Here is a 114,724-nt window from a genome sequence, read left to right on the forward strand (position 1 = left end):
GCGATGCTCCTGCACCAAGCGCACAGCGCGCTCGCGGACCTCAGGTGAGAACTTGTTCGACTTGTTCATGGCTCCATCTTCTCAAGAGTTGGAGCCTCCTGAAAACCCGGGGCGCTTCAACTTGCGTCGTGTAGTCTTTGAGCTGGTGGCGCTTTGCAATGGTGCGCGTTTCGCCGACGAAGCAAGTTCCACTGTGGTCGTTCTGAGACCCTTCGCGCGCCGAGTTGGCTGCTCCATAAGAATAACTAGCTCTAAAGTTGTCTGGCGGGTAACCTTGCTTGCACAAATCACCAAGGGAGAGTCGTGAAAATCATTAGCACCAATGCCGAGCTTAGCAAACAGCTCAAACGACTCATCAAGCAGTACCCCAAGATTGCCATTGCTACGGCGTGGGCATCTGCCGCGACCGATGTCTTCAAGGTCTTGGTCCAGAACGAAGGCAAGATTGTCCGTGCGGTCATCGGCACCCACTTTTACCAGACCCATCCGGATGTCCTTGATCAGTTCGTTGGCTCATCGAAGGTTCAATTCATACTTCAACCAGATGGTGTCTTTCATCCGAAGGTGTACGTCTTCTGGAGCGCTAAGGCCTGGGAGGTTGTGATCGGCAGTCCGAACCTGACGGTCGGTGCTCTGACCAAAAATTCTGAACTGTCGGTGCTCATAAGCAGTGACGATGTACAGCCCGAACTCAAGCAGGAATTTCTTGCGGTGATTAAGGGCTACTCGGAGGACGCAGCCACCATCAGTCAATCCGAGGCCAACAACTACCGTAGCCTGTGGAAACTCAAATCTCGCGACCTAACGAAGGTTGCCGACATCTTCGGTGACAAGAAGTCCAACAAGCCGGCAGTGCAATCTCGTGTGATGCCGCTGGACTGGGCCTCCTATCTCGAGGAGGTGAAAAAAGATACGACACACGGATTCAAGGAACGGCTTGCCATGCTCAAGGCCGTACGAGAACAGTTTGACAAGTACGAGCACTTCAATGACATCCCCTTTGATGCCCGACGAGGTATCGCGGGGCTAGACAGTGAGACCATCCCGAACCCGAAATGGTTCGGGAGCATGACGGGAGCCGGTGTCTTCTATGGCCTCATCAACAAGGGGCACGAAGCGTTTTCGTTGGCTCTTGATGAGATACCCAGTGTTGGGGAGGTGCGGAAGGAACATTACGACCGCTACATCGCTGAGTACAAGAAGGCCTATCCCAAGGGGCGTGATGGGCTTGGAACGGCCACGAGGCTGCTAGCCATGAAGCGTCCGGATGTCTTTCTATGCGTTGACTCCAAGAACTTGGATATGCTGGCGAAGGATGTCGGTATGGTCAAGGCGGGGCTCGGGTATGAACGTTATTGGGGCGAGGTTGTGCTTCGCCTGATGGAGTCGCCGTGGTGGCAGTCGCCGGAGCCCACGAACGCCACCGAGAAAGCTGTTTGGAGGGCAAGAGCGGCAATGCTGGATGCGATCTTCTACGAAGAAGGTTGACGATGAACCTAGCCTACAAGCACATCTCATATGCGGCGTTGAACTCGCCGCAAAAGGAGACCTACAACTTCCACAGGATCGCTGCCCGACTGGCCGACTTTGGTTTCAACTGCATACCTCTTAACGATGACTGGCTGGGAGCGGACTTCCTGGCCAGTCACGTTGACGGCAAGACGTTCCTGAAGGTGTAGCAAAAGTCGCGATTCACTCTGGATCGGAAGTACGAGGGCAAAGATCTCCACATCGCCTTCAGACATGGGGATGATGTATATCTCTACCCGCACGACTTAGTGATGACCAGGATGGTCAATTGGGGCACTGCTGCCGGTCGCTTCGTGCACACAGCCTCGTGGGCCAAGGGTGCGTACAGCTGGGGGAGTCTTTCCGCAGAGCACCTGAAGCTGCTGGAGCCTTACAAATTCGTCGCTCCCTGACGCCCCCCCCTTGAAGCGCTGTCTCCGCCTGCCGTGGCGATGTTGCCGCCTCGTGTTGCCTTCGGCAGGACCTGGGTCCGCCGGGGAGCAGATCCAGTGGAACTATGGATCCGGCGGCTGGCGAAGGGCAGGTGATGCCGTGAATATGGTCCCTCCTCCGCTTTCCTATGCAGTGCAGTTGTCGAACCTGCTGCCCATGTTGGCCAGATCTCGAAAGCCGGCGCGAAGGCGAGGTAATTCGTCGGGTAGTGGGTGCCCGGTGGGTGCAAGCAAAAAATCGCGCTGGGAGCGTTCTATGGGTTCAGAAAGGGGTGTTGCGGGCTGGCTGAACTCTCGCCGGCTTTGGGCAGATCGTGCGGATGTGTCTTCAATGACTTCGCCCGACATGAACATCTAGTTCGGGCTTGTAAGCGTATCCCTGGACCTGGAGTCCATTTGATGCGGCACGCCCGGCTCCGCCGGGCCCCATAGTCATAGAGACCAGCTGCTCTCAGGGCAAGACCCCTCTTAAAGACAAGTCGGCCTTGTCCCCTTCAAGTCGCTTCCGGGCTCTGCCCGGCGCGAAGCGGCCGGGCACAGACCTTTTTTGTTGTTAGCTGCAGCCCACTTCTTCCGGGATCTCCTCCTGTTGACTCTAAGAAAGCGGCCCCTAATCCACCAAATCACGTAAGGACGCGAAGCGTCCTAGGCCGCGCAGCGGCCCATGGTTATCTTCGTTCTATGCTCTACCGTCTGTGGTCTATGATCTATGTCGGGAAAACGGCCCAGGCCCGAGTCGCTAACTGTTTGATCGGGAAAGAAAAAATCCAGTCGACAGCCCTTGCTGACACAGCAGCGACACCGGCACCTAAGTCGTCATGCGGCAGCGCGAACGGTTGACTTTCCGGTCGCGAGGCGCTTTTCCGCTGCAGTTGCTTGCCTAGCAAAAACTGCGGCGGTCGGCGGGCTGTCCAGGCCGAGGCACAGCGCAAATGCCTTGGCGCGGGCGGTGGCCGAATGGACACCGATAGTTGACTTCACCCACCAGTGGGTCACGTCGAGTTGGATCAGATCAGCGGCGTTTGGGCGACCTCTGTGCACGGTCGTAAGCCTTTGACGGATAACCGGCTCCTGCTTTCGCAAATCGAAGAGTCGTTTACGTGTAGCCGTCGCTTGGAGCGATGCCAGCTCCCAGGCGGAGAGCTCGTCGAGCGAAAGCCACTGGGTGACCTTGATCTCGGTTTTGACCAGCGAGAGAGCAAAGTCGCAAGCCAGGTCCCAGTCGAAGTTTTCGTCGGTGAGCAGCGTTGCGAACTGAGTTTGGCCGATTGGGAAACGGAAGCCGGTGCAGTGGAGCCAGTGGAGGTCGATAACTTGTCTGTCCAAAGAGTACAGAGCCTCCTCCCGCGTGACTGGAATCTTCGCGGGTCTGAGTGCCGGCCTGCGGTACAAGGGAGCGACTTTGCCCTGCAGGTTAAGCGTCACTTGCCCGCTGAGCCAGTCCTCGCGGTATTTGCTGTAGCCGGTAAGCGATCCGTGCAGTGCTTTGGCGACGATTGTCAGCTTGCCAACGGCGTCGACTTCATCGATGTCCTCGTCGTCGATACCGTCCAAGTACGGCCATGCGTAGGTTGCCGGATCCACGGTGTGAGCCGCTTTGCGACCCGGGTGCGACGGCCCTGGCCTGAGGGCCACAGATCGGCGCGGTGTTGCGCTCGTGGGTGTTGCAGGTGCCGGGGGCCCGTCGCCGAGCCCCATCTCTGCGAGGATGGCATCGACGTCAGCGTCGGATGGTTGTTCAGTTGTGATGTGCATGTGTTGCCTTTACGTGTTGGTAAGGGCTCGACATCAAGGCACCGCGACTGATACGACTGCTGCACAGTGTTCGCCATGGCTGTACGCCGGGTGTGCGTCTCTGGCAGACACGTGGCAGCAGAAAAGTGGCCGGACACGCTCTCGAGTGCGGTCATTGTGTGGTGGGTCATGTTGATCGTTTTGTGTCTTCTCGGCTGGGGACCGTCACGGGTGACTGAACGACAGGGCTCCCAGTCTCACAACACATGATAGTCAGCCGACGCCAGCGCTGACGAGAAATCGTTTAGACGGCGTAGGTGCGTGCCTACGAGCCAGCGCGTAGGGGCCTACTTCCTGCCTTTTTGTGGGCTAGATGAGGGTGCTGGGCCTCTCAGTGGCCCCGCTGCGGATTTGCGACCTGCTTTGGACTGCTTGAGGCCGACACATTCCATGTTGAGTAGCGTCAGCCGCTATTCGGCGTACTGAGAGGGCGGCCGCCGCTGCCGACGGCGGTTTCCTGTTCGGCCTGCTCCGGTCCTGGTCGCGAGCATCGTGCTCAAGTACGGAGGTCGGTGTTACTGACCTCCTTTGTCTCAATTCGCAGCGAGAGAGCGTTAAGGATCCTCATGTTCGACAAGCACAAGTCCAATCGCTTGCTGCGCTGAAGTTCGGTCTGAGACGTGCATGTGATGACATGCCGTTTGCACATCCCCAAGGCAGTGGATCTGGCGCGGCGGGGACGCTTCAACGAGCCCACCGCAGAACATTCGGCATGCGGAGTAGGCGCGACACCTGCTTAGGGGCCGTATCCAGAGGGAGGTGGTTTGTACCCAGCGAAGTCGCTGTGATCGCGTAGGCGCGGATCGCGGCCCTCGCGCCGGTGGTTTGCGGGCGGGCTCCTCAGTGCCGGCTACAAATGCGTGGTACAAAAGGGGTCAGTTAACCGCAGTGCCCCTCCGGCCGGAGATGTGGGTTCGATTCCCTTCGCCCGCTCCACAACACCGCAAACGCTCCGCCGCGGAGCTCGTCGAAAGGCCCTTCCGGGCCTTTTTTCATTGCTGCACGGCTTTGAGCGACCGCCACGCCGCCCACTGGCTTGGTGTTTTCAGGCAGAGGCGAGCGGGCGTGCTTCGTGCATGATGGCCTGAAGTGATATTCAAGAGTTTTCCTGCCCCATGACCAGCCCGTTCCAGGTCCTTTGTCTTTCACCGCGGGTGCCCGATCTGGTCACGTCCGCATTTGGCCCCTACGTGGTGCACGGCGCGTCTTCGCTGGAAGAGCTGGCCACGCAGATGCACAGCCAGCGCTTCGACGTGATCCTGGTGGACCTGAAGCTGGCGGGCGGGCTGGAGAAGCTCGCACACTGGTCGGCCTTGCCGCGGGCGGTGCTTGAATCGGCGCTGGTGGTGGCTGCGCCTGAGCCCAGCCTGCCCACCTGCCTGCGCTTGCTGCACCTGGGCGCCCGCGAGGTCTTGTCGGCCCGCGATGTGGCGGCCGATGTGGGTGGCGACATGCTTGGCCGCGCGCTGCGCCTGGTGATCGAGCGCAAGAAGCAGGACGACAACGCGCGCCGCGCCTACAGCATCGACCTGACCACCGGCCTGCCCAACCATCAGCAGTTGCTGGAACACATGAACCACCTGCTGGCGCTGCGTGAGCGTGAGCCGGCAGCGATGGCCCTGATCGTGCTGCACCTGGACGGCTTCCGCGCCGTCGAGGCCTCACTCGGGGCGGAAGCCGCCAATGTGCTGCGCCGCAAGGCGGCCGTGCGCCTTCGCTCGTCGCTGCGGGCCAGTGACGTGGTGGCCTCGCTCGGGCCCGACATGTTCGGCGTGCTGCTGGCCTGGATCGACGCCAGCGATGACGCCGAGCATGTGGCCGTCAAGCTCACCAAGGCCGTGCAGCAGCCCTTCAGCGTGGCCGGGCAGCCGCTGCCGGTGCGCGCCCATGCGGGCGTGGGCCGCTACCCGGTGCACGGCAAGGAAGCCAAGGCGCTGCTGGACCGGGCCGTGGCCCAGGCCGCGGGCACCGAGGGCGGCGGTGTGGGCCACCGCCTGGGTGCGGCGGCGGCTGCGAATGACGACTCTTCGGCCACCGAGCCCGGCGGACGCTGATCAATCTGGCACCAGCAATAAAAAAGGCCCGCATGAAGCGGGCCTTTTGCTTGGCGGAGCGCGCCCCGAATCACTTCAGGATGTCGCCCAGGCACAGGTACTTGATCTCGACGTAGTCGTCCATGCCCTGGTGCGCGCCTTCACGCCCCAGGCCCGACTGCTTCACGCCGCCAAACGGCACTTCGGCGGTAGAGATCAAACCGGTGTTGATGCCCACCATGCCGTACTCCAGCGCTTCACCCACCCGGAAGATCCGGCCGATGTCGCGGCTGTAGAAGTAGCTCGCCAGGCCAAACTCGGTGGCATTCGCCAGTTCGACGGCTTCGGCTTCGGTTTCGAAACGCAGGATCGGCGCCACCGGGCCGAAGGTTTCTTCCTTCGAGCACAGCATGTCCGGCGTCACGTTGGCCAGCACCGTGGGCGTGAAGAAGCGGTCACCCTGACGCTCGCCACCGGCCACCAGCGTGGCGCCCTTGGCCAGCGCGTCAGCCACGTGCGATTCCACCTTGGCAATCGCGGCGTCGTCGATCATCGGGCCCTGGTTCACGCCCGCCTCGAAGCCGTTGCCCACCTTGATGCCACGCGCCTTCTCGGCGAGCTTTTCCACGAAGCGGTCGTACACGCCGGCCTGCACGTAGAAGCGGTTGGCACACACGCAGGTCTGACCGGCATTGCGGTACTTGCTGACCATCGCGCCTTCCACGGCTGAATCCAGATCAGCGTCGTCGAAGACGATGAACGGCGCATTGCCGCCCAGCTCCAGGGCCAGCTTCTTGATGGTCGGGGCGCACTGGGCGCTGAGGATGCGGCCGACTTCGGTGCTGCCGGTGAACGACAGGTGGCGCACGATGTCGCTGGTGCACAGCACCTTGCCGATGTCGATCGAGTTGTCGCTGTCGGCGGTCAGCACGTTCAGCACGCCGGCGGGCATGCCGGCGCGTTGTGCCAGCTCGGCCACGGCGAGTGCCGACAGCGGCGTCTGCTCAGCCGGCTTGATCACCACCGGGCAGCCGGCAGCCAGCGCCGGGGCCACCTTGCGGGTGATCATGGCGATCGGGAAGTTCCACGGCGTGATGGCCGCGCACACACCGATCGGCTGCTTGATGACGACGTAACGCTTGTTGTTGTCGGTGGTCGGGATGGTTTCACCGTAGATGCGCTTGGCTTCTTCGGCGAACCACTCCAGGAAGCTGGCGCCGTAGCCCACTTCGCCACGTGCTTCCGACAGCGGCTTGCCTTGCTCGGCGGTCATGATGCGGGCCAGGTCGTCTGCATTCGCATGCAGCAGCTGGAACCACTTCATCAGGATGGCGCCACGCTCCTTCGCGGTCTTGGCGCGCCAGGCCGGCCAGGCCTTGTTGGCCGCCACGATGGCGTGGTGGGCCGACTCGGCGCCGTGGTTGGCCACATCGGCCAGCTTCAGGCCGGTGGCCGGGTCGGTGACGTCGAAGCGGCTGCTGTGGCTGACCCACTCGCCGTTGATCAGCGCGTCGGTCTTGAGCAGGCTGGGGTCATTCAGCGTGGCCAGGGGTGAGGTGGACAGGTCCATGCAATCTCCTTGAATCAGGCAACTCTACCTTGGGCGCGCTTCAGGCGCCGGCGGCGACCATGGCTTCACCCATGATCTTCAGGCCTTCATCGAGTTGCGCGTCGGTGGCGGTCAGGGGCACCAGCACGCGGATCACGTTGGCATACACACCGCACGACAGCAGCACCAGCCCGCGCTGGATGGCTTCCATGCAGATGCGCTTGGTCAGGTCGGCGTCGGGCTGCTCGTGGTCGCCGTTCTTGAACAGCTCGATGGCCACCATCGCCCCCAGGCCGCGCACGTCCTGGATGCTGTGGTGGCGGCTGGCCAGGGCTTTCAGGCCGTTGGTCAGGCGCTCACCCACGGCCTTCGAGCGGTCGAGCAGCTTTTCCTCGTCGAACACTTCCAGCACTGCCAGCGCCGCTGCGCAGGCCAGCGGGTTGCCGGCGTAGGTGCCGCCCAAGCCACCGGGCAGCGGCTTGTCCATCAGGTCGGCGCGGCCGATCACGGCAGCGATCGGGAAACCACCGGCCATCGACTTGGCCATGGTCACCATGTCCGGTGCCACGCCCCATTGCTCGCAGGCCAGCCAGGTGCCGGTGCGGCCGGCGCCGGTCTGCACTTCGTCGGCAATCAGCACGATGCCGTGCTTGTCGCACAGCGCGCGCAGGGCCTGGGCAAACGCCGGGCTGGCCACGTAGAAGCCGCCTTCGCCCTGCACGGGCTCCAGGATGATGGCCGCGACGCGCTCGGCTTCCACGTCGTACTTGAAGATGTGCTCGATCGAGCGCATCGCGTCCGCTTCGGTGATGCCGTGCAGCGGGTTCGGGAATTCGGCGTGGTAGATCTCGGCCGGGAACGGGCCGAAACCGGCCTTGTACGGTGCCACCTTGCCGGTGAGTGCCATGCCCAGCAGGGTGCGGCCATGGAAGCCGCCGCCGAAGGCGATCACGGCTTGGCGCTTGGTGGCGGCGCGGGCCACCTTGATGGCGTTCTCGACGGCCTCGGCGCCGGTCGACAGGAAAAACGCCTTCTTGGCGAAATCACCCGGCGTGCGCTCGATCAGCTTCTCGGCCAGTTCCACATAGGGCTCATAGGCCAGCACCTGGAAGCAGGTGTGGTGGACCTTGTCGAGCTGGGCCTTCACGGCTTCGACGATCTTCGGATGGCGGTGGCCGGTGTTCAGCACCGCAATGCCGCCGGCGAAGTCGATGTAGCGCTTGCCTTCCACATCCCACACCTCGGCGTTCTCGGCGCGCTCGGCAAACACTTCGTAGGTCTGGCCCAGGCCGCTGGGCAGGGCAGCGCGGCGGCGTGCCATCAGGGCGGCGTTGGTGCGGGTGGTGCTTTGGTTGTCGAGTGGCATGGCAGACCTTCCGGAGGTTTCACGATGGATGACCCCATTCTGACGCCAGTGCCGGGGCGGCTACCATGTACACAGCGCGTGCTGTGCAGTGCACTGTACTGGTCGCGCACCCTGTACACCGCCCGCATGCTCACGCTCCAACCCACGTCCAACACCCCGCTGGTGACCCAGATCGTCGACGGCCTGAAGGCCCAGATCGACGAGGGCTTGCTGCGCCCCGGCACCAAGCTGCCCTCGATCCGGCAATTCGCCCATGGCCACCAGGTCAGCGTGTTCACCGTGGTCGAGGCGTATGACCGGCTGGTGGCCCAGGGCTGCCTGGTGTCGCGGCCGCATTCGGGCTTCTTCGTGCGGCGCCGTGCGGTGGCTGATCTGCCCGGCGCCATGGCCGCCGTGGGCGCGCCGCAGGGCTTCGATGCCATGTGGTACCTGCGCAAGATCTTCGAGCACCGGCATCTGTCGATCAAGGCCGGTTGCGGCTGGCTGCCGGGCGACTGGCTGTTTGAAGACGGCCTGCGCCGCGGCCTGCGGGCATTGGCCGCTGACGATGCCGACCTCGGCGGTTATGGCGACCCGAAAGGCTTCCCGCCGCTGCGTGAGCTGATCTGCCAGGCCTTTGCCGAGCAGGAGGTGCAGGTGCACCCCGGCCAGGTGCTGCTGACCCAGGGCTCCAGCCAGGCGCTTGATCTGGCCGTGCGCCGGCTGGTGCGCCCGGGCGATGCCGTGCTGGTGGACGACCCGGGTTATGCCAACCTGCTGTTCAGCCTGCGCTTCCAGGGCGCCGTGCTGGTGGGCGTGCCGCGCACCCCGCAGGGCTGGGATCTGCCGGCCCTCGAGCGCCTCATTCTTGAGCATCGGCCGAAGGTGTTCTTCACCCAGCCGCGGCTGCAAAGCCCGAGCGGCTCGGTGGCCTCGCTGGCCCACCTGCACCGGGTGCTGCAACTGGCCGAGCAGCACGACCTGACGGTGGTGGAGAACGACATCTACGTCGACCTCGACCCCGATCCGCGCCCGTCGCTGGCCAGCCTCGACCAGCTGCACCGGGTGATCACCATCGGCAGTTATTCCAAAACCATTTCACCGAACATCCGGGTGGGCTACCTGGTGGCGCACCCTGACATCGTGGAAGACCTGGCCCAGCTGAAGATGATCTCCGGCCTCACCAGCGCCGAGTTCGGCGAGCGGCTGGCCCACGGCGCGCTCACCGAAGGTCGCTGGCGCAAGCACCTCAAGGCCCTGCGAGAGCGCCTGGCCGAGGCACACCAGCACACCGCGCAGCGCCTGAGCGCCCTGGGTTTCGAGCTGTTCGCCGAGCCCAAGGCCGGCATGTTCCTGTGGGCCCGCCACCCGGCGGTGCCTGATGCAGTGGTGCTGTCGAACAAGGCTGCCGAGCACGACATCATGCTCGGCCCGGGCCACCTGTTCACCGCCGATCTGGCGCCGTCGCCCTGGCTGCGCTTCAACGTGGCTTTCTGCGGTGATGAGCGGCTGTACCGCTTCCTGGCGGACCACACCGGCGCGGCTGCGGCGCCTGCCGCAGCCCTCAACCCGCCAGGCTGAAACCGATGCGGGTGACGCCCGCATCGCTGTGGGCCACCGGTTGGCCGTCATGCATGCGGGCGATGGCCGCCACGATGGCCAGCCCCAGGCCATGGTGCTGCTGCTGGCTGTCCCAGGAGCGGGCGGCGTCGTCGCGGAAGAAGCGGTCAAACAGGCGTGGCAGCGCGGTGGGCGCAATGGGCGCGCCCATGTTCTGCACCACCACCTGGGCAGGCGCCTGGGGCGAGGGCGCCTGCACCGTGATCAGCACTGTGCTGCCCCGGCTGGCAAAGCGGGTGGCGTTGCTCAGCAGGTTCGACATCGCCCGCTTCACCAGGGAGGCATCCACCGGCAGCGTGGCATCACCTTCCACCCGCACGGCCAGGCATTTTTCTTCCAGCTCGGCCTCGTGGAAGTCGGTCACTTCCTGGGCCAGATTGGCCAGGCTGACCGGGTCGCCGCGGCGCGCCACCGCACCCCGGTCGGCATGCGAGAGGAACAGCATGTCGTTGACGATGGCGGACAGCCGCTGCACTTCTTCCAGATTGCTCAGCAGCGTGTCGCGCAACTCATCGGCGGTGCGGTCGCGTGACAGCGCCACCTCGGTCTGGCCGATCAGCGTGGCGAGCGGCGTACGCAGCTCATGCGCCACGTCGGCATTGAAGCCTTCGAGCTGCACGTAGGCGCGCTCCAGCCGGTCCATCAGGGCGTTGAACTGCTCGATCCAGGGCTGGAGCTCGCGCGCGGGGCGGGCCAGCTGCAGGCGCTGGTGCAACGCGTGTGGCGAGATCGCCCGCGTCTGCCGGGCCAGGTCAGCCAGCGGGCGCAGGTCGCGCATCACCAGCCAGCGGATGCCCATGCCGGTGAGGGCGGCGCAACCGGCCGTGGCCAGCATCAGCGTCACCGCCAGGCCGTTGAGCAGGCGGTGGTCGTAGGTGGTGTCGATGTCGATGTGCCCGACCACCTTGCCTCCCTGCAGGCCAGGGGCGGCCACCTCGAAATCCTGGCCCTTGGCGTACTGGAATTCACGCTCCTTGGCATCGCTGAAGAACACGCTGCCATCGGCCCGGGAGAGCGTGATGCGGGTGCCGGTGCGGGCCTGCTCGAAACGGTCGAGTTTCTCCAGCAGGATGGCTTCGCCATGGTTGGAGGCCGCAGCCACCAGGCCGGTGAGCATGCGTGTCTTGTCTTCGAGGGTGTCGGCCTGCACCTCGCGCATGCGCATGGCGGTGGCTGAAAAGATCAGGGCGCTGGCCAGCCCCAGGCCACCCAGCATCAACAGGGCCAGCGTGCGGGCCAGCCGCCGGCTGATGGAAGGGCCGGTGCGCTGGTCGTTGCAGCCACCCGGTGAGTTGTACGTGCTCATTCGGCGCGCTCCTCCAGCACATAGCCCATGCCGCGCACGGTGTGCAGCAGCTTGGCCGGAAAGGGGTCGTCCAGCTTGGCGCGCAGCCGGCGCACGGCCACTTCCACCAGGTTGGTGTCGCTGTCGAAGTTCATGCCCCACACCCGTTCAGCCAGGGTGGTGCGCGACAGGATCTGGCCGCGTCGGCGCAGCAGCAGCGTCAGCAGGTTGAATTCCTTGGCGGTCAGCTCCAGCCGTTGCCCGGCCCGGGTGACGCGGCGCGCCAGCAGGTCCAGCTCCAGGTCGGCCAGGCTGAGCTGGGTGAGTGCCTGCTCCTGGCCCTGGCCACTGCGGCGCAGCAGTGCGGCCACGCGGGCCAGCAGTTCGGTGAAGGCGAAGGGCTTGACGAGGTAGTCGTCGGCGCCTTCCTCCAGCCCGCGCACCCGGTCTTCCACGGCGTCGCGGGCGGTCAGCATCAGCACGGGCAGGGCGCGGCTGCGCTCGCGAATGGCGCGCAGCACGCCGTAGCCGTCGATGCCCGGCAGCATCACGTCGAGCAGCACCAGGTCGTACTCGCCGCCGGTGGCCAGGCGCCGGCCTTCAATGCCGTCATGAGCCAGATCGACCACATGGCCGTGCTCGCTCAGGCCCTTGTGCAGGTACTGGGCGAGTTTGGGTTCATCTTCAACAACAAGCAGGCGCATGGGTGGCAGTGTGCGGCAGGCCGGCATGTTCGCATCCTGGCCGGCCGCGCCAGATTACGAATTTGTAATCTGGATGTGCGTCTGTCGTCGGTCGGGCTGCACACACTGCACACTGGCCACGGATATCAGCGCGTGGCAACGGGAAACCGACATGTCACAGCTCCCCCCGCCATCGCTCAACCCGCCCCGCACCTTCGGCGCCCTGCTGGTGCGTGCCCAGCGCCGCTTCGAGGCCGGCCAGCGTGCACTGCAACTGGCCGCACAGTGGCGCGCCCAGTCGGGGGTCGGTCTGGCGCTGTCTGCTGCCGCACCGGTGGCCAGGGTCACCGCCCCCAGATCCGCCCCCACATCCGCCACCACCTCCGTAACCACACCCGCCTTCACCTCGGCTTTCAGCCCGAGGCTTCGGCAAGTGTGGCCCGCGTCAGGACGGCAGGAAGTCCAGCGGCCAGCTGACCACCATGTCGTCCACGTCCTTGGCCCCGAAATCGAACTGGCGGATACGCGCCAGCAGTTTCTGCTCCAGCTCCGGCGCTTTCAGCTCGCTTGAAACCAGCCGGCACCCCAGCACCTGGCCGCTCGGCGCGATCTTGAGCTCCAGCACCAGCTTGCCTTGCAGGCCGGGCTCTTCCCGCAGCGCGCGGTTGTAGATGGCGTAGATCGCGCCCTTGTTGCGCTCGAACACCAGCCGGATGTCTTCGAGCGACCGCGCGGCCTTGCCGCTGTTGCCGCGCTGCACGGCCCCGCCCTTGCCACCGTTGCCATTCCCGCCGGTGCCATTGCCGCCAGCACCCGTGCCGCCCTTGCCGTTGCCACCGCCGCCACCGGGGCCGCCACCGCCGCCGCCGCCAGCCACGCCTTCCACCAGCGTGGTCGATCGGCCGGCCAGGCCGCCACCACCCGTGTCACGGCTCAAGCCTGCGGTGTTGATGCCGCCACTGCCGCCTGTCGCGTTCGAGGTGATCAGCGCGCGGTCAGGCAGGCCGGGTGCCGTGCCCGCGCCCACACCCGGGCCGGTGCCGCTGCCCACGCCGGGGCCGGGCTTGATGTTGGTGTTGAGCTGAACGGCCACCGGGGCGCCATGCATCTCGGCCAGCTGGTCCTTCATCGCCAGCAAACCCACACCAGATGCCCGGCGCCGGGCTTCACCGATCTCGCCCGCCGCCTTGCCTTCAACCGGATTGCGGGCCTCGGGTACCGGGGCGGCGCGCTTGTCCGGGTTGCTCGGCTTCGGGCCGTCCTTGGGTTTGGGGGCCGGGCTGTCCTGTGGCTTGTCTGCCACCTGCTCGGGCTCCTTCTTCACCGACGTGGTGTCATCAGTCGCCTTGACCTGCGGGGGCGGTGGCGGCATGGCCGCACGTTCCAGCAGCAGCTGGGCCATCGGTGCCGACAAGGGCTGGGCGGGCTGTGTCAGCCGGTCCGGCAGGGGCACGAAGTTCACCAGCAGCACCAGCAGCAGGCACAACACGGCCACGCGCAGCAGCACCTTGCGGAAGCGCGCCTCGTCGTCGGCCGAGATCGACCACGCCAGCACCGGTTGCCGGAAGCTGACGGCAGCAAGTGCGGCGCTCATGTGCTCACCTTCTGTCGAACGGCGAAGCGCACATCGGCATAACCGGCGCGCGCGCAACTGAACATCACCTTGCGCAGCAACTGGTAGGGGATGTCCTTGTCGCCCATGATGGTGATGGCCTGGCCTTCTTCGGCGTTCTGGCTGCGCACCACCTGGCGGGTTTGCTGCTGCACGGTGAGCATGTCCTTCAGCGGCGCGATGAGGTCATCACGCGCCGCCATCACGTCGGCCACCTTGGCAACGGTGCGCCCGTCAACCACGATGTCCTCGGCGCTGACCACCACCACCAGCGTGTCCTTCGGGCTCTGCTCGGCGGTCGATTCAGGCAAGCGCACCGATTTGCTAGACGGCAGGATCTCCACCTCGCTGCTGTTCGACAGCAGGAAGAAGATCAGGATGGTGAACACGTCGATCAGCGAGACCAGGTTCATGTCCAGGCCGGTGCCATGCCGGGCCTTGCGCACGGCGCGCTTCTGCAGGGGAGTGAGTTTGGCCATGTCAGCGTCCCTTCACCGGCGCATCGCCGATCGACAGGGTCGGGAACAGCGCCACCTTCACCACCTCGTTGTCACGCGCGGTGCGGGCTTCTCGCATGGCGTCCATCACCAGCACGAGCTGCTCGTACGGCGTGTCCGGCTGGGCCAGCACCGTGGCGGCAGTCTGGTCGGGGAACTTGGTCTTGATCTGCACCATCAGGCCGTTCAGCGTGCGGGTGTCGTAGCCCTTGTCGGTGTTGGGGATACGCTGGATCAGGCCACCGATGCGGTCGCCCACATCGAGCGCGTCCGGCCGCATCACCACTTCGAGTTGCAGCTGGTTGACCTGCAGTTGCGCCACACCGGCGCTCTGGGCGGGCAGGGCCAGCTCCAGCACCGACAGGCGCGTGAACACGGCCGTCGACAGCAGGAACGGCACCAGCACCACGATCAGGTTGATGAACGCAGTCACCTCCAGCGCAGCCGGCTCTTTGCGCAGGCGTCGGATGCGCATGGTCAGACCTTGGCTTCAGGTGCCAGACGTTGCACCAGGTTCAGGAAGCTGATTTTGGCGGCCTCCAGGCCGTCGACGATCTCGCTGGTGCGTGCGCTCAGGAAGGCATGGATGAGCAGGAAAGGAATGGCCACCATCAGCGCGAAGGCGGTGTTGTTCATGGCGATCGAGATGGACGCCGACAGCAGCTCGGCCTTCTCGGCCGGGTTCACCTGCGCCACGGCCGTGAAGGCCTTGATCAGGCCCATGATGGTGCCGAGCAGGCCGACCAGCGTGATGACGTTGGCGAAGGTGGCAAGGTAGTGGGTGCGCTTCTCCAGGCGCGGCACGATTTCCATCATGCCTTCCTCCATCGCCGCGTCGAGGTCTTCACGCTTGCGCGAGGTCTGCAGGCGCTGCAGGCCGTTGGCCACCAGCTTGGCCAGCGCCGCGTCGCTCTTGCTGGCGATGCCGTACACCTCTTTCCACTGCGACTGCTGCAGCATCGGCTGCACCTGCGTCCACAGGGCGCTGTTCTCGCGGCGGGCGCGCTGCAGGAACATGAAACGCTCGATCGCGATGCTCAGGCCCAGGGCCATGATCAACAGGCTCGGGTAGATGAACAGGCCGCAATCCTGGAAAAACTTGACGGCAGTCTGGAAGGCATTCATCGGGACAACTCCGGTGGCAAAAATCTGAAGAAAAGGAAGGAAGCGGGCAGCGGTGGAAGAGGTTCAGGGGCGTGCTGCGCGCTGTGCAAAAGGGTTGGGTCAGGGGCGCTTGGCGGCGTCGGTGGCGGCGGGCGCCGTTGCAGGCGATGTCGTTTGGGCTTGGGCCTGGGCTTGTGTCCCGGCTTGTGTTTGCAGCCGCTGCTGGCGGCGGAAGACGTCGCGGTCGAGCGGGCTCAGCACCTCGTCGAGCACGCTCACCGGTGGCTTGCCATTGAGGGCATCGGGCAGCGGTTTCTTCCAGGGCACGATGTAGAGCACCTTGGGCAACTCGCGGTTGCCGATGATCTGGCTCGGTGCCAGGTCGGCGCGGTCTTGTGCGGCGGCGGGTTGGGCCAGGCCCAGCAAGGCCAGCGCAGCCAGGGCCAGGCATGCGGCGGTCAGCGCGCCGCCCAGCCAGCGCAGCGGTGTGCGGGGGGTCATGAGGGCTCCTTATTGGCGACTGCAGGGGCGCTACCCGCACCCTTGGCCGGTCGCCGGTTCTTCACATCGGTCAGCCACTTCGCCACCTGCGGGTCGCCGCCAGGCTGCAGCGCCAGGTAGGCCTCGAAGCGGGCCTGGGCCGCCGGGGCATCGCCCAGGTACATGTCCATCAGCACGCCGAGGTTGAGCAGCGCCGTGGCATACGCCGGGTCTTGCGCCAGAGCCTTTTCCCAGGTGGCGCGGGCCTGTGCAAATTCGCCTTGCTGGCGCTGCGCGATGGCCTGCGCGTTCAGGGCGGCCAGCGCACTGCCGGAGGCATCGGTGCGCTCGGCCTTGCCCCAGCGTGCCGGGCGCAGCGTGCGCAGCGCGGTGAAGCTGCGCTGCACCCACTCGTCATACACACCGCGGGTGCTTTGGTCGGCGTTCAGCTCATGCAGCGCGATGGCCTTTTCCTCGAACGGGAAGGCCTGCTCTTCCAGCAACACGTTGTACTGCTCCAGCTCCAGCTTGCTGAGCTTCTTGGGGCGCTGTGAATCAAGCAAGGCGCGGCCGAAGTCCTGGTAGAGCGCCGCCGTGTGGAAGGTGGCAGAGGTCACCACTTCAGCCACACCACTGTCGGCCGCCACGGCGTAGGCCTTGAGCGTTGCGTCCATCTGGGTGCGCTTGGTCTTGAGGGACTTCTGCAGCGGCTCCACCAGGGCCACCTTGCGGTAGCTCTCGAACTGCGGCGCTGCCAGTGCCAGGGCCGCTTGTGCGCCCAGCAGGCGGGTGCGGGCGGTGCGGGCCTCGCCACCGGCGGCTTCCGTCTCGAAGAGCTCACGCTGCCAGGCCAGCTCGCGGGCGCTCGCGCCGTCTTGCCGGGCGAAGAGCGCCAGGCGGGCGCGGGCCTCGGTGGCCACAGCCAGGCGCTGCGGGCCCAGGCGCAACACGCGCTCCCAGGCGCTGGCGGCTTGCTTGCGGCTGGCCACCACGGCGGCGGGGGCCTGGCCGGGCGCGGCCTGGGCCTTGTCCAGCAGCTCGGCCGCCTGCCACCACAACTCGCGCGCCTTGGCGGCATCGCGCTCGGCGGTGGCCAGCTTTTCGACCTCGGCGGCGGCAGCAGCCCAACGCCCCTGCTCGGTGTAGGCCAGAGCCAGACGCGCCGGCACCTGTGCCTGCAGCGGGTCCGCCGGGAAGCGGGTGCGGAAGTCTTCCAGCAGCGCCGTGGCCGCGGTCCAGTCTTTCAGGGCCAGCCACTGCGCGGCGGCATCGAACTGGGCGGCCACACGCACCGGTGATTGCGGCGCGTCTTGCGCCACCTTGGCGAACAGGGCGGCAGCCTCGCGCTGGCGGCCGGCATCACGCGCCTGCTCGGCCTGCTTGTAGAGCGCCGCAGCCAGGCGGTCAGACACGGCATTGCGGCCGGTGGCGTTGTCGGGCGTCAGCCCCAGCACGGCGCGGGTGTGTTGCTCCGCCTGGGCAAATTCGCCGGCGGCAAAGGCGGTGTGCGAGAGCACGTTCAGCGCCACGCGGCGCTGCTCCGCCGGCGCTGCGGGTTGCAGGGCCAGCACCTGTTTCGCTACGGTCTGGGCCTGGGCGCTGTCGCCGAGTTGGTAGAGCGTGTCGGCGGCATTCGCCAGCACCGGTGCCGTGCGGGCATCGGCCGGGAAGGCGGCGGCAAACCGCAGCGCGCTGCTCACACCTTGCCGGCGCAGGGCCGGACGAGCGTCGGTGCCAGCATCACGTTCCTGCCGGGCCAGGGCCAGCAGCGCGCTGTAGCCGGCATCGGCACTGCGGGCATGCGCCGGATAGCCATAGGCGCTGCGCTCGAAGGCCTCGGCCGCTTCGGCCGGGCGCTGGTGGTCCAGCAGCAGCTCGGCCAGCAGGAACTGGCGCTGCGCGGCGTCGGCCTCGTCAGGAAAGGCCTGCAGGCTCTCGCGGTACCAGCGCACGGCCATCGCCACATCGGCGGGCAGGTGCTGGCGCTGGGCGGCGGCGTGGTAGTGGCGGGCCAGTTCGTTCAGGTGGGTGCGCACCAGCGGGCGTGCCTGCTGCCAGGCGGCCGGGTTGGCCTTGGCGAAGTCGCCCTGAGCCGCGTACTGCTCAACGAAGGCCTGCTTGGCCTGCAGCGCGAGCTGCTCGAACCCGGCGGCGCCGAAGATCTCGATGACCTGCGATTGCATGGCCGGCGCCTGGGCGTCCAGCGGGTGCCGTTTCACGAAGGCCAGGCAGGTATCGGCCGCATCTTTCGGGCGGTCCTGCTTCAGGTACAGCGCAGCCAGTTGCTGGTGCAGGCGCACCTCGTAACTCTGGCGCGCCGGGCTGGTCATCAGCGGCGGAATGCTGGCCGCGCCCTGCAGGTTTTCCAGCGCCAGGCTGACGACGCGGAAGCTGTCTTCCACCAGCTCGCGGTCACCGCGGCTCAGGCCCGGCAGGGCGTCCAGCGGCAGCGCGTTGTTGGTGTGCGCCAGCTTGCCGTCGAGCACGCCCAGGAAGGAGGCCAGGGCCGGCTCCAGGCGCGCCTGCTTGAACTGCGCCCAGCCTTGCATGTATAGCGCGCGGTCGCGGTAGGGGTTGGCATCGGGGCTGGCCAGCACACGGGCGTAGGCCTGCTCGGCCGCCGGGTAGCGGCGCGCCGTGAACAGCAGCTCGCCGCGGCGGAACTGGGCTTCGTCGCGCACGGCGGTGTCGGGGTAGCGCGCCACGAGCCGGTCGAGCACCGCCAGTGCCGTGTCCAGGTCGCCGCCTTGTTCATGGGCGCGGGCCAGCTGGTAGAGCACGCGGTCGTTGTCCGGGTCGTCAGGGTAGGCCTTCAGATAGTCCTGGTAGCCCTTGATGGCGGCCTTGTAGTCGGGCGCACCGGCGGCCGTGGTGGCGTTGGCCACATCGCTGTCGGTGCCGGCCAGGCGCGCGTCGCTGCGGTCCATTTCAAGGTCGCCCAGGCGGCGCAGGGCCTGGGCCCGCTGCGGTGCGGTGGGCTGTGCGGCCAGCAGTTCGCGCCAGGCGCGCAGGGCGCGGTCTTCGTCGCTGGCCAGGCGTTGGGTGCTGTCTACCGGCACGCTGCGGCCACGCAGGGCGCGCAGCGTGGGTTCGTTGTCGCCGGGCAGGGTGCGTGGGCTGTTGCTGCTGCAGGCGCTGAGCAGCAGGGCGCTGCCGGCCAGGGCCCACCACGGGTGCGGGGCGGCGATGCGGGGTTTAACGGGGCGCGCCACGGGGGGCCTCCTGGGGCTGGCGGGCTCGGTCGTGCAACTGGGCCATGGCAAAACGCGCCTGGGTGCTGTAGTGCACCAGGCGCTCTTGTTGGTCGATCAGGCTGGCGGTGGCCAGCGCCTGCAGCGCCTGCGCCTGGGCGCGGGTGGCTGCGGCGATCGGGGCTTGCAGGGTCTTGATGCGCTCGGCCAGACCTTGCAGCCGGCCATCGAAGCCGTTCAGGCGGGCCGTCTCGTCGATCTGGGCCTGGGCCAGCGCCGCCTTGCGTGCGGTGGCTTCGTCCAGTTCGGTGCCCGCCCGGGCGAGGGCGCGGGTGCTGGTCCACAGGCGTTCTGGAAAGGCCTGGGCCAGCTCCCACTGCAACACGCCTGCGGCCAGGCGCAGGCGCTCGGCGGCCTGGGCGGGCAACTCTGCCGGTGCATCTTTGACAGCGGCCGGTGCGCTGGCAAGTTGACCTGGCAACTCAGCCAAACGCTGGCGCGCCTGGGCCACCCGCTTGAGCAGCGCCTGCTGCCGCTCGTCGGCATAGGCCAGGCCATCGGCATCTGCGCGCGCCTGGTCATTCGCGGCCTGCAGGGCCGCCAGGCGTTGGGCCGGCGCCGTCAGGTCGATCTGCAGGCCCTGGTTGCGGATGCCCGGCGCACGGCCGGCAAACACCGCGCGGCGGTGGTCGATCATGTCTTGCCAGGTGCCGAGGCGCTCCTGCCAGTCGGCCAGGTTGGCGCGCAGGAATTGCAGGTCACGCAGGGTCTTGAAGCCTTCCTGGAAATCGTGGCTGGCGAGCACCGGCGCGAGTTGCGCCGCGTGGGGCAGCTCAGGCAGCGTGTCGGTCTGGGTGAACCAGCTCAGCGAGGTCTCGGGGTTCAGGGCCAGCAACTCGTTCAGCCAGGCGCCACCACGCAGGGTGGCCAGGGCCTGGTTGAGCGAGGCTTGCTCGGTCTGGAAGTCGGTGAGGGCCTGCTCGTAGCGGACCAGCGCCTGGCCGTCGGCGCCCAATTCAGCCAGTGCGTGCGGCAGGGCCAGCCGGGCTTCGAGTACCGCGGCGTCCTGGCTGTTGCGGCCGGCCAGTTCGGTCCAGGGCACCAGGGCATGGCGCGGCTGCTGCATCTGCAGGGCCGCCCAGCCGAAGCCCAGCAGCGCCTTGTTCGACACCGCGCCGTTCAGGCGCACACGCTCCAGCCACTCGCGGGCGCGCACCGGCTCGTTGCGCTGCAGGGCGGAAAAGCCCAGCGCCAGATTGGCCTGGTCGCGCAGCTTGCGCTGTTCTTCGTTGGCGGCGGCCTGTTGCCCCAGCTCGTCGAGCCAGCGCTCGCCGGCCTCCGTGCTGCCGCTGCGAATCAGGGCCACGCCGAGGTTGAACCGCGCGAAGCGGCCGGCATCGGCGTCCACCACAGCCAGCTGGTCGCTGGCCTGAAAAGGCTTGATGAACCACTGGCCCACCCGCTGCCACCAGGGCAGCTCGGCCACCACCTCGCGGGCGGTGCCGCCGGTGCTGGCCTTGAGGGCTTTCATCAACACCTTGGCCTCGGCCGCGCGGGGCGGGGCGCTGGCCAGCGGCTGCAGCACGGTGGCGGCGGCCTGCGGGTCGTCCAGGGCCAGCAGCACCTGCGCCTGCAGCAGCGTGCGGGCTTCTTCCAGCTCAGGGGGCAGGGGCGTGCTGATGCGGGCCAGCGCGTCGCCGGCCTCGGCCACCAGCCCGCGGCTGAAGCGCACCTTGGCCAGCCAGAACCAGGCGCGGCTGCGCACGGCCGGGGTGCTGTTGCCGTCGATCAGCCGCTCGAACACCTCGCCGGCCTGCTCATGCAGGCCCCACGACAGCAGCATGCCGCCGCGCAGCACTTCGGCCTCGTCGTCATGCGGTGACACGCGCTGGAAGTGCTGCGACACCATCAGGCTGGTGAGCGCGGTGAAGTGCTGGTCTTGGTAAAAATGGAAAAGCGCGTCGCCCCAGGCCGGGGCCTTGACGGTGTGCGCCGTGGCCGGCAAGGGGTCGTCGGCCTGTGCGGCGGCGGGCAGCGCATGCAGCGCCGCGGCCAGTGCGCAGGCGAGTGCGCGGGCCGATGCACCGCGCTGCGGCCTGGGCGACAAGGGTCGTTGCAGCATCACGGCCAGACTTTGACGTCGAACTCTGGCTGCAGCTTGCCGAGCTTGTCGCGGATGCGCAGTTCCACGTAACGCGGCTCGCTGCCCTTCTCGAACTTCAGCGTGGTGGCGCGCTTGTAGTCGCGCTCATGCGGGCCCTTGCCGGTGAAGAAGGCGGTGATCTCATGCTCACCCGCACGCAGGTTGCCCACGAACAGGCGCTGCACGCCGCCGCGCTGCAGCGCAGCCACTTCCAGCGGGGTGTAGAGGTAGTTGGCCACCACCTTGTCGTCGAGCTTGACCTGCACCGAGTCCAGCTCGAACAGCTTGCCCACGTCCAGCGACACGAACAGCGCCACCTGCGTGCTGGCCGGGAACAGCAGCTCCTCCTCCAGCACCAGCAGGTCGCGGTTGAGCTTCAGCACCTGGTCTTTCAGGGCCTGGGCCTGGGTGTCCAGCGCGCCGGGGGGCAGGGCGGCTGGCGCGGGGGCCGATGTGGCGGGTGTTGAAGCGGCTGGTGCCGGAGCCGCGGGTGCGGCCGGCGCTGCCGCTTGGGCAGCCACCTGCGCAGCCGCCACGCCGGCGCTCAGGCACAGGCCCGTCAGCAGGCCGGCCTGCAGCCACTGGCGAGCGGCTTGGCGCAGCTTCAGCATCAACCGGGCGGCAGCTGCAACAGCTGCAACAGCGGCGGGGGCGGCGGAGGAGTGTTCACGAGCAGTCATCAGAATTTCGCCGTTGCGTAGAGTTGCAGCACTTGGCCGGTGAAGCCGTAGGGGCGGCCGGTCCGGATGTCGGTGAAATGCTGGTAGTTGAAGCGCAGCACCTCGAGCGCGCCGTGCAGCTTGAGCTGCCAGGCTTGCGCGGTCGGGCCGCCGGGTGTCCAGGTCAGCTTGGCGCCGAGCGAGGTGCCGGTGAAGGCGCTGAGCTGGCGGTTGCGGGTGACGTATCGGGTTTCGCTGTCGGCGTTGTCGCTGAAGAACAGCGCGTCGCTCTGCCGGTTGAAGCGCACGTAGCCGTCGGCCAGCCAGGCGTCGCCGAAGTAGCGGCTGTAGCCCGCTTCCACGGTGTGGGCCTGCACGGCCCAGGTGTCGCGGTAGTAGCGGTATTCGGCGCGCACGGCGCTGCGCAGGCCGTCGCTGCCCACATCGCCGATCAGTCTGAACTTGATGGCGCGGCCATTGCGCGTGCGTGGCACCCGCTCGGGCACCGCACTGCCAAACACCTGCGCCACGCGGTAGGGGCTGCCGAGGTAGCCGTCGTCGGCCAGCGCTTCGCCGTTCACGCTGAGCACCCAGCGCGGGCTGAGGATCTGCGTCAGGCCGAGGCGGTATTGCCAGTGGCGGGCACGGTCGTTCCACGCCACCTCGTTGTGCTTGCCCACATCGTCTTGCCCGCGCGCAAAGCCCAGGCTGATGGTGCTCATGCCGCCGAACACTTCCTGCGAAATGTCGGCCGACACGGTGGTGGCCGTGTAGTCGGGCTCCGAGCTGCGGCTGACGCCGACATGCAGCAGCGCATCCTGCACCGCGTGGTCCACGCCCATCGTCCACTCGGTGCGGTTTTCTCGGTACGGGCTGGCGGTGGTCACCACGTCGATCGACGCGTTGCTGACCATGTCCACATACAGCGCGCCGGTCACCGAGAACTTGTCGGCCAGGCTCTTGCGCACCAGCAGCGCCGGGCCCGTGGCGCGCACGCCGCCGCCGTTGTAGACATGCACCATGGCTTCGGCGCGGTCTTCGGGCAGGTCCACTGCACGGGCTGTCGGGGCCATCAGCGCAGCACCGCTGGCCAGGCCGAGGGCCTTCAACAGCCCGCCGTTCGAAAGCAGGCCCTTCAGCAGCGCCAGGCCTCGCAGCGCCAGGCGGCGCACGTCGTCAATTGCAGCCACAGCCGCCTCCTTGCACGCCGGTGGCGCCACGCGCGCCTTCACGCACGCTGTAGACATGGTCGCGGTGCTTGTCGGCGAGCTGGTCGCGCGAGAAGGCCATGATCGGATCGGCCAGGCGCTCGCGCTCGTACGGCTTCACCCAGGGCTCGACCGCGCAGCCGCTGCACAGGGCGGCGATGCTGGCCAGGCTGAGCCAGGTGATCAGGCGGCTTGGTTGATGACGTGTTTCGCGCATGGGGTCAGTCCTTCAACAGGCTGCGGATCTGCTGTTCGTAGAGCTCCGCAAAGCCCTCGCGGTAGCCCTTGTGCACGTGCCGCACCTGGCCGTCACGGTCGATCAGCACGGTGGAGGGCATGCTGGCCAGCGCATAGAGCTTGCTGACCTGCTTCTCGCTGTCGAGCAGCACCGGGAAGTTCACGCCCAGCTTGCGGGCCACGTCGGCCGTGTTGCGGCTGTCGTCGTCCACGTTCACGCCCACCACCGTCAGGCCGGCGGCGCGGTACTTGGCGTGCAGGCGGGTGAGCTGCGGCATCTCTTCGCGGCAGGGCGCGCACCAGGTGGCCCAGAAGTTCAGCAGCACCACCTGGCCACGCAGCTCGCGCAGGCGCAGCGTCGGGCCGTCGAGTGCGCGCAGGGCGAAGTCGGGTGCGGGCTGACCGGGCGCAGGGTTGGCGTTGGCTGATGACCCAGCCAGGCCCGCCGTGCCCGCCAGGCCCAGCACCAGCGCGTGGCGGCGGTTCAGCGCGGCGGTGAGTTGTGAGGAGCGTGAAGACATGCGGCGGGTCATCAGAAGAAGAAGGACACGCCCGTGCTCAGTTCCAGGTTGTGCGTGGTTTCGCGCTTGCCCAGCAGGTCGACCGAGAAGATGTGGTCGCGCATGTCGATGCGCACGGCCGCCCAATCCCGCAGGAACACCTTCATGCCCACGCCGAGGTTGAAGCCCTGCTGGCGCTGGCCGTTGAACTTGGTCGTGCCCACGCCGCCGATCAGGAACACCGACGACGGCTTGGCGTTGTCGCGGCCAAAGAACACCTCGCCCGGCAGCAAGTTCACCGCGGCCGACAGGTTGGCGTACTGCAGCTTTTCATTGCCCGGCGTGAAGATGCCGCCCGGCAGCACACGCGTGAAGGCTTCATCGCTGACCGTGGTGCGGCCCAGGGCTGCTTCCACGAACCAGTCTTCGGTGATGTGATAGCCCACGCGCAGGCCACCCACGGCGCTGGCGCCGAAGTTCTGGGTCGAGAACGCACCGCCGAACAGGCCGGCCTCGAAGTCGTTCGACGGGAAGCGCGGCAGGCGTACATCGCGGCGGTCCACCTGCGGCACGACCACCTGGTTGCTGCTGTCGGCGGGTGCCTTCACTTGCGCCAGGGCGGGGGCACTGAGTTGCAGCGCAGTGAGGGCCAGCATCAGCTTGGGCAACTGGCGGGTGAATGCGTTCATGGAAACGTGACGGGGCATGGCGGGCCTCAGAAGAAGAAGGAAACGCCGGCGGTGAAGGCGCGGTACTCGGCGCTTCGCTCGTCGGACAGGAAGACGCTGTGCAGGGTCCAGTCGGCCCGCAGCACGAATCGGTCGCTCAGGTGATAGCGCGCGCCCAGCATCACCTGGGCCATGTTGGCGTTGGTGACGCTGTTGTCGACCAGGCTCTTGTTCGGCACGTTCAGGAAGCGGCCCACGCCGATGCCGAAAAACGGCGACAGGCGCTGGTTGAACCAGGGCTCGCTCAACAGGTTCACCTGCCACAGGCTGGAGCCCGAGAACACGCCTTGCACCTGGCTGGCACTGGCTTCCAGCGACAGCGTGTCGGACATCCGGTAGCCGGCCCACAGGCGGATCACCGGCTCGCTCTTGAAGCGGCCGTAGGCGGCGCCCATCTCGACGCGGCGGCGCAGGTAGTCGTCGATCACCACGTCGCGGAAGGGCCGCGCGGCGCCGGCTTCGGCCAGCGTGGTGGACAGCTGTTCGCGGTGCACCCAGCCCAGTTGGCCGGTGGCAGCGCGCACCTTGTACCAGTCGGTGTGGCGGAGCTCGATGCTGACCCAGGCGTCACGCTCGGCGACGAAAAACACCGGGTAGCCACGGCCCGGGCCGGTGTGCAGCTCCAGGTACGGGGCGGTAACGCGCACACGCGCCACCTTGGCCAGGCCGGGCTGGGCGTCGGTGTCTGCCGGGGCTTGGGTTTCGGTTGGGCTTTGCGCTTGTGCAAGCAGCGGCAGGCTCAGCACACCAGCCACCAGCACATTCGGAAGACGTTTCATGGGGATGTTCTCAAAGGCCTGTGTTGCAGGTGCCCGTCGCCGGATCGGCCGGCGTGAACAGGGCCCACGAGGCGTTGCTGAACTCGTCCTGGCCAGCGGGGGCCGGGTGCTCGATCCAGTAGCGCATCAGCCTGGCGGCCGGGTCCTGGTCACTCGCCAGGATGACGCCGCCGCCATGCAGCACGCCCTTCACCAGTGGCTTGGTCAGCAGCCGGCTTTGCGCGGCGTCACCGGCCACCGACACACCCAGCGACGAGTAGTAGTTGCGGTACATCTCGGTGGCCCGCACCTTCTCTGCGGTGTTGGCGGCATCAGCCAGGTCCACCAGCGCGGCGTTCTCGATGATGCGCAGTGCACCGCCGGTGCCGTTGGCATTCGAGTGGCAGCCGCTGGCCGCACAGGTGTTGGTGCCCGTCGGCCCGGCCAGCGGCGTGACGAGCAGTGGCTGGATGCAGCGCTGGAAATACTCGAACGACAGCTTGGTGCCGCCAGTGCCCGCCGGGTTGGCCACGTCGGCCGGGTTGGCCAGCGGGTTGCCACCGCCGCCACAGGCCGTGAGCAGGGCGCAGGCGCCAAGCACCAGCATGCGGGCGGGCGACATCAGGTGCGCGCATCGGCGCGAAGGCTGCAGCAGGTTCATGGCGTGGAGGCGGCGCAGCCGCTGGCGATCCAGTTCAGGATCGTGGTGTAGGCGGCGCCGGTGGTGGGCAGCGGTGCCACCGTCTGGCGCGTGGCACCGGCCGGGTGCGGCACGGTGGACGGCTTGGTCAGCAGCGGGTTGCTCGCGGCCTTGCAGGTGTCGTTGATCATCGACAGCGTGACGTTGAAATCGCCCTCGGCGCTGCCGGTCAGCACGAAGCGGTTGTTGCGGAAATCGCCGCCCTTGTTGCTGCCCACCGCCATGTGGCAGTTGGTGGCGCAGGTGCTGCGCAGGATGGGCAGTACCTTGGCCTCGAAGCTGGCCTGGTCGAGCGTGGCGACGTTGCGCACGCCGGCATTCGCATCAAACGGGTCGTTGTAGTACTTGCCGCCCAGGTCCATCCATTCGGCCAGCAGGCGCTTTTCGGCGCTGTTGAGCATCAACGCGTGGTCAGGCGCGGTGGCCGGCGGGTTGGGGTGGGCCGTGCGTGACGCGCTGTCGGCCATCAGGCTCTGGCCCGAGAGAATCTCCATCAGCCGGCTCTTGCGCGCCATGCCCACGGCGTCGCCTTCGCTGGCGCTGGCGTCGACCAGCGCCGCGTCGCGCACGATCTCGATGACGCCCTCGCGCACCCGGGTCCTGGGCAGGCCGGTGGCCGGGTCGATGACCGGGTCACCCAGCAGCAGTTCCTGGTACGACTGCAGGCGGCCGATGCCGGCCAGCGTGCCGCTCAGGTCGAGCTTGCTGGCGGCGTTGTGGCAGGTGGTGCAGGTGCGGCTGCCGCGGTCACGGCTCCAGAGCGGCTGGATGTGCTCGGGGTAATTGATGATGCCGTTCACCGGTGCCAGCGTGGCCAGGTCTTGCGCAGCGGTGGCATTGCCGGTGTAGCGCAGGCTGATGGCCGGACGCGCCGTGACGCCGGTCTGCGTGGTGTCGGCCCACACGTCGCGGTAGAGCAGGTCGGCGGTCAGCTTCAGCACGTCCGCATCCAGCCGGCTGCGGGTCGATGCCATGGTCTCGCCGCTCAGGTGGGCACTGGCCAGGGCGCGCGTCAGGCTGGCCGGCATCGTGTTGACGATGTTGCCGCTGTTGAGCGAGGCGCCGCGGCGCGGGCTGTGGCAGCCGTCGCAGGTGCGGCGCTCGCCCGGCCGGACCTGGATCCAGTTGGTGTGCGTCTGGTAGGCGCGGCCCTGCTCGTCCACCACGGCCAGCGCGATGGGCACATCGGCGGGCACGACCAGCTTGAACGAGCCATCGGGCTCGATGGGTGCATAGCCCAGGATCTGCTGCGGCTCGAAGTCGGTTTCACCGATGGCGCGGCGCAGGCCCATGCTGCCCGAGGGCGGCGCCACCGCCCGCAAGGCGCGCACGAAACGGGCGGGCGAGCAGCCGTAGGCGGGGTCGGCCGGGTCTTTCATGCGCAGCAGGTCGGCCACCTGGCTGCGGGTGTCCAGCGCGTCGGTGGGCGCGGTCTTGGCGATGGCGGTGGTGCAGCCGGCGCGCAGGTCGGCGGCGGTCAGCACGGCGTCGCCCATGCGGCCCAGGCCGTCGGTGTCGTACACGCTGCGCACTTCCAGCAGGCCCTGGTCCTTGGCGGCCAGGTCGGTGTCCACGTTCGCGGTCTGGATGATGTTGGGCTCGGTGCGCGGCAGCAGCGCGATCGGGTCGGTGAACATGAAGCCCGCAGGCGGCGTGGCCACGTTCAGCCAGGTCTGCTGCGCCGGGTCAAACATGTAGATGGCGTAGTGCGGGCGCACGTTGTCGAGCACGGTGTCGCCGGCCTGGTCTTCGAGCGTGCGCTCGTCGTCCGAGAGCAGGGCGATCTCGGCCTCGGTCAAGGTGGCGCAAGACACCACATTGCCGGCCTTCGTCACCTCGCACGGCTTGTAGGCCACCAGCAGGCGGTTGCTGCCGTCCCACAGCGGGTAGGGCGTCGTCACACGGCCATAGCGCGAGAAGCCGCGGCTCATGTTGAGCTCCTGCCCGGTGATCTGCTGCTGCCCGCCGGTGGCTGGCACGGTGCTGTTGGCCGGTGTGTTCTGCTCCGAGTAGTTGGCTGCATCCACCAGCACCAGCGCGCCGCCCTCATGGGTGCGCGACAGCGGCATCAGGTCCGAGCTGAGGAAGCCCTTGTACTTGCCCGCCGGGTCCATGTCGCGCGGGTTCAGGAAGCTGTTGCCCTCGCTGTGGGCGCCGTACAGCACGAACATGTCGGTGCCGTCGGGCTTCATGCGGAAGACCTTGAAGTGGTTGCGCCCGCCGACGTGGTCCCAGCGCGAGAACATCACGTCGCCATTCGGCCGGATCACCGGGTTGCGGTCATGGCTCTGGTTCGACGAGATCTGGGTGATCTCGGCGCCGTCGGCCGTCATCGTGTGCAGGTTCATCACCCGCTCGCGTTCGTACTCGTCGAGCGCGAAATAGCTGCGGCCCAGTGCCTGGGTGTGGCGGGTCTTGGTCTGGCGGTTCGAGGTGAAGACGAAGCCGCGCTTGCCGGGCAGGTAGACCGGGTCGACGTCGTCGTCGGTGGTGGAGCTGGTCAGGCGGCGAAAGGTGCCGCCCGTCAGCCCGCCGGTGCTCATGTCGTATTCCCAGATGTTCCAGCGTCCGGTGCAGGCGGCCACATCGCCGATCTTCGAGGTGTTGCTGGTGGGGCAGCGCATGGAGAACACCACCTTCTTGCCGTCGTACGACACCTCGGGGTCGGAGGCATCGCCTTCGCCCTGCGTGAAGCGCGCGGTGAGGTTGTGTTCGGTGGCGCTGGGTGATGATTTCTCGCGCAGCATCAGGTCGCCGCCGGCCGCGAAGTTGCCGCCGTCGGTCGGGTTCAGGTTGATGCTGTCGGCGCGCTTCACATAGACGATGGGCACGTCGCCGGCCACCACCAGGGTGCTGTCTTCGCCCTTGCCGCCCCCGGAGCAGGCCACAAGGCCCGCCACCAGGCCCATCAGCGTGACGGCGGCAACGCCGCGGGTGGTGGGCAGGCGGCAGGGGAGCAGGTGTTTCATGGTGCGTGCCTGTGTCATCAAGGGGTCAAGCGAGGGCCTGTTGCAGGCCGGCAGAAAAATGCAGCGCGCCGTCGGCGTCCACCACCACGGCGTCCAGCCCTGGCAGGGAGTCGATCAGTGCAAGGCCGCGACGCCGGCCCATCACGAACACGGTCTTGGACAGCGCCTCGCAGCTCAGGCCGTCGTCGCCCAGCACGGTGACGCTGCGCACGTCGCGCGGCGATTGGCCGGTGCGCGGGTCCAGCAGGTGGTGGTGGCGCAGGCCACCACGCTCGAAGAAGCGCTCGTAGTCGCCCGAGGTCGACACGGCGGTGTCTTGCAACGGCAGCACGGCCACAGCCTCGCCGGCCTGGCGCGGGTCGCGGATGGCTACGGTCCAGGGGCGGCCGCGGCGGTCGCCCAGCACATGGCTGTCGCCACCGGCCGCCACCATGGCGTGATGGATGCCGCGCTGGCGCAGCAGCGCCACGGCGTTGTCCACGGCGTGGCCCTTGGCAAAGCCGCCGAGGTCGATGCGCATGCCGGGTCGGCCGAAACGCAGGGTGCCGGCCTGGCGGTCCAGCTCCAGCAAGCGCCAGTCGACGCAGGCCAGGGCGTTGGTGAGCGTGGCGGCATCAGGGGCGGTGCCGGCGCGGTAGTCGTAATGCTGGCCGACGGCCGCATAGGTGATGTCGAACGCGCCGTCCGACAGGGCCGACAGATCGAGTGCGCGGCCCAGCAGACGGGTCATCTCTTCGCTGAGGGCCACCGGGTGGTGGGCGGCCTCGCGGTTGATGCGTGTCAGCTCGGAGTTCGCCAGGTGCGGGCTGAAGGTGTCATTGATGCGCTGCATCTCGGCCATCACGGCGTCCAGTGCGGCGGTGGCTTCTGCGGCATCAGCGGCCCACAGCTCGGCGCTCACAGCCGTGCCCATGGTGCTCAACTGTGCGCTGAACCAGCCGGGCTTCGTCACCACTTGTTGCAGTTTGGCGCCGGCAGGCCGGCCCGCCCAGCGCTGGAGCAGGCGGGTGGTGCGGTCAGGCAGCAGCGCATCGAGCAAGCTCATGCGGTGCTCCGGGCAGGCAGCGGTGAGAGGGTGGCGTCGCGCATCGGCTGGGGGTTGAGACTGCGGCCCCGCCGTGCCGGATTGCTCTGGCGGTGCGGGCTTGATCGGGCGGAAGCGGCGCGACTGTATCGCGGGGGTTCCGTGCCAAAGGTAACGAGCGGTACGACGTTGCAACCGTGCGAATCAGTGGTTTGTCACGAGGCTGTCGCACGCCTGAGAGGGGTGGCCGTGCGGGCAGACCCGGGCGCGACTTCTATAATCGAAAGTTCCCTTCAACCTCGCAGCTGACAGCGGCGGCCTGATGCCCCTGCCAGCTCCGACTTTTCAGTCGAAAGTCCCGGATGAAAGCCTCCGAGATCCGCCATACCTTCCTGAAGTTCTTCGAATCGAAGGGCCACACCATCGTCGCCTCGTCGCCCGTGGTGCCCGGTGACGATCCGACGCTGCTGTTCACGAACGCAGGCATGAACCAGTTCAAGGACGTGTTCCTGGGCTTCGACAAGCGCGCCTACAGCCGTGCCACGACGAGCCAGAAGTGCATCCGCGCAGGCGGCAAGCACAACGACCTGGACAACGTCGGCTACACCGCGCGTCACCACACCTTCTTCGAGATGCTCGGCAACTTCTCGTTCGGTGACTACTTCAAGCACGACGCCATCCAGTACGCCTGGGAACTGCTGACCCAGCACTTCAAGCTGCCGGCCGAGAAGCTCTGGGTCACCGTCTACTCGGAAGACGACGAGGCCTACGAGATCTGGAACAAGGTGGTGGGCGTGCCCGCCGAGCGCATCGTGCGCATCGGCGACAACAAGGGCGGACGCTACATGTCCGACAACTTCTGGATGATGGGCGACACCGGCCCGTGCGGCCCGTGCACCGAGATCTTCTACGACCACGGCCCGGACGTGGCCGGCGGCCCCCCGGGCAGCCCGAACGAAGACGGCGACCGCTACATCGAGATCTGGAACAACGTGTTCATGCAGTTCAATCGCACCGAAGACGGTGTGATGCACAAGCTGCCGAAGCCGAGCGTGGACACCGGCATGGGCCTGGAGCGCTTGGCCGCCGTGCTGCAGCACGTGCATTCGAACTACGAGATCGACACCTTCGTGGCCCTGCTGGCCTCGGCCAAGCAGGCCGTGGACGCCGCCGGTGGTGGTGACTGTGACGCTGACAGCGCTTCGCTGAAGGTGATCGCCGACCACATCCGCGCCTGCAGCTTCACCATCGTCGACGGCGTGATTCCAGGCAACGAAGGCCGCGGCTATGTGCTGCGCCGCATTGCCCGCCGCGCCATCCGCCACGGCTACAAGCTCGGCGCCCGCGTGCCGTTCTTCCACAAGATCCTGCCGGCCCTGGTGGGCCAGATGGGCGACGCCTACCCCGAACTGCGCCAGGCCGAAGCCCGCGTGACCGAGGTGCTGCGCCAGGAAGAAGAACGCTTCTTCCAGACCATCGAGCGCGGCATGGACATCCTCGACACCGCGCTGGCCACGGGCACGCGCCAGATCGACGGCGAAACCGCGTTCAAGCTGCACGACACCTTCGGCTTCCCGGTCGACCTGACCGCCGATGTGTGCCGCGAGCGTGGCGTGACGGTGGACCAGGCCGGTTTTGACGCCGCCATGGCCCGCCAGCGCGACCAGGCCCGTGCCGCCGGCAAGTTCAAGATGGCCGCTGGCCTGGAGTACAGCGGCGTGGCCACGGCCTTCCACGGCTACGAGCACCTGAACTGCGACACCTCCAAGGTGGTGGCGGTGTATGTGGACGGCACTTCGGTGGCCGAGGCCCAGGCCGGTGACGACGCCGTCATCGTGCTGGACCACACCCCGTTCTACGCCGAGAGTGGCGGCCAGGCCGGCGACAGCGGTGAGTTCCGCAACGCCAGCACCCGCGTCGTGGTGGAAGACACCATGAAGATCCAGGCCGACGTGTTCGGCCACCACGGCCGCGTGGTGGAAGGCAGCGTCAAGGTCGGCGACAGCTTCGCCGCCAAGGTGAATGCCGAGGTCCGCGCCAAGACCGTGCGCAACCACAGCGCCACCCACCTGATGCACAAGGCCCTGCGTGAAGTGCTGGGCGCCCATGTGCAGCAGAAGGGCTCGCTGGTGAACGCCGAGCGCACCCGCTTCGACTTCGCCCACACCGCACCGATGACCGAAGCGCAAGTGCGCCAGGTCGAAGCGCTGGTGAACGCTGAAATTCTGGCCAATGCCGGTGCCCAGGCCGAAGTGATGGCCCTGGACGACGCGCAGAAGAGCGGCGCGATGATGCTGTTCGGCGAGAAGTACGGCGAGACCGTGCGCGTGCTGTCGATCGGCTCCAGCAAGGAGCTGTGTGGCGGCACCCACGTGAAGGCGACGGGCGACATCGGCCTGTTCAAGATCGTGGCCGAGAGCGGCGTGGCCGCCGGCATTCGCCGCGTGGAAGCCGTGACCGGCGACAACGCGCTGGCTTATCTGCAGAGCCTGGAAAACACGGTGAACAGCGTGGCGGGTGCCCTGAAGGCAGCCCCGGCTGAAGTGGCCGGCCGCATCGGCAGCCTGCAAGACCAGGTGCGCGCACTGGAGAAGGAAGTGGCGGCCCTGAAGGGCAAGCTGGCTTCCAGCCAGGGCGACGAGCTGGTCAACCAGGCCGTGGACGTCAAGGGCATCAAGGTGCTGGCGGCCGTGCTGGAAGGCGCTGATGCCGCGACGCTGCGCACGACCATGGACCAGCTGAAGAACAAGCTGAAGACCGCAGCCATCGTGCTGGCGGCCGTGGACGGCGGCAAGGTGCAGATCGCCGCTGGCGTGACGACCGACAGCATTGGCAAGGTCAAGGCCGGCGAGCTGGTGAACTTTGTTGCTCAGCAAGTGGGCGGCAAGGGCGGCGGCAAGCCTGACATGGCCATGGCCGGTGGCACTGACGCTGCGGGCCTGCCTGCCGCGCTGGCGGCCGTGGCAGCCTGGGTGGGCGAACGCGCCTGAGTGGCTTGAACACGGCCGGCGGTTTGAAACCGCCCAGGCTCGCCTGAGCCCGTTTGATCAAGGCGCCCGGAACATCTGTCCGGGCGCCTTTTTTCATGCCCGTATCAGCCGTACGACAGCGCGGTGGCCTTGCCCCGGAACACCCGGTAGGCGAACACCGAGTAGCCGATGATGGCCGGCAGTGTAATGCTCACGCCCACCAGGATCACCGAGAGGGATTCCCGTGCGCTGGCGGCTTGCCACAGCGTGAGCTTGTCCATCACCACATACGGGAACAGGCTGTAGGCCAGGCCGATGGCGCCCATGATGAAGACCAGCACCACCGCGCCAAACGGGGCGGCGCACAGCTTGCCGCGCACGCGGTGCGAGTTGAGCAGGCCGCGCGTCACGCCCAGGGCCAGCAGGGTGAACAAGGGAATGGGCAGCAGGGCGATGAACTCCGGCAGTGCAAACCAGCGGGCCCGCACCGTGGCACTGACGAGGGGCGTGGCGATGGAGATCAGCCCCATGCCCACCACCACCGGGCCCCAGGCCCGCTTGGCCCAGTGGATGGCCCGCTCCTGCAGTGCGCCTTCGGTCTTCATCACCAGCCAGCAGGCACCCAGCAGCACATAGGCCGCCGGCAGGGCCAGCGCAATCAGCGCCGCAAAGCCCTGGGCCAGCCCGCCTTCTGCAAAGCCGGTGATGTAGCGGCCCAGCATCCAGCCTTGCGAGGCCGCGGCCAGGCCTGAGCCGGCGATGAACGCCTGGTTCCACAGGCCCTGGTGGGCCACGCGCGCCTTCACCCGGAAGTCGAAGGCCACGCCGCGCAGCGTCAGGCCCAGCAGCATCACGGCCACCGGCAGATACAGGGCTGACAGCACCAGCCCATGCGCCTTCGGGAAGGCGATCAGCAAGATGCCCACGCCCAGCACCAGCCAGGTTTCGTTGGCGTCCCAGAACGGGCCGATGGAGGCCACCATGGTGTCGCGCTCGGCCGCATTGGCCCTGGACATCAACAGGCCCACGCCGAGGTCATAGCCATCCAGCACCACGTAGGTCAGCATGGCCAGGCCCATCAGGGCCATGAAGACGATGGGCATCCAGTCGTTCAGCGGCCAGGCGCTGGTCATCAGGTCGGGGCTCATGCCGCGGCTCCGTTGGCTTGGGTGGCCTTGCCCGATGACGGGCTCACCGGCCCGGCGATCAAGGGCTTCTCGCTCATGTAGCGCAGCACACGCACATAGGCCACGATCAGGCCGGCGTACAGCAGCAGGTAGCCGGTGAGTGTCCAGGCGATGTGCGCGGCGGGCGTGGTCGACACCACATCGGCCGTGCGCAGCAGGCCGTAGACGATGAAGGGCTGGCGGCCGATCTCGGTGACGTACCAGCCGGCCAGCGTGGCCACCCAGCCCGAGAACGTCATCCAGCGCACGGCCTGCAAGGACCAGCGCGGCAGACGCTCAGGCTGCCACTGGGCGCGGCGCAGCAGCCACAGGCCGGCCCAGCTCACCATCAGCATCGCCATGCCGGTGCCCACCATCACGCGGAAGCCCCAGAACAGCGGCGCCACCGGCGGATGCATGCCCTCGAACTCATTCAGGCCGCGGATCTCGCCGTTCGGGTCGTGCGTCAGGATGAGGGACGCGACCTTCGGGATCTCGATGGCCGCATGGGTGGTGCGGGCAGCTTCATCGGGCCAGCCGAACAGCACCAGCGGCGCACCACGCTCGGTGTGCCACACGCCTTCGATGGCGGCGATCTTCTGCGGCTGGTGCTCCAGCGTGTTCAGGCCGTGGGCATCGCCCACCAGGATCTGCAGCGGCATCAGCACCGCGGCCACCGTCAGCGAGGCGCGCAGCACCAGCGGCGCGGCCGGGCTGGCCGTGCCTTGCAGCACCCGCAGCGCGGTGGCGCCGGCCAGCAGGAAGCTGGCGGTCAGGCCCGAGGCCAGCAGCACATGGCTCAGGCGGTAAGGCAGTGAGGGGTTGAACACCACCTCGCGCCAGCTGGCCACATGGAACTCGCCGTTCACCAGCGTGTAGCCGGCGGGCGTCTGCATCCACGAGTTGAGGCTGAGGATCCAGAACGCGCTCATCGTGGTGCCAAACGCCACCAGGAAGGTGGCCCACAGGTGCACGCGCTCCGAGACCCGGTCGTGGCCGAACAGCATCACGCCCAGGAAGGTGGCTTCCAGGAAGAACGCGGTCAGCACCTCGTAGCCCAGCAGCGGCCCGGCGATGTTGCCGACCTTCTCCATGAAGCCCGGCCAGTTGGTGCCGAACTGGAAGCTCATCGTGATGCCGCTGACGACGCCGAGCGCGAACGTCAGCGCGAAGATCTTGGTCCAGTAGCGCCAGGCCAGCAGCCAGCGCTCATCACGCGTGCGCACCCAGCGCCAGCGGAAAAACAGCAGCCACCAACCGAGCGCGATGGTGATGGTCGGGAAGAGGATGTGGAAGGAAATGTTGGCGGCAAATTGCAGCCGCGACAGCAGAAGGGCGTCCATGATTCAACTCTCCTGGCCCGGCAGCTTGAGCTTGCCGGTGAACTCGAGCAGGCGCCCCACCTTGGCGCCCATCTTCATCAGCTTGGACAGCGTCTGCACGTCCATCTGATTCACTTCGTCGAACCACTCGGTGAGCATTTCGATGAGGTCGTGCATCTCGCGCATCTGCGCCTGCGCATGCAGGTCGTCGTCGTTGGTGGCGGGCTGCAGCAGGGCGTCACGCAACATGCTCAGCGTGGGCTCGATCTCGCGGCGGCGGCGCTCCTCGGCCAGCCGGCGGAAGGTGTCCCAGGCATCGCCGGCGGGCTCGAAGTACTCGCGCCGGTCGCCCGTCTGGTGGCGCAGGCGCACCAGCCGCCAGGCCTGCAGCTCTTTCAGCCCCATGCTGATGTTCGAGCGCGAGAAGCCCAGGGTTTCGGCCATGTCGTCGGCGTGGATCGGTCGGGCCGAGATGTAGATCAGCGCGTAGATCTGGCCGACCGTGCGGTTTATGCCCCAGCGGCTGCCCATCTCACCGAAGTGGGTCACGAAGCTGTGCGAAAGCGGGCTGAGTGCGGTCATGGCGATTCGGGTTTTCCTTGATGTGTCGCAATCATATGCTGAACTTTCAGTAATTACTGAAAGTTCAGCAAGGTTGCGTTGTGAGCAGGGAAATGTGGCCAGGCGGCCGCGAAAGCCTCGGCCGACACGGGTGTTGCGGGGCGTGCGTAAGATGGCCGCTTTTCCTGTGCGGACCTGTGTGTCTGCCGAGCCCTTTCATCACGTCGGAGACACCATGACCATCAGCCTCGGCACCGCCAGCCTGCCCGCGTTCACCACCGCCCTGCGCAACCTCGCGCACTGCCTCGAGAAGGCCGAAGCCAACGCCGCGGCCCGCAAGTTCAGCCCGGACGTGTTCTGCGGCCAGCGTCTGGCGCCCGACATGCTGCCCTTCACGGCGCAGATCCGCATCGCCTGCGACGCGGCCAAGAACGGCACGGCCCGTCTGGCCGGCATCGAGGCGCCGAAGTTCGAGGACAACGAAACCACCTTCGCCGAGTTGAAGGCCCGCGTGGCCAAGACCGTGGCCTGGCTCGAGACCGTGTCACCGGCCCAGATCGACGGTCGCGAAGCCGTGGAGATCACCTTCCCCGTGGGCAAGGAAGCCACCCGCACGATGGCGGGCCAGGCCTATCTGCTGCACTGGGTGCTGCCGAACGTGTTCTTCCACGTCACCACCGCCTACGCGCTGCTGCGCCACAACGGTGTGGACCTGGGCAAGATTGACTACCTCGCCGGCGCGTCGGCCTGATCAACCCGCCGGTTCACCTGCACACACCTTTGGCTTCTCGATGAACGTCCAGATCCGCCCTTTTGCACCTGCTGACCAAGGCGCCTTGATCGCCCTGTGGCAGGCCTGCGAGCTGACCCGCCCGTGGAACGACCCGGCCAAGGACATCCGACGAAAGCTGGATGTGGACCCGGCGGGCCTGGGCGTGGCGGTGGATGAGCGCGGTGTGCTGGTGGGCAGCGTGATGGTGGGTTATGAAGGCCACCGCGGCTGGATCAACTACCTGGCCGTGGCGCCGCAGGCACGGCGACATGGCCTGGGCCGGCAGCTGATGGCCTGGGCGGAAGCGCTGCTGGCCGCGCGTGGCTGCCCGAAGGTGAACCTGCAGATCCGCTCCGAGAACACGGCCGTGCAGGCTTTTTACGCGGCGCTCGGCTACACCGACGACTGCGTGATGAGCATGGGACGACGCCTGGAGAGTGACCTGTGAGCCCCGGCGGCCACACGGTGGATGCGACTGACGTGGCGCCCGTGCTGCGCCTGCGCGGCCTGCGCAAGGCCTACGACCTGCAGGTGGTGTTCGACAACGTCAGCCTGCAGATTCACCCCGGTGAGTTCGTGGCGCTGACCGGTGAATCGGGCGTGGGCAAATCGACGCTGCTGAACTGCATCGCCGGCCTGGATCAACCCGACAGCGGTGAGCTGTGGCTCAGCGGCATGAGCGTGCGCGAGCTGGCTGAGCCCCAACTGGCCAAGCTGCGCCGTGAACGGCTGGGCTTCGTGTTCCAGGCCTTCCATGTGTTGCCGCACCTGAGCGTGGCCGACAACGTGGCCCTGCCGCTGCTGCTGCAAGGCCGCGCTGATGGCGCCCGCGTGCAGCAGGTGCTCGATGCCGTCGGCCTGGGCAGCCTGGCCGGGCGCATGCCGGCGCAGTTGTCAGGCGGGCAGTTGCAGCGGGTGGCGATTGCGCGCGCGCTGGTGCATCGCCCGCCGCTGATCCTGGCGGACGAGCCCAGCGGCAATCTGGACCCGGACACCGCCGCGCGAATTCTCGATTTGCTGCAAGAGCAGGTCCGCCAGGAAGGTGCTGCCTGCCTGCTGGTGACGCACTCCCGCAGCGCGGCCAGCCGGGCTGATCGGGTGCTGACCCTCACCGCCTCGGGCATGCAGGCGCCCGACGCCGCTGCCCCAGCTTGCCTGCCGGCCTGATGCGGGCTCTGGACGCCCTGCGCCTGTGGCGCCTGAGCCTGGCTGAATGGCGTGCCCATCCGTGGCGCCAGTTGGCGGCGCTGCTGAGCGTGGCGCTGGGCGTGGCGCTGGCCTTGTCGGTGCACCTGATCAACGGCTCCGCGCTGGCCGAGTTTTCATCGGCGGTGCGCTCAGCCAACGGCGAGCCTGACCTTAGTTTGCAGGGCGCTGCCACCGGCCTGCCCGAAAGCTGGCTGGACACCCTTGCCGCAACGCCCGGCGTGGCGGTGGCATCGCCCCGCGTGCATGCCGACACGGTGCTGCTGCTGCCCGGCGGCCGTACCCACCCGGTGCGCGTGATCGGCGTGGACGCATTGAGCGTGATGGCCGTGGCACCGGAGTTGATGCCGCAGCCCGCCAAGGGCAGCGGGCGCCTGGCGATGCTCGACCCGCGGCTGGGCTTCGCGAATGCGGCCTTGCAGGGGCTGATCGGCCAGGTTGATGCGACCCCTGCAGCAGCCGATTGGCAAGTGCTGGCCCGCGGCAAGCCCTGGCAATTGGTGGCTGGGGGCCAGGTGGCGGCAGGCGGCGGGCCCATTCTGGTGGTCGACATCGCCGCGGCGCAGACGATGCTGGGCCAGCCCGGCCAGCTCAACCGCGTGGATGTGCGGCTGCAGGCCGGCGCAGATGCGGCGTCGGTGCAGCGCGCGCTGGCCGGCCAGCTGCCGCCCGGGGCGCAGTGGCTGGTGCCGGGCGACGGCAACCAGCGGGTATCGAACCTCTCACGCGCTTACCGGGTGAACCTCAGCGTGCTGGCGCTGGTGGCGCTGGTGGTGGGCGGTTTTCTGGTGTTCTCGGTGGTGTCGCTGGCGGTGGCGCAGCGCACGCCGGGCCTGGCCTTGCTGGGCGTGCTGGGCCTGGGTGCGGCCGGCCGGCGCGGCCTGGTGCTGGCCGAATGCGCTGTGACGGGCTTGCTGGCAGGCCTGCTGGGCGTGGCGCTGGGCACGGGCATGGCGATGGCGGCACTGCGCCTGCTGGCCGGTGACCTGGGTGGTGGCTACTTCGCGGGCGTTGCGCCGCAGTTGCAGTGGTCGTGGCCGGCGGCGGCGCTGTGCGTGGGCCTGGGGCTGCTGGCCTCGGTGGTGGGCGGGGCCTGGCCAGCGGCGCAGGCCGCGCGGTTGTCACCTGCGATGGCGCTGAAGGGCCTGGGCGGGCAGGGCGGTCAGGCGCCGCCAGTGTGGCCCGGCCTGTTGATGCTGCTGGGCGGCGCGGGCCTGGCCTTGCTGCCGCCGATCGAAGGCTTGCCGGTGGCCGCCTATGCCGCCGTGGCCGCCTGGCTGGTGGGTGGTATCAGCCTGCTGCCCGCGGTGGTGCGTGTGCTGCTGGGCCAGCGTGGCGCCAGCCCGGCCCGCCATGCGCTGTGGTTGCTGGCGCTGCAACGGGCGCGGCACCACCGGGGCACGGCCACGGCCGCGCTGGCAGGCGTGGTGGCCAGCCTGGCGCTGTGCGTGGCCTTGACGGTGATGGTGGCCAGCTTCCGCTCGGCCGTCACCACCTGGCTGGACACCGTGTTGCCGGCTGATTTGTACGTGCGGGCCGGGCAGGGCGCGGGCGGCGATGTGACCTTCCCCGACGGCCTCGCGCAGCGTCTGGCCAGCGTGCCCGGCGTGGCCCGGGTGGCCGGCATGCGGCAGTTGCAGGTCAGCCTGTCGCCCCGCCAGCCTGAGGTGAGTGTGCTGGCCCGCGACTTGGGTGATGACCCGTCGCAGCACTTGCCGCTGGTGGACGTGGCCTTGCCGCTGCCCGCCGGGCAGGTCGGGCTGTTTGTCAGCGAGGCCATGCTGAGCCTGCACAACGCACGCACCGGCCAGCCGCTGACGATGGTGCTGCCCTCGGGGCCGGTCACCTTCTTTGTGCGCGGTTTCTACCGCGACTACGCCCGCCAGTTCGGCAGCGTCACGCTGGATGAGGCCGATTACCGCCGGCTGACCGGTGATGAGCGACTCACCGACATGGCGCTGTGGCTGCAGCCCGGCGCGGCGCAGGCCCCGCTGCAGGCCGCCATTCGCGCCGTTGTGGCCGAGCTGGGTGGCGCGCCGCAAGCGTTGACCTTTGCGAGCACGGCGCAGCTCAAGGCCATCTCCTTGCAAATTTTTGATCGCAGCTTCGCCGTGACGCGCTACCTGCAGGTGGTGGCCATTGCCATTGGCCTGGCCGGTGTGGCGGCGAGTCTGTCGGCGCAGGTGCTGTCCCGGCAGCGTGAGTTCGGCCTGCTGGCTCACCTGGGGCTGACGCGCAGCCAGGTGATGCGCCTGGTGCTGCTGGAAACCGCCGGTTGGCTGATCGCCGGCGTGCTGGTCGGCCTGGGGCTGGGCCTGGCCATCAGCGCGGTGCTGGTGCATGTGGTGAACCCGCAGAGCTTCCACTGGACGATGCCTTTGCTGGTGCCGCCCGGCCCGGTGGCGGCCCTGTTGGGCGCCGTGCTGCTGGCGGGGCTGGGCACCACGCTGCTCACGGCCCGCCGCGCCGTGCATGCCGACGCCGTGCGCGCCGTTCGGGAGCATTGGTGATGAACGGCCGCACGCCATTCCATGCGCACCGCCGAGCCTGGCTGCAGCATTTGCTGGCGCTGGGCGGTACCGGCGCACTGATGCCTGTGGCCGCTCATGCCCAGGCGGTGCCCGCCCCGTTGAGCACGCCGCGCCGTGACCCGGCGCTGGACCGCGTTCAGCCCGGCCGCAAGCTGGAGTTCCCATCCGACCACGGCGCCCACCCCGGCGCCCGCACCGAGTGGTGGTACCTCACCGGCCAGTTGCAGCCCGATGGCGCGCCGGCCACCACCAGCCCGCGCTGGGGCTTCCAGATCACGTTCTTCCGCTCGCGCACCGACCTGGCTGCAGAAGTGCCCGGTCGGTTTGCGGCGCGACAGCTGCTGTTCGCCCATGCCGCGCTGACCGACCTCGGTGCCCGCGGCGTGCCTGCCAGCCATGCGCATGACCAGCGCATGGCGCGCTGGAACGGCATCGACGCCACACCGTCAGCGCGGGCCAGCCTGCGCGACACCGATGTGGCCATCAGCGACTGGCGCATGGCGCGCGACGCGCAAGATGGCAGCTACCGCATCGAGGTGCCGGCCGCGGGCTTCACGCTCGACCTCACCGCCAAGCCCACCCAGCCCCTGCTGCTGCAGGGCCAGGCCGGCTTTTCGCGCAAGGGCCCGGGTGATGAGCACGCGAGCCACTACTACAGCGTGCCGCAGCTGCAGGTGCAGGGCCGCGTCAGCCAGCGGGGCGGCGCGGCGGTGGCCTTGCGCGGCACCGGCTGGCTCGACCATGAATGGAGCGACAGCGTGCTGGCGCCCGAGGCCGCTGGCTGGGACTGGCTGGGCATCAACATGTTCGACGGCGCCGCGCTGACGCTGTTCCAGCTGCGCCGTCGTGGCACCACCGACCCGCTGGCCAAACCCTTCTGGGCCGGCGGCAGCTGGCGCGACGCCTCAGGCCGACTGACCATCTTCCCGGCTGACAAGGTGCGTTTCGAGCCCGGTGCCACCTGGACCAGCCCGCGCACCGGCGCCCGCTACCCGGTGCGCTGGACGGTGTTCACACCGGTCGGTCGCTTCATGGTGCTGGCCCTGAGCGACGCGCAGGAAGTGGACAGCCGCGCCAGCACCGGCACCGTCTACTGGGAAGGCCTGACCGCCCTGGTGGGCGACGAAGGCCGCCGTGTGGGCCTGGGTTACCTCGAGATGACGGGCTACGCTGATCGGCCTGACTTGTGAGGCGGGTGGGGTGCGTGCGTGGTGGCCGAGCACAAGCGGCCGCTTGACCACCCCCACCCCGGCATGCACACTCCAACGCATGCCTCAGCAGCTCGCAACCCGCCGCACCACGACCACGGCAACCGCAGCCACCGCCCGCCCGGCCGTGGTTGGGTGCCTGTGCGGCGCGCTGCATCAACAGGTTCAATTGCATCTGATGCAGCCACCACTGCACATGCGGGCCTGAACCCCACACCGCACCCCCACACCGTTTTCCCCTCCACAGGCCCGCATGTCTTGCAGACAGCGGGCCTGTGTCGTTTCCGCCCTCCCTCGTGCAGCGATGCACCTTGACCCTTACATCCGGAGATCGACGTGACGCCCCCTGAACCTCGTCCTGCTGAGCCTGGCAATGAGCCGGGCGCCAACCCCATCTGGACCCTGCGCCGTGCCCGGCCGTCTGACGCCCCCGACTTCGCCGAGATGATGGCCGAGCACGGCGTGTTTGCGCCGCTGCTGCAACTGCCTTACCCCGACGTGGATGCCTGGCGCCAGCGCCTGACCGACCAGGCGCAGCCCGGCAAGGCCGACCTGCATCTGGTGGCGGAGCTGGATGGCCGTGTGGTGGCCTCAGGCGCGCTGTTCAGCGTGGCGCCGCACGTGCGCAGGCGCCATGTGCTGGGCCTGGGCATGCAGGTGAGCCGGGCGTGGCAGGGGCGAGGCGTGGGCACGGCATTGATGCAGGCCCTGTGCGCCTATGCCGATGACTGGACCGGCGCGCTGCGGCTGGAGCTCACGGTGTATGTCGACAACGCCGCGGCGATTGCGCTGTACCGCAAGTTCGGTTTTGTGGAGGAAGGCCGGCACCGCGGTTTTGCGCTGCGCGACGGCGAGTACGTGGACGCGCTGGCCATGGCCCGGCTGCACCCCCGTCCGCCGGCCTGGCCCGGCGCAAGGTGAGCACGCGGGCGCCCGGGCGTGCGACACTGCCGGCTGTCAAAAAAGCTGGAGTTTCGCGATGCCCGCGCCCCGCATGAGTACCGAACAAGAGATCGAAGCCCTGGACGAGGTTTGTCAGCGTCTGGCTGGCTTCGAAGATGCCATTTCCCTCGAATGGCTCGATGGCTACCTGACGGCCATCGTGGCCAGCCCGCGCCGCATCGAGCGCGATGAGTGGCTCGCCAAGATGGGGCAGGGCGTGTTTGCCCGTGCCTATGCCGATCCGGCCGATGCCGAGCAGGCCATCAAGGTCATCGACAGCCGCTTCGAGGTGCTGGCCAACCAGCTGGATCCGGAGCTGATCCTCGACGACGCTGATGTGCTGCGCCTGGCGCCGCTGATGATCGAGCTGTCGGACGACGACAAGAAGCAGCTGGTGGCTGATGGCCACATCAAGGAAGACGAGCTGCACCTGCTGGAGCAGACCGGCGAGGTCTGGGCCATCGGCTTCATGGACGCCACCCACGACTTCCCGAACGATTGGCCGGACGCCGACCTGGAAACGGAAGAAGGCCAGCTGTTCGACGAGTGCATGCTGCGCGTCGTCTCGCTGACGATGGAGCCGGCCGAGTTGAAGGAAGTGTTCGACGAGCTGTACGACGGCGAAGAGCTGACGCGCGAAGAGCTGATCCACGAAGCGCTCTACGCCGCCCAGGACATGCGCCTGTACTGGCTGGACCACGCACCGAAGCCACCGCAGCGCCGCGTGGGCGAGCTGCCCGGTCGCAACGACCCCTGCCCGTGCGGCAGTGGCAAGAAGTTCAAGAAGTGCCACGGCGCCCAGATGCAGTGAGCCCGATCAGGGCAGTGCTGCCCTGATCGGCGGCCAAGCAACAAGGCAAAACTGATGACTGAACTGGAACTGTCGGGCCGTCACATCGTGCTGGGCTTGTCGGGCGGTATCGCCTGCTACAAGGCCGCCGATCTGGTGCGCGAGCTGGTCAAGGCGGGGGCCACGGTGCAGGTGGTGATGACCGAGGCCGCCGAGGCTTTCATCACGCCGGTGACCCTGCAGGCGCTGTCGGGCCGGCCGGTGTGGACCAGCCAGTGGGACGCGCGTGCGCCGAACAACATGGCGCACATCAACGTCTCCCGCGAGGCGGACGCCATCCTCATCGCCCCCGCCAGCGCTGACTTCATGGCCAAGCTGGCCCAGGGTCGCGCTGATGAGCTGCTGTCGCTGACCTGCCTGGCGCGTCCCTTCGACACGGTGCCGCTGCTGGTGGCGCCCGCCATGAACCGCGAGATGTGGGCCCACCCGGCCACCCAGCGCAACGTGGCGCAGCTGCGTCAAGACGGCACGACGGTGCTCGGCCCGGCCCAGGGCGATCAGGCCTGCGGTGAAACCGGCGACGGCCGCATGCTGGAGCCTGCCGAGCTGCGTGATGAGCTCATCGGCTTCTTCCAGCCGAAGCGCCTGCGCGGCCGCCGCGTGTTGATCACCGCCGGCCCGACCTTCGAAGCCATTGATCCGGTGCGTGGCATCACCAACCACTCCAGCGGCAAGATGGGCTTTGCGATTGCCCGCGCTGCCCAGGAAGCCGGTGCCGAAGTGACGCTGGTGGCCGGCCCGGTGCATCTGCCGACGCCGCGTCATGTGCACCGCATCAATGTGCAGAGCGCGCGGCAGATGCATGCCGCCGTGCTGCCGCTGGCCACCGTGCACGATGTGTTCATTGCCACGGCGGCGGTGGCCGATTGGCGCCCGGCCGAGCTGGCCGATGAAAAGATCAAGAAGGACGGGACCGGGCAGGTGCCGAGCCTCGCTCTGGTCGAGAACCCGGACATCCTGGCCGCGGTGGCAGCCTTGCCCGACCGGCCGTATTGCGTGGGTTTTGCCGCCGAGAGCCACGACCTGCTGCGCCACGCCACGGCCAAGCGCCTGCGCAAGAACGTGCCGCTGCTGGTGGCCAACATCGGCCCGGCCACCTTCGGGCAAGACACCAATGCCTTGATGCTGGTGGATGACCAGGGGCACACCGAGCTGCCACAAGCCCACAAACTGACCCTTGCTCGCGCCCTGGTGGCCGAGCTGGCGCGCCGCCTGGCGCCCTGAGCCTACGCAGGAATTTCGAGATGACGACGATTGACGTGAAAGTGCTGGACGCCCGCATGGCCGACCAGCTGCCCGCCTACGCCACGCCCGGCAGCGCCGGCCTGGATTTGCGCGCCTGCCTGGACGAGCCGCTGGAGCTGGCGCCGGGCCAGACGGTGCTGGTGCCCACGGGCCTGGCCATCCACATCGGTGATGCCGGCCTGGCCGCGATGATCCTGCCGCGCTCAGGCCTGGGCCACAAGCACGGCATCGTGCTGGGCAATCTCGTCGGCTTGATCGACTCGGACTACCAGGGCCAGCTGATGGTGAGCTGCTGGAACCGCGGCAGCGCCGCGTTCACCATCGCGCCGATGGAGCGCATCGCCCAGATGATCATCGTGCCGGTGGTGCAGGCCAGCTTCCGCCGGGTGGAAGACTTCGCCGCCTCCGAGCGCGGCCTGGGCGGCTTCGGCTCAACCGGCAAGGGCTGAATGAAAAACGCCCGCTGGCGGCGGGCGTTGTGGTGGCGGCACCGGGGTGCCGTTCAGCGGAATCAGTGCAGTGGCTCACCGGGCGGCGTGCCCTGCAGCACCATCAGCGGGTTCTCGCCGACGCTGCCGGCGCCCACTTCGGCCTCGGTGGCCTCGCGGACTTCCAGCACCTTCAGCGCAATGCGCAGTGCAATGCCGGCCAGCGGGTGGTTGCCGTCGAGCACCACATGCTCCGGGTACACCTCGGTGACGGTGTAGAGCGCGTCTTCGGGCATGTCGGGCGTTGCGGCGCCGTCGGGCAGGCCTTCAAACTGCATGCCCGGCTCTACGCCATCGGGGAACAGCTCACGCGATTCATAGCAGAGCAGGTCTGCGTCGTAATCGCCGAAGGCGTTTTCGGGCTCCAGGTGCAAATGCGCCTCGAAGCCGGCGCTTTGGCCAGCCAGCGCCTCTTCCACTTTGGGCAGCAGATCGCCACCGCCGAAAAAGAATTCGACCGGTTCTTTGAGTTCGTCGATCAGCTGACCCTGGGCATCCGAAAGTGTCCAGATCAGCGTCACCACGCAGGGTGAAGTGATATCCATCATGAAATGATCGCACAAGCCCGGCGACAATCCGCCGCATGAGCATGGATCCTTCCCTGAAAACGCCCCTGCTGGGTGGCCTGTCCCCCGAGCAATTCATGCGCCGTTACTGGCAAAAAAAGCCTGTCGTCATTCGGCAGGCTGTGCCGGGCGTGGTGCCCCCGATCGATCGATCGGCCCTGTTCGAGCTGGCTGGCCGCGATGAGGTGGAATCCCGCCTGGTGGTGCAGGGCGCCAATGACTGGCGCCTGAAGCACGGCCCGTTCACCCGCCGCCAGATTCCGTCGGCCAAGCAGGCCGGCTGGACGCTGCTGGTGCAAGGCCTGGACCTGCATGTGCCGGCTGCCCACGAGCTGCTGAGCCGCTTCCGCTTCGTGCCCGAGGCGCGTCTGGACGACCTGATGATCAGCTACGCCAGCGATGGCGGTGGCGTTGGCGCGCACATCGATTCGTATGACGTGTTTCTGCTGCAGGTCAGTGGCACGCGCCGCTGGCGCTGCGGGCCGGTGAAGGACGACACCCTCGTCGAGGGCCTGCCTGTGCGCATCCTGGCCAATTTCGAGCCGACCGAAGAATGGGTGCTGGAGCCAGGCGACATGCTGTACGTGCCGCCACGCTGGGGCCACGACGGCGTTGCAGTGGGCGGTGATTGCATGACCTGCTCCATCGGCTTCCGCACGCCCACGCCCACTGACATGGCCCGTGGCGTGCTGCAACGCATGATCGACGCGCTGGAAACCGACCCCACCGAGCCGCATTACCGCGACCCGGCCGGCAGCGCCACGGCCACGCCGGGCCGCATTCCCGAGGCAATGCAGACCTTCGCGGCCAAGGCCGTGATCGACGCTCTGAACGACGCCCGCAGCCTGGCCTGCGCGCTGGGCGAATCGCTGACCGAGCCCAAGGCCACGGTGTGGTTCGAGGGCGGTGATGTGTTGCCGGACGGTGCCGGTGTGCGCCTCGATGACCGCAGCCGCATGATGTACGACGATCATCATGTCTTCATCAATGGCGAGTCCTTCCGCGCTGGCGGCAAGGATGCCCGCCTGCTGCGTCAGCTGGCCGACGAGCGCATGCTGTCGGCCAAGTCGTTGGGGCAATTCAGCGTTGGTGCCCGCGAGCTGCTCAACGACTGGGCCTGCGATGGTTGGCTCCGCAGCGACGCCTGATCAGCCGCAAGCCTTGCCTTCCTGGCCGCCCGAAGGGCGCCTCGAAGGCTGGCCGGAGGTGCAGGCCGCCATGCGCGCGTTCGTGCTCGCCGCGTGCGCGCAGGGCTGCCGCGAGATGTGGTGGATCGCCCCCGACTTTGATCAGTGGCCGCTGGACGACAGCGAAGTGCTGGAGGCGCTCACCCGTTGGGCGCGCCGCCCGGGTGTGCATCTCCACTGCATCAGCCATGACTTCGAGCCGCTGCGGCGCAGCAGCCCCAGGTGGGTGCGGTGGCGCCAGACCTTCGGCCACGTGCTGAGTTGCAAGCGCCCCGACGAAACCGCGGGCGCCGATTTGCCGCGCGCCATGCTGGCGGACCGGGCCTGCCTGTTGAAGGTGCTGGATGTGGTGCACCCGCGTGCCCGAATCACCGCCGACAAACAAGATGTCCATCACGCAAGAGAACAGATTGCTGCCATCTTGCAACGGTCATCTGACACGTTTTCCGTGAGCGTGCTCGGTCTCTAGGGAAGTCACCTAGATCGTATATAATGTTTGGCTAGGCACAGGATGGACTCGAGCTTTCCTGGTCTTACTCGAGGAGGAGGCGCGCACGAACAGCGTGCTTCCAGAATTACCGGTAATTTTGTTCGACCCTTTAGTTTCGAGGATACCCATGAACAAGTCTTTCCTGCTGGCCGCCCTGGTTGCTGCTGCTGCTCTGTCTGCTTGCGGCAAGAAGGAAGAAGCTGCTGCTGCCGCTGCTTCCGCTGCTGCTCCTGCTGTTGAAGCTGCTGCTTCGGCTGCCTCGGCTACCGCCGAAGCCGCTTCGGCTGTGACCGCTGCCGCTTCGGCCGTGGTTGACGCCGCTGCTTCCGCTGCTTCGAAGTAAGTAGCGGCTCGCGCAAGCGAGTCAGCAACAAAAAGCCACCTTCGGGTGGCTTTTTGCTTTTGGGCGTCACGCTTCATGGCCAACGCCTGCCGCAGTTATTTCCAAGCCATTCGCATCCGTTGAGTTGCATTGGATGCCTGCATTGCCGCTGACGCTGCCAAGAAAAAAGCCACCCGAAGGTGGCTTTTGTTTTATGCGTTGGCTGCGCAGGATCAGTATTTCAGCTCTTCTGCCAGCAGTGTCACGATGCGCTGGGCATTGGCGCCGTTATCAGGCTCGCCCGTCATCGTCAGCACTTGCACGCGGGTGAAGTTGCCGTCGGCCTTCACCACGATGCGGTGGCGGCTCAGGGCGTCAGCGGCCGGGTCACGGGCGCCAAACAGCTTGCCGAAGAAGCTGGCTTCCTTGGCGGCTTCCTTGGCATCAACGTAGCGAACGGCGTAGGTGCCGGCGGCGCGGTCACGGTCTTCCACCGTGAAGCCGCTGCGGTCCATGGCCAGGCCCACGCGACGCCATGCGCGCTCTGCGTTGTCGTCCACTTGCAGCGTGGCTGCAGCTTCGCCGGCCACCACACGCGCCTTGGCGTTGGCTGCTGCGCCGGTGGCAGGGGTCGCGGTTGCGCTGCTCACGGCCTTGGCTGCTGCTTCCTTCGGTGCGCCCAGGCTGATCATCAGGCGGGTAAGCATTTCCGATTCGAGCGCAGGATCAGACGGCGCTGCAGCCCAGGTGGTGGTGCTGTCGCGGTCCTTGCCCACGTAGACCTCTTCGAGGCCGCGGTGCGCGATGAAGATCTCGGTGCCCTTGCCAGCGCGCTCGATTCGGATGCGGTACTTGTCGCGCGTGCCGGTGGAGTACAGGCCGTCGACCAGCTTGCCCAGGGTGTTGCGGATCAGGTCGTTCGGCAGCTTGGCGCGGTTTTCCGCCCAGTCGGTTTCCAGCACGCCAGCGGCGGCGTTGTCGACGGCGAACGTGAAGCCGGCGTCCAGCCAGAACTCACGCACCTTGGGCCACAGCGCTTCCGGCGTGCTCTGGCTGACCAGCCAGCGCTGGGTGCCCTGGCGCTCGATGCGCATGTCCTGCAGCTGCTGCAAGGCCACGGTCGGTGCGGCGGCCACGGCCGGGCCAGAGCGCGGCTGGTTCAGCGTGGAGGCGCTGATGGTGCCGGCTTGCGGGCCATAACGGCCGTCGCGCGCCAGCGGCGTCAGGTCGGGCGGCACTTCCAGCGCATTGGTCTTGCGCGCGCCGCCGTTGCGGTAGTCAATCTTGTTGTCGCCACCAAGGGCGCTTTCCAGGGTGGAGCAGCCGCCCAGCGCGAGGCTGAGGGCCAGAATGGCGCCACGAACGGGCGTGGACGCGAAAACAGCTTTCACTTGGTGCATCTCCATAGGGTGCGCGATGGTAACCGCACACCCGTGGGTGGTGAGAAGATCAGATCAGACCACAGTCGCGTAAAGCGCCGCCGACCAGAGCCTGGCCGGATTCGCTCAGACGCGTCAGGGGCAACCGCAGCACGTTGTTGCAGCGGCCCATCTGCGAGAGCGCCCACTTGGCCGGAGCCGGGCTGTTCTCGCAGAAAAGGTGGCGGTGCAGCGGCAGCAGGCCGAAGTGGATGTCGCGGGCGGTCTTCACATCGCCGGCCATGGCGGCCTTGCACAGCTCGCTCATGCGGCGTGGCGCGATGTTGGCAGTGACGCTCACGTTGCCGTGGCCGCCCAGCAGCATCAGGGTGACAGCGGTGCCGTCATCACCCGAAAACACCGAGAAGCCCTTGGGTGCATGCTTGATCAGCCAGGCCGCACGCTCGATGTTGCCGGTTGCTTCCTTGATGCCGAAGATGCCGGGCACGCTGGCCAGTCGGATGACCGTCTCGTGCTGCATATCGGCCACGGTGCGGCCGGGCACGTTGTAGAGCATGACGGGAATGTCCACCGCTTCGGCAATCGCCTTGAAGTGCTGGTACATGCCTTCCTGCGACGGCTTGTTGTAGTACGGAACCACCTGCAGCGTGCAGTCAGCGCCCACCCGCTTGGCGAACTTCGAGAGCTCGATGGCTTCGGCGGTGCTGTTGGCACCAGCGCCGGCCATGATGGGCACGCGGCCAGCGGCATGGGCCACGGCCACGCGGATGATCTCGCAGTGCTCTTCGACGTTCACCGTGGCCGACTCACCCGTGGTGCCGACGACGCAGATGGTGTCGGTGCCTTCGGCGATGTGCCAGTCAATCAGGGCCTTGAGCGTTTCGTAATCAACGCTGCCGTCTTCGTGCATGGGCGTCACGAGCGCCACGATGCTGCCAACAATCGGTTTCATCAGGGTTCCTTGAAGATGCCTGATTTTAGCCACGGCCGGAGGGCCATTCCGGCAGGGCGTTGCGCACAGGCGCGGCGCTTTCAGGCGAGAGACTTTCCAGGGGCCGGCGTGCCGCGATGCGCTGGACGAAACGGGCCGGTGCATCGAGGTAACCGCACTCGTAGCCCAGCACCTGCCAAGCCGCACAGCGGGTCAGCAATTCACCCGGCTCCAGCAGAAAGTCGGGGCGGGCAGGGCGGCCGACGCTGGCATTGCCGGCGCTGAAGGTTTCATACAGCAGCCAGCCACCGGGCGCGACGGCACTCATCAACTGCGGCCACAAGGGGCGCCAAAGGTAGTTGGTGACCACCACCAGCCCGAACTGCCGGCCTTCCAGCGGCCAGGGCCCGCCTTCGATGTCGGCGCAAAGCTGCTCGCACTCGGTGGGCAGGTGGCTCAGGGCCTCGGCGTCGCGGTCCAGCGCGGTGACCTGCCAGCCCGCCTGCTGCAGCCAGCGGCTGTGGCGGCCACGGCCGCAGGCCAGATCCAGTGCGGTACGGGGCGCGTCGGTCGCGGTGTCCAGCCGGGGTGTCCAACGGGTGATCCAGTCGGACGGGGTGCCATCACCGTGGGCATTCATTCAGAAACAACTCCAGACGCGGTTGGCCAGATCCACCGCCACGTGCGGGCTCTGGTAGGCCAGAAAAACGAGGGCTAGCGCCGTGCCGGTGGCGAGCCAGGCCGCGGACTTCAACACCGCGCGCCGCACAGTGCGACGGCGGGTTGGCGAACGGGCAGCGGGCTCTTCGTGTGGCCGCATGGACATGGCGCTTGGCTTTTCGGGAAGTGCGGTGCTTGGTATCAGGCCGGCAGCGGCTGGCGCTGCAGCGGCGTTTCACGCACCGGCATGTTGGCCAGCGCCGCAAACACGCCAAGGGCAATCGAGATGTACCAGACGATGTCGTAGCTGCCCGTGGCGTCGTACAGGCGCCCACCCAGCCAGACGCCCAGGAACGAGCCGACCTGGTGGCTGAAGAACACGATGCCCCCGAGCATCGACATGTATTGCACGCCGAAGATCTGCGCGACGATGGCGTTGGTGGGCGGCACGGTGGACAGCCACAAAAAGCCCATTACCGACGCAAACACATACACGCTGGTGGGCGTCAGCGGCACGGCCAGGAACACGGCGATCGCGATGGCGCGGCCGAGGTAAATGGCCGACAGGATGTAGCGCTTGGCCATGCGCTGCCCCAGGCTGCCGGCGGTGTAGGTGCCAAACACATTGAACAGACCTATCAGCGACAGCGCGTAGGTGGCCACCTCCGGGCTCATGCCATGATCTTTCAGGTAGCTCGGCATGTGCACGCCGATGAACACCACCTGGAAGCCGCACACGAAGTAGCCGGCCATCAGCCAGCGGAAGCTCGGCGTGGCCATGGCTTCCCGGAGGGCCGAGCCGATGCTCTGGCGCGGGCCGGTGGCCGCGGCCTGGGCCGGTTCACGCAGGCCCAGCGCCAGCGGCATGATGGCCAGGGCGGCGCAGGCGAGCACGAACAACGCGTTCTGCCAGCCCCAGTGGCCGATCAGCCAGTTTTCGACCGGCACCATCAGGAACTGACCGAACGAGCCCGCCGCCGCGGCGACGCCCATGGCCCACGAGCGCTTGTCAGCCGCCACATTGCGCCCGATGACGCCGTAAACCACCGCATACGTGGTGCCCGATTGCGCCATGCCCAGAATCAGACCGGTGCCGCCGGTGAACGCCGCCCCCGAGGTGGCCAGCGCCATGATCACCAGCCCGACCGAATACAGCAGCGCCCCCACCACCAGCACACGGTAAGCGCCGAAGCGATCGGCCAGCATGCCGGCGAACGGGCCTGCCACACCCCAGGCGATGTTCTGAACGGCCAGCGCGAAGGCGAAGGTCTCGCGGGTCCAGCCGCGGTCCATCGTGATCGGTTGCAGCCACAGGCCAAACCCGTGCCGGATGCCCATCGAGAGCGTGACGATGAAGGCGCCGCAGATCAGCACCTGAGTCATGGACAGCGTGGTCCGGGCGGGAGTGGTGGCTTGCATGTGGGCACAGACTGTATCGGGTTTGAACATCACCAGCATGGGCGTTGGTGCAGTCGGAGCTGGCGCTATCGGCTAGACTGTATAAAACAACAGTTTCAGGGCCGGTAGGCATGAAACGCCCGTCGCAAGGGCTTGTTTCGCGCTTGCCCCTTCCGCCCCCTCCCTACAATCCCGCGCCATGGCTACCCGTTCCAACTCTGCTGCCGAGCCTGTTTATGGCGAAGCCTCCATCCGTGTCCTGAAGGGCCTCGAGCCCGTCAAGCAGCGGCCGGGCATGTACACCCGCACCGACAACCCGCTGCACATCATCCAGGAAGTCATCGACAACGCGGCCGACGAAGCCCTGGCGGGCCACGGCAAGCGCATCGCCGTGACGCTGCACACCGACGGCTCGATCAGCGTGGACGACGACGGCCGCGGCATTCCCTTCGGCCTCCATCCGGAAGAGCAGGTGCCGGTCATCGAGATCGTCTACACGCGGCTGCATGCCGGTGGCAAGTTCGACAAGGGCACGGGCGGCGCTTACAGCTTCTCGGGCGGCCTGCACGGCGTGGGCGTCAGCGTGACGAACGCGCTGGCAACTCGGCTGCAGGTCAGTGTCTGGCGGGAGGGCAAGGCCGCGGCGCTGACGTTCTCTGGCGGTGACGTGATCGAGCCGCTGCAGATCCGCCCCGCCACCGGCGGTGAGCGCAAGCACGGCACCTCCGTGCGTGTCTGGCCGGACGGCAAGTACTTCGAGAGCGTCGAGCTGCCCAAGGGCGAGCTGATGCACCTGCTGCGCAGCAAGGCCGTGCTGATGCCCGGGGTGATCGTCACCCTGACGAACGAAAAGGCGAACGAGGTTCAGACCTGGACCTACAAGGGCGGCCTGCGCGACTACCTCCAGCAGTCCCTGCCCGCCGAGCCGATGATTCCGCTGTTCGAGGGCGAGCATTACGCCGGCAAGGGCGACGAGGAGACCTTTGCCGAGGGCGAAGGCGCCGCCTGGTGCGTGGCCTTCACCGAAGAAGGCACGTTGCTGCGCGAAAGCTACGTGAACCTGATCCCGACCGTGGCCGGCGGCACCCACGAGGCCGGCCTGAAGGACGGCCTGTTCGGCGCCATCAAGGGCTTCATAGATCTGCATTCGCTGCTGCCCAAGGGCGTGAAGCTGATGCCGGAAGACGTGTTCTCGCGCGCCAGCTTCGTGCTCTCTACCAAGGTGCTCGACCCGCAGTTCCAGGGCCAGACTAAGGAGCGGCTGAATAGTCGTGATGCGCTGCGCCTGGTGTCGGCCTTCGTCAAGCCGGCACTTGAGCTGTGGCTGAGTCAGCATGTGGACCACGGCAAGAAGCTGGCCGAGCTGGTCATCAAGCAGGCCCAAACCCGCCAGCGGGCCAGCCAGAAGGTCGAGAAGCGCAAGGGCTCCGGCGTGGCCGTGCTGCCCGGCAAGCTCACCGATTGCGAGAGCCGCGACCTGCTGCACAACGAACTTTTCCTGGTGGAGGGTGACTCCGCCGGTGGCTCGGCCAAGATGGGCCGCAACAAGGAAACCCAGGCCATCCTGCCGCTGCGTGGCAAGGTGCTGAATGCCTGGGAAGTTGAGCGGGACCTGCTCTTCAAGAACAACGAGATCCATGACATCTCGGTGGCCATCGGCGTTGATCCGCACGGCCCGAACGACCAGCCGGATCTGTCGGGCCTGCGCTACGGCAAGGTCTGCATCCTGTCGGATGCTGACGTTGACGGCTCGCACATCCAGGTGCTGCTGCTGACGCTGTTCTTCCGCCACTTCCCGAAGCTGATCGAGACTGGCCATGTGTACGTGGCCAAGCCGCCGCTGTTCCGGGTGGACGCGGCAGCGCGTGGCAAGAAGCCTGCGGCCAAGATGTATGCCCTGGACGAGGGCGAGCTTGACGCCGCACTCGACAAGCTGCGCAAGGAAGGCGCACGCGACAACTCCTGGAGCATCAGCCGCTTCAAGGGCCTGGGTGAAATGAGTGCCGAGCAGTTGTGGGACACCACGCTGAACCCGGACACCCGACGCCTGCTCCAGATCGATTACGGTGATCTGGATTTCGCGGCCACCGTGGAGTCGATGAGCAAGCTGATGGGCAAGGGCGAGGCCCAGGCCCGTCGCGACCTCATGGAGTTGCACGGCGACTCCGTCGAGATCGACGTCTGAGCCCATGCTGAGCAGTACCTTGCGTGGGGTGTGTACGGCGGCGCTGTGCGTGCTGCCCTTGTGGTGCGCGCCGGGGCATGCCCAGACCGCACCCGCGGCCGGTGCACAGCCGCGCCTGTTCGGCTATGTGGACGGCGCCGGCATGGCGCACTTTGCGTCTTCGGCGCTGGACAGCCGTTATGCGCCGGTCCTGCGTGCGAACCATGATGAGGTCGGCCGCGTGCCGGGCAAGACCATGGTGCGCAGCAGCCTGCTGACATGGCTTGAGTTCGCTCCGGAGGTGAAGGCAGTGCAGCCCTGGCTGCGTGATGCCGAGCGCGCGACCGGCGTGGACCTGGAGCTGCTGCAGGCCATCATCGCGGTCGAATCAGGCTTCAAACGCGACCTGGTGTCGCCGCGCGGCGCGGTGGGTCTGATGCAGATCATGCCGGACACCGCCGACCGCTACGCCACCAAGGCCGAACGCACGGCACGGCCGGTGGATGAGCGCCTGCGTGACCCGCGCAGCAACATCATGGCCGGCGCTCGGATGCTGGCTGACCTTGACCGACGACTCGGCGGCGTAGATGTCGCGCTGGCCGCCTGGAATGCCGGCGAAGGCAAGGTGCGCCGCGCCGGTGGCAAGGTGCCTGCAATCGCCGAAACCCAGGCCCATGTGCATCTCGTGCTCGAGCTGTACTGGGCCCTGCTGCAGCAACGCCAGCACCGCCAGGCCAAAGACATGAACCTGGTCCCTTCGGACCCCCTACAGCCGGTGGCCCTGCGCTGAGCGCGCGCCCCGGCCTTGACCTATGCCCATGGAACAGACGCCTCTTTCTTTCGCTTCCTCCGATGGCGGCAGCGACCCCAACCGCATCACGCTGGCGCATTACGCCGAGCGTGCCTACCTGGAATACGCCCTGAGCGTGGTGAAGGGCCGGGCGCTGCCCGATGTCTGCGACGGGGCCAAGCCGGTGCAGCGGCGCATCCTGTATTCGATGCAGCGCATGGGCCTGTCGTTCGGCGGCTCGGGCGGCGCGCCCAAGCCCGTCAAGAGCGCCCGCGTGGTGGGCGACGTGCTGGGCAAGTTCCACCCGCACGGTGACACGGCGGCCTATGACGCCATGGTGCGCATGGCCCAGGACTTCGCGCTGCGCTACCCGCTGATCGACGGCCAGGGCAACTTCGGCAGCCGCGATGGTGATGGTGCCGCCGCGATGCGGTACACCGAAGCGCGCCTGGCCCCCATTGCCCGCCTGCTGCTCGATGAGCTCGACGAAGGCACGGTGGATTTCATCCCCAACTACGACGGCTCGTTCGAAGAGCCGCGCCAGCTGCCGGCCCGCCTGCCGTTCGTCCTGCTGAACGGTGCCTCCGGCATCGCGGTGGGCCTGGCCACGGAAATTCCGAGCCACAACCTGCGCGAGGTGGCCACCGCCGCCATCGCCCTCATTCGCAACGACGCGCTGACTGATGACGAGCTCTACCAGCTCGTGCCGGGCCCCGATTACCCGGGTGGCGGCCAGATCATCTCCAGCGCCACCGACATTCAGGAGGCCTACCGCACCGGTCGCGGCAGCCTGAAGGTGCGTGCGCGCTGGAAGATCGAAGAGCTGGCGCGCGGCCAGTGGCAGCTGGTGGTGAATGAATTGCCGCCTGGTTGCAGCTCGCAGAAGGTGCTCGAAGAGATCGAGGAGCTGACGAACCCGAAGGTGAAGTCGGGCAAGAAGGCGCTCACCTCGGAGCAGACGCAGCTCAAGGCCGCCGTGCTGGCGGTGCTCGACACCGTGCGTGACGAGTCGAGCAAGGACGCGCCCGTGCGCCTGGTCTTCGAGCCCAAGAGCCGCAGCGTCGAGCAGCAAGACCTCATCACCACCCTGCTGGCGCATACCAGCCTGGAAACGAGCGCGCCCATCAACCTGACGATGGTGGGCGGCGATGGCCGCCCGACGCAGAAGAGCCTGCGCCAGATGTTCAACGAGTGGATCGCCTTCCGGCAGACCACCGTGCAGCGCCGCACCCAGCACCGCCTGAACAAGGTGCTCGACCGCATCCACGTGCTGGAAGGTCGGCAGCTGGTGCTGCTCAACATCGACGAGGTCATCCGCATCATCCGCAATGCGGACGAGCCGAAGCCGGCGCTGATCGACCGCTTCCGCCTGAGCGACCGCCAGGCCGAAGACATCCTCGAAATCCGCTTGCGCCAACTGGCCAGGTTGGAGGCGATCAAGATCGAGCAGGAGTTGTCCGAGCTGCGGGTAGAGCAGGGCAAGCTGGAAGAAATCCTGGGCAGCCCGGCCGCCCTGAAGCGCACGCTGATCAAGGAAATCGAGGCCGATGCCAAGCAACATGGCGACGAGCGCCGCACGCTGATCCAGGCTGAAAAGCGCGCGGTGGCCGAGGTGCGCATCGTGGATGAGCCGGTGACGGTCGTGGTCAGCCTGAAGGGCTGGGCCCGGGCGCTCAAGGGCCACGAGGTCGATGCCAACGGCCTGGCCTTCAAGGCGGGTGACGGGCTCTACGGCACCTTCTCTTGCCGCAGCGTTGACACGCTGTATGTGTTCGGCTCCACCGGCCGGGTCTACAACATCGCGGTGTCGCAGTTGCCGGGCGGGCGCGGAGATGGCGTGCCCATCACCAGCCTGATCGACCTGGAAGCGGGCAGCAGCGTGGCGCACTACGCCGCCGGGCCTGCCGAGCAATTGCTGCTGCTGGCCAATACCGGCGGTTTCGGCCTGCTGGCGCGCATGACCGACCTGGCCAGCCGCCAGAAGGCGGGCAAGAGCTTCCTCACGCTGGACGCCGAGGACAAGCTGCTGCCACCGGTGACGGTGCTGCCTGCGCACACGCATGTCGCTTGCCTGGCGATGGGCGGCCGCATGCTGGTGTTCCCGCTCAATGAGCTGAAGCTGCAAAGCAACGGCGGCCGTGGCCTGACGCTGATGGATGTCGATGCCAAGGATCCGCTGATCTCGGTGGCCAGCTGCGCCGACAGCGTGCGCGTGCTGGGCACCGGCCGTGGTGGCAAGGAGCGCGACGAGCACGTCAAGGCCTCGGGCTTTGCCGCTCACCAGGGCAAGCGGGCACGCAAGGGCGTCAAGGTCGAGGGTGTGCTGAAGGTCGCCCGGGTCATCGCGGGCTGATGGCGCTCGCCGCGGTTGGGCCGCGGCGAAAATGGCGCCTGCCCGGCGCCCGCTGAACACCTGTCTGGGTGTGCGGGCGCCTTGATGTGCTTCAGCGCTGCTTGCGCACCGCCACGGCTGCGGTGACCGCGCCGCACAGCACGAACAACGCCAGGCTCCAGAAGGCGTAGGGCACGCCCAGCAGGTTCACGGCCGCATCGGCGCAAGACGCCATCGGCGCGAACACCGACGGTGCCAGGTCAAACAGACCCAGTGCTGACAGGATGCGGTCCGCCAGCGTCAGGTTGCAGGAGTTGCTGGAGGCGGCCACGAAGTGTTGCCACAGCGCACTCGCCACCCCGCTGGCTGCGAACAAGGTGGCCAGCGCGGCCAGCGCGCGACGCGCGGTGCCGCGCGGCAGCAGCGCCGCCAGCCAGGCCAGCGCGCCCACCACCAGGAAGATCAGCCGTTGCAGCGTGCACCACGGGCAGGGCAGCATGTCGAAGTGGTACTGGGAGACCAGCGCGGCCCCCACGGCGCCAAAACACGCGGCGCCCACGGCCCACAGCGGCCAACGACGATCCTGCCGCGACATCATGCGGCGACTTCGGCGATCAGCTCGATCTCGACGCAGGCGCCCATCGGGATCTGGGCCACGCCGAATGCCGAGCGCGCATGGGCGCCCACCGTCGGGCCAAACACCTCGCCCAGCAGCTCGGAGCAGCCATTGGTGACCAGGTGCTGCTCAGTGAAGGTGGCGGTGCTGTTGACCAGGCTCATCACCTTGACGATGCGGGTGATGCGGTCCAGGTCGCCCACGGCGGCTTGCAGCGTGCCCATCAGGTCGATGGCGATGGCGCGGGCGGCGGCCTTGCCTTCTTCCGTGGTGGTCGTCAGGCCGAGCTGACCGACCCAGGGCTTGCCGTCCTTCTTGGCGATGTGGCCAGACAGGAACACCAGCTGACCCGTCTGGACGAACGGCACGTATGCGGCGGCCGGGATGGCCACGGGAGGCAACTCGATGCCCAGAGCCTTCAGGCGTGCAGCGACAGACATGGGGATACTCCGATGAAAAAATACAAGGTCGGGCATCCTACACTGGGGCATGCACGGCACGCGCAGTTGGGCCCAGGGATGGGTGGTGGCCGGCATGGCGCTGTTCTGGCTGGCCGGCATGGCGCTGCAACTGCAGCAGGCGGAGGTGCGCCCCGGCGCGCCCTGGTTGGCAGCGGGCTTGCTGGCCGTCTTCGCCCTGGCTTCGGCATGGTGGTGGCGCAGGCAGCCTGCCGCCAGCGCGGTGCTGGTGTTCGCGGCCTTGCTGCTGCTGGGCTGGTTGCAGGCTGATGTGCGGGCCGCCTGGCGTTTGGCGGATCGCTTGCCTGCTTCGCTCGAAGGGCAGGATCTGGTGCTGTGGGGCCGCGTCAGCGGTTTGCCCCAACCGGATGCGCAAGGCGTGCGTTTTCAGGTGGCGGTGCTGGGCCGTTGCGGTGCTGATGGGGCCTGTCGAGAGGACAAGCAACTGCCCGGCACCGTGTCGCTCAGCTGGTCGGTGTCGACGCGCGACGATGCGGTCATCGCCCCGGTGCCGCCCGCTGTGCAGGCCGGTGATGTGTGGCGCTGGCCCGTCCGCCTGAAGCGTCCGCATGGCAGCTTGAACCCGGTCGGTTTTGATGCCGAGCTGTGGATGTTCGAGCAGGGCATTGGCGCCAGTGGCGGTGTGCGTACGGGCGCCCCGACCGACCCCGTGTTGCTGGCCCGCGCCCGCTGGTGGCATCCGGGTGATCAACTGGATGCCTGGCGCCAGCGTCTGCGTGATCGGCTGCTGACCCAGGCCGGGCCGCCTGCCATGGCCGGGCTGCTGGCGGCGCTCGCGGTGGGCGATCAGTCGGCCATCGACGCGCCGCACTGGGACATCTACCGGCAGACCGGCATCGCGCACCTGGTCAGCATCAGCGGCATCCACATCACCTTGTTCGCCTGGCTGGCCGCGGGCGCCGTGGGCTGGGCGTGGCGGCGCAGTGCGGGGCTGTGCCACCGCTGGCCGGCGGTCTGGGCGGGCCGTTGGGCGGGGGTGCTGGCGGCCACGGGCTACTCATTGCTGGCGGGTTGGGGTGTGCCAGCCCAACGCACGGTGGGCATGTTGCTGCTGGTGGCGGTGTTCCGGCAGGGCGGTGTGCATTGGCCGCCCACGCTGGTGTTGCTGGTGACGGCGGCTGTGGTGGCCGGGCTCGACCCCTGGGCCTTGTTGCAGGCGGGGTTCTGGTTGTCGTTTGCGGCGGTGTCCTTGTTGATGCTGTCGGGTGATGACAGCGAGCGTCGCGAGCCGGCGCCTGAAGGTGTCTGGCCACGAGCAAGACAGGCCCTGCGGGCGGGCCTGCATGCGCAGTGGGTGGCCACGCTGGGCCTGGCACCGTTGGGCATCCTCATCTTCCAGCAGGTCAGCCTGGTGGGGCTGCTGGCCAATCTGGTGGCGGTGCCGCTGGTGAGTTTTGTCGTGATGCCGCTGTCGCTGGCGGGCCTGGTGTGGTCGCCTTGCTGGCAACTGGCGGCCTGGTTTGTCGGGCCCCTGAATGCCTGGCTGCACTGGCTCACGATCTGGCCCTGGGTGGTGGCGGTAGTGCCTGTGGCGCCTGTGTGGGCCCAAGGCGCGGCCGTGCTGAGCAGTGGCTTGATGTTGATGCGATTGCCGTGGCGTTGGCGGCTGCTGGCGGTGCCCCTGTTGGTGCCTCTGATTCATCCTGCCGTACGGATGCCGCATGAGGGCCAGTTCGAGTTGATCGCGGCTGACGTGGGGCAGGGCAGTGCCGTGCTGGTGCGCACCCGCCACCACGCCTTGCTGCACGACACCGGTCCGCTGCAGGGGGCTGACAGTGATGCGGGTCAGCGCATCCTGCTGCCGCTGCTGCGCGGGCTGGGTGTGGCTGCGCTGGACGAGTTGACGTTGTCCCATCGCGATACCGACCATGTGGGCGGCGCGGCGTCGGTGCTGAATCAGATGCTTACGCACCGGATGCGCACCACGCTGACGGCTTCACACGCGCTGCGTCAGCGCGGCCTGCCGCATGAAGACTGCGCAGCCGGTCAGCGCTGGCAGTGGGATGGTGTCGAGTTCGAAGTGCTGCACCCGCCGCCCGGCGCCGACCGGGCCGACAGGCATCCCAATGCCATCAGTTGCGTGCTGCGCGTCACGGCCGCCAACGGCTTCAGCGCGCTGCTGACCGGCGACATCGAGGCGCCGCAGGAGCATGCGCTCGTGGTGCAGTACGGCACTGCACTGCACAGCGATGTGTTGCTCGTGCCACACCACGGCAGCCGCACCTCGTCCACACCTGAATTCCTTGACGCCGTCTCGCCGAAATGGTCGGTGCTTCAGCTAGGCTATAGAAACCGCTTTGGCCATCCACACCCGGCGGTGATGACCCGACTTGAAGCATTGCGCTTCACCGTGGTGCGAACTGATGAGTGTGGAGGCTGGGTATGGCGCGAAACGGGTGCATCATGCACTCGTGATGTGCGGCGCCGCTACTGGCACTGGCAGCCCTTGCAGGGTTTTCTCGGAGCTGGTGCGGAAGTTGCTGCAGTGGACTGGCAGGAGACCCGCTGATGAGACCTAGCTTCGACGAGATGCACGCTTCAGGCGCAGATGTGCGCGAGCACTACCGCACCTATGACCGCTGGCTGGCCCAGCAACCGCGCGACATGATGCGAGCGCGGCGCGATGAGGCGGAGATGATCTTCCGCCGTGTCGGCATCACCTTCGCGGTGTATGGCGACAAGGATTCCGGGGAAGGCACCGAACGCCTGATTCCGTTTGACCTGATACCGCGGGTCATTCCGGCGCATGAATGGCGCGACATGGAAAAGGGCCTGGCCCAGCGCGTCACGGCGCTGAACCGGTTCATCCACGACATCTATCACGACCAGGAGATCCTCAAGGCAGGCATCGTTCCGCGTGAGCAGATCATCAACAACGCGCAGTTCCGGCCCGAGATGATGGGCGTGGACGTGCCGCGCAACATCTACTCCCACATCGCCGGCGTCGACATCGTTCGCGCAGCCAACACCGACGGCAGCGGCAGCTACTACGTGCTGGAAGACAACCTGCGGGTGCCCAGCGGCGTGAGCTACATGCTGGAGAACCGCAAGATGATGATGCGGCTCTTCCCCGACCTGTTCGCCGAACACCGTGTGGCCCCCGTGGCGCACTACCCCGACCTGCTGCTGGAAACCCTGCGCAGCGTGGCCCCGGGCGGCGTGAACGAGCCCACCGTGGTGGTGCTCACGCCGGGCATGTACAACTCGGCGTACTTCGAGCATGCGTTCCTGGCGCAGCAGATGGGCGTCGAACTGGTTGAAGGCCAGGACTTGTTCGTCAAGGACAACTTCGTCTTCATGCGCACCACGCAGGGCCCGAAGCGCGTCGACGTGATCTACCGTCGCCTCGACGATGACTTCCTCGACCCCACCGTGTTCCGCAAGGATTCCACCCTGGGTTGCGCGGGTCTGGTGGCCGCGTACAAGGCCGGCAACGTCACCTTGTCCAACGGCATCGGCACCGGCATCGCCGACGACAAGTCGATCTATCCGTACGTGCCGAAGATGGTCGAGTTCTACCTCGGTGAAAAGCCGATCCTGAACAACGTGCCGACCCACCTCTGCCGTGATCCGGAAGACCTCAAGTACGTGCTCGACAACCTGTCGGAGCTGGTCGTGAAGGAAGTGCACGGCGCCGGCGGCTACGGCATGCTGGTTGGCCCGGCGGCCACGAAACAGGAGATCGCCGACTTCCGCGAATACCTGATCGCCAACCCGAGCAACTACATCGCCCAGCCGACGCTGAGCCTGTCCACCTGCCCGACGTTCGTGGAATCCGGCATTGCGCCGCGCCACATCGATCTGCGGCCCTTCGTGCTGTCAGGTGCCGAGGTGCAGATGGTGCCCGGTGGCCTCACGCGCGTGGCCTTGAAGGAAGGCTCGCTGGTCGTCAACAGCAGCCAGGGAGGCGGCACCAAGGACACCTGGGTGCTGGAAGACTGAGATGGGAAGCTCAACGATGCTGTCAAGAACCGCCGACCACTTGTTCTGGATGGCCCGCTACATGGAGCGGGCCGAGAACACCGCCCGCATGCTGGACGTGAATGTCCAGACCGACCTGCTGCCGCAATCCGCCGCGGTGGCTGAGCTTGGCTGGCGCGGGCTGCTGTCGATTTCCGAGCTGACGCAGGATTACCAGGCCCGCTACGGCGCGGTCAGTGCCCGCCAGGTGCTCGACTTCATGGTGCGCGATGAGCGCAATCCGTCGTCCATCCTGTGCTGCCTGCGCGCAGCCCGTGAAAACGCGCGCGCCGTGCGCGGCACGCTCACCACCGAAGTCTGGGAAACCACCAACCAGACCTGGCTGGAGTTCAACCGCCTGCTGGCTGACGGCCTGCTGGCGCGTGATCCTTCGGCGTTCTTCGAATGGGTGAAGTTCCGCTCGCACCTGTCGCGGGGCGTGACCGTGGGCACGATGCTGCAGGACGAAGCCTTCCACTTCATCCGCATTGGCTCCTTCCTCGAGCGCGCCGACAACACGGCCCGCTTGTTGGACGTGAAGTTCCATGCGGTGGAAAGTGATTTCTACGGTGCCGCCAGCGAGCGGGATGCCGAGTACGACTTCTATCACTGGTCGGCCATCCTGCGCTCGGTCTCGGGCTTCGAGATCTACCGCAAGGTCTACCGCAACGTCATCCAGCCGGACAAGGTGGCCGAGCTGCTGATCCTGCGGCCGGACATGCCGCGTTCGCTGGCGCACTGCATCAGCAAGGTGCACGGCAACCTGCGTCTGGTGGCCAACGAGCAGTCGTCCAACACCCAGCGCATGGCGGGCCGCCTGCGAGCTGATCTGGATTACGCCCGCATCGACGAAATCCTGGCGACGGGGCTGCATGCCTACCTGACCCAGTTTCTGGACCGTGTCGGCGACCTCGGGGCAGGCATCAGCCGCGACTTCCTCGTGCCGGCGTCCTGAGCCTGTTGACCAACGACCTGCTGCCCACCTTGCCATGACCCAGTCATGCAGCGGTGGCAGTCTGGGTGTCCGGCACGCCTTGACGGCTTGCCGGCCCTCCCTCGAAGCCGCTTGAAGGAACTGCCTTGTCCATCCACGTTGCACTCAAGCACGTCACGCACTACCGCTATGACCGCCGCGTGGCCTTGTCGCCCCAGGTGGTGCGTCTGCGTCCTGCGCCCCACGCACGCACGCCGGTGCTGTCGTACTCGCTGACGGTCGAGCCCACCGGCCACTTCGTCAACTGGCAACAAGACCCGTTCTCGAATTACATGGCGCGGCTGGTCTTCCCCGAGAAGACCACCGAGTTCAAGGTCACGGTCGATCTGGTGGCCGAGATGTCGGTCTACAACCCGTTCGACTTCTTCCTGGAGCCGGGCGCCGAAACTTTCCCCTTCGATTACGACGCCGAACTGAAGGCCGAGCTGGCGCCGTACCTGGTGCCGGATGCGGTCACGCCGGAAGTGGCGCGCTACCTCGCTGCCGTGCCGCGTGAGGAGACCCGCACCATCGATTTCCTGGTGGGTCTGAACCAGCGGCTTCAGAACGACATTTCCTACCTGATCCGCATGGAGCCGGGTGTGCAGACGCCCGAGGAAACGCTGACCAAGCGCAGCGGTTCCTGCCGTGATTCTGGCTGGCTGCTGGTGCAGCTGTTCCGCCACCTCGGCCTGGCGGCCCGCTTCGTGTCGGGCTACCTGATCCAGCTCGCGCCTGACCAGAAGGCCCTCGACGGCCCGAGCGGCACCGAAGTCGACTTCACCGACCTGCATGCCTGGTGCGAAGTTTTCCTGCCGGGCGCCGGCTGGATCGGCCTGGACCCGACGTCAGGCCTGCTGGCCGGCGAGGGTCACATTCCGCTGGCCTGCACGCCGCAGCCCAGCAGCGCGGCGCCCATCAGCGGCGCTGTGGACGAGTCTGAGGTGACCTTCGGCCACGAGATGAGCGTGACGCGCATCTTCGAATCGCCCCGCGTGACGCGCCCTTACCGCGAAGACCAATGGGCTGACGTGCTGGCCCTGGGCCAAGTGGTGGACGCTGAACTGGAAGCGGGCGACGTGCGCCTGACCATGGGCGGCGAGCCGACGTTTGTCTCGGTGGACGACCGCGACGGCGCCGAGTGGAACACCGACGCACTCGGCCCGACCAAGCGCCTGTACGCCCAAGACTTGGTGCAGCGCCTGCGTGCTGAATACGGCCAGGGCGGCTTCCTGCATTTCGGCCAGGGCAAGTGGTACCCGGGCGAGCAACTGCCGCGCTGGGCGCTGTCGATCTTCTGGCGCGAAGACGGCCAACCGTGCTGGCATGACCCGTCGCTGTTCGCCGACGAGCGTGACCAGCTTCAGTACACCAGCGCCGACGCTCGCCGCTTCATCGACACACTGAGCAGCCGCCTGGGCCTGCCTACTGACTACGTCCAGCCGGGCTTCGAGGACACCTGGTACTGGCTGTGGCGCGAGCGCCGCCTGCCCATCAACGTCGACCCGTTTGATGCCCGCCTTGATGACGAACTGGAGCGCAGTCGTCTGCGCCGCGTGTTCGACCAGGGGCTGGAGCATGAGGTGGGTTATGTGCTGCCCATCAAGCCGGCCGAAGGCCCGGCAGTGGCTGGTGCGCGCTGGCAAACCGGCCCGTGGTTCTTCCGTGATGAGCGCATGTACCTGATCCCCGGCGATTCGCCGATGGGGTATCGCCTGCCGCTCGACTCGCTGCCGTGGGTGTCTTCGGGGGATTACCCGTTCCACCATGAGCATGATCCGTTTGCGCCGCGTGATGCGCTGCCGGCGAGTGCGACCTTGCGCACCCAGTCCGCCCTTGGCGGCACGGCAGGCCACGGCCTGGCAGGCGGCTTCGCCGAAGGTGGTGTCGTGGCGGTGCCTGGTGGCGCTGACGGCCTGGGGCAGTCGGGCGACCTGACCAATGATGCAGGGCATGCGGGCGCGGCAACCGCCAGTCTGGCTGGCAACGCATCGGCCAACGGCAACCACACCGCGTACAACACTGCCAACAGCACCACGCCGCTGAACCAGCGCCCCGAGCGCTTTGACAGCGCCCACTGGATCACCCGCACGGCGCTGTGCGTGGAAGTGCGTGACCCGCGCCGCGCCAACGGCCCGAAGGCCGAGAAGGTGGGGCAGGCCACGGGCGTGCTCTACATCTTCATGCCGCCGCTGCAACGGCTGGAAGACTATCTCGAGCTGCTCAGCGCGATCGAGGCGACCTCGGCCACGCTGGGCATCAAGGTGGTGCTGGAAGGCTATCCGCCACCACGTGACCACCGCCTGAAGATGCTGCAGGTCACGCCGGATCCGGGCGTCATCGAGGTCAACATCCACCCGGCGCACAACTGGGGTGAACTGGTGGCGCACACCGAGTTCCTCTACAACGCAGCCTGGCTGTCGCGCCTGTCGACCGAGAAGTTCATGCTCGACGGCCGGCACACCGGCACCGGTGGCGGCAACCACTTCGTGATGGGGGGCGCCACGCCAGCGGATTCGCCGTTCCTGCGTCGCCCTGACTTGCTCGGCTCCTTGCTGCGCTACTGGCACAACCACCCCAGCCTGAGCTACCTGTTCAGCGGCATGTTCATCGGCCCGACCAGCCAGGCGCCGCGGGTCGACGAGGCCCGCAATGACCAGCTCCGTGAGCTCGAGATCGCGCTGGGCGAGATCGACCGGAACATGGCGATTCACGGGCAGCACATGCCGCCGTGGCTGGTTGATCGCACGCTGCGCAATGTGCTGGTGGACGTCACCGGCAACACGCACCGCAGCGAGTTCTGCATCGACAAGCTGTACTCGCCCGACTCGTCCACCGGCCGCCTGGGCCTGCTCGAGTTGCGGGCCTTCGAGATGCCGCCGCATGCCCGCATGAGCATCGTGCAGCAGCTGCTGCTGCGCTCGCTCATCGCGCGCTTCTGGAAGACGCCTTACCGCGCGCCGCTGGTGCGCTGGGGCACCGAGCTGCACGACCGCTTCCTGCTGCCAACCTTCGTGCAGATGGACTTCGACGATGTGATGCAGGACATGCAGCGCGCGGGCTACGCCTTCGAGGCCGACTGGTTCGCGCCGCACATCGAGTTCCGCTTCCCGAAGGTGGGGGAGCTGACTTCGTCGGGTGTGCACATGACGCTGCGCAACGCGCTCGAGCCCTGGCATGTGATGGGTGAAGAGGGCTCGGCCGGCGGCACGGTGCGCTACGTTGATTCGTCGCTGGAGCGGCTGGAAATCCACGTCACCGGCTTCATCGATGCACGGCACCGCATCACCGTGAACGGCGTGCCGGTGCCGATGCAACCCACGGGGCGCGTTGGCGAGTACGTGGCTGGTGTGCGCTACCGGGCCTGGACGGCACCGTCGTCGCTGCACCCCACCATCGGGGCGCACGCGCCGCTCACGATCGATCTGGTGGATACCTGGAACCAGCACGCGCTGGGCGGCTGCCAGTACCACGTGGCGCATCCGGGCGGTCGCAACTACGTGACTTTCCCGGTGAATGCCTACGAGGCACAAAGCCGGCGCCTGGCGCGGTTCTTCCCGATGAACCACACGCCGGGGGCGATGGTGGTGGGCGAGCCGCAGCGGAGCCTGGAGTTCCCGTTCACGCTGGACCTGCGCCGTGCGGGGCGTTGACAACAACTGCCACGCAATGCGCAAAGTGTGAAACAACACCATGCTGGACGGGCAGCTCCCAATGCCTGGCGCACCTGCGGCAAGGCATGATGCCGACATGTCCCAGCAAACCAGTCTCCTGCCCGATGATGAACTGCCCGACCCAGTGGCCCTGGCCCTGGGGGCGGCGCAGCGCGGCAGCGACGGACATCACGACGAGTTGCTGGGCCGGCTGAGCGTGGCGGGCGCACCGAAAGGCGCGCTCAGCCCCTTGTGGCAGCGCTTCTTCACGGCCAACGGTGCCGATGGCTGGCAAGACCTCGGCGCGCGTTCACAGCGCCTGCAGCGCCGTGTGCAGGACGACGGCGCCACCTACAACGTGTTCGACGACGGTGGGCAGACCGCGCGCGCCTGGCCGCTCGAATTGCTGCCCATGCTGGTGGACGCCCGCGAATGGAGCGTCATCGAGCGGGGCGTGCAGCAACGTGCGCGGCTGCTGAATGCCGTGCTGAGTGATGTCTACGGTGAGCGCACGCTGCTCGACAAGGGCCTGCTGCCCCCGTCGCTGGTGCTGGGCCATCCGCAATACCTGCGGCCGATGCACGGCGTGAAGCCGGCGGGTGGCGTGCACCTGCATGTCGCCGCGTTTGACCTCGCCCGCGGCCCGGACGGCGGCTGGTGGGTGGTCGGCCAGCGCACCCAGGCGCCGTCGGGCCTGGGTTACCTGCTGGAAAACCGGCTGATCGTGGCCCAGCAGTTCCCGGAGGCCTTCCGTGACCTGCGCATCCAGCGCGTGGCCTCGGCCTTCCAGAGCCTGATGCAGGGCCTGATGCGCCTGAGCCCGGCGGGTGAACGCTCGCGGGTGGTGTTGCTCACGCCGGGGCCGCACAACGAAACCTACTTCGAGCAGGTCTTCCTGGCCCGCTACCTGGGCCTGACGCTGGTCGAAGGCGGCGATCTCACCGTTCGCGCCAACCGCGTCTTCCTGAAAACGCTGCATGGTCTGGAGCCGGTCCACGTGATCCTCCGCCGTGTTGACGACGACTACCTCGACCCCCTCGAGCTGCGTGCTGATTCGGCGCTGGGTGTGCCCGGCTTGCTGCAAGCCCTGCGAGCCGGCACAGTGGTGATGGCCAATGCGCCTGGCGCTGGCTGGCTGGAGAGCCCCGGTCTGGCCGCGTTCTGGCCGGCCGTCTCGCGAGCGCTCATCGGACAGGAACTCAGCCTGCCGGCCACCACCAGCTGGTGGTGCGGCGAAGAGGCCGTGTGGCGCGCCCACCAGGGGCGTCTGGACGACTATGTGGTGGCCCCGACCTTCCCCGGCAGCGAGACCACGACGAGTTTCGCTCCGTCGGTGGTCGGCAGCTTGCGTCCGGTTGAGCGGGCAGCGCTGCGTGGCCGCATCGAGACCGATCCCGCCGCGCACACCTTGCAGGCGCGTGTGCGCCCCTCCGAAATGCCGGTCTGGAGCGACGGGCAACTGCAGCCACGCCCGGCCGTGATGCGCGTGTTCGCCCTGGCCGATGGCCTTGGTGGCTGGCGTGTGTTGCCGGGTGGATTGACGCGTGTGGCCTCCCGACGCGACGCCGCGCATGACCCCTGGCTGTCGATGCAGCGCGGCAGTGCCAGTGCTGACACCTGGGTGCTGACTGATGGCGCGGTGGACACCACCAGCCTGCTGCCCAAGCCGCTGAGTGCGGATGACCTGCAAGGTTGGCACCGCAGTGTCACCAGCCGCGCCGCTGAAAATCTCTTCTGGCTGGGCCGCTACACCGAGCGCGCCGAGAACACGGTGCGTCTGGCCCGTGTGACGCTTGAATCGCTGACGGGCTCGATGCTGACCGGTGCGTCGCCCGAGGTGCTGCAGGTGCTTGACCACCTGGCCCGGCGCCACGGCCTGGTGGGGGCGGGTGTGCCGTCGCCCGAGCAATCATTGCGCGTGTTCGAGCGCTCGCTGGTGCATGCGCTGGGTGATGCCCGCGGCGCCAGCAGCGTGGCCTGGAACCTGAGTGCGCTCAAGGCCAACGCGCAGGCCCTGCGTGAGCGCCTGTCGCAAGAGCACTGGAAGCTGATCCACGAAGTGGGCGACCATTTCCAGCACCATCTGCAGGCGGCCTTGAAGGCCAGTGCCGCCGAGCCGTTGTCGGATGTGCTGGGCGTGCTTGGCCGCGCGGCCACGCACCTGGCCGCCATCACCGGCGCCCAAACGGACCGCATGACCCGCGACGACGGCTGGCGCCTGATGAGCGTGGGGCGCCAGATCGAGCGGCTCGACTTCCTGTCGCATGCGCTGGCCACCGGCTTCGAGCACGGCCTGCAACGCAAGGACGACGGCTTTGCGCTGCTGCTGGCCCTGTTCGATTCCACGATCACCTACCGCGCGCAGTTCCAGGCCCGGCGTGAAGTGCCGCCGCTGCTGCACCTGCTGGTGCACGACACCGACAACCCGCGCTCCCTGGCCTGGGTGGCGCGCACGATGCACGACCGTTTCCTGAAGCTGGCCCGCCATCAGCCGGAATGGGCGAAGGCGCTGGCTGCCAACCTGCCTCGGCCGGAGGCCTGGTCATTGGCTGACCTGAGCACGCCCGACGACAGCGGCGAGCACGGACTGCTGCTGCAGCACCTGCATGACTGCAGCAGCCAGGCGCTGCAGCTGTCCGAGGGCTTGGGCCGCCAGCTGTTCTCTCACGTGGGCCCGGTGGATCGTCTGGTGTGGCAATGAGCGAAGAGATCGATGTGGACGGCGCCCCTGGGGCCGCTGTCGGTGGCGCCGTTGAGCCGGCAGCCCTGCCGCCGGTTCGCTGGCTGAAGGTGGTGCACGACACCTGCTACGACTACGGCGCGCCGGTGGAACTGGCCCAGCATGTGGCCTATCTGGCACCGCGCAGCACCGGCTGCCAGACCGTGCGCGACTGGCGCCTGCAGATCGACCCGCCGCCCGACGAGTGGGGTTTGCCGGAGTCGGCCACCGCGCCCAGCACGCTGCCGCCAGACGGCGCCGTGCCTCCCGGCCAGATCAGTCTGGACCCCTGGGGCAATGCACGGCTCGCCTTCAGCCATTCCCGGGTACACGAACGCCTGCTGGTGCGCTCCACCTTCGAGGCTGGTCTTCACGCACCGGCGCCGATCGACGTGACGGACAGCCCCGCCTGGGAGACCGTGGCCGAAGACCTGCGATACCACGCCGGGCTGGTGCACTCCGAGGCGGTGGAGTTCACCCTGCCATCCACCTTCGCACCCAGGTCACCCGCGCTGGCCGCCTTTGGCCGGCAGGCCTTCAAGCCGGGCGTGACGCTGGCCGCCGGCGCGCTGGCGCTGATGGCCCTGATCCACGACCGGTTTGAGTACAAGCCGCAATCCACCTCGGTGGCCACCCGCGCCACGGACGCGCTGGCGCTGGGCTACGGCGTCTGCCAGGATTTTGCGCATGTGCTGATAGGCGCCTGCCGATCACTGGGCCTGGCCGCGCGCTACGTCAGCGGCTATCTGCTGACCCAACCGCCGCCAGGCCAGCCTCGCCTGGTCGGGGCGGATGCCTCGCATGCCTGGGCGCAGGTGTGGTGCCCGGTGCAGGGCTGGCTCTCGCTGGACCCCACGAACCGGGTGCCCGCTGGTGACAGCCATGTCACCCTGGGTTGGGGGCGCGACTATGCCGACGTGGCACCGCTGCGCGGCGTGATCCGCGGTGGCGGACGGGCGCAGCCGCATGTGGCGGTGACCGTGGTGCCGCTGGAGGAGGCCGATCTGCTCGAAGCGCAGCCGGTCGAAAACGCCTCGGTCGAGGCGGTTGGCGCCGAGTTGCTACCTGCCGATGCATTGCCCGTCGAAGGGCCTGCCGAAGACTGACGCCAGGCGTCAAGCCTTGGCGTCAGGGCATGGACAGTGCGGGCCGTGTGCGGCAGCAACACCGCAACATAGCCCGCAACCGTCCGTCCATCACATGCCCGCGTAGTTCGGACCGCCGCCGCCTTCCGGCGTCACCCAGACGATGTTCTGCGTCGGGTCCTTGATGTCGCAGGTCTTGCAATGCACGCAGTTCTGCGCATTGATCACCAGCTGGTCCGCGCCGTCCTTGTTGACGAACTCGTACACGCCTGCCGGGCAGTAGCGTGATTCCGGGCCGGCGAACTTGGCCAGGTTGATGCGCACTGGCACCGACGCATCTTTCAGCTTCAGGTGGGCCGGCTGGTTTTCCTCGTGGTTGGTGTTGCTGATGAACACCGAGGAGAGGCGGTCAAACGTCAGCTTGCCATCGGGCTTGGGGTAGGTGATCTGCGCGCATTCGGCCGCCGGCTTCAGGGCCAGGTGGTCAGGGGCGGTGCGATGGATCGTCCACGGCGGCGACTTCATGCCCAGGCGCGGCAGCACCCAGTGCTCGATGCCGGTCATCAGCATGCCAACGTACATGCCCTTCTTGAACCACTGCTTGAAGTTCTTCGAGCGGTCCAGTTCCGACTTCAGCCAGCTGGCTTCGAAGCCGCTGCTGTAGGCCGTCAGCTCGTCCTGGGCGCGCTCGGCACTCAGGGCTTCCAGAGCGGCTTCTGCCACCAGCATGCCGGTCTTGATGGCGGCATGGCTGCCCTTGATGCGTGCGGCGTTCAGGGTGCCGGCGTCGCAGCCCACGAGGGCGCCACCGGGGAAGGTCAGCTTGGGCAGGCTGAGGATGCCGCCGGCCGTGATGGCGCGGGCGCCATAGCCGATGCGCTTGCCGCCTTCGATGTGCTTGCGGATCGACGGGTGGGTCTTCCAGCGCTGCATCTCCTCGAACGGGCTCAGCCACGGGTTCTTGTAGTCGAGGCCGACCACGTAGCCCAGCGTCACCTTGTTGCCTTCGAGGTGGTACAGGAAGCCGCCACCGTAGGTCTGCGTGTCCATCGGCCAGCCGGCGGTGTGCACCACCAGGCCCGGCTTGGCCTGCTCGGCCGGCACTTCCCACAGCTCCTTGATGCCGATGGCATAGCTCTGCGGGTCCTTGCCTTCATCGAGCTTGAACTTGGCGATCAGCTGCTTGCCCAGATGGCCGCGCGCGCCTTCGGCAAAGATCGTGTACTTGCCCAGCAGGGCCATGCCCAGCTGGAAACCGCCGTGCGGCAGGCCATCCTTGCCGATGCCCTGGTTGCCGGTGGCAACACCCGTCACGCGGCCTTGCTCGTCATACAGCACTTCGGCCGCGGTGAAGCCGGGGAAGATTTCCACGCCCAGGGCTTCGGCCTGCTCGCCCAGCCACTTGGTGACGGCACCCAGGCTGATGACGTAATTGCCGTCGTTGTGGAAGCAGTCCGGGATGATCGGCGAGCTCATCGCGCCGGTTTCGCTCAGCACCAGCAGTTCGTCGCCGGTGACGGGCTGGTTCAGGGGCGCGCCGCGTTCCTTCCAGTCGGGGAAGAGTTCGGTCAGCGCGATCGGGTCCATCACCGCGCCGCTCAGGATGTGCGCGCCGGGCTCGGAGCCCTTTTCCAGCACCACCACATTCACCTCGGAGCCCTTGGCTGCCGCCAGCTGTTTCAGCCGGATGGCGCATGACAGGCCGGCCGGGCCGCCACCGACGATCACCACGTCGTATTCCATGGATTCGCGGGGGCCGTACTGGGCGAGCAACTCGTCGTTGGTCATGAGCGTGTGTTCCGGTTGGAGTCTGGATGGGCAGCCGGGTGGGGAGGGCCCGGCCAGATATTTCTGTGCGCGATTCTAGCGAAGTGCAGACCAAAAAAGCACGACCGTACTATTTATGGATGCGCCGCTCCAATCCGCCGGACACAAAGCGCAAATTGCGCGGTTGCTGTCGCGCTGATTGCCATATCCATCCGGGTTGTCCCCGTTTAGCATGACCTGCGGACTGACCATGATCAGGCCGAAAGGGGTCAATGATGCTTGGCATGGTGTTCACTGAGCTGATGGAGATGGTCGAGGAACGCTTTTCTCCGGAGGTGGCTGACGTCATTCTGCAGAAAGCCGCGCCTGAACACGGCGGGGCCTACACCGCGGTGGGCTATTACGGCCACGGCGAGATCGTGGCGCTGGTGGTGGCCCTGTCCGAGGTCACTGGGGTGCCGGTCCCTGACCTGGTCCAGGCTTTCGGTGAGCACCTCATGGGCCGCTTCACGCAGCTCTACCCGCAGATGTTCACGAAGCACAGCCAGCTGTTCGACTTTCTCGCGTCGATCGAGCCCTACATCCACGTGGAGGTGCGCAAGCTCTACAGCAATGCGCGGCTTCCGACCTTCGAGGTCTTGAGCCGCAGTGGCTCGCAGATGCACCTGTTGTATTCGTCACCCCGCAAAATGGAGTCTCTGGCCCTGGGTCTGCTGCTTGGCGCTGCCCGGCATTTCGGCCAGCCCGTGCAGGTGACGTCCGAGGCCGGGCAAGGCTCGGACGGGCAGGCCGGTACCGTGTTCATCATCGACCTTCAGCCTGCATGAACGCTGGCTTGCCTCCTGCGGCCAACGCCGCCCACATCGAAGCGCTGGCCCTGATGCAGCGGCGCTTCGATCGTGAGCGCGCGGCACGCAAGGCGGCCGAGCAACTGCTGACCAGCAAGAGCCGGGAGCTGTTCGATGCGCTCCAGGTGGCGCAGGACTCTGAACACCGCCTGCAGATGGCCTTGTGGGCCAGCGGCGAAGGCATCTGGGACTGGTCGTCAGAGGACGGCGTGATGCGTGTCCGCGGCCTGGTGGTCGACGGACTGGAATTGCCCGCCTATGACATGGCCGGCAGGGAAGTGATCGAGCGCATCGAGCCGGAGGACCGCGAGGCGACGCTGCTGGCCTGGCGCCTGCACCTCTCGGGCACCCATGCCGACATCGACACGGCCTACCGCGTGCGTTTGAACAATGAAGTGCGCTGGGTGCGCATCCGTGGCCGCACCATGGCCAACCCGGTTGCCGGCATGCCCGTGCATGTGACGGGCACCATCAAGGACATCACGGTGCAACGCGCCGCTGAGGAGAGTCTGCACACGATGGCGCAGGCCTTTGCCAGCACCCACGATGCGCTGGCCGTGGTGGACGGGGCCTGGCGCGTGGTGGAGACCAATGAATCGATGCAGCGGCTGACGGGCTTGTCGCAGCAGGCCCTGCTGGGTTTCAACCTGCTGGAATTGATTGACCTGCCTGCGCTGGGCGACAGCGCACAGCGCATCGAGCGCCAGCTTGAATCAGCCGGCGGCATGATTCCCGTGGAGGTCACCGTCACGCCCGTGGGCGGTGAGACGCGGTGCGGCATCGTGGCCATGCGCGACATCCGTGAGCGCCGCCTGGCTGAAGAGCGCCTGGAGCGCATGGCGTTGCAGGATGCTCTGACAGCGCTGCCGAACCGCGCCGCGCTGGAGCAGCACCTGGCCCGGTGCGTGAAGGATCGACTGCGCACCGGCTTCGGCCTGCTGTTCCTGGACCTCGACGGCTTCAAGGGCGTGAACGACTCCTTCGGCCACGGCGAGGGGGATCAACTCCTGCGTGAGGTGTCCAGTCGCCTGCGCCAGGCCTTGCCGCAGGCCTTCATCGGCCGCTGGGGGGGCGACGAATTTGCCATCGTGCTGCCAGAGGGCACGGGCGATTTCCATATCCGCGAAGCCGCACAGTTGCTGATCGCCACCATGGCAATGCCATTCCGCGTGGGGTCGGAACATGAAATGCTGATCAGCCCGAGCATCGGTGCGGTGCGCTTCCCGGAAGACGGCGATGACGCGTCCACACTGCTGCGCAAGGCGGATGCCGCGATGTACCGGGCCAAGGACAGCGGAAAGAACTGCCTGCGCATCTTTGATCCGGCGATCGAGGAAGGGGCGGTGCGCCGCGTGAAGCTGCAGAGCCTGCTGCGGGTGGATGCCGAGCGCAACGCCTTCACGTTTGTGGCCCAGCCCAAGTTTGACCGTGCTGGGCGGCACACCAGCGCCGAGGTGCTGGTGCGCTGGAACACCCGTGAGTTTGGTGCCGTGTCCCCGGCCGAATTCATCCCGATTGCCGAGCAGAGCGGCACGATCGAACTGCTGGGCCGCCATGCGCTGCACATGGCCGCCCATCTGGCCAAGCAGGTGCAGGAGGTGGTGGGGCGCCCGCTGCCGATCGCCGTGAACCTGTCGCCGCGGCAACTGCGTTTCAGCGGCTTCGAGCGTCTGGCGGTGCACGCCTGCGAACGCATGGGCGTGCATCCCTCGCAGCTGGAGCTGGAGTTGACCGAATCAGCGCTGGCCTCGGACGCCGTGCTGCCGCTGCTGCAACGTCTGCGGCAACAGGGCTTCAGCTTGTCGCTTGATGACTTCGGCACGGGCTATTCGTCCTTGTCGCATCTGCTGCATCTGCCGTTCCAGAAGGTCAAGATCGACCGGGCCTTCGTGATGGACATGCAAGACAACCCGCGTGCCCGCGCCGTGATCCGCGGCACGCTGCAGATCTGCCGCGACCTGGGGCTGACCACCGTCGCCGAGGGCGTGGAGACCGAAGCGCAATTCCAGCTGCTGAGCGAGCTGGGTGTCGACGAGTTCCAGGGCTACCTGTTTGCCCGACCGATGCCGCCCGAGCAATGGCTGGCGCTGCTGGCCAAGGGCGGTGCCGACAAGGCCCTGCCGCGTTGAGCGCCGCACCGCACCAGGTGCGTGCTATCGTTTTGGGGTTGGTTTCACCATTGATTCCTGCCGTTCATCTGACCCAGGTGGTTGGACGAGCGGCGCTTACTTGACCGCGCATTCGCCGGCAGGCCCGGCCCTTTCTCCATGAGCTACAACATTGATCTGTCGGGCCGCGTTGCCCTGGTGACCGGGGCTTCCAGCGGCTTGGGAGCGCAGTTCGCACGCGTGCTCGCACGCTCTGGCGCTGCGGTGGTGCTGGCCGGTCGCCGCACCGAGCGCCTGAAGACGCTGCGCGCCGAAATTGAAGGCAACGGCGGCGACGCCCATGTGGTGGAGCTCGATGTCACCGACCACGACAGCATCAAGTCGGCCGTGGCCCACGCCGAAACCGAAACCGGCACGCTCGATATCCTGATCAACAACTCGGGTGTCAGCACCACGCAGAAACTGACCGACGTGTCGCCGGACGACTACGACTTCGTCATGGACACCAACACCAAGGGTGCGTTCTTCGTGGCCCAGGAAGTGGCCAAGCGCATGATCGCCCGCTCACGCGGTGCGGCGCCCGGCACCTTCACCGGTGGCCGCATCGTCAACATCGCCTCGATGGCCGGCCTGCGTCCGCTGAGCCAGATCGGCGTCTACGCCATGAGCAAGGCCGCGGTGGTGCACATGACGCGCGCCATGGCGCTGGAGTGGGGCCGCTACGGCATCAACGTGAACGCCATCTGCCCGGGCTACATCGACACCGAGATCAACCACCACCATTGGCAGACCGAAGGTGGCAAGAAGCTGGTGCAGATGCTGCCGCGCAAGCGCGTTGGTCAGCCGCAGGATCTGGACGCCGCCCTGATGATGCTGTGCGCCAATGAAAGCCACTTCATCAACGGCGCGGTCATCCAGGCCGACGACGGTTTTGGCGTTTGATGGCGGCCTGCTGGAGCGTTTGTCCATGACCGATGCGGTGCTGACTCCGCTGGAAGCGCGGGTGCTGGGTGTGCTGGTGGAAAAGCAGCACACGGTGCCCGACACGTATCCCTTGTCGCTGAACGCCCTGGTGGCCGGCTGCAACCAGAAGACCGCGCGCCAGCCGGTGATCGAAGCCACCGAGTCTGATGTCTTGGTGGCTGTCGACAGCCTGAAATACAAGCACCTGGTGAACACCGTGAGTGGCAGTCGCGTGGCGCGCTTCGACCACAACATGGGCCGGGTGCTGGGCGTGCCCGGGCAGTCGGTGGCGCTGCTGGCGACCTTGATGTTGCGCGGCCCCCAGACGGCTGCCGAGCTGCGACTCAACACCGAGCGCCTGCACCGCTTCGCGGATGTGTCCTCGGTCGAAGCCTTCCTGGACGAGCTCTCGACCAAGGAGCCGCACCGGGTGGTGAAGCTGGCACGTGCGCCGGGTGAGCGCGAGGCGCGCTGGGCGCATCTGCTGTGCGGCGAGCCGGTATTGCCGGCGGCCGGCGCAGGCAGGACCGACGGCTTTGTTGGCATGGCCGACGGTACAGGTACAGACGTGAGTGCGGGCGAGCTCGCGGCGGTGAAGGCCGAGCTGGCCCGCGTGAGCAGCGAGCTGGCCACCTTGCGCGCCGAGCTGGCAGCGTTCAAATCCGCGCTGGGTGTCGACTGATCCAGGAGGCGCTGCGCATGCGTTTTGACCTTCCCGAGGACAAGCGGCTGGTGCACACCATGGTCATCCCCATCCGCTGGGGCGACATGGACATGATGGGCCACGTCAACAACGCGATGTACTTCCGGTACATGGAGATCGCGCGGATCGAGTGGCTGCATGCCATCGGCGCGCGGCCCTACCCGAAGGGGCAGGGGCCGGTGATCGTGAATGCGTTCTGCAACTTCATCCACCAGCTCGAATATCCGGGCGACCTGCTGGTCCGGATGTATGTGTCCACCCCGGGCCGCTCCAGCTTTGACACCTGGCTGACCATGGCCCGCACCGACGCGCCGGACGTGGTGTGTGCCACCGGTGGCGCCACCACCGTGTGGCTGGATTTCCCGAGCGGGAAATCGGCGCCGATGCCCGATTGGCTGCGCAGCACCGTCAGCTGTTGAGGATGACCCACACCGCGAGTGCGGTGGCCCCGACGGTCAGCAACACCCCGTAGACGAACGAGAGCACCGTGGCGCGCCCCAGCGTGGGCCACCAGCCGCCGCCATACACGTTGCGCATGGCCCAGCACCCATAGGCCGGTATGGCCAGCAGCGGGCCGATGACCAGCGAATCAGGCAGGAGGTTCACCAGCAACAGGGCGATGAACCAGAAGCTGTGCAGGTGCAGGCTGAACACGAAGTGCTCGCCGTAGGCCATGCGCCGGCGCCAGTACGTCAATTGCAGGAGCCCGGCAAACAGCGGCAGCATCAGGAAGATGGCATAGGGGGCTGCCGCGACGATGCGCGGCTGCCAATCGATGTGCTCCGCATCGCCTTTCTGCGACTTGGTGATGAACTTGCCCACGGTCGTGTCCAGCCAGTTGCAGCTGCCCGGCTTTTCATAGCATGCGGTGTACGTGGCCATCGCGGCCCTTCGTGCCAGCGAGCGGGCAGAGCGTGGCTTCTCTTCGGGGCCGCTGGCCGCGCTGGCGCTCTGGGCTGCGGCGCTGGCGGCCTCCGCATTCACTTCAGGCGCTGCTTCCACCGCGACCTGCTGGACAACGTCCTCGGCTGGCGGTGCGTCATGCCCGCCGCTGGCTATCTTCACCACCAGGAAGAACACGAAGCTGGCGCTGAGGTACAGGCGCAGCGGCAGCACGTAGTGCTTGCGGCGGCCGTGGAAGTATTCGCGGGTGAGCTTGCCCGGGCGCAGCAGCAGGACGCCGAGCGAGCGCCACAGCGCACCCTCCAGCGCCACGTAGTGGGTGATGAACTCGTGCACGAACTCCCACAGCGTGGGTGGGTGCAGCACGGTGTCCTGGCCGCAGTGCGGGCAGAAGTTGGCCTCGGGCAGGGCGGTCAGGTCAGTGCCGCAATTGCGGCAGGCAGCAGGGCGGTGGTCAGCGTGGGTCACGGTCTGTTGCGGTGTGCGGTGTGCAGTGGGTTCATCCGGCAAGCAGGCGGTGTACCAGCTCCGGCGTTGTGCTGGCGCCCATCTTGCGCATCAGGCGTGCACGATACACGTCGACGGTGCGCGGGCTGATGTCGAGTTTGCGGCCGATCTGCTTGCTGGTGTCGCCTTCGATCAGCAGCGCGGCGATCTCGCGCTCGCGGCCGGTGAAATCCACCCGCAGCACGCGCTTGGCCGACAGGTCTTCAAAGCTCCAGATGCCGGCGGCGTGGGGGTCGGCCGGGTCCAGTGCGCGGCCCGACACATGGCACCAGAACAGCTCGCCGTTCATGCGCTTCATCACCCGGTCGTCGGCGTAGCGGCCGTCGGTGCCGAGGCTGGCGATGATGCGCTCGCCGGTGCGTTCGTATTCGGCGGCGCTGGGGTACATCACCTCGAAGGTCTGGCCGATGAGCTGATCCGCCTGGGCGTTGAACATGGCCAGCACCTGCTGGTTGCAATCCACCACCAGGCGGTTTCGTGACAGCACCAGCCCGATGGGGGCCCGGTCGAAAGCGGTTCTGTAGTCGAGGTCGATCATGCGTTGCTGGGTGTGGCCTTAGTCAATTTTACGTAACGACTACGTAATGCATTAGGTAGTACGCTTGCGGCCATCCGAACCAAGACGGAGGTCACCCCGAATGAACAAGGTTTTCCCGAGCGCCGCAGCGGCGCTGGACGGCATCGTGCACGACGGCCAGTTGCTGGCCGTGGGCGGTTTTGGCCTCTGCGGCATCCCGGAAGCGCTGATCGATGCGCTGCGCGACAGCGGCAAGAAGGACCTGACGGTCATTTCCAACAACGCCGGCGTTGACGGCTTCGGCCTCGGCAAGCTGCTGGCCACGCGCCAGATCAGCAAGATGATCGCCAGCTATGTGGGCGAGAACAAGGAGTTCGAGCGCCAGTACCTGGCGGGCGAGCTGCAACTCGAATTCACGCCCCAGGGCACGCTGGCCGAGAAGCTGCGTGCCGGTGGTGCGGGCATCCCGGCGTTCTTTACCAAGACCGGCGTGGGCACCATCGTGGCCGAAGGCAAGGAAACCCGTGAATTCGACGGCGTGACCTACGTGATGGAGCGCGCGCTGCTGCCCGAGGTGTCGCTGGTCAAGGCACTGCGTGCCGACAAGAGCGGCAACCTGCAGTTCCACCGCACCGCCCGCAACTTCAATCCGAATGTGGCGATGGCTGGCAAGCTCACCGTGGTGGAAGTCGAGGAGATCGTCGAGACCGGGGCGATTGACCCGGACGAAGTTCACCTCCCGGGCATCTTTGTGCACCGCATCGTGCTGAACACGACGCCGGAAAAGCGCATTGAGCAACGTACCGTTCGCAAGGCCTGAAGGAGAACACGCCATGGCATGGACCCGCGATGAAATGGCCGCCCGCGCCGCAAAGGAACTGCAGGACGGCTTTTATGTGAACCTGGGCATCGGCTTGCCGACCCTGGTGGCCAACCACGTGCCCGAGGGCATGGAGGTCTGGCTGCAAAGTGAAAACGGCCTGCTCGGCATCGGCCCGTTTCCGACCGAAGACGAAGTCGACCCCGACATGATCAATGCCGGCAAGCAGACGGTGACCACGCTGCCGGGCTCGTCGATCTTCAGCAGCGCTGACAGCTTCGGCATGATCCGCGCCGGCAAGATCAACATCGCCATCCTGGGCGCGATGCAGGTCAGCGCCAAGGGCGATCTGGCCAACTGGATGATCCCCGGCAAGATGGTCAAGGGCATGGGCGGCGCGATGGACCTGGTCGCCGGTGTGAAGCAGGTGGTGGTGTTGATGGAACACGTGGCCACCAAGAAGGACGGCAGCACCGACCTGAAAATCCTGCCGGAATGCACCTTGCCGCTGACCGGCCTGGGCGTGGTCGACCGCATCATCACCGACCTGTGCGTGCTGGATGTGACCTCCGACGGCCTGAAGCTGGCCGAGCTGGCGCCGGGCGTCAGCCGCGAGGAAGTGCAGCAGAAGACGGGTGTGCCGCTGCTCTGAGCACGCGCACCTTGATGAAGCCCATCCGGGTCGAAGCGGGCATCTGCTCCTTCGACCCGGTTTAGCATCTGGCGCATGCGCAAGCCTTTGCAAGCAGCCATTGCACGCTCACTCCACGGCTCTTCGCGGCCCGGTGGTGTGCGCAGCAAGCCGTTTGTGGCGGTTGCCTTGTTGGCTTCGTTGGTGTTGTCGACTGCGGTGGGCGGATGTGCCTTCTCGCCCGATGGCGGCGCGACTGCGCAGCCTGCCACCCTGTCGCCCGCTGAAGCACACACCGATTCCCGTACGGCGGTAGCGCCCGAAGCCGCCTCCGGCTTCCAGGCGCGCAAGCTCAGCCACCACACCCGATTCGCCGTGGCCGCTGCCAACCCGCTGGCGGCGGAGGCCGGCGCGCGCATGCTGCGCGAAGGCGGCTCGGCGCTGGACGCTGTGGTGGCCGTGCAGGCCGTGCTGGGGCTGGTGGAGCCGCAATCCAGTGGCATTGGCGGCGGCGCCTTTCTGCTGCATTGGGCTGGCAGCGACGTGGTGGCCTGGGACGGCCGGGAAACCGCGCCCGCCGCGGCCAGCCCGCGCCAGTTCCTGCAGCCCAACGGCCGGCCGATGAGCCTGGCCCAGGCCGTGCCGGGGGGCTTGTCGGTAGGCGTGCCGGGGGTGCTGGCCATGTTGCAGGCGGCGCACCGTGAGCACGGCGTGTTGCCCTGGGCCCGGCTGTTCGTGCCGGCCATCGAACTGGCCGAGCAGGGCTTTGCCGTGAGCCCGCGGCTGCATGCCCTGCTGGTTGATGTGACCGGGCTTCAGGCTGACAAGCAGGCCCGCGACCTGTTCTTTCGACCAATGGGCAACGGGAACTGGCGCCCCCTGGCCGTTGGTGAGCGCCTGCGCAACCCCGCATATGCCGCGGTGCTGCGCCGTGTGGCCCAAGAAGGGGCGGCGGCGTTCTACACCGGCCCGGTAGCCCGGGATGTGGTGCAGCGCGTTCGCACCGACCCTCGCCAGCCTGGAGCGCTGAGTGAAGCCGACTTGTCGGCCTACCAACCCAGGCGCCGGCAGGCTCTGTGCAACGAGGTGGCGCAGTGGCGCGTGTGCGGCATGCCGCCGCCCTCATCCGGCCACCTGGCCGTGATGCAGCTGGGCGGCTTGCTCGGTGCACTGCAAGGCACCGACTGGCCCCGCGGTGCAGCCCCGCTGCCCGATGAAGAGCTGGCCTTGCACCACTATCTGGAAGCGTCTCGGCTGGCCTTTGCCGACCGGGCGATGCATGTGGGCGACCCCGACTTCGTGGTACCACCCGCAGGGGGCTGGCTCAGCCTGCTCGACCCAAGCTACCTGCAGCAGCGCGCCCGCCTGATCGGCCCGCGCAGCATGGGCACGGCCAAGGCGGGGCAGCCTAGCGGTGTGCCGCTCGCCTGGGGGCAGGGCAGCGAGCAGCCCGAGCACGGCACCAGCCACATCAGCATCGTCGATGAGCAGGGCCGTGCGCTGGCCATGACCACCACCATCGAGGCCGGCTTTGGCGCGCGCTTGATGAGCGACGGCGGCACCGGACTGCCGGGTGGTTTCCTGCTGAACAACCAGCTGACCGACTTCAACTTCGAGCCCGCTGACGCGCAGGGTCGGCCGGTGGCCAACCGCCTGGAGCCCGGCAAGCGCCCTCGGTCGAGCATGAGCCCGACCCTGGTGTTCGATCGGGCCAGCGGCGCGCTGCGCATGAGCCTGGGCTCCCCCGGCGGCGCGGCCATCATCCACTTCACTGCCAAGACGCTGCTGGCCATGACCAGCGGCGGGCTGGACCCTCAAGCGGCCATCGACCTGCCCAACGTCGGCAGCTTCAACGGGCCGGTGTCGGTGCTGGAGCAGGGGCGGTTTTCGCCAGAGGTCATCGCGGCGCTTAAGGCCCGCGGCCATGTGGTGGTGCTCGATGAGCTGACCAGCGGCATCCAGGCCCTGCAGGCCGATACGCGGCAAGGTGGCTGGCTGGGTGGGGCTGATCCGCGGCGCGAAGGCACCGTGGTGGGGGACTGAGGCGCCGAGCCGCCTTGGACCAAGCCAGCACCGAGGGAAAGTCTGGAGGGCCGCAGCCCCGGTTGGCCTTGCGCCGGGGTGTGGTGACTTCTATGATTGACCGACCGGTCGGTTAAATAACTCGCCTGAGCACACTCAGCGTGTTGTTGCCCGGTGGGGCCTGTGCGTTCAGGCCTGCCGCACAGGGCGCCGAGCCGGCCCAATCCCCCGAGGAGTTCCCATGTCCGAGCCCCTGGTACTGGTTCACAACGATGGCGCTGTGCGCACCATCACCCTGAACCGGCCCGCCGCCCTGAACAGTTTCACCTCGCAGATGCACGCCGAGTTGCGTGCCGCGCTGGACGAAGCCGCCGCCGACACGCAGTGCCGCGCCGTGATCATCACCGGCGCTGGCCGGGGCTTCTGCGCCGGGCAAGACTTGAACGACAGCGGCATGCTGCCGGGCCCTGACGGCCGTGTCGACATCGGCGCCGTGATCGACGCCAACTACCGGCCGCTGGCCTTGAAGATCCGCGCGATGCCCGTGCCCGTGATCGCCGCCGTCAATGGCGTGGCGGCGGGGGCTGGCGCCAACTTCGCGCTGGGCTGCGACATGGTGGTAGCGGCGCGCTCGGCCAGCTTCATCCAGGCTTTCTCCAAGATCGGCTTGATTCCTGATTGCGGCGGCACCTGGCTGCTGCCGCGCCTGGTGGGCCGTGCCACGGCACTGGGCTTGGCCCTGACGGGCGACAAGCTGCCCGCCGAGCAAGCCCATCGGCTGGGTTTGATCTGGCAGGTGGTGGATGACACTGAGCTGCAGACCGAAGCCCGCGCCCTGGCGCAGCGCCTGGCGTCGATGCCGGTGAAGGCGCTGGCCGCCACGCGCCGTGCGCTGGACGCAGCCGCGCAGATGAGCATGGAGGACGCGCTCTCGCTGGAGGCCCGGATGCAGCGGGAACTGGGCCACGCGGCGGACTTCGGCGAGGGCGTGGCCGCTTTCCAGCAGAAGCGCAGCCCGAGCTTCACCGACCGCTGAGGCGCCACGCATGACCGATGCGCAGCAACCCACCGCAGGCTCCCAGGCCCTGGCCGAAGCCGTGCGCGACCACATGTGGGCCGCCGACACCGCCACCCGCACCCTGGGCATGCAGATCACCCACATCGGGCCCGGCAGCGCCGCGCTGTGCATGACGGTGCGTGCTGACATGCTCAACGGCCACGCCACCTGCCACGGCGGCTTCATCGCCACGCTGGCGGATTCGGCTTTTGCCTTCGCCTGCAACAGCTACAACGAAGTGACGGTGGCCTCCGGTTTCAGCATCGACCTGGTGGCGCCCGCCCGAGAAGGCGATGTGCTGACCGCCACGGCGAGTGAGCTCAACAAGGCTGGCCGTACCGGTGTGTACGACATCGACGTGCGCAACCAGCGCAATGAACGCATAGCCGCCTTCCGCGGCCGCTCCTACACCTTGAAGGGCAAGCCTGTGCTGCCCGAGCCTGTGAGGCCCTGACCCATGCCCGTGAAGATGCCTGCGCCCGGTGATCTGGAGCCCATTGAAACTGCCAGCCGCGATGAACTGCAGGCCCTGCAGCTGCAACGCCTGCGAGACACGCTGCAGCGCGTCTATGACCACGTGCCGCACTACCGGCAGGCCTTTGACGCCAAGGGCGTGCACCCGTCAGGCCTGAAGTCGCTGTCTGACCTCTCGAAATTCCCGTTCACCACCAAGCACGACCTGCGCGCCAATTACCCCTTCGGCATGTTCGCCGTGCCGCGGGAGCAGGTGGTGCGGGTGCATGCGTCGTCAGGCACCACGGGCAAGCCGACGGTGGTGGGCTACACGGCCGCAGACATCGACCATTGGGCCAATCTGGTGGCCCGGTCCATTCGTGCCGCCGGCGGGCGGGCGGGTGACATCGTGCATGTGGCCTACGGTTACGGCCTGTTCACCGGTGGCCTGGGCGCGCACTACGGCGCCGAGCGCCTGGGTTGCACCGTCATCCCGATGTCGGGCGGCCAGACCGAAAAGCAGGTGCAGCTGATACAGGACTTCAAGCCCGACATCATCATGGTCACGCCCAGCTACATGCAGGTGATCATCGAGGAGTTCCGTCGTCAGCAGATCGACCCGCGCACCATGTCGCTGAAGGTCGGCATCTTCGGCGCCGAGCCGTGGACCGAAGCCATGCGCGCACAGATCGAGCAGGACGCAGGCATTGATGCCGTCGACATCTACGGCCTGTCGGAAGTGATGGGCCCGGGCGTGGCCAGCGAGTGCGTCGAGAGCAAGGACGGCCCGGTGATCTGGGAAGACCATTTCTACCCCGAGATCATCGACCCCGACACCGGCGAGGTGCTGCCCGACGGCTCGGAGGGTGAGCTCGTGTTCACCTCGCTGACCAAGCAGGCCTTCCCGGTCATCCGCTACCGCACGCGTGACCTGACGCGCTTGTTGCCGCCCACCTCGCGCAGCATGCGCCGCATCGGCAAGATCGTGGGTCGCTCAGACGACATGCTGATCATCCGTGGCGTGAACCTGTTCCCCACCCAGGTGGAAGAGCTGGTGCTGCAGACCCCGGGGCTCTCGGGCCAGTACCAGCTGGTTGTCAGCCGCGACGGCCATCTGGATGAAGTGCAGGTGCGCTGCGAAGTGCTGCCTGAGCATGCCAGCGCCGACCGGAAGCAGTTGGCGGCAGGCCTGCAGGAGCGCATCAAGAACCTGATCGGCGTGAGCACGCGGGTGGAGGTGGGCTTGCCGGATTCCATCGAACGCACGCTGGTGGGCAAGGCCCGTCGGGTGATTGACCAGCGCCCGCGCTGAAGCGCCCGGCCTTCGCGACAATCAGCCCCCATGGCACGACCTCGATCTTCGGGTTACGACGACCAGCGTGAGCTGATCCTGCGGCATGCGGCCGCCTTGTTTGCCACCCAGGGCTATGTGGCCACCTCGATGAACGAGGTGGCGGCGGCGTGCGGGGTGTCGAAGGCGGCGCTCTACCACTACGTGCGCGACAAGCGCGAGCTGCTGGAGAGCGTGTGCCAGGCTCATGTGCTGCGCCTGCAGGGCGTGGTGGCGGAGGTGCTGGGTCAGGGCCTGGCGCCCGAGGTTCAGCTGCGTGAGCTCATCGTGCGCTTCGTTCAGGAATACGCCAGCGCCCAGAACGAGCACCGCGTGCTGACCAAGGAGGTCAAGCTGCTGGAGCCCGAGCAGGCCGAACGCGTGCTGGCCGTGCAACGCGCCGTGGTGGCTGATTTCGCACTGGCCGTGGCCCAGGTGCGTCCGGCGCTGCAAGCGGCCGAACTGCACACGCCGTTGACGATGCTGCTGTTCGGGATGATCAACTGGCTGTTCACCTGGTTCAGACCCGGGCAGCCGCTGACCCACGCCGAGATGGCCCCCATCGTGGCCGATCTGTTTTTTGGTGGTCTGGCCGGTGTCACCGTGCCGGCCACGTCCTCACCTGAATCCCAACCGGTGCGCCCCCGGACGCGCCAGCCCCGCAAGAAGGAGACAACGTCGTGATCACCAAGACCCGATTCATTCGCACCGCCTGTGCCCTGGCTTCCGTCATGGCCGCCGGCCTGGCTCACGCCGACATCACCGTGGGCGTGACCGTGTCAGCCACCGGCCCGGCGGCCTCGCTCGGCATCCCCGAGAAGAACACCATCGCGCTGATGCCGCAGACCATCGCGGGTCAGAAGGTGAACTACATCGTGCTGGACGATGCATCCGACACCACCAAGGCGGTTGGCAACACCCGTCGCCTGATCACCGAAGACAAGGTCGACATCGTGCTGGGCTCGACGACCACGCCGAACTCGCTGGCCATGATCGACGTGGTGGCTGAGTCGCAGACGCCGATGATCTCGATGGCCGCGTCAGCGCGCATCGTCGAGCCGGTGGATGCCAAGAAGCGCTGGGTCTTCAAGACGCCGCAGAACGACATCATGATGTCGCTGGCGATTGCCAGCCACATGGCCGACAGCGGGATCAAGACGGTGGCGTTCATCGGCTTTGCCGATGCCTACGGCGAAGGCTGGTTCCAGGAATTCAGCAAGGCAGCCGGACTGAAGGGCCTGCAGGTGGTGGCGAACGAGCGCTACAACCGCAACGACACCTCGGTGACGGCGCAGGTGCTGAAGCTGGTGGGCGCCAAGGCCGACGCGGTGCTGATCGCCGGCTCGGGCACGCCAGCCGCCTTGCCGCAGGCAGGCCTGGTGGAGCGGGGCTATGCCGGCAAGGTCTATCAAACCCACGGCGTGGCCAACAACGACTTCCTGCGTGTGGGTGGCAAGAACGTCGAGGGCACCTTCCTGCCGTCCGGCCCGGTGCTGGTGGCTGAACAATTGCCAGCCAGCCACCCGCTGAAGAAGAGTGCCACCGATTACGTGGTTCGCTATGAAGCGGCTCATGGCAAGGGCTCGGTGTCTACCTTCGGCGCTCACGCCTGGGACGCCGGCCTGTTGATGGCAGCAGCCGTGCCCGTGGCGCTGAAGAAGGCGCAGCCCGGCACGCCGGCCTTCCGCGTGGCCCTGCGTGACGCGCTGGAGCAGATCAAGGAACTGCCGGGTGCGCATGGCATCTTCAACATGTCGCCTGGCGACCACCTGGGCCTGGATCAGCGCGCCCGCGTGATGGTGAAGATCGACAAGGGCGCCTGGAAGTACCAGCCCTGAGTCTTGCCGGCTCAGCCGGTTAGGGGGGCACATATCCCCCCCATTTGAAGCAGGCGCCGGGAGGCGGCTTGTTTTAGTATTTGAGCAGCGCATATCGTTACACCTTGCCGTAGCAAGCGAGGTGTGACGGTGCTGTCTCAACTACCCGGCTGACACTCCATGAAAAAGCGCCTCATCGCTCACATCGGTACGCACAAGACCGGGTCCACGTCGATCCAGAAGGCCCTGTATGAATCGCGCGCCCAATTGCGTGCTGCAGGGGTCTTGTTTCCGAGCACGGATCGCGGCCCCCGGCCGTCGAAGCACCACTCGGTGAACACCGCCGCCAAGGGCCGAGATGCCGCGCTGGCCGATGCCGAATACAAGGCGTTGATGGACGAGTTCAACGCCAGCGGCTGCTCGACGATGATCGTCAGCGCCGAGGGCTTGTCGGCCCCCAACCCGGCGGTGCCCGAGTTCTTCAAGCGCTTCGCCGATGACTTCGACATCGAGGTGATCTGCTACCTGCGCCGGCAAGACTTGTTCGTCGAATCGCTCTACAACCAGATGCTGCGCGACCCGGAGGCCGGTGAGCAGCGCACCATCAGCCAGTTCTGGCGCGACGAGCGCATCAGCGCCCGCCTGAACTACCACCAGACCCTGATCAACTGGCGCAACATTCCGGCCAAGGTGCGCGCCCTCGACTTTGCGCGCGAGGTCAAGCAGCACGGCCTGCTGAACAGCTTCCTGCAAGCCGCCCAGTTGCAGGGTGTGGGCGTGCTGCCGGAGAAGATGGCCAACAAGTCGCCCGACATGAACCTGGTGCTGCTGCTGCGTGACCTGCATGTGGCGGGCATCGGCCACAACCACAAGCGGCTGATCCGGGCTGCCAAGGCACTGGAAGAAGAAGCGGGCTACAAGCTGGTCAAGCACACCTTGGGCAGCGTCGACCGCGCGCTGCTCTTGCAGCAGTTCCAGGGCATCAATGCCGACCTTCGCAACGACTTCGGCATTGAATTCGCAGCTGACATGCCTGCCGAGCCCGAGACTGCGCTCGAGCGCCCCCAACCCGGCTACGTGCTGAAGTTGCTGGCTGCGATGGCTGCGCGACGTGACAAGCGCGATGACGACGACACGGACGCCGAGGCCGTGCTGGATCCTGCGCAGCAGGCCGCCGCCGAGGCGGAGAAGCAGCGCATGAAGGAGATCCGGTTGCAGCGCCGGGCTGACAAGACGGAGCGCCGCACCGAGAAAAACGGGCAGCGCTCAGAGAAGGCCGAGCGCAAGGCGGCCAGGCTGAACGGACATGGCAAAGCGGCAGACACGGCCCAAGCTGGTTGAGCGATGCGTTGAGCGGCAGTCGATTTGACGATGGCCGGCGGCTACGGGGCCGTCGACCTCACCAGGCAAGCAGCAAGCAGGCGACTGGCGCGTCAGGATCCGACAGTTTCAGGGGCCGACAGCCTCAGGTGCCTGATCAGTCCGCTTGGCACTGCTTCAGGCCCGCTTCCTGAATCCGTCGTCCGCGCCGCCGGCCTGGCCGTCAGCACCTTGCTTGCCACCCAACGTCGCGCTGCCAAGCAAGTTGAGCAGGTAGTCCAGGTCGGGGCCCAGCACGGGTGCCTCGTCCTCTTCCGGCAGACGGGAATCAAATTGCACACCGAAATCGGCGGCCAGACGGGCGTTGCTGTCCGCACAGTCGGCCAGCAGGGCGGCCCGTGCGCGCTGGCCCAGCAACAGCTTCAAAGGCTTGAGCGCGCTTTTTTCGGCCAGGCGCTGCCCAGCGCGCAGCACGGCCTTTTCGTTGTAATCCAGGCCCGCCTTGTTCATCGCCATCATGGCCAGAATGACGCGCATGTCCGGCGAGGTGTTGGCCTGGGTGTCCACCAGGCGCACAGATTCGATGTTGGCTGCGCGGGTGAAGGAGTCCATCAAGGAGCCCCGCTTGACCTCGGCGGCAAAGTCCAGCGCCGTGACCTTCGCCGGCAGGTCGCGCCACCAGCAAAGAATGCCGTGGTAATCCAGCCGCGACCGGGTACGCTCGCTGTTGGTGTATTCGATGATGTCCTGGCTCAGTTCACGCTCAGCGCGCTTGACGACCTGGTTGAAGAACGATTCAACGAAGATGTCCTGGCGGCGCAGATAGCAAACCACCTCCAGCGCGTAGGTCTCTGCCAGCGGCTTGAAGAACTCGGCGCAATTCGGGTTGGGGCCGGACAGGCCCTCTTCACTGACGATCATCGTCGTGGCGCCGGAGGCTTCAAATTCCTCGATCAGCGCCGTGCGTTCGCGCTCCACCGCCTGAGGCCGGCCGCGGCGAGCCACCGCAGACAACTCGCCGTGCTTGCGCAGGCTGAGCCGGTCGCCACGGTCGCGGTCGGTGCGGGGGTACAGAATGCCGGCAGCCGACAGGTCAGCCCGTTGCTCATACAGCGCGCGCTGGATCGATGTGGTGCCTGTCTTGTGGGTGCCGATGTGGACGACGATGCGTTTTTTCATGCGATGGGGTGGCAGTCCGGCAGGGCCGGATGGCGTTTGCGTCGAAGGTTCAGTGGGTTCGCGCCGAATGCCTGGTTGCACGTCGGCATAACTTTGGGAGAACGTTTATGAATAACGGGAAAAAACGGGCGGGCTGTCTGGTCCTGCTGCTGGGCACGATGACGGCCCAAGCCACAACGGCCGTGAGTATCGACCCGACGGCGGTTGCGCGGTATCCCTTTTTGAGCAGCAAGCTGGGATTTGCGCGGGCCACCGGCTTTGACAAGCTGCCCGACAGCATCCCCTTGCTGGGAGACGTGGGGGCGCGCGCCTTCTGCACCACCTTGAACTTCGACAGCCCGGACGAAGGCAGCAAGAAGAACTTCGCGGTGGAGGAAGGGCATTTCACGGCGGACGGGCTGAAGCACGCCGGCAGCACCAGCCCCTGGTTCAACACCTTGCAAGAGCGTCTGAGCCGCCAGGGCGTGAGTTCGTACTTCGGGCTGGTGGGTGCGCCGGCGCCGTATCACCCGGCCAACATCCGCAAGCCCGCGGAGCACCCGACGCCCCTCGATATCGACAAGACGGCCCAGCTGATGGCTGCCTGGGCCACGCCTTACCTGCAGCGCTACCCGAATGCCAACTGGGTGGTCTGGAACGAGCCTGAGCATGCCTTGCGCGGCACCAACAGCGCCGAGGCAGCCGCCGACATGGCCCGCATCTACCAGGCCTATTTCAAGGCGATCGACCCGATGGCGCCGCGCGACCGGTTCGGTCTGGCTGCGTTCATGAAGGGCTCGCTCAAGCCGACGGTGGGCGAGCCCGGCAAGAACTTCTTCCAGAGCGTGATGGACCGCGTCGGGGGCACCGATGCCGCCGGGCCACGGGTCGACTTCATCACGATGAACAACTATCACGGCAAGACCGATGAGTTCCTGTCGATGATGCAGACCGAGATGGGCCGCCGGAAGCTCGATCAGCCACTGATCTTTTCGCAGTTCGCCCCGTGGCAGATCGGCGAGCGCGCCGATCTGGGTGGCACCAATGAGGCTGGCGCGCTTTACATCGAGTCGCTCGACAACCTGATGGCCTCGCCGTCGATACAGCATGTCTGCATGAGTTTCTGGGCGGGCATCGACGGCAAATCGTTCGTGCGCTGGAACGCCCGCAGCAACAACTTTGACCGCAGCCATGCCTACCTGGCCTTGAGCCTGTACCAGCGGCTCGCGCCGTGGCGTGTTCAGGCGACCGGCGCCAAGGGGGAGTCGCCGGTGCAGGTGTATGCCAGCGCTGACGCGGAGCGCACCGCGGTGTTGCTGGTGAACCAGCCGCGCCAGACGGAAGAAGCGGCCCCTGATCGCCAGGCCGCAGCCGCCCAGGCAGGTGGCGGCAAGGCTGAGCGCAAGGCAGACCGCAAGGCCGAACGCAAGGCGGAGCGCAAGGCTGACAAACAAGCCGAGAAGGGCGCCAAGCGGAACAAGCAGGCCGAGATGCCGGACGAGGGTGCCATCACCGGCACGGGCGCTGCACAAGGCACCACCGAAACCGTGCGCCTGACCCTCAAGGGGCTGGCCGGCCAGCGGGTGCAACTGGTGCGCCTGGCGGCCGATGCTGCGGGTCTGCGCAACGACACTGCCCAGCTCGACGCGGGCGGCGCGCTGACCCTCACCCTGGCCCCCGACGAGATCGTGCTGGTGCAGACGGCGCCACCGCCGGCCTCGGCCACCTTGCCCGGCTCCTTCGTTCACGCGGCGGTGCATGTGCACCGGGTGGGCCCGCAGGGGCAGGTGCTGCCCGAGGCGGCCCTGGCCACGGCGGCCTTTGACCCGCTGCGTGACGGCTTCGTCCTGCAGACGCCGTCGGCACAGGCCACGGCGCATGCCACGGCCTGGCTCAAGGGCGTGACGCGGCAAACGGGATTGAGCTTGAACATGCCGCTTGGGCATGCGCCGCGCGAGGCCACCTCGTGCCTGGGCGTCGTGCTTCAGCATCTGCGGCAGGGGCAGGTGGTGGGCACGCAAGCCTGGGGTGAAGCCCAGACGGTGCAGCGCATGCTGGGTGCCAGTGGCATGGCCGGTGCACAACCAGTGGTGCGGGCATTGGCTTGGCAGCCTGGCACCGTCGAGACCCAGGCCCGAGTCAGGCTGGACCTGGACGAGGGCGCGCCCGCAGACTGGGACGCGCAAGGCCGCGAGGTGAAGTTGCACGTGGGCTTGGGAGGCTGTGCCGGCGGCGCTGTCCAGACGCAGGTGCGCTGGACGCCGTGAGCCGCTGAGGCCGGGCACGGCGCCGCGCTCAGGCGGGCATCAAGCCCGACCTGAGGCCACGCTTCAGGTCGGCGTGGCGGGTGCCCGGCGCGCTGCCACGTGGGCACGCACGGTATCCAGGGCCGCCCGGATGGTCACGTCCATGTCCATGTAGCGGTAGGTGCCCAGCCGGCCGACGAAGGTCACGCCGGGCTCGGCCGCTGCGCGGGCCTGGTAGGCCTTGAGCAACTCGTCACCGGCAGTCAGGTGCACGGGGTAGTAGGGCGTGTCATCGGGGCCGCAAGCCCGGCTGAATTCGCGGTAGCACACCGACTTGTCATGCTCTTCCCAGGGTGAGAAGTGCTTGTGCTCGGTGATGCGCGTGAAAGGCACGTCCTCATCGTTGTAGTTCATCACCGCGCAGCCCTGCAGGTCGCCGTCGCCTTCGAAGCGTTCGAAGTCCAGCGTTCGGTAGGGCAGGCGTCCCTGGTCGTAGCCGTAAAAGCCGTCCACCGGGCCCGACCAGAACACATGGTCGAAACGAGCCACGTCATCGCGGCTGAGCGAGGCCCCCAGTTGCACCGTGATGTTCGGGTGGTCCAGCATGCGCTCGACCATGCGGGTGTAGCCCTCTTCCGGCATGCCCTGGTGCTTGTGGAAGAAGTAGTTGTCGTTGTAGTTGAAGCGCACCGGCAGCCGCTTCAGGATCGACGCCGGCAGCTGGCTCGGGTGCACGGCCCACTGCTTGATCGTGTAGCCCTTGAAGAAGGCCTCGTACAGCTCGCGGCCGATGAAGCGCAGCGCCTGCTCTTCAAACGTCTGCGGGTCGGTGATGCTCTTGTCGGCCTTGGCCTCGATGAAGGCGCGCGCCTCGGCCGGCAGCAGCGTCTGGCCAAAGAACTGGTTGATCGTGTGCAGGTTGATCGGCAGCGAAAACACCTTGCCCTGGGCCGTGGCCTTGACGCGGTTCACGTAGGGCATGAAGCGCATGTAGCGGTTCACCAGTGCCCAGACCTCGTCATCATCGGTGTGGAAGATGTGCGGGCCGTAGATGTGCACCATCACGCCCGAAGCCTCGTCTCGTTCGGTGTGGCAGTTGCCAGCCACGTGCGAGCGGCGCTCGAAGATCGTGATCTGGTGTCCCTGTTCGGCCAGTTCACGCGCGATCACGGCGCACGACAAGCCGGCGCCAGCCATGCCATAACGGAGAGGTGTGCTCATGGCGATCAGTAGCCCAGGTGAGATTCCATGGCTGCCAGGCCAAGGTCTTTGTAGATCTGCAGGGCCGTGGGGGTCCACAGGCTTTCCCGCGCATAGGGCAGTTGCACCGTATCCGACTTGGTCTTGTTGTCGGCGTCGAGGGCGGCGCGCCAGCGGGCCAGCACCTCGTCCTGCGGCAGGTCGATGCCCAGGAACTCGGCGATGCGCAGGGCAGTGTCGCCGCCGCGCTTGGTATCGATGAAGGTACGGAAGTCCGCGAAGATGAAGCGGTGCCGCCCGACCAGCTCCTGGTAGAAATGGTTGAGGTGCAGGTCTTTGAGCAGCGCGTAATTGGCACAGATGTTCTTGATGACCGGTCCGTGCTCGCGCAGGTAGATCTCGAAGGCGTGGGCCGGGTCGGGCACGGTGGCTTCGCTGACGAAGTGCACGTCACTGCGGCGATGGCGGAAGTCGATGAACTCCGAGACCAGCACTTCCTTCGGGTGCCGCCGCACAGCCACGATCCGGTAGTTCAGCGACTGCATCAACGCAGGCGGGATGTAGCTCGGGCTGAAGTGACCGAAGGCGTGTCCACCTGCCGGGACGTTCTTCAAGGTGCCCAGGTACGAGCGCGGCACGCTGGTGCGCGAGGGCTGGACCCGGTTGGTATCGGCATCGAATTGCCGGGTGTCCAGGTAATGCGTCATCGACACATGCCAACCCGTAGGCGTCATGCCCAGTTGGGTCAGGTACTCGTCCATCAGGTAGGTGCCTGCCTTCGGGATCGTGTAGATGTAGGCGCGCAATGCGTCGCCGGCGCCGTGTCGCTTGTTGGGTTTCATGGGCAGGTGGAGAGTGTTCAGACGCGGTAGCGGCGGCCTTCAAGATGGCCGAACTTCAGGTAATGCGTTTTTGCCGACATGCCTGACTTCATCACGTCCGGGTTCAGCACCAGGTAAAACTCGGCATCGAAGTCCATGGGCAGCTCGGCCACATCGACCTCGCTATCCGCCATGTCCGAGCCCGCCTCACGGGTGTCATTGGCTGCCAGGCTCTGGTGGCTCTGTTCGTGGCTCAATGCAGCGCCGCGAAGGCGGTTGACCAGCTTGGCGGTGGCTGCGTCAGCGGCAGCACCGGCCTGGGCGTCATGGCTCACCTGGGTTGCGTCTGCCGCGGCGATTGCGTTCGGGCGGCGCCACGTGGCCAGTTGCCGGGTCTGGCCCGCGTAACGGTCACGGATGCGTTGCCAGAAGGTCTCGCCACCGGTCTCGGCCAAGCGAGCGCGCCAGTGCGTCACGATGGTGTCGAACTCTTCCGTGAGGCGCATCATCAGCTGGCCGTACTCGGCCATCAGGCTCACCTTGGCGGCGATGGGCATCGGCGGCACTTCACGGTAGCTGCGCAGCGGATGGTTGATGAGCACCACGTTGCGGAACTTGCGCACCTGGCTGTGATAGCCCGGGTACACGAACGGAACGAGCAAGGTCTTTTCCTCACGCGCACGCCGCTCCAGCGCTTCGCGGTCGACGTCCGGCAGGCGCGTCATGCGGTGCGCCGACAGGGTCTTGAGCTTGGTGAGGTAGTGCTGCTGGAAGTCGTCGGTCAGCACCTGGGACTTGGTGTTCAGCAACTCCAGCAGGATGTCACGGTAGAGCGTCAGGCCGACCTCGTCGTCGATGGAGGCATGCTCGTGCATGCGGTCCTCGAAGTAGCGGGCATAGAAGCCGGCGTCGTGTTCACCGTAGCGCAGGTTGATGATGATCCCGTGCAGGATCGCCATGTATTCCTGCCCGTACGAGTGGGCGGGTTCATGCCACGCGGCCAGGTTGGGGTTGGTGATCATCTGCAGGCCGGCTTCCTGGGCGCGCAGCGACATCTCGATGTCATCACCGCGCAGGAAGAAGGCCACCGGATAGCCCAGCTTGCGCAGCGACTTGGCCGACAGGCCGAAGAAGATGAAAGTGGCGTACTCGCAGGTGTTGAGCGGGCTGAATTGGTCGACCTTCTCGAAGTTGTCGAGCGTCAGGCCGTGCTTCAGCAGGTTCGGGAACAGGTTGCGCTTGCGGCTGAAATCGCCGGCCTCATGGAAGTTCAGGCGGCCCCAGAAACCACCGTCTTCCCACACCACCGTCGGGCGGCTCTTCATCAACACCGGCAGGCTGGTCAGGCACTCCTGGGCGCGGTAGGCCACGAACATGAAGTAGCGGGCCAGCGTCTCCATCGACATCGACAGGTCATCGTCGAGGATGAGCACTTCCGTCGGCGGCGCATCGCTGGCGTCGCAGGCTTCGTTGAACAGCTTGATGAGGTGACCGGCATTGCCGCCACCACCCAGGTTCGGGCCGAAGTGCACGTCGACATTCAAGGCACACAGCCATTCGTCGTCCCAGGCGGTTTCGGAGCCCGGCGTGGTGTCGAGCACCAGGAAGTGCATGTGGCGCAGCAACTCGGCGTGGAAGGGCTCGTCGGCAGCGGCGTCGATGAAGCGCTGCAGCAGGGCCTTCACGTCGGCGGTGCGGCCGAAGGTGCGCATCAGCACGGCCAGACGGCAATCCTGGCGCGGTGCCACCCCGGCGCAGTAGCTGGCATCAAAGAGCTGGGCGCCCACGCCGGCACTCTCGATGTGCCAGAACAACCGTGTCGATTCCGGGTAGTCGCCGGGCGAACCCAGCGAGATGACATGGCGGGTGCGGCTGGCGGATTGCAGCGTGGTTTCGTGCAGCAGCTCAGCCCCTTGTCCGCGGCTGACCCGGGTGATGCGCACGCGAAGTGCGCCGGCGAACTCAATGACCAGGTTCAGGTCGCGCACCGACGTCATCTGGGCCCAGGGCTCCAGGAACAGGCTGTTGCGGAAGGTGCCGGAGCCGATCCACTCGCCAGCACGCAGCAAGGCGCCCTGATTCACGCCACCTCGCGTGGCTTCCCCGGAATGCAGGAAATTCATGTGGCTCGAGCCAGCTGCCATGGTTTCCACGCCCTGTACCCTGTAAAGCGGGCGGCCACGGTGGTGGGTGTAGGGCGTCATGCCTTCCGGGAAGGTGAACGAGTTGCTCATGGGGGCCTTGGTATCGAAGGTGGCGGGCCAGGGATGGTTCAACAACATCGTTGAACCTCACCCTGCTCGCAGGCAGTCAACAGCCATTATTGCCAGAAGATCGAGGCGGCAGACCCCCATGTTCATACACATTGACACACCCGCGAACTGCCGACCTATTGGTGACAAAGTGTTACCGAGGCCGGGTCGATGGTTCCCTGCGCGGCTCATGGCGGTGGCCCTGCAGATGTGCCGTTCACTCGGCAGCTTGGCCGGCGCGCACCAGAAACGCAAAAGGGGCCTGACGTTGCCGTCAGGCCCCTTTCGGATTTTGGTGCCGGAGAAAGGAGTCGAACCCTCGACCTTCTCATTACGAATGAGCTGCTCTACCAACTGAGCTACACCGGCGAAAACCAGCACTATAGCAGAACTTTCGGCGGTTTTTCGTGGCGACTCATGCCTTGCGGCACGAGTTGAGGGTGTTTTGGCGCGCTTCTCTCCCTTTGCGGGGCGTGGCGGCGGTGCGAGCATGGCGCACCGTGAAAGAAGTCTCAGATTTCAGGCGCCGAGGAGGCGCTCCGCATGAGCATCCTGACCGAACCACTGCACTTCGTCTTCAACGCACTCGCCACCGACATGGCGACGCACAGCTTCGCGAACGCGTTGTTGGCGCATCGACGCGTGTTTGGTGGGCTGGAGGTGCTGCGGCGGCCGATCTGTGATGCCGGTGATCGCCTGGCCGCCTGCCTGTCGGCGGGCGGCAAGCTGTTGCTGTGCGGCAATGGAGGCTCGGCGGCCACCGCGCACCATCTGGCCGCAGACCTCGCCGGCCGGTTCGCGCAGGAGCGCCGTCCGCTGGCCGCGCTGGCTCTGGCAGCCAACACGCCAGCCTTGACCGGCATTGGTGACACCTACGGTTTTGACGAGGTGTATGCGCGCCAGGTCAGTGGCCTGGGGCGGGCAGGTGACGCCTTGCTGGTGCTGAGCGCCGGGGTGCCCGGCGCCAGCCTGACCAACGCCGTGAAGGCGGCCAAGGACGCCGGTCTGCTCACCGTGGGCCTGTTTGGCCTGGCAGGCAGCGCGCCGGACGGCGAGTGCCACCTGACCATCCGCGTGCCCGACGCCAATGTGGCGCGGGTGCAGGAAGCCCATCTGTTCATCGGTCACGTGCTGTGCAGCGTGATCGAATCAGCCCTGGGTCTGTCCCAGGGCTGAGGCACCTGGCTCAGCCGGCCTTGTTGGCGGCGTACAGGTCGGTCACGCGCTGCACCTCATTGCGCGAACCCAGGATCACGCTGACGCGCTCATGCAGGCGCACGGGCTGCAGGTCCATGATGCGCTGGTGACCGTTGGTCGACATGCCGCCGGCCTGCTCGATCAGGAAGCTCATCGGGTTGGCTTCATACAGCAGACGCAGCTTGCCGGCCTTCTCGGGCTCGCGCTTGTCCCACGGGTAGAGGAACACGCCGCCGCGGGTCAGGATGCGGTGCACGTCGGCCACCATCGAGGCCACCCAGCGCATGTTGAAGTCCTTGCCGCGCGGGCCGTCCTTGCCGGCCAGGCAGTCGTCGATGTAGCGCTTCACCGAGTCATCCCAGTGCCGCATGTTCGACATGTTGATGGCGAACTCCTTGGTGTCTTCCGGCACGCGGACGTTTTCTTCCGTCAGCACCCAAGAGCCCTGCTCGCGGTCGAGCGTGAACATCGCGACGCCATCACCCACCGTCAGCACCAGGGTGGTCTGCGGGCCGTAGATACAGTAGCCGGCCGCGGCCTGCTGCTTGCCCGGCTGCAGGAAGTCTTCTTCGCTGACGCCGCGCTGGTTGTTCACCTTGCGCAGTACCGAGAAGATCGTGCCGATGGAGACGTTCACGTCGATGTTGCTGGAGCCATCGAGCGGGTCGAACAGCAGCATGAACTCGCCTTGCGGATAGCGGTTCGGCACGACGTGGATCGAGTCCATTTCCTCCGAGGCCATGGCGGCCAGGTGGCCGCCCCACTCGTTGGCCTCGATCAGCACCTCGTTCGAGATGATGTCGAGCTTCTTCTGGACTTCGCCCTGCACGTTTTCCGAGTTGGCGCTGCCGAGCACCTCGCCGAGCGCGCCCTTGTTCACCGAGATGGCGATGCGCTTGCAGGCGCGGGCCACCACTTCGATGAGCAGGCGCAGCTGCGCCGGGATGTGGCCGTGTTCACGCTGCTGCTCGACCAGGTACTGGGTCAGGCTGATGCGTTTGGTCATGAAAGCTCCTTGATGTGAATGCGGTTGCCTCGAGGGCTCAGCCGGCCAGCGCGCGGTCGATGATCTCGCGCGTGTCGCTGCTGAGGTCGGCCTTGGCAGACACACGCGCGATGGCTTCGCGGGCGGCACTGCGGTACGGCTCGGCCAGGTTCGTCCAGCGGTCGAGCGCACGGGCGAAACGCGAAGCCAGCTGCGGGTTCAGCGTGTCCAAGGTGATGACCATGTCGGCCCAGAACACGTAGCCGGCGGCATCGGTGCGATGGAAGGCCGCCGGGTTGCCGGCCGTCAGCGCGAACAGCAGCGAGCGGGCGCGGTTCGGGTTGGTCAGCGTGAAGTCCGGGTGCTGCATGAGCTGCTTGATGCGGGCGAAGACGCGGCCATCCTTCTCGGGGGCGCGGCCTTGCAGCATGAAGAACTTGTCGAGCACCAGGGCTTCGTGGCGGAACAGGGCGTGGAAGCGGTCGAGCGCCGGCTGTGCCAGCTCCGAGTGGCTGTTCACCAGGGCTTCCAGGGCACCCAGGCGGTCGGTCATGTTCGACGCGTCCTTGAAGCGCTGGTAGGCGCGGCCCGGCCACACCGTGTCACCGGTCAGGCTGGCGTGACGCACCAGCATCGTCAGGGCCAGGTTGGCCAGGGCGCGCTGGCCGCTCTGCACGGCGTCGGGCTTGTAGCCTGCGCGCACCTGGTTGGCCGCGAAGGCAGCTTCCCATTCGGCATGCAGGGCGGTGGCCAGCTGGTCGACCATGGCTTCGCGCACGCTGTGCAGGCGTTGGGGGTCGATGCCCGTCACCTGATCGGCCACGTACACCTCGGACGGCAGCAGCAGCGCCAGTTCCTTGAAGGCCGGGTCGAGGCGGGTGTCGTTCAGCACCGCGCGCATGGCTTCGATGAAGGCGTCATCAAGCGCGGCCGGGGCATCGCTGTTCAGTGCGGCGCGGATGCGGTTCAGTGCCAGGCGCTGGCCGGCTTCCCACCGGTTGAAGGCGTCGGTGTCGTGGGCCATCAGCACCAGCAGGTCGGCGTCGGTCAGGCCGTCGTCCAGCACCACCGGGGCCGAGAAGCCGCGCAGCAGCGATGGCACGCAATCGGCCTGCACGTTCACGAAGGTGAAGGTGTGCTGCGCCTCGGTCATCACCAGCACGCGGTCCGTGCCGACGGCGTGGTCTTCACCGGCCAACTGCAGGGGCAGGGCGGTGCCGTCGCGGGCCAGCAGGCCCACGGCCACGGGCAGCAGCTGCGGCAGCTTGTCGTTCTGGCCCGGCAGGGCCGGGTTGTGCTGCGACAAATACAGGGTGAACGTGGCGTTGGCCGCGTTGTATTCACCACGGGCCGTCAGGCGCGGCGTGCCGGCCTGCGAGTACCAGCGCTTGAACACGTCGAGGTTGTGCGCCAGCGGGCTGTAGGGGTTGGCATCGGCCATCGCCTGGGCGAAGTCGTCGCAGGTCACGGCAAAGCCGTCGTGACGCTGGAAGTACAGCGCCATGCCAGCGGCGAAACCTTGCTGCCCGACCAGGGTGTGGATCACCCGCACCACTTCCGAGCCCTTTTCGTACACCGTGGCGGTGTAGAAATTGTCGATGGCCTGGTAAGCGTCAGGGCGCACCGGGTGCGACATCGGGCCGGCATCTTCCGGGAACTGGCGTTCACGCAGCGAGCGCACATCGCCGATGCGGCGCACCGCGCGCGCGCTGGCGCTGCCCGCCATGTCCATGCTGAATTCCTGGTCGCGGAAGACCGTCAGGCCTTCCTTCAGGCTCAGCTGGAACCAGTCCTGGCAGGTGATGCGGTTGCCGGTCCAGTTGTGGAAATACTCGTGGCCGACCACGCTCTCGATGCCGTCGAAGTCGGCATCGGTGGCGGTGGCGGCGCTGGCCAGAACGTACTTCGTGTTGAAGATGTTCAGGCCCTTGTTCTCCATCGCGCCCATGTTGAAGTCATCAACGGCGACGATCATGAAGCGCTCCAGATCGAGCGGCAGGTTGAAGCGGTGCTCGTCCCAGATCATCGAGGCGACCAGCGAGTTCATCGCATGCTCGGTCTTCTCCAGATCACCGCGCTTGACGAAGACCTGCAGCAGGTGGTCGCGGCCACTGCGGCTGCGCACGCGCTGCTCGCGGGCCACCAGGTCGGCGGCCACCAGGGCGAAAAGGTAGCTCGGCTTGCGGAACGGGTCATGCCACTTGGCGAAGTGGCGGCCGTTGTCCAGATCGCCCTGCTCCAGCAGGTTGCCGTTGGACAGCAGCACCGGGTACTTCTGCTTGTCGCCGCGCAGGGTGACGGTGTAGACCGCCATCACGTCCGGGCGATCCAGGAAATAGGTGATGCGGCGGAAGCCTTCGGCCTCGCACTGCGTGAACAGGCCCGAGCCCGAGGCGTACAGGCCGCTCAGCTGGGTGTTCTTCTCGGGCGCCACCGTGTTGCGGATCTCGAGCGTGAACGCCGACTGCTGCGGGGCGTCGATCACCAGCATGCCGTCTTCGTGGCGGAACGAAACGCTCTGGCCATCCACCAGCACGCGCAGCAGGTTCAGGTCTTCGCCGTGCAGGCGCAGCGGCTGCTCCATCTGCTCGAGGTTGCGCTCGATGAAGAGCTTGCTGGCGACGATGGTCTTGGCCGCGTCCAGATCGAAGGTCAGGTCGACCGTGCGGATCCAGTAGGCGGGAGCGAGGTAATCCTCCCGGCGGACGATGTTGGCAGTGCCTTCACGCATCATGGTGGTGGTGTCCTAGTCAGACAAACAGCAGGGTCTGATCCAGCTCGGTGAAATCTCTCGCCGTGCCGATCAGGTTGGAAAAAGGCTGGAACGCCGCAGCGTCCAGGGTGGTGGTCAGAGCAAAGGCCCGCATGCCGGCGCGGCGTGCGGCCTCGACACCCAGGGGGGCGTCTTCAAACACGAGGCAGCGCTCGGGCGGGCAGGCCAGCCGCTGGGCCGCGGCCTCGAAGATGTCAGGATGGGGCTTGCCGCGCAGGCCGTCGGCCGGGCTGGTGACGGTGTCGACCAGCGCGCCCAGGCCGAAGCGCTCGAACGCCACCGCGATGTTGCCCGGCGGTGCGGCGGTGCATACGGCCAGCTTCAGGCCGCGGGCCCGGGCGGTTTGCAGCAGCGCCAGGCCACCGGCAATCGCCTGCAGCTGCACGGCGGCCTCGGCGCGGTAGAGCGCTTCCTTGGCGTCGGCCATGGCCTCGTGAACTTCCGCGGTGTGCTGCGGAAAGTACTCGGCCAGGATCTCGGCGTTGGTGCGCCCCGCAGTGGCGGCAAAAAAACCGGCTTCGTCAGCCAGCGGACGGCCCTGGCCGGCAAACCACTGCGACCAGGCGCGCTGGTGCAGCGGCATGCTGTCGATCAGCGTGCCGTCGAGGTCGAACAGCAGCGCGTCGAAGCCGGCAGCGGGCCCCGCCAGCATCACAGGCCCGACTTCAAGCTGGCCTCGATGAACGCGTCCAGGTCGCCGTCGAGCACCTTCTGGGTGGCCGAGATTTCGACGTTGGTGCGCAAGTCCTTGATGCGGCTGTTGTCGAGCACGTACGAGCGGATCTGGTGGCCCCAGCCCACGTCGGTCTTCGTGTCTTCCAGCTTCTGCTGCTCTTCCATGCGCTTGCGCATTTCGAAGTCATACAGCCGCGAGCGCAGGCGCTTCCACGCCACGTCCCGGTTGCTGTGCTGGCTGCGACCGTCCTGGCACTGCACCACGATACCGGTCGGGATGTGCGTCAGGCGCACCGCCGAGTCGGTCTTGTTGATGTGCTGGCCGCCCGCGCCGGAAGCGCGGAAGGTGTCGGTGCGCACGTCGGACGGGTTGATGTCGATCTCGATCGAATCATCCACTTCCGGGTACACGAACAGCGAGGCGAACGAGGTGTGGCGACCGCCCGACGAGTCGAACGGGCTCTTGCGCACCAGGCGGTGAACGCCGGTTTCGGTGCGCAGGTGGCCGAAGGCGTAATCGCCTTCCACCTTGATGGTGGCGCTCTTGATGCCGGCGATTTCGCCCGGCGTCTCGTCTTCCATCGTAGCCTTGAAGCCCTTGCGTTCGCAGTACTTCAGGTACTGGCGCAGCAGCATGCCGGCCCAGTCGCAGGCCTCGGTGCCACCGGCGCCGGCCTGGATGTCGATGAAGCAGTTGCTCGGGTCAGCCGGGTTGCTGAACATCCGGCGGAATTCCAGCTTCTCGACGATCTCGCCCAGCGCGTCAGCTTCGTCCTTGATGGCGAGCAGGCCGTCGATGTCGCCGTCGGCCTTCGACATTTCGTAGAGCTCGCTGTTGTCAGCCAGATTGCCCGTCAGGTGGTCAATCGTGCCGACAACGTCGTCCAGGCTCTTCTTTTCCTTGCCGAGCTCCTGCGCCCGCTTGGGGTCGTTCCAGATGCTTGGGTTTTCGAGCGTGGCGTTGACTTCGTTCAGTCGCAGTGCTTTGCGATCGTAGTCAAAGATACCCCCGAAGATCCTGAGTCCGTTGACTCAGGTCGGCGAGGGCGGTGCCAATGGCATTGATTTGTTCGATGTCCATGACGCGTGTCCTTGGAGTTGTTGGTCTTGCGAAACCGCGTATTTTCTCATGCGCTGACGGCAACGGCGTGTCACGACTGCGGGTTATTCCCGCCCGGGGTGCGCTGCTTGAATGGACACACAATGCAGCTGAAGGACTCGCCGGGTGGTGGATGGCGGTCCACGGGCATCCAACGGACATGGCAATGATGTGGGTGGGGTTGTGGCTGATCACCAGCGTCAAGCTGGTCGCGGAAGTGGCCTTGATGGCAGGCGCCGGCCAGTGGCTGGTCGGCTTGCTGGCGGGATCGGCGCGCGAGTCCAACCCCTTCTGGCGCCTGCTTTCCTGGGTAACCGCTCCGGCCAATGCGCTGGTGCTGCGCCTGGCTTCTGCCGCTGGACGTCCCGGCTTGAGTGCGTCGGCGCAGTCGCGCTGTGTGGCTTTGCTGCTGCTCTTTCTGTGGTTCTGCGCCACCGCCGCCAAGGTGTCGATGTGCCTGGCCCTGGGCCCCGGGGCATGCCGATGAACTCACTGGCAGTGCCCGCCGACGTTGACCTCGCCCGCTGGCAGGCACGTGCCTGGGTGTGGCTGGGCCAGCCACGCCGTGCGTTGGCCGCCCTTGACCGCTGCCTGGCCATCAACCCCCAGGATTTGCCGGCCCTGGCGCGCCGCAGCTGGCTGCGTCACCAGACGGGCTGGCTGGATGGTGCCCTGGAGGATGCCCGTCACCTGGTGGCGCTGCAGCCTGAAGCAGACGCCACCGCGTGGTTCAACCTGGGTTATCTGGAAGAGCAGGCCGGCCATGTGGCGCGGGCGGCTGCGGCCTTCGAGCGTGCGACTGTCCTCAAGCCGGCGCTGGACACCGCCTGGTATGGCCTCGGCCTGGCGCGTTTGCGGCTGGGTGAGCTGGAAGCGGCGCGGCCTGCGCTGCAGCGCTGCACCGAGTTGCAGCCGTTCAGTCCGCACGCGTGGTACCAGCTGGCGTGCGTTGCCGCTGAGTCAGGCGATGCGGCGGAGGCCCATCGCATCGTGGCACACCTGCAAGGCTTCGAGCCGGCGGTGGCCAGCCAGTTGCGGGCCGAGCTGAAACTGGCGGGGGCAGGTGCATGAGGAGGCCTGAGGTGGTCGACACACGCAAGGAGGTGGCTCCCGGAGTGGCAACCGAATTGGCACCCGAAGTGACGACCGAAACCACGCGGCGCCGCCAGCACTGGCGCCTGAACCGCCTGTTCACCGGCGGGCTGCTGCTGGTCTGGCTGCTCGTGACACTCGGCAGCACCTACTTCGCCCGCGACCTGTCGTTCTCGTTCTTCGGCTGGCCGTTCAGCTTCTGGCTGGCTGCGCAGGGGGCTTTGCTGATCTATGTGCTGCTGGTGGTGGTGCATGCCGTGGGCATGAACTGGCTGGATCACCGGTTTGATTTGCACGAGCGGGATTGAGCGCCATGTTTTCCCGCCCCGTTCGTCCGTCCGTGCTGGCCAGCCGCGGCTTCCGCAAACGCCTCGGCAGCTTGTATGCCGGCTACACCGCCTGCTTCCTGCTGTTCGTGGGCATCATGGTGCTGCTGGAGCAATGGGGCTTGCCGCGGCGCTACATCGGCTTCGTGTTTCTGGCCGCGCCGGTGGTGGTGTACGCCGTGATCGGCGTGTTGTGCCGCACCACTGACGCCGCCGAGTACTACGTGGCCGGGCGGCGCGTGCCGGCGGTCTACAACGGCATGGCCACCGGGGCAGACTGGATGAGTGCCGCCTCGTTCATCGGCATGGCCGGCACGCTGTACCTGACCGGCTACGACGGCCTGGCCTACATCCTCGGCTGGTCGGGCGGCTATTGCCTGGTGGCGTTTTTGCTGGCGCCTTACCTGCGCAAGTTCGGCCAATTCACCATTCCTGATTTTCTCGGTGCGCGCTACGAGGGCAACCTCACCCGCTTCATCGGCGTGGCCGCGGCCATCCTGTGCTCGTTCATCTACGTGGTGGCGCAGATCTACGGCGTGGGCCTGATCACCACCCGCCTGACCAGCATCGCCTCCTTCGAGATCGGCGTGTTCCTCGGCCTGGGCGGCATCCTGGTGTGCTCCTTTCTGGGCGGCATGCGGGCCGTCACCTGGACGCAGGTCGCGCAGTACATCGTGCTCGTCATCGCCTACCTGGTGCCGGTGGTGTGGCTGAGCGTGAAGCAGACCGGCGTGCCCGTCCCGCAGGCGATTTACGGCCAGCAACTGCAGGCCGTGAGCGAGGCGGAAAAGCGCCTGAAGGCCGACCCGAAGGAGAAGGAAGTCATCGCCGCGCTGCGCCTGCAGGCCGATGAGCTGGGCTCCCGGCTGCGTGATGTGCCCTCAGCCATGGCCGCCGACGTGGAAACGCTGCGCCACCGGATTGCTGCGTTGAAGCAGGCGAATGCCCCCCAGCGCGACATCCAGGCGGCCGAGCGCGCCTTGCTATCGCAGCCCAAGACCGAAGCCGCCGCCCGTGAGTTGTGGACCGCCCAGCGGCTGGCGCTGGAAGAGCGGGCACGGCCCCTGGCCGGCATGCCCGACCATGCCCAGCAGTTCGCCGGCAACCCCGATGGCACGGTGGAAGAGCGCCGTGCCTTCGAGCTCTCGCGCCGCAATTTCATTGCGCTGGTGTTCTGCCTGATGGTGGGCACCGCGGCCCTGCCGCACATCCTGACGCGTTACTACACAACGCCGTCGGTGAAAGAGGCGCGCGAATCGGTGGCCTGGTCATTGCTGTTCATCTCGCTGCTCTACATCACGGCGCCCGCGCTGGCGGTGCTGGTGAAGTTCGAGATCTTCAACCATGTGGTGGGCCTGCCGTTTGCCGATCTGCCGGCCTGGGTCGCCAACTGGTCGAAGGTCGATGCCAACTTGCTGTCGGTGGTAGACATCAACCACGACGGCCTGCTGCAGCTGGGTGAAATCCGCATTGGCGGCGACATCATCGTGCTGGCCATGCCCGAGATCGCCGGCCTGCCGTACGTCATTTCGGGCATGGTGGCGGCCGGCGGGCTGGCGGCGGCGCTGTCCACGGCCGATGGCCTGTTGCTGACGATCGCGAATGCGCTCTCCCATGACATGTACTACCGCATGGTCGACCCCGAGGCCTCCACCGGCCGGCGGGTGATGATCACCAAGGTGCTGCTGCTGGTGGTGGCGCTGGGCGCGGCGTTCGTGGCAGCACAGCGGCCGGCCAATATCCTGTTCCTGGTGTCGGCCGCGTTTTCACTGGCGGGTTCGGCGTTTTTCCCGGCGCTGGTGCTGGGCGTGTTCTGGAAACGCGCGAACCGCTGGGGCGCGGCCGCCGGCATGCTGGCCGGCTTCTTCCTGACCTGCTGGTACATGGGCGCCACCCACCCGTGGCTGCGCGGGCTGCTGGGGGTGCAGGGGCCGGTGCAGCTGTGGTGGGGCATCCAGCCGGTGTCGGCCGGGGTGTTTGGCGTGCCGGTGGGCTTTGCGGTGACGATCATCGTCAGCCTGCTCACGCCGAAGCCGCCTGAGTCGATCCGCCGATTCGTCGAAGACCTGCGCTACCCGCGGGCCTGAGCCTGCGGCAGCATCGCCTGAATCAGGCGAGGAATCGGTGCAGCAGTGCTGCCAGCGCATCCGGCTGGTCGTGGTGCAGCATGTGCCCGCAGGGCGACAGCGTGTGCCGCTCCACCTGCCTGACGACGCTCAGGCGCGCATCAAATTCGCTGCGCGGATACCGGTCACCCCACCACTGAACGAGGTTGGTTTCATCACCGTCCACCCACAGCACGGGCGCGCTGATGCGCCGCCAGGTCTCCAGCACTTCCTCCACCTGATAGAGCAGGGCGCTGGGCCGCTTGTGGGCCGGGTCGCCCAGAATCTGCCAGCGGCCGTCGGCACCTTGCTCTGACCAATGGCGAGCCAGCCAGGCGGCGCGGTCAGCCGGCAGGCGGGGGTTGGTCTTGCGCAGGCGCTGGGCGACTTCGTCGAGGCTGGCGTAATCGCGCAGCACCTGCGGGGTCTGCAACTCGTTCAGCCACTGGGCCAGTCGGCCCGGGCCTTGGGAGGGCTTTGTGGCGGGCAAGCCAAAACCTTCGAGGTTGATGAGACGCCTGATGCGCTGGTCGCGCACGCCGGCGTAGCTCATCACGATGTTGCCGCCCATGCTGTGGCCGAGCAGGTCGATGGGCTGGTTGGCCTGCAAACCCAGCTCGGGTGACGCCAGCAAGCCGTCGAGGTCGCCCAGGTAATCGGCAAACCAGTAGCTGTCGGCGCCGTCGGGGCGCGTCAGGCCGTAGCCGCGCCAGTCGGGGGCGATGACGCAGCGCACCTCGCCCTCCAGCCGCGCCAGCGCGTCCACCAGAAACTGGAACGAGGCGCCGACGTCCATGTAGCCGTGGCCCATCACCAGGGCCGGCCGCTCCGGGGTGATGAGCGAGGTATCGCCCCACATCGTCACGTGGTAGCGCAGGCCGCGAACGGGCACGAAGAGGCTTCGGCCAGCGCGCAGGGGCTGGTAAACGGAGGTGTCGCTCATCGGCTGATGGTAGCCATCTGCGCGCTGCGGCGCTGTCGGCCCGGTGACAGAATCAAGGCATGACCCTCCATACCCCACTGCGCGCCGCCGAGCCTCGTGATGTGCCGGCCATCGTCGCCTTGATCACCGAGCTGGCCGTCTTCGAGAACCTCGCAGACCAGGTCGAAACCACGCCCGAGCGCCTGATGCCGCACCTGTTTGGCGAGCGACCCGCCGCGGAATGCCTGGTGGCCGAGGTTGACGGCGCCGTGGTGGCCTTCGCCCTGTTCTTCACCAATTTTTCAACCTTCAAGTGCAGGCCCGGCCTGTATCTGGAGGATCTGTACGTGCAGCCAGCCCACCGCGGGCGTGGGCTGGGTCAGACCTTTCTGCGCCAGCTGGCGGCATTGGCCGTCGAACGAGGCTGTGGCCGTTTTGAATGGTCGGTGCTGGACTGGAACCAGCCCGCCATCACGCTCTATCAGAAGATGGGTGCCACGGTGCTGCCCGACTGGCGAATCTGCCGGGTGACCGGCGATGGCTTGGCGGCTTTGGCCAGCCAGCAAGCGCAGCCTTGAGCTGCCGTTCAGCCTCGCTCAGCCGAGGCGGTCCCAGCGCGGCAGGCTGAGGCGGAAGCAACTGCCTTGCTCGCTGCTGTGCACGAGGGTCAGCTGGCCATCCATCGCGTCGCAGTAGGCCTTGCAGATGCTCAGGCCCAGGCCGAAGCCGCGGGCCGCGCCACGCTCGGCCCCCAGGCGGTTGAACGGCTCGAACAGGTGCGCCTGCTGCCGTGCGTCCAGCCCCAGCCCCTGGTCAGACACGTCCACCCAGATGCGCTGTGCGTCATGGCCGATGACCAGCCGCACTTCGCCTCGGAATCGGTTGTACTTGATGGCATTCGAGATCAGGTTGCACAGGATCTCGCGCACGCGGCGCGCGTCGCCACGGGCCATGGGCGGGGTGTCTTCTGGCTCGGTCATCTGCAGCTCCACCTGCAGCGGCCCGGTGGCCTGCTGGTTGAGTTGCAGTGACAGTCGGGCTTCATCGCGCAGGCTCAGGGCGGTCATGTCGAGCCGGAGATGCCCGGCTTCAGCGCGGTTGATTTCCAGCACCTCGTCGACCAGGCTGAGCAGATCCTGGCTGGCGCGCAGGATGTGGGCCAGGTAAGGCCGATGGGCCTCCGGCAGCGTGTCCAGATCGCCCTGCAGCAGCTGCGAAAACCCCATGATGGCGTTCAGCGGCGTGCGCAGTTCATGGCTGACCCGCGACAGCATCTGCGTCTTGGCGTCGCTCGCATCAGACGCCAGTTGCCGCTGCTGCTGTGCCACGCTCGCGCGCTGCTCGGCCAGCTGCCGGGCGGCACGATCGGTCAGGTCGGTGAGGGTGCACACCAGCACCTCATTGTCACGGTCGGCGTCCAGCACCGGCGCGTGGCACAGCTTGAGCTGCGCCACACGCGCCTCGCCCGTCAGGGGCTGCAGCAGCCATTCGTCGCGCTCGGTCTCACCGTTCTGCCGGACCTCCTGCAGCAGGTTGAGCCAGGTGCGGTCGGCGTCCGAGCCGGTCATGAAGCGCCGCAGCGCCATCGGTTGCAGCGGCAGCGGGTGGGGCAAGCCAAGGTAGCGGCAGGCGGCCTTGTTCGCCTCACGCAGCTGGCCCTGGCTGCCCAGCAGCAACGCAGGCACCGGCAGGGCTTCGAACAGCTTGGTGAACCAGCTCAGCACCGCTTCGGTGTGCGCCTGCAGGGCCTGCTGCTGGCGGGACTGTGCTTCGGTTTCGGCCAGGTGCAGCCGCAGCAGCTCGGCCATGGTCAGGCCGCCCTGGCCGGTGCCCTGGTCGAGCAGCGCGGCGGCGCGCTCCACATCGCCCTTGCGCAGCGCCTTCAGCGCCACCTCGGCCACACGTTCGTCAGGCTTGATGTTGTCCGGGGCATCGGGCCAGATCAAGGCGGGTTGGCGTGCGGCGGAATGTGGCATCAGTGTCAGGCTCCAGGGCCGGCAACGTTCGTGAACAGCGACGGATCAACCTGGTGGTGCGTGACCACCATGCCTTTGTCCGGCCCTTCGAGCGGCCGGGCCTGCATCACGAACCAGCGTTGCTCATCGGGGCTATGGCAGTCGTAGGCCAGCGAATAGCTGCTTCGTTGTCCTTGCAGCACCTCCTGCAAGCCCGCCAGCGCTTCCTGCGACTGCACCGTGCTGGATCGGGCCAGCACCGCGAGGTAGTTGGCGCCGACGTCACACAGGCCATTCGCGCCGTTGCCCTCGGCAAACCGGGCCCAGGCGCGATTGACGCGGCGGATGGTGCCCTGGCGATCGAGCACGGCGATGTGCTCAGGCAGCGAGTCGATCAGGAATTGCAGGCGGCTGGCGTCGCGCATGCGGGTGACGTCGATGAAGCTCACCACCACGCGGCGCGGCAAACCGGGCCGTGCGTTGTAGGCCACCAGACGCGCCAGGTAGTGACTGCCGTGCGGGCCGGGCACCTCGCGCTCGATCAGGTCTTCGCCGTCAATGCAGCGCCGCAGGTCAGGCACCAGCTCCGGGTACAGCAGCAGGCTGTTGAAGTCCTCGATGGAGCGGCCTGTGTCACCCGGACGCAGGCGGAACAACATGCCGGCTTCCGGCGTGAAACGCAGCAGAGCGAGTTGCGGGTCGATGAAGAGCGTGGCGATGCCGGTGGCCTGGGCCATGCCTTCGAGGTCGGCGTTCAGCGCATTCACCGCTTCTAGCTTGGCATTGAACTCGGCGTTGACGGTGTAGAGCTCTTCGTTGACTGACTGCAGCTCTTCGTTGGTCGATTGCAGTTCCTCGTTCGAGGACATCAGCTCTTCATTGGTCGACTGCAATTCTTCGTTCGACGACTCCAGCTCTTCGATCGTGGCCTGCAGGCTTTGCCTGGTCGCCGACAGCTCGCGCTCCAGCGTGATCAGGCTTTCGCCTTCGGTGAGCTGGCCCTCGCCGTTGAGGTTCGGCGACACCTCGGCCGGCGCTTCTTCAAGGGTCAGCAGCACGCAGTCGTCGGCATCGTCCTGGTCTAGCCGTCGCGCGAGCACGGTGATCCGCACCTGCTGGCCGTCAAGCTCCAGCTGCACCGGCACCGAGCGGTGCGGGCCGGCTTCACGCAGCGCCAGTTGCTGCACATGGGCGGCAACCGGCCCCAGCCGTTCCGGCAGCAGCCGGAAGACATCGAGCGTGCCACTGCCCTCGGGCATGCGCAGGTATCGGCGGGTCGTGCCCCAGGCATGCAGCAGCTGGCGCTGGCTGCTCACCAGGAAGCTGGCGGGCACGTAGTCCTGTACCAGCCTCAGCAAGCCTTCGTCGATCAGCGAGCTGGCCCGGCCGTTGCGGGCGTCGCCCACGGCCCGGCGCGGCGTGCCGCCGTTGCGCAGGAAGCCGTCGTGCAGGCCCGATGCGCCCAGCACGGCCCGCTCCAGCCGGTACAGTTTCTGGCTGTTGTTGATGATGCTGAAGTCAGGCTGCAGGCTGCCGAGTGACTCACTGCCGCCCAGAAACAAGGTACCGCCAGGCAGCAGCGCGTACTGCATGCGGCGCAACACACGGTCCTGCGCGTCTGCCTGGAAATAGATCAGCGTGTTGCGGCACACCACCACGTCCATGCGTGTGAAGGGCGCGTCTTCCAGCAGGTTGTGGCGGGCGAACAGCACCATCTGCCGCAACTCGGGCTTCACCACCAGCCGGTCGCCCTGGCGGTTGAAGTGCCGGTTCAGGCGTGCTTCGCTGATGTGGCCGAGCATGGCGACCGGGTAGCTGCCGGCTGCGGCCAGTTCCAGCACGCGGGGGTCCACGTCGGTGGCAAACACCTTGAAGCCAGGCCAGCTTTGCGCCGCCTCACAGGCTTCCAGCAGCGTGATGGCGAGCGTGTAGGCCTCTTCGCCGGTCGCGCAACCCGCGCACCAGATGCGCAGCGGCCGGTTGGCCGGGCGGGTGCGCAGCACAGGCTGCAGCACCTCCGTGGACAGAGCGTCAAACGCTTCAGGGTCGCGGAAGAAGCTGGTCACCGGAATCAGCAACTCACGCCGCAGGTGCTCCACCTCGGCGGGGGTGCGCTCCAGCATGTCGGCGTAATCGGACACGCTGGCCATCTGCGTCACCAGCATGCGGCGCTCGAGGCGGCGCATCACGGTGGGCAGCTTGTAATGGCTGAAGTCGATGCCGCAGTGGCTGAAGAGCTGGTCGAACACGCGCTGCAGGGCGGGCCGCAGCTGCTGCACTTCCAGAATGCCGCCCTGGGTCAGGCGGGTGCTGGTGCCGCCGGCAATGTCCACGGCCAGCCGCGCCAGGCCCGACGGTGGCAGGCAGGCATCGATCTGGGTATTGGCCAGCACGCTGCGCGGCATGCTGTCGAAGCGGGCGCTCTCGGGTGTCTGCACCAGCACATAGGCGCCGGCCTGGCGCAGGGCCTCGCAGCCCAGGCTGCCGTCAGAGCCCGAGCCCGACAGCACGATGCCGACCGCCCGTTCCGGGCAGGCCTTGGCCAGGGATTGAAAGAAGTGGTCGATCGGCAGCGCCAGGCCGTGGCTGGGGCGCGGCTCGAACAGGAGGGTGTTGCCCACCAGCGTCATCGAGACACCCGGGGGCAGCAGGTACACCGTTTCCTCGATCAGCTCGCATCCATCAACGGCGGCCTGCACCGACAGCGTGGTGTGCCTGGCCAGCAGCTCGACCATCATCGATTTGTGATCGGGGGCCAGGTGTTGCAGCACCACGAAGGCGCAGCGGGAGGGACGCTCGACCGCGTTGAAGAACTGTTGCAGCGCTTCCAGCCCGCCTGCAGAGGCGCCGATGCCAACGACCCATGGCCCTGTGTGACTCACGTCGGTGGTATCCCGGTCAGCGGCCATGTGCAACAGCGAAGGTCATCGATGGGCGCGATGGTAGCTTTGAACCGCGCCGAATGAAACCGATTGTTTTCGGCCTCTCCGATCGTCATCATGCCCTTTGTAAACGGGTGGAAGCCCCCTTCAAGCCGCCTTGCGTGGTCGGTAGCCTGCAGACATGGAGAACCCCTTGCAAGCGCCTGAGCAACATCCCCTGAAAAGCCGGCAACAACGTCGCGCCAAGCCAACTCGCGTGGCACCCCGAACCGTGGCGTCCACGGCCGGCAGATCCGCCGACCAGCATGACGCGCTGAGTGCGCAATTCCACTGGCATGTGCCTCGGCGCTTCAACCTGGCGCAGGTGTGCTGCAGCCGGTGGGCAGAGCAGCAGCCTGAGGCTGTGGCCATTCGCACCGAGCAGCCCGACGGCCACGTGCGGCTTCACACCTTTGCCGAACTGCAGCGGGCGGCCAACCAGGTGTCGCGCGCCTTGCGGCGCATGGGCGTGCAGCGTGGTGACCGCGTGGCCGTGGTGATGCCCCAACGCATGGAAACCGCGTTGGCGCACCTGGCCATCTGGCAGCTTGGCGCTGTGTCGATGCCCTTGTCGATTCTGTTTGGCCCGGAGGCGCTGGCCTGGCGCATCCAGGACAGCGGCGCGCGCTGTGCCGTGGTGGACGAATCGGCCCTCGGCAACCTCAACGCCGTGCGTGCTGAATGCCCGGAGCTGGCCCATGTGCTGGCGGTGGGCGGCGCCCAGGGGCAGGGTGATCTGGATCTGGATGCGGTGCTGGCCCGTGAGCCCTCGGCCTTCCGCGCCGTGAGCACCCTGGCTGACGATGCCGCCGTGCTGATCTACACCAGCGGCACCACCGGCCCGCCCAAGGGCGCGCTGATACCGCACCGCGCCTTGATCGGCAACTTGACCGGCTTCGTCTGCAGCCAGAACTGGTTGCGCAGCGGCAGCGGCAAACCGCCGAAGCGCCGCCTCGGACCGGGCGGTGCGCCGGCTGACGCCGTCTTCTGGAGCCCGGCAGACTGGGCCTGGACTGGCGGCCTCATGGACGCGCTGCTGCCGTGCCTGTACTTCGGCGTGCCCATCGTGGCCTGGGCGGGCCGCTTCGGGCCGGAGCACGCACTGGGCTTGATGGCGCGACACCGCGTCACCAACAGCTTCCTCTTCCCGACCGCGCTGAAGGCGATGATGAAGGCCGTGCCGCAGCCGCGCAGCACCTACCCGCTGAAGCTGCGCGCCATCATGAGCGCCGGCGAAGCGGTGGGCGACGCGGTGTTTCACTGGTGCCAGCAGGAGCTGGGCGTCACGATGAATGAAATGTTCGGCCAGACCGAGCTGAACTACGTGGTGGGCAACTGCAGCCAGACCGTGGGCACCGACGGCCACCCGGCAGCAGGCTGGCCGGCGCGGCCCGGCAGCATGGGCCGCGCCTACCCGGGCCACCGCATCGCCGTGATCGACGATGACGGGCAGGAATGTCCGCGCGGCACACCGGGTGACGTTGCCGTGCATCGGCGCGATGTACATGGCCATCCGGACCCCGTGTTCTTTCTTGGCTACTGGCGCCGCCCCGAGGCCACTGTGGCCAAGTACACGGGTGAGCCGGACAACAGCTGGTGCCGCACCGGCGACACCGCCGTGATGGATGACGACGGCTACCTCTGGTACCAGGGGCGCAGTGACGACGTGTTCAAGGCGGCGGGCTACCGCATCGGCCCGAGCGAGGTCGAGAACTGCCTGGTCAAGCACCCGGCGGTGGCCAATGCGGCGGTGGTGCCCAAGCCCGATGCCGAGCGCGGCGCGGTGGTCAAGGCCTATGTGGTGCTGGCGCCCGGGCTGGTGGGCAACACTGAGCTCATCGATGCGTTGCAGCAGCATGTGCGGGGTCGGCTGGCGCCGTACGAATACCCGAAGGAGATCGAGTTCATCGACGCGCTGCCAATGACAACCACCGGCAAGGTGCAGCGCCGGGTGCTGCGCTTGCAGGAAGAGGCCCGCGCGGCAGAGGCGCGTCAGGGCAGGGCTTGAAGCGTGACCTGATTGCGGCCCTGGCGCTTGGCGCCGTACAGGGCCGCATCGGCGCGGCGCAGCAGGGTGTCCATGGTGTCGCCGGGCCGGAAATCGGTCACGCCCACACTCACGGTCACCGGCTGCCCGTGTGAGAACCGGTACTGCTCCACGGCCGCGCGAATGCGCTCGGCCAGGTC

The 114,724-nt window shown here is 67.0% G+C and carries 95 protein-coding genes and 1 tRNA gene (1 of these 96 cut by a window edge); 48 read left to right on the plus strand and 48 right to left on the minus strand.

What is annotated here, in order from left to right; all coding sequences use genetic code 11:
* Positions 1-303: 303 nt before the first annotated feature.
* Both AACH00_RS11055 and AACH00_RS11060 read left to right on the plus strand, forming a co-directional pair.
* A complete protein-coding gene (locus tag AACH00_RS11055; protein WP_341399193.1) occupies positions 304-1,488 on the plus strand; it encodes a phospholipase D family protein in 1,185 nt (394 codons plus the stop codon).
* Positions 1,489-1,490: 2 nt separating this feature from the next.
* Positions 1,491-1,679: a hypothetical protein gene (locus tag AACH00_RS11060; protein ID WP_341399194.1), complete on the plus strand. Its 189-nt coding sequence runs from the start codon at positions 1,491-1,493 to the stop codon at positions 1,677-1,679.
* 1,098 nt (positions 1,680-2,777) lie between these two features.
* Here AACH00_RS11060 and AACH00_RS11065 read toward each other — a convergent pair.
* A complete protein-coding gene (locus tag AACH00_RS11065) occupies positions 2,778-3,515 on the minus strand; it encodes a hypothetical protein (protein WP_341399195.1) in 738 nt (245 codons plus the stop codon).
* Positions 3,516-4,870: 1,355 nt separating this feature from the next.
* Here AACH00_RS11065 and AACH00_RS11070 point away from each other — a divergent pair.
* Positions 4,871-5,809, plus strand: a complete 939-nt coding sequence (locus tag AACH00_RS11070; protein ID WP_341399196.1) for a GGDEF domain-containing protein — start codon at positions 4,871-4,873, stop codon at positions 5,807-5,809.
* Between the two features lie 70 nt (positions 5,810-5,879).
* Here AACH00_RS11070 and AACH00_RS11075 read toward each other — a convergent pair whose 3' ends face one another.
* Together AACH00_RS11075 and gabT are read right to left on the minus strand one after the other, a co-directional pair.
* Complete coding sequence (locus AACH00_RS11075; RefSeq protein ID WP_341399197.1) at positions 5,880-7,358, minus strand: NAD-dependent succinate-semialdehyde dehydrogenase; 1,479 nt, start codon at positions 7,356-7,358, stop codon at positions 5,880-5,882.
* Between the two features lie 40 nt (positions 7,359-7,398).
* Positions 7,399-8,703: a 4-aminobutyrate--2-oxoglutarate transaminase gene (gabT, locus tag AACH00_RS11080; RefSeq protein ID WP_341399198.1), complete on the minus strand. Its 1,305-nt coding sequence runs from the start codon at positions 8,701-8,703 to the stop codon at positions 7,399-7,401.
* A 126-nt stretch (positions 8,704-8,829) separates the two neighbouring features.
* Between gabT and AACH00_RS11085 the strand changes: the two genes are divergently transcribed.
* Positions 8,830-10,263, plus strand: coding sequence for an aminotransferase-like domain-containing protein (locus tag AACH00_RS11085; protein ID WP_341399458.1), 1,434 nt, complete (start codon positions 8,830-8,832; stop codon positions 10,261-10,263).
* Here AACH00_RS11085 and AACH00_RS11090 read toward each other — a convergent pair.
* The 18 genes from AACH00_RS11090 to AACH00_RS11175 all read right to left on the minus strand — a co-directional run bounded on the left by AACH00_RS11090 (position 10,247) and on the right by AACH00_RS11175 (position 30,101).
* On the minus strand, positions 10,247-11,608 hold the full coding sequence (locus AACH00_RS11090) for a heavy metal sensor histidine kinase (RefSeq protein ID WP_341399199.1): 1,362 nt from the start codon (positions 11,606-11,608) through the stop codon (positions 10,247-10,249). The genes AACH00_RS11085 and AACH00_RS11090 overlap by 17 nt on opposite strands.
* Complete coding sequence (locus AACH00_RS11095) at positions 11,605-12,291, minus strand: heavy metal response regulator transcription factor (RefSeq protein WP_341399200.1); 687 nt, start codon at positions 12,289-12,291, stop codon at positions 11,605-11,607. The genes AACH00_RS11090 and AACH00_RS11095 overlap by 4 nt, the downstream gene beginning before the upstream one ends.
* Positions 12,292-12,715: 424 nt before the next feature.
* Positions 12,716-13,864, minus strand: coding sequence for an AgmX/PglI C-terminal domain-containing protein (locus AACH00_RS11100; protein ID WP_341399201.1), 1,149 nt, complete (start codon positions 13,862-13,864; stop codon positions 12,716-12,718).
* Complete coding sequence (locus AACH00_RS11105; protein WP_341399202.1) at positions 13,861-14,361, minus strand: ExbD/TolR family protein; 501 nt, start codon at positions 14,359-14,361, stop codon at positions 13,861-13,863. Before AACH00_RS11105 ends, AACH00_RS11100 begins: the two co-directional genes overlap by 4 nt.
* 1 nt (position 14,362) lies before the next feature.
* On the minus strand, positions 14,363-14,854 hold the full coding sequence (locus AACH00_RS11110) for an ExbD/TolR family protein (protein WP_341399203.1): 492 nt from the start codon (positions 14,852-14,854) through the stop codon (positions 14,363-14,365).
* 2 nt (positions 14,855-14,856) lie between these two features.
* Positions 14,857-15,504: a MotA/TolQ/ExbB proton channel family protein gene (locus tag AACH00_RS11115; protein ID WP_341399204.1), complete on the minus strand. Its 648-nt coding sequence runs from the start codon at positions 15,502-15,504 to the stop codon at positions 14,857-14,859.
* 99 nt (positions 15,505-15,603) lie between these two features.
* The gene (locus AACH00_RS11120; RefSeq protein ID WP_341399205.1) at positions 15,604-15,984 is read right to left on the minus strand and encodes a hypothetical protein; all 381 of its coding nucleotides are present in this window, start codon (positions 15,982-15,984) and stop codon (positions 15,604-15,606) included.
* Positions 15,981-19,175 carry a tetratricopeptide repeat protein gene (locus AACH00_RS11125; RefSeq protein ID WP_341399206.1) on the minus strand — a complete coding sequence of 1,065 codons (3,195 nt, stop codon included), beginning with the start codon at positions 19,173-19,175 and terminating at the stop codon, positions 15,981-15,983. Before AACH00_RS11125 ends, AACH00_RS11120 begins: the two co-directional genes overlap by 4 nt.
* The gene (locus AACH00_RS11130) at positions 19,159-21,276 is read right to left on the minus strand and encodes a hypothetical protein (RefSeq protein WP_341399207.1); all 2,118 of its coding nucleotides are present in this window, start codon (positions 21,274-21,276) and stop codon (positions 19,159-19,161) included. The genes AACH00_RS11125 and AACH00_RS11130 overlap by 17 nt, the downstream gene beginning before the upstream one ends.
* Positions 21,276-21,977, minus strand: coding sequence for an AraC family transcriptional regulator (locus AACH00_RS11135; protein WP_341399208.1), 702 nt, complete (start codon positions 21,975-21,977; stop codon positions 21,276-21,278). The genes AACH00_RS11130 and AACH00_RS11135 overlap by 1 nt, the downstream gene beginning before the upstream one ends.
* Complete coding sequence (locus AACH00_RS11140; RefSeq protein ID WP_341399209.1) at positions 21,977-23,146, minus strand: DUF3570 domain-containing protein; 1,170 nt, start codon at positions 23,144-23,146, stop codon at positions 21,977-21,979. The genes AACH00_RS11135 and AACH00_RS11140 overlap by 1 nt, the downstream gene beginning before the upstream one ends.
* Entirely contained in the window at positions 23,133-23,381 is a 249-nt protein-coding gene (locus AACH00_RS11145) for a DUF4266 domain-containing protein (RefSeq protein WP_341399210.1), read from the minus strand. Before AACH00_RS11145 ends, AACH00_RS11140 begins: the two co-directional genes overlap by 14 nt.
* A 4-nt stretch (positions 23,382-23,385) precedes the next feature.
* A complete protein-coding gene (locus AACH00_RS11150; RefSeq protein WP_341399211.1) occupies positions 23,386-23,922 on the minus strand; it encodes a TlpA family protein disulfide reductase in 537 nt (178 codons plus the stop codon).
* Between the two features lie 11 nt (positions 23,923-23,933).
* Complete coding sequence (locus AACH00_RS11155; RefSeq protein ID WP_341399212.1) at positions 23,934-24,590, minus strand: outer membrane beta-barrel domain-containing protein; 657 nt, start codon at positions 24,588-24,590, stop codon at positions 23,934-23,936.
* 26 nt (positions 24,591-24,616) lie between these two features.
* Positions 24,617-25,408, minus strand: coding sequence for an SH3 domain-containing protein (locus AACH00_RS11160; protein ID WP_341399213.1), 792 nt, complete (start codon positions 25,406-25,408; stop codon positions 24,617-24,619).
* 10 nt (positions 25,409-25,418) lie between these two features.
* Entirely contained in the window at positions 25,419-26,048 is a 630-nt protein-coding gene (locus tag AACH00_RS11165; RefSeq protein WP_341399214.1) for a hypothetical protein, read from the minus strand.
* Complete coding sequence (locus AACH00_RS11170) at positions 26,045-29,056, minus strand: HzsA-related protein (protein WP_341399215.1); 3,012 nt, start codon at positions 29,054-29,056, stop codon at positions 26,045-26,047. The genes AACH00_RS11165 and AACH00_RS11170 overlap by 4 nt, the downstream gene beginning before the upstream one ends.
* Before the next feature lie 25 nt (positions 29,057-29,081).
* Complete coding sequence (locus AACH00_RS11175) at positions 29,082-30,101, minus strand: FAD:protein FMN transferase (protein WP_341399216.1); 1,020 nt, start codon at positions 30,099-30,101, stop codon at positions 29,082-29,084.
* A gap of 341 nt (positions 30,102-30,442) precedes the next feature.
* Here AACH00_RS11175 and alaS point away from each other — a divergent pair, with 341 nt between their 5' ends.
* Positions 30,443-33,070, plus strand: a complete 2,628-nt coding sequence (gene alaS, locus AACH00_RS11180; RefSeq protein WP_341399217.1) for an alanine--tRNA ligase — start codon at positions 30,443-30,445, stop codon at positions 33,068-33,070.
* 104 nt (positions 33,071-33,174) lie between these two features.
* Here alaS and AACH00_RS11185 read toward each other — a convergent pair whose 3' ends face one another.
* Genes AACH00_RS11185 through AACH00_RS11195 form a run of 3 tightly spaced genes read right to left on the minus strand, consistent with a single transcriptional unit; the run spans position 33,175 to position 36,119 of the window.
* On the minus strand, positions 33,175-34,197 hold the full coding sequence (locus AACH00_RS11185) for a cytochrome d ubiquinol oxidase subunit II (RefSeq protein ID WP_341399218.1): 1,023 nt from the start codon (positions 34,195-34,197) through the stop codon (positions 33,175-33,177).
* Entirely contained in the window at positions 34,194-35,558 is a 1,365-nt protein-coding gene (locus AACH00_RS11190; protein ID WP_341399219.1) for a cytochrome ubiquinol oxidase subunit I, read from the minus strand. The genes AACH00_RS11185 and AACH00_RS11190 overlap by 4 nt, the downstream gene beginning before the upstream one ends.
* 3 nt (positions 35,559-35,561) lie before the next feature.
* Positions 35,562-36,119 carry a GbsR/MarR family transcriptional regulator gene (locus tag AACH00_RS11195; protein WP_341399220.1) on the minus strand — a complete coding sequence of 186 codons (558 nt, stop codon included), beginning with the start codon at positions 36,117-36,119 and terminating at the stop codon, positions 35,562-35,564.
* A gap of 214 nt (positions 36,120-36,333) precedes the next feature.
* Here AACH00_RS11195 and AACH00_RS11200 point away from each other — a divergent pair, with 214 nt between their 5' ends.
* The 9 genes from AACH00_RS11200 to dut all read left to right on the plus strand — a co-directional run bounded on the left by AACH00_RS11200 (position 36,334) and on the right by dut (position 45,301).
* Positions 36,334-36,849 carry a DUF1993 domain-containing protein gene (locus tag AACH00_RS11200; protein ID WP_341399221.1) on the plus strand — a complete coding sequence of 172 codons (516 nt, stop codon included), beginning with the start codon at positions 36,334-36,336 and terminating at the stop codon, positions 36,847-36,849.
* A gap of 40 nt (positions 36,850-36,889) precedes the next feature.
* Positions 36,890-37,318, plus strand: coding sequence for a GNAT family acetyltransferase (locus AACH00_RS11205; protein ID WP_341399222.1), 429 nt, complete (start codon positions 36,890-36,892; stop codon positions 37,316-37,318).
* Positions 37,319-37,359: 41 nt separating this feature from the next.
* Positions 37,360-38,037 (plus strand): ABC transporter ATP-binding protein, encoded by a 678-nt coding sequence (locus tag AACH00_RS11210; protein ID WP_341399459.1) that lies wholly within the window; start codon positions 37,360-37,362, stop codon positions 38,035-38,037.
* Positions 38,037-40,586, plus strand: a complete 2,550-nt coding sequence (locus AACH00_RS11215; RefSeq protein WP_341399223.1) for an FtsX-like permease family protein — start codon at positions 38,037-38,039, stop codon at positions 40,584-40,586. Before AACH00_RS11210 ends, AACH00_RS11215 begins: the two co-directional genes overlap by 1 nt.
* Positions 40,586-41,797 (plus strand): lipocalin-like domain-containing protein, encoded by a 1,212-nt coding sequence (locus AACH00_RS11220; protein WP_341399224.1) that lies wholly within the window; start codon positions 40,586-40,588, stop codon positions 41,795-41,797. The genes AACH00_RS11215 and AACH00_RS11220 overlap by 1 nt, the downstream gene beginning before the upstream one ends.
* 354 nt (positions 41,798-42,151) lie before the next feature.
* Positions 42,152-42,736: a GNAT family N-acetyltransferase gene (locus tag AACH00_RS11225; protein WP_341399225.1), complete on the plus strand. Its 585-nt coding sequence runs from the start codon at positions 42,152-42,154 to the stop codon at positions 42,734-42,736.
* A 58-nt stretch (positions 42,737-42,794) separates the two neighbouring features.
* Positions 42,795-43,568, plus strand: a complete 774-nt coding sequence (locus tag AACH00_RS11230; RefSeq protein WP_341399226.1) for a UPF0149 family protein — start codon at positions 42,795-42,797, stop codon at positions 43,566-43,568.
* Between the two features lie 54 nt (positions 43,569-43,622).
* Positions 43,623-44,831, plus strand: a complete 1,209-nt coding sequence (coaBC, locus tag AACH00_RS11235; protein ID WP_341399227.1) for a bifunctional phosphopantothenoylcysteine decarboxylase/phosphopantothenate--cysteine ligase CoaBC — start codon at positions 43,623-43,625, stop codon at positions 44,829-44,831.
* A 20-nt stretch (positions 44,832-44,851) separates the two neighbouring features.
* Positions 44,852-45,301: a dUTP diphosphatase gene (dut, locus tag AACH00_RS11240; RefSeq protein WP_341399228.1), complete on the plus strand. Its 450-nt coding sequence runs from the start codon at positions 44,852-44,854 to the stop codon at positions 45,299-45,301.
* A gap of 62 nt (positions 45,302-45,363) precedes the next feature.
* Here dut and AACH00_RS11245 read toward each other — a convergent pair whose 3' ends face one another.
* Complete coding sequence (locus AACH00_RS11245) at positions 45,364-45,885, minus strand: FKBP-type peptidyl-prolyl cis-trans isomerase (protein WP_341399229.1); 522 nt, start codon at positions 45,883-45,885, stop codon at positions 45,364-45,366.
* A gap of 38 nt (positions 45,886-45,923) precedes the next feature.
* Between AACH00_RS11245 and AACH00_RS11250 the strand changes: the two genes are divergently transcribed.
* From AACH00_RS11250 to AACH00_RS11260, 3 genes are all read left to right on the plus strand, one after another.
* Positions 45,924-47,054: a JmjC domain-containing protein gene (locus tag AACH00_RS11250; protein WP_341399230.1), complete on the plus strand. Its 1,131-nt coding sequence runs from the start codon at positions 45,924-45,926 to the stop codon at positions 47,052-47,054.
* Between the two features lie 70 nt (positions 47,055-47,124).
* A complete protein-coding gene (locus AACH00_RS11255) occupies positions 47,125-47,562 on the plus strand; it encodes a DUF7931 domain-containing protein (protein WP_341399231.1) in 438 nt (145 codons plus the stop codon).
* A 148-nt stretch (positions 47,563-47,710) separates the two neighbouring features.
* On the plus strand, positions 47,711-47,926 hold the full coding sequence (locus tag AACH00_RS11260; RefSeq protein ID WP_341399232.1) for a hypothetical protein: 216 nt from the start codon (positions 47,711-47,713) through the stop codon (positions 47,924-47,926).
* A gap of 212 nt (positions 47,927-48,138) precedes the next feature.
* Here AACH00_RS11260 and bamC read toward each other — a convergent pair whose 3' ends face one another.
* The 5 genes from bamC to AACH00_RS11285 are packed head-to-tail and all read right to left on the minus strand — an operon-like array spanning position 48,139 to position 52,294.
* Positions 48,139-49,296: an outer membrane protein assembly factor BamC gene (gene bamC, locus AACH00_RS11265; RefSeq protein ID WP_341399233.1), complete on the minus strand. Its 1,158-nt coding sequence runs from the start codon at positions 49,294-49,296 to the stop codon at positions 48,139-48,141.
* Positions 49,297-49,354: 58 nt separating this feature from the next.
* The gene (dapA, locus tag AACH00_RS11270) at positions 49,355-50,236 is read right to left on the minus strand and encodes a 4-hydroxy-tetrahydrodipicolinate synthase (RefSeq protein ID WP_341399234.1); all 882 of its coding nucleotides are present in this window, start codon (positions 50,234-50,236) and stop codon (positions 49,355-49,357) included.
* A 25-nt stretch (positions 50,237-50,261) separates the two neighbouring features.
* Positions 50,262-50,855, minus strand: coding sequence for a class I SAM-dependent methyltransferase (locus tag AACH00_RS11275; protein WP_341399235.1), 594 nt, complete (start codon positions 50,853-50,855; stop codon positions 50,262-50,264).
* Positions 50,856-51,041: a hypothetical protein gene (locus AACH00_RS11280; protein WP_341399236.1), complete on the minus strand. Its 186-nt coding sequence runs from the start codon at positions 51,039-51,041 to the stop codon at positions 50,856-50,858.
* 35 nt (positions 51,042-51,076) lie between these two features.
* Positions 51,077-52,294: an MFS transporter gene (locus AACH00_RS11285; RefSeq protein ID WP_341399237.1), complete on the minus strand. Its 1,218-nt coding sequence runs from the start codon at positions 52,292-52,294 to the stop codon at positions 51,077-51,079.
* A 178-nt stretch (positions 52,295-52,472) separates the two neighbouring features.
* Here AACH00_RS11285 and AACH00_RS11290 point away from each other — a divergent pair, with 178 nt between their 5' ends.
* The 3 genes from AACH00_RS11290 to parC are packed head-to-tail and all read left to right on the plus strand — an operon-like array spanning position 52,473 to position 57,580.
* Positions 52,473-54,458: a DNA topoisomerase IV subunit B gene (locus AACH00_RS11290; RefSeq protein WP_341399238.1), complete on the plus strand. Its 1,986-nt coding sequence runs from the start codon at positions 52,473-52,475 to the stop codon at positions 54,456-54,458.
* A 4-nt stretch (positions 54,459-54,462) separates the two neighbouring features.
* Entirely contained in the window at positions 54,463-55,227 is a 765-nt protein-coding gene (locus AACH00_RS11295) for a lytic transglycosylase domain-containing protein (RefSeq protein ID WP_341399239.1), read from the plus strand.
* A gap of 28 nt (positions 55,228-55,255) precedes the next feature.
* The gene (gene parC, locus AACH00_RS11300) at positions 55,256-57,580 is read left to right on the plus strand and encodes a DNA topoisomerase IV subunit A (RefSeq protein ID WP_341399240.1); all 2,325 of its coding nucleotides are present in this window, start codon (positions 55,256-55,258) and stop codon (positions 57,578-57,580) included.
* Positions 57,581-57,671: 91 nt separating this feature from the next.
* Here parC and AACH00_RS11305 read toward each other — a convergent pair whose 3' ends face one another.
* Entirely contained in the window at positions 57,672-58,157 is a 486-nt protein-coding gene (locus tag AACH00_RS11305) for a disulfide bond formation protein B (protein ID WP_341399241.1), read from the minus strand.
* Positions 58,154-58,615, minus strand: a complete 462-nt coding sequence (locus AACH00_RS11310; RefSeq protein WP_341399242.1) for a RidA family protein — start codon at positions 58,613-58,615, stop codon at positions 58,154-58,156. Before AACH00_RS11310 ends, AACH00_RS11305 begins: the two co-directional genes overlap by 4 nt.
* 49 nt (positions 58,616-58,664) lie before the next feature.
* Between AACH00_RS11310 and AACH00_RS11315 the strand changes: the two genes are divergently transcribed.
* The 6 genes from AACH00_RS11315 to AACH00_RS11340 all read left to right on the plus strand — a co-directional run bounded on the left by AACH00_RS11315 (position 58,665) and on the right by AACH00_RS11340 (position 71,065).
* Positions 58,665-61,163: a DNA internalization-related competence protein ComEC/Rec2 gene (locus tag AACH00_RS11315; RefSeq protein ID WP_341399243.1), complete on the plus strand. Its 2,499-nt coding sequence runs from the start codon at positions 58,665-58,667 to the stop codon at positions 61,161-61,163.
* Positions 61,163-62,596: a circularly permuted type 2 ATP-grasp protein gene (locus AACH00_RS11320; protein WP_341399244.1), complete on the plus strand. Its 1,434-nt coding sequence runs from the start codon at positions 61,163-61,165 to the stop codon at positions 62,594-62,596. The genes AACH00_RS11315 and AACH00_RS11320 overlap by 1 nt, the downstream gene beginning before the upstream one ends.
* 16 nt (positions 62,597-62,612) lie before the next feature.
* Positions 62,613-63,569, plus strand: coding sequence for an alpha-E domain-containing protein (locus AACH00_RS11325; RefSeq protein WP_341399245.1), 957 nt, complete (start codon positions 62,613-62,615; stop codon positions 63,567-63,569).
* A gap of 125 nt (positions 63,570-63,694) precedes the next feature.
* On the plus strand, positions 63,695-67,240 hold the full coding sequence (locus tag AACH00_RS11330) for a transglutaminase family protein (protein ID WP_341399246.1): 3,546 nt from the start codon (positions 63,695-63,697) through the stop codon (positions 67,238-67,240).
* Between the two features lie 97 nt (positions 67,241-67,337).
* A complete protein-coding gene (locus AACH00_RS11335; RefSeq protein ID WP_341399247.1) occupies positions 67,338-69,941 on the plus strand; it encodes a circularly permuted type 2 ATP-grasp protein in 2,604 nt (867 codons plus the stop codon).
* Positions 69,938-71,065 carry a transglutaminase family protein gene (locus AACH00_RS11340; RefSeq protein ID WP_341399248.1) on the plus strand — a complete coding sequence of 376 codons (1,128 nt, stop codon included), beginning with the start codon at positions 69,938-69,940 and terminating at the stop codon, positions 71,063-71,065. The genes AACH00_RS11335 and AACH00_RS11340 overlap by 4 nt, the downstream gene beginning before the upstream one ends.
* Before the next feature lie 90 nt (positions 71,066-71,155).
* Here the strand turns inward: AACH00_RS11340 and AACH00_RS11345 are convergent, their stop codons facing one another.
* On the minus strand, positions 71,156-72,832 hold the full coding sequence (locus AACH00_RS11345; RefSeq protein ID WP_341399249.1) for an electron transfer flavoprotein-ubiquinone oxidoreductase: 1,677 nt from the start codon (positions 72,830-72,832) through the stop codon (positions 71,156-71,158).
* Positions 72,833-73,095: 263 nt separating this feature from the next.
* On the opposite strand from AACH00_RS11345, the gene AACH00_RS11350 reads away from it, so the two are divergent.
* The 5 genes from AACH00_RS11350 (at position 73,096) to AACH00_RS11370 (ending at position 77,852) form a co-directional block, all read left to right on the plus strand.
* Positions 73,096-73,638 carry a heme NO-binding domain-containing protein gene (locus AACH00_RS11350; protein ID WP_341399250.1) on the plus strand — a complete coding sequence of 181 codons (543 nt, stop codon included), beginning with the start codon at positions 73,096-73,098 and terminating at the stop codon, positions 73,636-73,638.
* Positions 73,635-75,788, plus strand: coding sequence for a putative bifunctional diguanylate cyclase/phosphodiesterase (locus tag AACH00_RS11355; RefSeq protein ID WP_341399251.1), 2,154 nt, complete (start codon positions 73,635-73,637; stop codon positions 75,786-75,788). The genes AACH00_RS11350 and AACH00_RS11355 overlap by 4 nt, the downstream gene beginning before the upstream one ends.
* 138 nt (positions 75,789-75,926) lie before the next feature.
* Complete coding sequence (locus tag AACH00_RS11360) at positions 75,927-76,709, plus strand: SDR family oxidoreductase (protein ID WP_341399252.1); 783 nt, start codon at positions 75,927-75,929, stop codon at positions 76,707-76,709.
* Between the two features lie 25 nt (positions 76,710-76,734).
* A complete protein-coding gene (locus AACH00_RS11365; protein WP_341399253.1) occupies positions 76,735-77,412 on the plus strand; it encodes a YceH family protein in 678 nt (225 codons plus the stop codon).
* A gap of 17 nt (positions 77,413-77,429) precedes the next feature.
* On the plus strand, positions 77,430-77,852 hold the full coding sequence (locus AACH00_RS11370; protein ID WP_341399254.1) for an acyl-CoA thioesterase: 423 nt from the start codon (positions 77,430-77,432) through the stop codon (positions 77,850-77,852).
* On the opposite strand, the gene AACH00_RS11375 is transcribed toward AACH00_RS11370, so the two are convergent.
* Together AACH00_RS11375 and AACH00_RS11380 are read right to left on the minus strand one after the other, a co-directional pair.
* Complete coding sequence (locus tag AACH00_RS11375; protein WP_341399255.1) at positions 77,842-78,804, minus strand: DUF3667 domain-containing protein; 963 nt, start codon at positions 78,802-78,804, stop codon at positions 77,842-77,844. The genes AACH00_RS11370 and AACH00_RS11375 overlap by 11 nt on opposite strands.
* A gap of 31 nt (positions 78,805-78,835) precedes the next feature.
* Positions 78,836-79,381: a LuxR C-terminal-related transcriptional regulator gene (locus tag AACH00_RS11380; protein ID WP_341399256.1), complete on the minus strand. Its 546-nt coding sequence runs from the start codon at positions 79,379-79,381 to the stop codon at positions 78,836-78,838.
* 100 nt (positions 79,382-79,481) lie between these two features.
* Between AACH00_RS11380 and AACH00_RS11385 the strand changes: the two genes are divergently transcribed.
* From AACH00_RS11385 to AACH00_RS11425, 9 genes are all read left to right on the plus strand, one after another.
* On the plus strand, positions 79,482-80,180 hold the full coding sequence (locus tag AACH00_RS11385; RefSeq protein ID WP_341399257.1) for a CoA transferase subunit A: 699 nt from the start codon (positions 79,482-79,484) through the stop codon (positions 80,178-80,180).
* Between the two features lie 13 nt (positions 80,181-80,193).
* Positions 80,194-80,832: a CoA transferase subunit B gene (locus AACH00_RS11390; protein ID WP_341399258.1), complete on the plus strand. Its 639-nt coding sequence runs from the start codon at positions 80,194-80,196 to the stop codon at positions 80,830-80,832.
* A gap of 75 nt (positions 80,833-80,907) precedes the next feature.
* The gene (locus AACH00_RS11395; protein WP_341399259.1) at positions 80,908-82,854 is read left to right on the plus strand and encodes a gamma-glutamyltransferase family protein; all 1,947 of its coding nucleotides are present in this window, start codon (positions 80,908-80,910) and stop codon (positions 82,852-82,854) included.
* 220 nt (positions 82,855-83,074) lie between these two features.
* A complete protein-coding gene (gene paaG / locus AACH00_RS11400; RefSeq protein WP_341399261.1) occupies positions 83,075-83,869 on the plus strand; it encodes a 2-(1,2-epoxy-1,2-dihydrophenyl)acetyl-CoA isomerase PaaG in 795 nt (264 codons plus the stop codon).
* A 10-nt stretch (positions 83,870-83,879) separates the two neighbouring features.
* A complete protein-coding gene (gene paaI, locus AACH00_RS11405) occupies positions 83,880-84,344 on the plus strand; it encodes a hydroxyphenylacetyl-CoA thioesterase PaaI (protein ID WP_341399262.1) in 465 nt (154 codons plus the stop codon).
* Positions 84,345-84,347: 3 nt separating this feature from the next.
* Positions 84,348-85,655, plus strand: a complete 1,308-nt coding sequence (gene paaK / locus AACH00_RS11410; RefSeq protein WP_341399263.1) for a phenylacetate--CoA ligase PaaK — start codon at positions 84,348-84,350, stop codon at positions 85,653-85,655.
* A gap of 30 nt (positions 85,656-85,685) precedes the next feature.
* The gene (locus tag AACH00_RS11415) at positions 85,686-86,357 is read left to right on the plus strand and encodes a TetR/AcrR family transcriptional regulator (RefSeq protein WP_341399264.1); all 672 of its coding nucleotides are present in this window, start codon (positions 85,686-85,688) and stop codon (positions 86,355-86,357) included.
* A 47-nt stretch (positions 86,358-86,404) separates the two neighbouring features.
* On the plus strand, positions 86,405-87,511 hold the full coding sequence (locus AACH00_RS11420; protein ID WP_341399460.1) for an ABC transporter substrate-binding protein: 1,107 nt from the start codon (positions 86,405-86,407) through the stop codon (positions 87,509-87,511).
* A 159-nt stretch (positions 87,512-87,670) separates the two neighbouring features.
* The gene (locus AACH00_RS11425) at positions 87,671-88,831 is read left to right on the plus strand and encodes a hypothetical protein (RefSeq protein ID WP_341399265.1); all 1,161 of its coding nucleotides are present in this window, start codon (positions 87,671-87,673) and stop codon (positions 88,829-88,831) included.
* A 156-nt stretch (positions 88,832-88,987) separates the two neighbouring features.
* On the opposite strand, the gene AACH00_RS11430 is transcribed toward AACH00_RS11425, so the two are convergent.
* The gene (locus tag AACH00_RS11430) at positions 88,988-89,989 is read right to left on the minus strand and encodes a hypothetical protein (protein WP_341399266.1); all 1,002 of its coding nucleotides are present in this window, start codon (positions 89,987-89,989) and stop codon (positions 88,988-88,990) included.
* A 182-nt stretch (positions 89,990-90,171) separates the two neighbouring features.
* On the opposite strand from AACH00_RS11430, the gene AACH00_RS11435 reads away from it, so the two are divergent.
* On the plus strand, positions 90,172-92,235 hold the full coding sequence (locus AACH00_RS11435; RefSeq protein ID WP_341399267.1) for a hypothetical protein: 2,064 nt from the start codon (positions 90,172-90,174) through the stop codon (positions 92,233-92,235).
* Positions 92,236-92,298: 63 nt separating this feature from the next.
* On the opposite strand, the gene AACH00_RS11440 is transcribed toward AACH00_RS11435, so the two are convergent.
* The 4 genes from AACH00_RS11440 to AACH00_RS11455 form a co-directional block, all read right to left on the minus strand.
* A complete protein-coding gene (locus AACH00_RS11440) occupies positions 92,299-93,435 on the minus strand; it encodes a UDP-galactopyranose/dTDP-fucopyranose mutase family protein (protein WP_341399268.1) in 1,137 nt (378 codons plus the stop codon).
* Positions 93,436-93,440: 5 nt separating this feature from the next.
* Complete coding sequence (locus AACH00_RS11445) at positions 93,441-94,256, minus strand: sulfotransferase domain-containing protein (protein WP_341399269.1); 816 nt, start codon at positions 94,254-94,256, stop codon at positions 93,441-93,443.
* 17 nt (positions 94,257-94,273) lie between these two features.
* Entirely contained in the window at positions 94,274-96,469 is a 2,196-nt protein-coding gene (locus AACH00_RS11450) for a glycosyltransferase family 2 protein (RefSeq protein WP_341399270.1), read from the minus strand.
* A 311-nt stretch (positions 96,470-96,780) separates the two neighbouring features.
* A tRNA-Thr gene (locus AACH00_RS11455) sits at positions 96,781-96,856 on the minus strand.
* 174 nt (positions 96,857-97,030) lie between these two features.
* Between AACH00_RS11455 and AACH00_RS11460 the strand changes: the two genes are divergently transcribed.
* Positions 97,031-97,663 (plus strand): D-sedoheptulose-7-phosphate isomerase, encoded by a 633-nt coding sequence (locus tag AACH00_RS11460; RefSeq protein WP_341399271.1) that lies wholly within the window; start codon positions 97,031-97,033, stop codon positions 97,661-97,663.
* 10 nt (positions 97,664-97,673) lie between these two features.
* Here AACH00_RS11460 and AACH00_RS11465 read toward each other — a convergent pair whose 3' ends face one another.
* The 4 genes from AACH00_RS11465 to prfB all read right to left on the minus strand — a co-directional run bounded on the left by AACH00_RS11465 (position 97,674) and on the right by prfB (position 103,198).
* Positions 97,674-98,690, minus strand: coding sequence for a class 1 fructose-bisphosphatase (locus tag AACH00_RS11465; RefSeq protein ID WP_341399272.1), 1,017 nt, complete (start codon positions 98,688-98,690; stop codon positions 97,674-97,676).
* 37 nt (positions 98,691-98,727) lie between these two features.
* Positions 98,728-101,400: an aminopeptidase N gene (gene pepN / locus AACH00_RS11470; protein ID WP_341399273.1), complete on the minus strand. Its 2,673-nt coding sequence runs from the start codon at positions 101,398-101,400 to the stop codon at positions 98,728-98,730.
* 19 nt (positions 101,401-101,419) lie between these two features.
* Positions 101,420-102,094, minus strand: coding sequence for an HAD family hydrolase (locus AACH00_RS11475; RefSeq protein ID WP_341399274.1), 675 nt, complete (start codon positions 102,092-102,094; stop codon positions 101,420-101,422).
* A protein-coding gene (gene prfB / locus AACH00_RS11480) for a peptide chain release factor 2 (RefSeq protein WP_341399275.1) occupies positions 102,094-103,198 on the minus strand; the annotation gives its coding sequence in 2 pieces (ribosomal slippage) (positions 102,094-103,116 and positions 103,118-103,198; 1,104 coding nt in all). The genes AACH00_RS11475 and prfB overlap by 1 nt, the downstream gene beginning before the upstream one ends.
* A 178-nt stretch (positions 103,199-103,376) precedes the next feature.
* Here prfB and AACH00_RS11485 point away from each other — a divergent pair.
* From AACH00_RS11485 to AACH00_RS11500, 4 genes are read left to right on the plus strand one after another with little or no spacing between them, the layout of a single operon-like run.
* Positions 103,377-103,703, plus strand: a complete 327-nt coding sequence (locus AACH00_RS11485) for a hypothetical protein (RefSeq protein ID WP_341399276.1) — start codon at positions 103,377-103,379, stop codon at positions 103,701-103,703.
* Positions 103,700-104,287, plus strand: coding sequence for a tetratricopeptide repeat protein (locus AACH00_RS11490; protein WP_341399277.1), 588 nt, complete (start codon positions 103,700-103,702; stop codon positions 104,285-104,287). The genes AACH00_RS11485 and AACH00_RS11490 overlap by 4 nt, the downstream gene beginning before the upstream one ends.
* 44 nt (positions 104,288-104,331) lie before the next feature.
* Positions 104,332-104,616, plus strand: coding sequence for a sodium/substrate symporter small subunit (locus AACH00_RS11495; RefSeq protein WP_341399278.1), 285 nt, complete (start codon positions 104,332-104,334; stop codon positions 104,614-104,616).
* A 5-nt stretch (positions 104,617-104,621) separates the two neighbouring features.
* Positions 104,622-106,721, plus strand: coding sequence for a VC_2705 family sodium/solute symporter (locus tag AACH00_RS11500; protein WP_341399279.1), 2,100 nt, complete (start codon positions 104,622-104,624; stop codon positions 106,719-106,721).
* A 22-nt stretch (positions 106,722-106,743) separates the two neighbouring features.
* Here AACH00_RS11500 and AACH00_RS11505 read toward each other — a convergent pair whose 3' ends face one another.
* Complete coding sequence (locus tag AACH00_RS11505) at positions 106,744-107,682, minus strand: alpha/beta fold hydrolase (RefSeq protein ID WP_341399280.1); 939 nt, start codon at positions 107,680-107,682, stop codon at positions 106,744-106,746.
* 59 nt (positions 107,683-107,741) lie between these two features.
* On the opposite strand from AACH00_RS11505, the gene AACH00_RS11510 reads away from it, so the two are divergent.
* A complete protein-coding gene (locus AACH00_RS11510; protein ID WP_341399281.1) occupies positions 107,742-108,239 on the plus strand; it encodes a GNAT family N-acetyltransferase in 498 nt (165 codons plus the stop codon).
* 18 nt (positions 108,240-108,257) lie between these two features.
* Here the strand turns inward: AACH00_RS11510 and AACH00_RS11515 are convergent, their stop codons facing one another.
* The gene (locus AACH00_RS11515; RefSeq protein WP_341399282.1) at positions 108,258-109,637 is read right to left on the minus strand and encodes a PAS domain-containing sensor histidine kinase; all 1,380 of its coding nucleotides are present in this window, start codon (positions 109,635-109,637) and stop codon (positions 108,258-108,260) included.
* Positions 109,638-109,642: 5 nt separating this feature from the next.
* On the minus strand, positions 109,643-112,525 hold the full coding sequence (locus AACH00_RS11520; RefSeq protein WP_341399283.1) for a CheR family methyltransferase: 2,883 nt from the start codon (positions 112,523-112,525) through the stop codon (positions 109,643-109,645).
* Between the two features lie 154 nt (positions 112,526-112,679).
* Here AACH00_RS11520 and AACH00_RS11525 point away from each other — a divergent pair, with 154 nt between their 5' ends.
* Positions 112,680-114,545, plus strand: a complete 1,866-nt coding sequence (locus tag AACH00_RS11525) for an acetate--CoA ligase (RefSeq protein WP_341399284.1) — start codon at positions 112,680-112,682, stop codon at positions 114,543-114,545.
* Here the strand turns inward: AACH00_RS11525 and AACH00_RS11530 are convergent.
* On the minus strand, positions 114,530-114,724 hold the final stretch of the coding sequence (locus AACH00_RS11530) for a GGDEF domain-containing protein (protein ID WP_341399285.1). The gene runs 906 nt beyond the window's last position; 195 of the gene's 1,101 nt are visible here — the last part of the coding sequence; the start codon falls outside the window, past its right edge — the gene reads right to left on this strand; the stop codon is at positions 114,530-114,532. The two genes, AACH00_RS11525 and AACH00_RS11530, sit on opposite strands and share 16 nt — an antisense overlap.

It is taken from the genome of Ideonella margarita, assembly GCF_038066635.1.
Taxonomy (GTDB): Bacteria; Pseudomonadota; Gammaproteobacteria; order Burkholderiales; family Burkholderiaceae_C; genus Ideonella; species Ideonella margarita.

Excerpts from the sequence above, each read along its gene's own strand:
- AACH00_RS11150 (WP_341399211.1), bottom strand. The coding sequence starts at position 23,922 with ATGTCTTCACGCTCCTCACAACTCACCGCCGCGCTGAACCGCCGCCAC.
- AACH00_RS11350 (WP_341399250.1), top strand. The coding sequence starts at position 73,096 with ATGGTGTTCACTGAGCTGATGGAGATGGTCGAGGAACGCTTTTCTCCG.
- AACH00_RS11290 (WP_341399238.1), top strand. The coding sequence starts at position 52,473 with ATGGCTACCCGTTCCAACTCTGCTGCCGAGCCTGTTTATGGCGAAGCC.
- AACH00_RS11160 (WP_341399213.1), bottom strand. The coding sequence starts at position 25,408 with ATGAAACGTCTTCCGAATGTGCTGGTGGCTGGTGTGCTGAGCCTGCCG.
- paaG (WP_341399261.1), top strand. The coding sequence starts at position 83,075 with ATGTCCGAGCCCCTGGTACTGGTTCACAACGATGGCGCTGTGCGCACC.
- AACH00_RS11390 (WP_341399258.1), top strand. The coding sequence starts at position 80,194 with ATGGCATGGACCCGCGATGAAATGGCCGCCCGCGCCGCAAAGGAACTG.
- AACH00_RS11230 (WP_341399226.1), top strand. The coding sequence starts at position 42,795 with ATGCCCGCGCCCCGCATGAGTACCGAACAAGAGATCGAAGCCCTGGAC.
- AACH00_RS11260 (WP_341399232.1), top strand. The coding sequence starts at position 47,711 with ATGAACAAGTCTTTCCTGCTGGCCGCCCTGGTTGCTGCTGCTGCTCTG.
- AACH00_RS11085 (WP_341399458.1), top strand. The coding sequence starts at position 8,830 with ATGCTCACGCTCCAACCCACGTCCAACACCCCGCTGGTGACCCAGATC.
- AACH00_RS11220 (WP_341399224.1), top strand. The coding sequence starts at position 40,586 with ATGAACGGCCGCACGCCATTCCATGCGCACCGCCGAGCCTGGCTGCAG.
- AACH00_RS11445 (WP_341399269.1), bottom strand. The coding sequence starts at position 94,256 with ATGAAACCCAACAAGCGACACGGCGCCGGCGACGCATTGCGCGCCTAC.
- dapA (WP_341399234.1), bottom strand. The coding sequence starts at position 50,236 with ATGAAACCGATTGTTGGCAGCATCGTGGCGCTCGTGACGCCCATGCAC.
- AACH00_RS11450 (WP_341399270.1), bottom strand. The coding sequence starts at position 96,469 with ATGAGCAACTCGTTCACCTTCCCGGAAGGCATGACGCCCTACACCCAC.
- AACH00_RS11385 (WP_341399257.1), top strand. The coding sequence starts at position 79,482 with ATGAACAAGGTTTTCCCGAGCGCCGCAGCGGCGCTGGACGGCATCGTG.
- AACH00_RS11280 (WP_341399236.1), bottom strand. The coding sequence starts at position 51,041 with ATGTCCATGCGGCCACACGAAGAGCCCGCTGCCCGTTCGCCAACCCGC.
- AACH00_RS11355 (WP_341399251.1), top strand. The coding sequence starts at position 73,635 with ATGAACGCTGGCTTGCCTCCTGCGGCCAACGCCGCCCACATCGAAGCG.
- AACH00_RS11105 (WP_341399202.1), bottom strand. The coding sequence starts at position 14,361 with ATGGCCAAACTCACTCCCCTGCAGAAGCGCGCCGTGCGCAAGGCCCGG.
- paaI (WP_341399262.1), top strand. The coding sequence starts at position 83,880 with ATGACCGATGCGCAGCAACCCACCGCAGGCTCCCAGGCCCTGGCCGAA.
- AACH00_RS11155 (WP_341399212.1), bottom strand. The coding sequence starts at position 24,590 with ATGAACGCATTCACCCGCCAGTTGCCCAAGCTGATGCTGGCCCTCACT.
- AACH00_RS11145 (WP_341399210.1), bottom strand. The coding sequence starts at position 23,381 with ATGCGCGAAACACGTCATCAACCAAGCCGCCTGATCACCTGGCTCAGC.
- AACH00_RS11095 (WP_341399200.1), bottom strand. The coding sequence starts at position 12,291 with ATGCGCCTGCTTGTTGTTGAAGATGAACCCAAACTCGCCCAGTACCTG.
- AACH00_RS11425 (WP_341399265.1), top strand. The coding sequence starts at position 87,671 with ATGAAAAAGCGCCTCATCGCTCACATCGGTACGCACAAGACCGGGTCC.
- dut (WP_341399228.1), top strand. The coding sequence starts at position 44,852 with ATGACGACGATTGACGTGAAAGTGCTGGACGCCCGCATGGCCGACCAG.
- AACH00_RS11315 (WP_341399243.1), top strand. The coding sequence starts at position 58,665 with ATGCACGGCACGCGCAGTTGGGCCCAGGGATGGGTGGTGGCCGGCATG.
- AACH00_RS11415 (WP_341399264.1), top strand. The coding sequence starts at position 85,686 with ATGGCACGACCTCGATCTTCGGGTTACGACGACCAGCGTGAGCTGATC.
- AACH00_RS11500 (WP_341399279.1), top strand. The coding sequence starts at position 104,622 with ATGTTTTCCCGCCCCGTTCGTCCGTCCGTGCTGGCCAGCCGCGGCTTC.
- AACH00_RS11490 (WP_341399277.1), top strand. The coding sequence starts at position 103,700 with ATGAACTCACTGGCAGTGCCCGCCGACGTTGACCTCGCCCGCTGGCAG.
- AACH00_RS11190 (WP_341399219.1), bottom strand. The coding sequence starts at position 35,558 with ATGGACGCCCTTCTGCTGTCGCGGCTGCAATTTGCCGCCAACATTTCC.
- gabT (WP_341399198.1), bottom strand. The coding sequence starts at position 8,703 with ATGCCACTCGACAACCAAAGCACCACCCGCACCAACGCCGCCCTGATG.
- AACH00_RS11205 (WP_341399222.1), top strand. The coding sequence starts at position 36,890 with ATGAACGTCCAGATCCGCCCTTTTGCACCTGCTGACCAAGGCGCCTTG.
- AACH00_RS11275 (WP_341399235.1), bottom strand. The coding sequence starts at position 50,855 with ATGAATGCCCACGGTGATGGCACCCCGTCCGACTGGATCACCCGTTGG.
- AACH00_RS11520 (WP_341399283.1), bottom strand. The coding sequence starts at position 112,525 with ATGGCCGCTGACCGGGATACCACCGACGTGAGTCACACAGGGCCATGG.
- AACH00_RS11090 (WP_341399199.1), bottom strand. The coding sequence starts at position 11,608 with ATGAGCACGTACAACTCACCGGGTGGCTGCAACGACCAGCGCACCGGC.
- AACH00_RS11295 (WP_341399239.1), top strand. The coding sequence starts at position 54,463 with ATGCTGAGCAGTACCTTGCGTGGGGTGTGTACGGCGGCGCTGTGCGTG.
- AACH00_RS11175 (WP_341399216.1), bottom strand. The coding sequence starts at position 30,101 with ATGAGCTTGCTCGATGCGCTGCTGCCTGACCGCACCACCCGCCTGCTC.
- AACH00_RS11525 (WP_341399284.1), top strand. The coding sequence starts at position 112,680 with ATGGAGAACCCCTTGCAAGCGCCTGAGCAACATCCCCTGAAAAGCCGG.
- AACH00_RS11320 (WP_341399244.1), top strand. The coding sequence starts at position 61,163 with ATGAGACCTAGCTTCGACGAGATGCACGCTTCAGGCGCAGATGTGCGC.
- AACH00_RS11515 (WP_341399282.1), bottom strand. The coding sequence starts at position 109,637 with ATGCCACATTCCGCCGCACGCCAACCCGCCTTGATCTGGCCCGATGCC.
- AACH00_RS11335 (WP_341399247.1), top strand. The coding sequence starts at position 67,338 with ATGTCCCAGCAAACCAGTCTCCTGCCCGATGATGAACTGCCCGACCCA.
- AACH00_RS11115 (WP_341399204.1), bottom strand. The coding sequence starts at position 15,504 with ATGAATGCCTTCCAGACTGCCGTCAAGTTTTTCCAGGATTGCGGCCTG.
- AACH00_RS11395 (WP_341399259.1), top strand. The coding sequence starts at position 80,908 with ATGCGCAAGCCTTTGCAAGCAGCCATTGCACGCTCACTCCACGGCTCT.
- AACH00_RS11475 (WP_341399274.1), bottom strand. The coding sequence starts at position 102,094 with ATGCTGGCGGGGCCCGCTGCCGGCTTCGACGCGCTGCTGTTCGACCTC.
- AACH00_RS11075 (WP_341399197.1), bottom strand. The coding sequence starts at position 7,358 with ATGGACCTGTCCACCTCACCCCTGGCCACGCTGAATGACCCCAGCCTG.
- AACH00_RS11165 (WP_341399214.1), bottom strand. The coding sequence starts at position 26,048 with ATGAACCTGCTGCAGCCTTCGCGCCGATGCGCGCACCTGATGTCGCCC.
- AACH00_RS11130 (WP_341399207.1), bottom strand. The coding sequence starts at position 21,276 with ATGCTGCAACGACCCTTGTCGCCCAGGCCGCAGCGCGGTGCATCGGCC.
- AACH00_RS11345 (WP_341399249.1), bottom strand. The coding sequence starts at position 72,832 with ATGACCAACGACGAGTTGCTCGCCCAGTACGGCCCCCGCGAATCCATG.
- AACH00_RS11485 (WP_341399276.1), top strand. The coding sequence starts at position 103,377 with ATGGCAATGATGTGGGTGGGGTTGTGGCTGATCACCAGCGTCAAGCTG.
- AACH00_RS11170 (WP_341399215.1), bottom strand. The coding sequence starts at position 29,056 with ATGAAACACCTGCTCCCCTGCCGCCTGCCCACCACCCGCGGCGTTGCC.
- AACH00_RS11135 (WP_341399208.1), bottom strand. The coding sequence starts at position 21,977 with ATGACTGCTCGTGAACACTCCTCCGCCGCCCCCGCCGCTGTTGCAGCT.
- AACH00_RS11110 (WP_341399203.1), bottom strand. The coding sequence starts at position 14,854 with ATGCGCATCCGACGCCTGCGCAAAGAGCCGGCTGCGCTGGAGGTGACT.
- AACH00_RS11305 (WP_341399241.1), bottom strand. The coding sequence starts at position 58,157 with ATGATGTCGCGGCAGGATCGTCGTTGGCCGCTGTGGGCCGTGGGCGCC.
- AACH00_RS11365 (WP_341399253.1), top strand. The coding sequence starts at position 76,735 with ATGACCGATGCGGTGCTGACTCCGCTGGAAGCGCGGGTGCTGGGTGTG.
- AACH00_RS11060 (WP_341399194.1), top strand. The coding sequence starts at position 1,491 with ATGAACCTAGCCTACAAGCACATCTCATATGCGGCGTTGAACTCGCCG.
- AACH00_RS11195 (WP_341399220.1), bottom strand. The coding sequence starts at position 36,119 with ATGACCGCACTCAGCCCGCTTTCGCACAGCTTCGTGACCCACTTCGGT.
- AACH00_RS11460 (WP_341399271.1), top strand. The coding sequence starts at position 97,031 with ATGAGCATCCTGACCGAACCACTGCACTTCGTCTTCAACGCACTCGCC.
- AACH00_RS11255 (WP_341399231.1), top strand. The coding sequence starts at position 47,125 with ATGCGCGCGTTCGTGCTCGCCGCGTGCGCGCAGGGCTGCCGCGAGATG.
- AACH00_RS11185 (WP_341399218.1), bottom strand. The coding sequence starts at position 34,197 with ATGAGCCCCGACCTGATGACCAGCGCCTGGCCGCTGAACGACTGGATG.
- AACH00_RS11420 (WP_341399460.1), top strand. The coding sequence starts at position 86,405 with ATGGCCGCCGGCCTGGCTCACGCCGACATCACCGTGGGCGTGACCGTG.
- AACH00_RS11285 (WP_341399237.1), bottom strand. The coding sequence starts at position 52,294 with ATGCAAGCCACCACTCCCGCCCGGACCACGCTGTCCATGACTCAGGTG.
- AACH00_RS11380 (WP_341399256.1), bottom strand. The coding sequence starts at position 79,381 with ATGATCGACCTCGACTACAGAACCGCTTTCGACCGGGCCCCCATCGGG.
- paaK (WP_341399263.1), top strand. The coding sequence starts at position 84,348 with ATGCCCGTGAAGATGCCTGCGCCCGGTGATCTGGAGCCCATTGAAACT.
- AACH00_RS11430 (WP_341399266.1), bottom strand. The coding sequence starts at position 89,989 with ATGAAAAAACGCATCGTCGTCCACATCGGCACCCACAAGACAGGCACC.
- AACH00_RS11510 (WP_341399281.1), top strand. The coding sequence starts at position 107,742 with ATGACCCTCCATACCCCACTGCGCGCCGCCGAGCCTCGTGATGTGCCG.
- parC (WP_341399240.1), top strand. The coding sequence starts at position 55,256 with ATGGAACAGACGCCTCTTTCTTTCGCTTCCTCCGATGGCGGCAGCGAC.
- alaS (WP_341399217.1), top strand. The coding sequence starts at position 30,443 with ATGAAAGCCTCCGAGATCCGCCATACCTTCCTGAAGTTCTTCGAATCG.
- AACH00_RS11325 (WP_341399245.1), top strand. The coding sequence starts at position 62,613 with ATGCTGTCAAGAACCGCCGACCACTTGTTCTGGATGGCCCGCTACATG.
- AACH00_RS11200 (WP_341399221.1), top strand. The coding sequence starts at position 36,334 with ATGACCATCAGCCTCGGCACCGCCAGCCTGCCCGCGTTCACCACCGCC.
- AACH00_RS11440 (WP_341399268.1), bottom strand. The coding sequence starts at position 93,435 with ATGAGCACACCTCTCCGTTATGGCATGGCTGGCGCCGGCTTGTCGTGC.
- AACH00_RS11215 (WP_341399223.1), top strand. The coding sequence starts at position 38,037 with ATGCGGGCTCTGGACGCCCTGCGCCTGTGGCGCCTGAGCCTGGCTGAA.
- AACH00_RS11505 (WP_341399280.1), bottom strand. The coding sequence starts at position 107,682 with ATGAGCGACACCTCCGTTTACCAGCCCCTGCGCGCTGGCCGAAGCCTC.
- pepN (WP_341399273.1), bottom strand. The coding sequence starts at position 101,400 with ATGCGTGAAGGCACTGCCAACATCGTCCGCCGGGAGGATTACCTCGCT.
- AACH00_RS11465 (WP_341399272.1), bottom strand. The coding sequence starts at position 98,690 with ATGACCAAACGCATCAGCCTGACCCAGTACCTGGTCGAGCAGCAGCGT.
- coaBC (WP_341399227.1), top strand. The coding sequence starts at position 43,623 with ATGACTGAACTGGAACTGTCGGGCCGTCACATCGTGCTGGGCTTGTCG.
- AACH00_RS11250 (WP_341399230.1), top strand. The coding sequence starts at position 45,924 with ATGAGCATGGATCCTTCCCTGAAAACGCCCCTGCTGGGTGGCCTGTCC.
- AACH00_RS11360 (WP_341399252.1), top strand. The coding sequence starts at position 75,927 with ATGAGCTACAACATTGATCTGTCGGGCCGCGTTGCCCTGGTGACCGGG.
- AACH00_RS11310 (WP_341399242.1), bottom strand. The coding sequence starts at position 58,615 with ATGTCTGTCGCTGCACGCCTGAAGGCTCTGGGCATCGAGTTGCCTCCC.
- AACH00_RS11245 (WP_341399229.1), bottom strand. The coding sequence starts at position 45,885 with ATGGATATCACTTCACCCTGCGTGGTGACGCTGATCTGGACACTTTCG.
- AACH00_RS11100 (WP_341399201.1), bottom strand. The coding sequence starts at position 13,864 with ATGAGCGCCGCACTTGCTGCCGTCAGCTTCCGGCAACCGGTGCTGGCG.
- AACH00_RS11340 (WP_341399248.1), top strand. The coding sequence starts at position 69,938 with ATGAGCGAAGAGATCGATGTGGACGGCGCCCCTGGGGCCGCTGTCGGT.
- AACH00_RS11370 (WP_341399254.1), top strand. The coding sequence starts at position 77,430 with ATGCGTTTTGACCTTCCCGAGGACAAGCGGCTGGTGCACACCATGGTC.
- AACH00_RS11120 (WP_341399205.1), bottom strand. The coding sequence starts at position 15,984 with ATGACCCCCCGCACACCGCTGCGCTGGCTGGGCGGCGCGCTGACCGCC.
- AACH00_RS11070 (WP_341399196.1), top strand. The coding sequence starts at position 4,871 with ATGACCAGCCCGTTCCAGGTCCTTTGTCTTTCACCGCGGGTGCCCGAT.